Raw genomic sequence first — 86461 nt, forward strand, 5'->3', positions numbered from 1 at the left:
TCCTCGTCCGACTCTGCCGTGGCCAGCCCGTAGGCGGTCGAGCCGACCACCCCCATCAGCAGTGTGTGCATCCCGCCGATCCTCGCTTCCCCGTGGTCCTGGCGCCGAGTCCGCAGTATCCGACATCGCGGGTGCGATGCGAATCCCGTTTTCCCGCCCGGTCGCCGCGTCGGGACCGCCGGGACGGTGCCCGGCCCGGGGCGGCGACCCGGATCGGCGACAGCGGCGGGGAGAGCGGAGCGAACCGCGCGAGTGCGGTGCTCGGGGGCAGCCGGCCGAGGCCGGAGGGGACGCTCGAATGAGGCTGACGGTGCCGCCCGTCACGTGGTTCCGATCACGCTCCCGTCACTTGCGAGATACCCCCTGGGGGTATAGATTTCCGATGTGGCCGCCACCAAGGCCACCGAGCGGCCCGACCCGGGACCCGCTCGGACACACCGCTCGACGCCCGGGAGATCGCCATGACCGTCCACGCCCACCACGCCGCCGCCCCCACTGCCCCCGAGGGCCTCCGGGTCTCCCGTGACGGCTACACGCTGGTCCCGGTCGCTGCCCCCGCCGGCACCTTCGCGTTCCGCATCGACGGTCCCGACGGAGCCCCGGTGCGCGAATACCTACCGCAGCACGACAAGGACCTGCATCTGATCGTGGTCCGCCGCGACCTGAGCGGCTTCCGCCACGTGCATCCGGTACTGGGCGAGGACGGCGTCTGGACGCAGGAGCTGACCCTCGACCGAGCCGGCACGTACCGGGTCTTCACCGACTTCGCCCCGGCCGCGACCGGGACCCCGCTCACCCTCGCTGTGGACGTGCACGTGGCCGGCGACTTCCGGCCGGTGCCGCTGCCCGCGCCCGCTCCGACCGCCGAGGTGGACGGCTACACGGTGACCCTGGCCGGTGAGCCGGCCGCCGGGCAGGGTGCGCACATCACCCTCTCGGTCGCCCGGGACGGCCGGCCCGTCACCGACCTGGAGCCCTACCTCGCCGCGTTCGGCCACCTCGTGGTGCTGCGTGAGGGCGACCTCGCCTACCTGCACGTGCACCCGGGCGGCGCGCCCGGCGACGGGGTTACCCCGGCCGGCCCGGAGATCGCGTTCCACACCGAGCTGCCCAGCGTCGGCACGTACCGGTTCTTCCTCGACTTCAAGCACGGCGGGGTGGTGCGGACCGCCGAGTTCACCGTCGAGGCCGGCAAGCCCGCCGCCACGGCCGGCGAGTCCGGACACGGGCAGCCCGCGGCCGCGGACCCGCACGCGGGCCGGCACGGGCACCACGGCCACCACTACGGGTGATCCGGACCCGACACCGATACCGACCTCCGCCCCGACCTCGACCTCCGCACCGACGCGGCCCGCGGCATTCCCGGGCCGCGTCGGTGTCGTGTTTTTCCGGACAGGGGGTACCGGAGCGATGCCCCACCGCCCGACCCGCCCCGCCCGGAGGACCCACATGGCCGACGACCGGCCGCAACCGGCCCGAGCCGTCACCCGAACGGCCCTTCCGGCTCGTCCGGGCCGCTCGGCCCCTGTGGTTCACCCGGCCCGGCTCGCCCATTCGGCACGCCCCGGGGACGGCGGACGCCCGGCGCGCGGCATATCGCCCGACCCTTCCGTAGCCAAGTGACCGGCCGTTAACATCCGGAAGTTGCCTTGGACACGCGTCGAGACGCGTCGACACGCGTGGAGATGCACGAGTCGCATGAGAACCGTCGCGATCCGTCGCGATCCGTCGACATGCTTCGTCAGGCGAGGAGGCGAGTTCGTGCCCGTTCTTCGTTCCCGGCTCGATCCCCGGTCGGACACCTACCGGGACAACCGCACGGCACAGCTCGCCGCGCTCGCGGCGCTGCACGAACAGCTCGACCTGGCCCGCGCCGGCGGCGGTGAGCGCTACGTCGAACGGCACCTGGCGCGGGGTCGGCTGACCGCGCGTCAGCGGATCGAGCTGCTGCTCGACCAGGACGCGCCCTTCCTCGAACTGTCCTCGCTCGCCGCGTGGGGCACCGAGTTCACCGTCGGCGCGGGCCTGGTCACCGGAATCGGTCCGGTTTCCGGCGTGGAGTGCGTGTTGATCGCCAACGACCCGACGGTGCGCGGCGGTTCGCTCAACCCGTACGCGCTGCGCAAGAACCTGCGCGCGCTGGAGATCGCCCGCCGCAACCGGCTGCCGGTGATCAGCCTGGTCGAGTCCGGCGGGGCCGATCTGCCCACCCAGGCCGAGCTGTTCGTGCCCGGCGGGCGGGTCTTCCACGACCTGACCGAGCTGTCCGCGCTGGGCATCCCCACCATTGCGCTGGTGTTCGGCAACTCGACGGCGGGGGGTGCGTACATCCCGGGCCTGTGCGACCACTCGGTGCTCGTGGCGGGGCAGGCCAAGGTGTTCCTGGGCGGCCCGCCGCTGGTGCGGATGGCCACGGGCGAGGAGGCCGACGACGAGGAACTGGGCGGCGCCGCGATGCACGCGCGGGTGTCCGGTCTGGCCGACCACTACGCCGTGGACGAGTACGACTGCCTGCGGATCGGCAGGCGGATCGTGTCCGAGCTGAACTGGCGCAAGCACGGCCCAGGGCCGAGCCGACCGGCGGACGATCCGCTGTACGACATCGACGAGGTGCTCGGCCTGGTCTCGGCGGACCTGCGCGTCCCGTTCGATCCGCGCGAGGTGTTGGCGCGGGTGGTGGACGGTTCGCGGTTCGGCGAGTACAAGCCCGGCTACGGGACCAGCCTGGTCACCGGGTGGGCGTCGGTGCACGGCTTCCCGGTCGGGGTGTTGGCCAACGCGCGCGGTGTGCTGTTCGGCGAGGAGTCCAGGAAGGCCGCCGAGTTCATCCAGTTGGCCAACCGCTCGGACACCCCGCTGCTGTTCCTGCAGAACACCACCGGATACATGGTGGGCACCGCGTACGAGCAGGGCGGCATCGTCAAGGACGGCGCCAAGATGATCAACGCGGTGACCAACTCGACCGTGCCGCACCTGACCCTGAACATCGGTGCGTCCTTCGGCGCGGGCAACTACGGCATGTCGGGCCGCGCCTTCGACCCGCGGCTGCTGTTCGCCTGGCCGACCGCGAAGCTCGCGGTGATGGGCGCCGCGCAACTGGCCGGCGTGTTGTCCATCGTCGGCCGACAGGCCGCCGCGGCACGCGGGATCGCCTTCGACGAGGAGGTGGACGAACTGCGCCGGAGTGCGATCGAGGCGCAGATCGAGCGCGAGTCGCACGCGTTCTTCGTCACCGCGCGGCTGTACGACGACGGTGTGATCGATCCACGCGACACCCGCACCGTGCTCGGCATCGCACTGTCCGCGGCCCACTCGGCACCGGTCGCGGGCACCACCGGATACGGGGTCTTCCGCATGTGACGCCGCCCGACGTGACGCCGCTGACGCCGCCCGAAGACACCGCACGCAACCCGAGCACCCGGAACCCGGCCGAAGAGCACCGCACGCAACCCGCCGCTCGGGACCCGGCCGAACAGCAGCGCACGCAACCCGCCCACCGAGAAGCCGATTCCGTTCCCGACCCGTCCCGGCGCGCAAGCGCCCCCGCACCGACCCGGAACCCGCACCCCCGAGGGGATCGTATGCCGCTCATCCGCAGGCTGTTGATCGCCAACCGCGGCGAGATCGCGGTCCGGATCGCCCGCACCGCGCACGCCATGGGCATCGACACCGTGGCCGTGTACGCCGATCCGGACACCGACTCGCCACACGTCGGGGTGGCCGATCAGGCGGTCCGGCTGCCCGGCGCCGCCGCCGCGGACACCTACCTGCGCGGCGATCTGCTGATCGAGGCGGCCCGCACGACCGGCGCAGACGCGGTGCACCCCGGCTACGGATTCCTCTCCGAGAACGCCGACTTCGTGCGGCGGGTCGAGGCCGCCGGGCTCGTCTTCGTGGGACCCGCGGCGGAGACCGTCGCCGCGATGGGCGACAAGCTCGCCGCGAAGGAACTGCTCGGCGCGGCCGGCGTGCCGGTGCTGCCCGGCGGGATCGTCCGCGAGGACGGCGACGCACCCGAACTGGCCGCCCGGATAGGCTTTCCGCTCCTGGTCAAGGCCGCCTTCGGCGGTGGAGGCCGAGGCATGCGCGCGGTACACGAACCGGCCGCACTGGTCGAGGCGGTGGCCGCCGCGCGGCGCGAGGCGGGCGCCGCGTTCGGCGACGACACCGTCTTCCTGGAGCGCCTGGTGGAGCGCCCCCGGCACGTCGAGGTGCAGATCTTCGGGGACACCCACGGCAAGGTGCTCGCGCTCTTCGAACGGGACTGCTCGATCCAGCGCCGGCACCAGAAGCTGATCGAGGAGAGCCCGTCGCCGGCCGTCGACCCGGCGCTGCGCGAGCGGTTGTGCGCGGCTGCGGTGGCCGCCGGTCGGGCGATCGGCTATGTCGGGGCAGGCACCGTGGAGTTCGTGCTCGACCCGGCCGGCGCGTTCCACCTCCTGGAGGTCAACACCCGACTCCAGGTCGAGCACCCGGTCACCGAACTGACCACCGGCCTGGACCTGGTGCGGCTGCAACTCCTGGTCGCCCAGGGCCATCCGCTGCCCACCGAACCGGTCGCCACGGGCCACGCGATCGAGGCCCGGCTGTACGCGGAGGACCCGATCCGCGACTACGCGCCCTCGGTCGGCACGCTGCACCGCTTCCACATCGCCGAGCGGGACGGCATCCGGGTGGACGCCGGGGTGGCCGACGGCAGCCGGGTCGGATCGCACTACGACGCACTGCTGGCCAAGGTGATCGCGTACGCGCCGACCCGTGACGAGGCGTGTCGCAGGCTCGCCCACGCGCTCTCCCGGGCCCGGCTGCACGGCGTCCGCACCAACCGCGACCTGCTCGTGGGCATCCTGCGCTCGCCCGAATTCGTCGCCGGCGACGCGGACACCGGCTTCCTGGACCGGCATTCCGCCGCCGAACTGTGCGCTGCGGACCCGGCGGCGCCGGCGATCCACGCCGCTGCCGCGGCGCTCGCGGGGCAGGCCGAACGACGCGCGGCGGCCCCGGTCCTGGGCGGTATCCCGAGCGGCTGGCGCAACGTCCGCAGCGCCGACCAGCAGGTGACCTACGCAGACGCCGGCGGCGGCCGCGCGGTCGTGTGCTACCGCCTCCCCGACCATGTCGCGATCGACGGAAAGCCGTTGCCCGGCCTGGTCGTTCACGCCGCCCACGCGGATCGGGTGGACCTGACGGCGGACGGTGTGCGGCGCACGATCGAGGTACATCGGGTCGGCGACACGATCCACCTGGACAGCCCGCTGGGCGCGAGCGAATTGACCGAGCTGCCACGGCTGCCGGAACCGGCCGAACCCGCCGCCGAACCCGCCGGCTCGCTGTTGGCCGCGATGCCCGGCACGGTGGTCCGGGTGGCGGTGGCCGAGGGCGAACACGTGACGGCCGGACAACTCGTGCTGGCCGTGGAGGCGATGAAGATGGAACACGAGGTGACCGCACCGCACTCGGGCATCGTTCGCCGACTGCCGGTCGGCCCCGGCGAACCGGTGGACGCCGGAGCGGTGTTGGCCGTCGTGACCGCCGACGCGGAGGCGACCGGATGAACGAGAGGACGGCCGAGCCGACGAACGAGCCGACGAACGAGCCCACCGACGGGCCGACGAACATGCCCACGAGCGAGCCGACGAGCGAACCGATGAACGAGCCGACGAACGACACCCCGACCGACGCGCCCGCCTCCCGCCGCCCGGTCCGGATCGCGAACTGCTCGGGCTTCTACGGCGATCGCCGGGCCGCCGCCCGCGAGATGGTCGAGGGCGGCCCGATCGACGTACTCACCGGCGATTACCTGGCCGAACTGACCATGTCCATCCTGTGGAAGGCTCGCGCCAAGGACCCGACCGCCGGCTACGCGCGCACCTTCGTGGCCCAGCTGGAAGAGGTCATGGGCACCTGCCTGGACCGGGGCATCCGGATCGTCTCCAACGCCGGCGGACTCAACCCGGCGGGCCTGGCCGAGCGATTGCGGGCGAGTGCCCAACGCCTGGGCCTGGCCCCGCGGATCGCCCACGTGACCGGCGACGACGTGCTGGACCGGATCGACGCCGGGCCGCGGGCGGTGACCGCCAACGCCTACCTCGGCGGCTGGGGCATCGCCGAGGCGCTCGCCGAGGGCGCCGACATCGTGGTTTGCCCGCGCGTGACCGATGCCTCCCTGGTGGTCGGCCCGGCCGCATGGTGGCACGGCTGGCGGCGCACCGACCACGACCGGCTCGCCGGCGCGATCGTCGCGGGCCACGTGATCGAGTGCGGCCCCCAGGCCACCGGCGGCAACTACCCGTTCGGCGAGCTCCCACAGCGGCAACGCCCCGGCCGCAACACCGACTTCGCGCTGGACACCCGCCGTCCCGGCTTCCCGATCGCGGAGGTGGCCGCCGATGGTTCGTCGGTGATCACCAAGCACCACGGCACCGGCGGCCTGGTGTCGATCGGCACGGTCACCGCGCAACTCCTGTACGAGATCGCCGGACCCGCCTACGCCAACCCCGACGCGGTGGCCCGCTTCGACACCATCACGCTCGACCGGGCCGGCCCCGACCGGGTGCGGATCCGCGGGGTGCGCGGGCTGCCGCCGCCGCCCACGCTCAAGGTCGCCGTCAACGAACTCGGCGGCTACCGCAACACCATGACCATGGTGCTCACCGGCCTGGACATCGAGGCCAAGGCCGCACACGCCGAACGCATGCTCTTCGACACGCTCGGGGGCCGGGACCGGTTCGCCGAGGTCGACGTGCGGCTGCTGCGCTACGACCGACCCGACGCGCCGACCAACGAGCAGGCCACCGCGCATCTGCGGGTCACCGTCAAGGATCCCGATCCCGGCAAGGTCGGCCGGGCCTTCTCCGGCGCGGTGGTCGAACTCGCGCTGGCCGGCTACCCGGGCTTTCACACCACCACCCCGCCCACCGCCGAGACCGCCTACGGCGTCTTTCGCGCCGCGTGGATCCCGGCGACCGAGGTCGAGCACGCCGTGGTGCTGCCCGACGGCACCTCCCGCCCGATCGCGCCGCCCGAGCACACCGCGCCGCTGCCCGATTCGACCCCGCCGCCCGAACCACCCGTGCACACCGTGGAACCGACCCGCCGGGTCCCGCTCGGGCTGGTCTGCGGCGCCCGCTCCGGCGACAAGGGCGGCGACGCCAACCTGGGCCTGTGGGCCCACGACGACGCCGGATTCCGTTGGCTGCGCGGACATCTGACGGTGGATCGGCTGCGCGAGCTGCTCCCGGAGGCGGCCGCTCTGCCGATCGAGCGGCACGTGCTGGCGAACCTGCGCGCGCTCAACTTCGTGATCGTGGGCCTGCTCGGCGAGGGTGTCGCGGCCTCCACGCGCCCGGACCCGCAGGCCAAGGGCCTGGCCGAGTACATCCGGTCCCGGCACACCGACATCCCCACGACGCTGTTGGACGGGTGAGCCATGCACTTCGAGGAGAGCGACGAACACCGGGCCCTGCGCGCGGCGGTGGGCGCGATCACCGACGGATTCGGCCCCGGCTACTTCGCCGAGCACAGCCGCGACCGCACACCCACCACCGAGTTGTGGCAGGCGCTCGGCAGACACGGCTACATCGGCGTCAATCTGCCCGAGGAGTACGGCGGTGGCGGTGGCGGTCTGGTGGAACTGGCGATCGTGTGCGAAGAGGTGGCCGCGCACGGCTGCCCGTTGCTGCTGCTCCTGGTCTCCGGCGCGATCGCCGGCGAGGTGCTCACCCGGTTCGGCACCGCCGAGCAGAAGAGCACCTGGCTGCCGCGCCTGGCGGCGGGCCTGGGCAAGATCGTGTTCGCGATCACCGAACCGGACGCGGGCTCCAATACCCACCGCCTGGCCACCACGGCCACCCGGGACGGCGACCGCTGGTTGTTGCGCGGCACCAAGCAGTTCATCTCCGGAGTCGACGAGGCCGACGCCATCCTGGTGGTCGCCCGCACCGGCACCGACCCCGGCTCCGGTCGCGGCCGGCTCTCGCTGTTCCTGGTCGACGCCGCCGACCCGCGGCTGAGCGCGACCCCGCTGGCGATCGAAGGCTCGGCACCCGAACGGCAGTTCACGCTCTTCTTCGACGACGTACCGGTGCCCGCCGACCGGTTGATCGGCACCGAGGGCGACGGACTGCGCCAGGTCTTCCACGGCCTCAACCCGGAGCGGGTGACCGGCGCGGCACTGGGAGTGGGCATCGCCCGGTACGCGCTCGCCCGTGCCGTCGACTACGCCCGCACTCGCGAGGTGTGGGGCCGCCCGATCGGCACCCACCAGGCGATCGCCCACCCGCTCGCCGAGGCCGCCATCGAGGTCGAACTGGCCGCGTTGATGACGGCCCGGGCCGCCCGGCTGCACGACGCGGGCGCGGCGATGGCCAAGGCCGCCGGGGAGGCCGCCAACATGGCCAAGTACGCCGCCGCCGAGGCCGCCATCCACGCGGTGGACGCCGCCATCCAGACCCACGGCGGCAACGGCATGAGCCGCGACTACGGCCTGGTCCCGCTGTGGGGCATGGCCCGGACGCTGCGGATCGCGCCGGTGAGCCGGGAGATGATCCTCAATCACGTGGCGCAGCACACCCTCGGATTGCCGCGTTCGTACTGATCGCCCCGGATGAGGAGGGTTCGCGGTGGTCACCCCCTACGCGCGTGCCCCTCACCCCTGTGACCACGGAGGACTCGGCCCGCTCGTGTGCGACTTGTGAATGACCCGGTTCGGGACTCGGGATCGACGCGGCAGGATGTGGCCGGGCACAAAATAGACAGGCAGGCTGCTCCGCTCCCGGCGCGACTGTGCGGGTGCTCGCCGGGACCGGCGCCATCGGTCGGCCCGGCGAAGAAGGCAGTGGGAGTGTGGATCAAGTATTGGCGGGGCGCCCCTTCTGGGACGTGGACATCACGAGCGTGTGGTTCGTCATAGGCATGGCGGTGGCCACCGCCGGTACCGCCTTCGCCACCATCTGGTTCTGGAACCGCCCCACGCTCCAACGCACCCGCCGGATCTGCACGCTGCTGTTCACCCAGCTCATGGTCACCTTCACCATCCTGGCCGCGGTCAACGCGCAGATGTACTTCTACTCGACCCTGTCCGACCTGATGCACATCGCGGACGGACCGCCGGTGCCCGACGTGCCGGTGTCCACCGTCAAGGTCAAGCACCTCGATCCCAGGCCGGCCGTCCCGTTCTCCGACGACAACGGCAAGGGCCTGCCGTTCATGGTCACCAAACCCCCGCTGACCGACCAGCCCAGGACCCCGCACCCGCGGCGGCGCGGCGCGGACCCCAAACACGGGGTGCTGGTCAACACCACCATCCAGGGCACCCGCACCGGCTACAAGCTGGACACCTTCGTCTACCTGCCCGCCGCCTACTTCACCCAGGAGAACGCCCGCGCCCGCTTCCCGGTGATCCAGCTCACCTCCGGCTTCCCCGGCACCCCCGACACGTGGCTGCGCCGGATGAAGGTGCACCAGATGCTCTCCGGGCTGATGGAATCGGGCCGGATGCCGCCGACGATCGTGGTGATCGCCGCGCAGAACCCGATCGCGGGCCGGGACAGCGAGTGTGTGGACGCCCCGGGCGGGGCCCGGGCCGACACCTATCTCGGCCAGGACGTGCCGGACGCGATAGCGGCCAACTTCCGCACCGCGCCCGCGCCGGCCGGGTGGGGCCTGATGGGCTACTCCACCGGCGGCTTCTGCTCGGTGAACCTGGCCCTGCGCCACCCCGACCGCTACCTCGCCGCGGCCAGCCTCTCCGGCTACTTCAAGGCGATCACCGACATGACCACCGGCGACCTGTACCGGGGCGACGAGGCGTTGCGCCGGGCCAACAGCCCGCTGCACACCATCGACGACGCGCGCAGGCCGCCGGTACGGATGTACCTGTTCGCGGCCAAGGGCGAGGGCAAGACGGCCCGGGAGGCGCGCGAGTTCGCCCGCAAGATGCGGCCGACGGACACCGTGAAGGTGCGGATAGAGCCGTCCGGCGGGCACAACTTCGGCACCTGGGCCCGGGGCCTGCCGGCCGCGTTCGAGTGGCTGGGGCGCGAGTTGGCCACGGCACCGGGCGGCGAGGTGCGCGGGCCGGCCTTCACGGGCGGCCGACCGCTGCACTGAGGGCGTGCCGTGCCCGGCGCGGCCGGTCCGACACGGTCGATCTCTTCAATACGGGCAGGTACGGTGCGAGACTTCTGCGGCGCCATCCGAACGGAAGCTCAGGAGCCCGCGCCCGGCTCGGGGGGCGGGACACCGTCGCACCGAGACGAGGATCGCCATGCATCCCGGTGTCATCGCCGCCGCGCACCCCCACCGCCCCGCCGTGATCATGGCCGGCACCGGCCGGGTCGTCCGCTATGCCGAACTGGACGCGGAGTCCAACCGCTTCGCCCACCTGCTGTACGACGCCGGGCTGCGCCCGGGGGACCACCTCGCCATCGCACTGGAGAACCATCCGCTCTACCTCGCGCTCACGTGGGCCGCGCAGCGTTCCGGGCTGATCTACACGCCGGTGGGCGTACGGCTGCACCCCGACGAACTGGCCTACGTCGTGGACAACTGCGGAGCCCGCGTGTTCGTCTCCTCGGCCGCCCTGGCCGACCTGGCGAGCGCCATCCGCGACCGGGCACCCCGGGTGGAACGGTGGCTGATGCTGGACGGCGCGGCACCCGGATTCGAACCGTACGAGGTGGCGGTCCGCACCTGTCCGAGCACGCCGATCGCCACCGAGGTCGAGGGCGCGGACATGCTCTACTCCTCCGGCACCACCGGCCGGCCCAAGGGCGTACTGCCCGACCGCGCGCACCACCCGCTGGGCACCGGCCCGGCCCTGACGCTGTATCACCTGATCGGTGCGCTGTACGGGATGAACACCTCGGGCGAGGGCGGCGACGTCTACCTGTGTCCCGCGCCGCTCTACCACGCTGCGCCGCTGCGCTACTGCATGCAGTTCCTGCGCGGCGGGCACACCGTGGTCGTCCTGGACCGCTTCGACCCGGAGGCCGCGCTGGCCGCGATCGAGCGCCATCGGGTGACGCACAGCCAGTGGGTGCCGACGATGTTCGTCCGAATGCTCAAGCTGCCCGCCGAGGTGCGCGAACGCTACGACCTGTCGTCGCTGCGCTACGCGGTGCACGCCGCCGCGCCGTGTCCGCCCGAGGTCAAGGAACGCATGCTGGACTGGTGGGGACCGGTGCTGTACGAGTACTACGCCGGCACCGAGGGCAACGGCTACATCGGCTGCACCCCCGAGGAATGGCTCGCGCACCGGGGCACGGTGGGGCGGCCGATCCTGGGCACGCCGCACATCTGCGACGACGCGGGCCGCGAACTGCCGGTGGGTCGGGACGGCATCGTCTACTTCGCCGACGGGCCGCGGTTCTCGTATCACCGCGACCCGGCCAGGACCGAGGCCGGCCGCGACCCGGCCGGCCGGGGGTGGACCACCCTGGGCGACATCGGCCACCTGGACGCGGACGGCTACCTGTATCTGACGGACCGCCAATCACACACGATCATCAGCGGCGGGGTGAACGTCTATCCGCAGGAGGTGGAGAACCTGCTCGCGCTGCATCCCGCGATCGCCGACGTCGCGGTGTTCGGTGTCCCGGACGCGGAACTGGGCGAACAGGTCAAGGCGGTCGTACAGCCGGCCGAAGGCACCGCGGCGGGGCCGGAGTTGGCACACGAGCTGATCGCCTACTGCCGGGCGCGGATCGCGCACTACAAATGCCCCCGCTCGGTGGACTTCCGCACCGAGTTGCCGCGACACCCGACCGGAAAGCTGTACAAACGCCTCCTCGTCGACGAGTACCGGGCAGCGGCGCGGGGTTCGGCCTGAGCCCCCCGAAACCGCCTTGACGCACGGCGTGATCGCCTTGGTACGGTCCGCGCGTGTTCACCCTCGCCGAACCTCCGGTCTTCGCCCGCCTGCGGGACGCCCGCTCCGTGTTGATCGCGGGGGCGGGTGGCGGATTCGACGTGTTCTCCGGACTGCCGCTGGGCCTCGCACTGGCCGAGCAGGGTAAGCGGGTGCATTACGCGAACCTGTCGTTCGTGACCGTGGACCGGTTGCCGTCGTCGAGTCGGCTGTTGCCCGGACTCGCCGCGGTGCGGCCGGATACGCCCGGCAACGACGACTACTTCCCGGAGCGCACCCTGGCGACCTGGCTCGGCCGCAACGGGTTCGTGGACACCGTGTACGCGTTCGCGAAGACCGGGGTCGTACCGCTGCGGGCCGCGTATCGGCGACTGGTCAAGGACCTGGAACTGGACGCGATCGTGCTCGTGGACGGCGGCACCGACATCCTGATGCGCGGCGACGAGGCGTCGTTGGGCACCCCGGAGGAGGACATGACCAGCCTCGCCGCGGTGGCCGGCGTACGGGTGCCGACCCGACTGGTCGCCTCGCTCGGCTTCGGCATCGACGCCTACCACGGCATCTGCCATGCGCAGGTGCTGGAGAACCTGGCGGCGCTCACCCGGGAGGGGCACTATCTGGGCGCGTTGTCGATCCCGCGCGAATCGCGGGAGGGCGCGCTGTTCCTGGACGCGGTGGCGTATGCGAACCGCATCACCCCGCTGCGCCCGAGCATCGTCCAGGGGTCGGTCGCCTCGGCGTTGCACGGACGGTTCGGCGACGCGCATTTCACCGAACGCACGGACAACAGCGAGCTGTTCATCAACCCGTTGATGAGCATGTACTTCACCGTCGACCTGGCCGGCCTGGCCGAACGCTCGTTGTACCTGTCGCGGCTGGAGGGCAGCGTGAGCATCTGGGACGTCGCGCGCCGGATCGCGGACTTCCGGGACGAGTTGGCGTTCACCCGGCCGCGGCAGGCGATTCCGCACTGAGGGGTGGGCGGGGGCCGCCGCGGGCGCGGGCACGACGGCGGTCCGCGCGGCCGCAATGATCGGGTGTCAGGTCTCGTGCAGTGGGCGGTAGTTCTCCGGGCTCAGGCCGAAGGTCCAGGCGACGCCCTCGCGGGCGGTTCGGGTGTCCGGGGGCACGCGCAGCCAGTACGTGCGGGTGCTGCCGTCGGGTTCGGGGGTGGAGTTGAGTACCTCGACCATCACGATCGGTTCGTCGTCGTCGAGTTCGATCTCCCACAACACGCCGGTCTCGTCCCGGTCCAGCGGCTGGGCGCCGACCTCGCGCAGGTAGCGGTCGTAGCCGTAGATCTCCAGCATCACCCGGCGCAGTTCGGCATTGTCCTCGTTGTGGATCGCGCGCACGGTCAGCCGGCTGCCGCCGGGGCCCAGGCCGCCGACGAAGTCGGCCGGGACGGGCATGCCGCGCCACGCGTGCAACGCGAAGCCGTCGGCGTAGGTCAGTGCCGGGCCGTCGCCGTTGTGCAGCCGCGACTGGTCGTCCCGGTGCATCGTGGTGGGCCGCTCGCTGACCAGCACGACCCGCTCGTACGGCCACCACCAGCCGATGTGCCGGGCCACCTCGCCGAGTTCGGCCAGGACCGGGAAGTCGAACTGCGGGAAGCGCTCCTTGAGCCCGTCGAAGACCGCGAGCCAGGCCGCGTCGTGCTGGCCGCCCAGGGCGCTGTGCGTGGTCGCGCGGACCTTGTCCGCGACGTCCCACCGACCGCGCGAGGCGGGGGTGCGCACGGAGGGATCCCACGCGCCCACACCGGAGTGCACGGCCTCGCGGATCCGCTCGGTCAGCTGCCGGGTGGGCTCCCACAGCCGATCGGCGCCCTCGGCCCAGGCGAGATCCCAGCCGGCCGTGCCCAGCAACGCGGTGGCCTCGGCCTTGGCGGCCGTCCAGGGGCCGCTCCAGAGCCGTTCCTGCACGGGACGGCCCGGGCGGCCGGGCACCTTCACCGACAGCCGGGTGGCGGCCAGATCGGCGGGCTTGCAACTGCCCGCCGCCACGGCCGCGGCCACCGCCGCCGCGAGCGGCGAGTCGTACCAGACCACCCGCTCCGGCTCGGGCAATCCCGCGGCCCGGTACACGGCCCGGATGGCCTCCTCGGCGGCCGGCCGACCGGCGGGGCCGGTGGCGGCGGCGACGTGCGCCCAGTCCGTGGTGGCCTCCGCCAGCGCCAACCGGTCGGCCAGGCCGAGTACGGAAGCGTGCCGCGGAGCCGGGGCGTGATGCGGGGCGGGCCTCCTGCGCTCGCCGGCCGGGGCCGACCGCGCGCTCTCGGAGGCCGTCCGGGCGGGCTCGCCGGTCGCGCGGGCCGGGGCGTGCAGCGGGGTTCGATGCGCCCGGTCGGCGGCCGGTGCCGCTCCTCGGGCAGCCGGCCGCGCCGAGTCGGCGGCCGTCCCGGCGGGAGCGGAGGCCGGTGTCGGGGCGGCGACGCGTGGGCGCGGGCGAGCGGGCGCCGGTGCGGCCGCGCGGGCGGCCTCGGCCTCGCGGGCCCGCAGTGCCGCCCAGGCGGCGGCCGCCGGGTTGGCGGGCGCGGCGGGCGGGGCCGGCGGTCGCGGCGCGGGCGCCTTGCGGGGCAGCGCGATCCCGGGCAACTTGCGGGGCGGCGTGGCCATCGTGTCTCCCATGACTTGCGGTTGCGTCCGGGTCGGGTCGGGATGCGTACGCACGGTGCTCGGGCCGGCGCCGGCCGGGCGGCGCGGTCGCGCCGAATTCCGCCGACAGAGCCTAATCGGCGACCATCCGGACCGCGCCCGGGATGTATTCGCGTTGGCGGACCACGCGGTACCAGCCCTTGGGGAGGTCGATCGTGGCGTGTTCCTCGTGCACGATCCGGGTTGCCTCGTCCAGGTGCAGGTGGCCGATCAGCATCGGTTCCGGGGCCAGGTAGAGGGTGCCCTCGCCGACGACTGCGTGGGCGTGCCCGGTGGCCTCACCGAGCGCCAGCACCAGCCGGCCGCGCGCGTCCCGGGGCTTGGTCGGCAGCGCCTCGACGCCGGTCGGCACGGCCCGCTCGCCGATCGGCTGCAACAGGATGTCGCCTTGACGGAACACGGCGAACCTCCATCGGGATAGTCGAATTGACGGTGGCTCAACTCCACCGCCGCACACGCTAACCACCTCGACCGACAACCCGCGCCCGCCCACGAAGCCCACCACGCGCCCCCGACGTCGGCACCGCAACCCCGAAGGGCCCGAGCACCGCCCCCTCGTCGGGCGCACGCTCAGTAGCCCGCCGGTCGCACCAGGCCGGTTTCGTAGGCGTAGACCGCGGCCTGGGTTCGGTCGCGGAGGCCGAGTTTGACCAGGATGCGGCCGACGTGGGTCTTCACCGTCTGCTCGGCCACCACCAGGCGGGCGGCGATCTCGGCGTTGGACAGGCCCTGGGCGATCAGGGACAGGACCTCGGTCTCGCGTTCGGTGAGGTCGCCGACGCGGTCCTTGAGCGGGGCCCGCGGGGCGCCGGCCAGGCGGGAGAACTCGCCGATCAGCCGCTTGGTCAGGTTCGGCGCGAGCAGCGCGTCGCCGGCCGCCACCACCCGTACCGCGTGGGCGAGTTCCTCGGCAGAGGCGTCCTTGAGCAGGAAGCCGGACGCGCCCGCGCGCAGCGCCTCGTACACGTATTCGTCCAGGTCGAACGTGGTCAGCACGAGCACCTTGGCCACCGCGTCGGCGGAGCCGGTGATCCGCCCGGTGGCCTCGATGCCGCCGAGCCGAGGCATCCGGATGTCCATCAGCACCACGTCGGGCGCCAGTTCGGCCACCTGCTCGACCGCGTCGAGGCCGTCCACGGCCTGACCGACCACCTCGATGTCGGGCTCCGCGTCGAGCAGTACGGTGAAGCCCTGCCGGACCATCACCTGGTCGTCGGCGATCAACACCCGGATGGTCACGAATCGTCCTCCAACGGAAGTCTGGCCACTACCTCGTAACCGCCGCCGGGAATCGGCCCGTCGGCGAACTCGCCGCCCAGCATGGCGACTCGCTCGCGCATCCCGAGCACCCCGTGTCCGCCGCCCGGCGGGGTCGGCCGATCGGGCCGGTCGGCCGGTGCGGTCGCGGTGTTGGCGATCCGGATGGCCAGGCCGGTCGCCTGATATCCCAGCTCCACCCGAGTCGCCGCTCCCGGCGCGTGCCGCAACACGTTGCTGAGCGCCTCCTGCACGATCCGGAACGCGGACAACTCGACCCCGGGCGGCAGTGCCCGTCGCTCGCCGGTGATCCGGGTGTCGACCCGCAGACCCGCGCCGCGCACGTTGTCGACCAACTCGTCCAGCCGGTCCAGGGTGGGCTGCGGCGTGTGTCGCGTGGCATCGGACAGCTCGTCCTCGGAGCGCAGCACGCCCAGCACCCGGCGCAGTTCGACGAGCGCGTCGATCGCGTTCGCCCGGATGCCGGTCAGGTTCTCCTTGAGCGCGTCGGAGGGGTTGTCCACCAGGTGCGGCGCGACCTGGGCCTGGATCGAGATCACCGACATGTGGTGTGCGACCACGTCGTGCAACTCGCGGGCGATCCGGGTGCGTTCCTCCAGCAGTGTGCGGCGGGCCCGTTCCTCGGCGGTGAGTTCGGCCTGGACCACCAACTCGGTCCGGGCCTGCCGCCGCCCGCGCAGCGAGGCGCCGACCACCGCGGCGACGGTCAGGGTCAGCCCGGCCGAATACAGGTCGAGGTTGTGCATGGGGGAGAGGAACGCGACGTGGACCAGCAGCCCGACCAGCACGCTGAGCGCCAGCACCTCGACCGTGACGCGCGGCCGCGCCCGCAGCGCGACCAGGAACACCGCGGCGGCGTGCAGCACGATCCCCGCTCCGGTCCACGGGAACATCTGCGGGCTGTGCGGGTTCGCCACCAACGCGACCACGGCCATCGCCGCGGTCACGGCCCACCAGGCCTGCACCGGCCGGAACATCGCGGCCACGACCGCCACCGGCGCGATCGCACCGAGCAGTACGCCGGCCCAGAGACCCAGGCCGTACTGCCAGATCAACTGGTTGATGTTGATCACCCCGACCGGGACGGCGAGGACGACCAACAACACCGCGGACGCGGGCTGCCAGTCCCGCCAGCCGCGCGGGAGCGGGTCGGGCGTGGCCGTCCACAGGTCCGTACGCAGCGTGCGCGCCACCGCGCCCGCCACGCTCCCGATCCGGCCCCCACCCTCCCCTCGCACAAGATCAACCCTAGGCACGCCGCACCTCCGCCGTCCGGGCGGGCCCCGAGCGCGCCCCCGGCACCGACGCTAGGCGCCGTCCCCACCCGCGGACGTCCCGCCCGGGGGCTCACTCGCCGAGTGGCTCCGAAGTACTACGGGTATCAGGCCGCCGACCCGCGCGCGCCACCCGCACCCGCCCCGTCCGAGCGGCCCGACCGGGCGCACCCCACCCGCGCGGCCCGCCTCGCGCACACCCCGCCGGGGCGGCGGCTCGACCCGCGCGCCCCACCGGAGCGGCCCGACCCGCACCGGTCACCCGGGGCAGCCCGACCCGCGCCGGCAACCGCGCGCCCGCCGGCCCACACCGCCCCGCGGACAGGGGCCGCCGGTCGAGCCGGCCGGCGTGCCCCCACCGTCAACTGCGTTCCTTGACCCCCGCCAACATGCCCTCGATGCGATCCGGCGGCCCGGGCCGGGAGAAGTACCAGCCCTGCCCCGCGTCGCAGCCGATCGCCCGCAGCCGCTCCGCCTGGACCGCCGTCTCGATGCCCTCGGCGGTCACCGTCAGCCCGATCGCGTGCGCCAGTTCGACCAGCGAGGCCACGATCCGGCCGTCCACCGGGTCGGAGTCGCCGGGTTGGCGCAGGCCCTCGACGAAGGAGCCGGCGATCTTCAGCTCGCAGACCGGCAGTCGGCGCAGATAGGCCAGGTTCGAGTAGCCGGTGCCGAAGTCGTCGATCGCGATCCGGATACCCATCGCGGCCAGTTCGCGCAGTCGCTCCAGCGGGCCACCGTCGGTGGACATGATCTGACTCTCGGTCAGCTCGAATTGCAGCCGGCCCGGGTCCAGACCCGTCTCCGCCAGCACCCGCTCCACCTGGCGGACCAGGCCCGGTTCGCGGCACTGGCGTTCGGCCAGGTTGACGCTGATGAACGGGGCGCCGTCCGGCTCCAGGTCCTGCCAACGGCGCGCCTCGCGGCAGGCCTGCTCCAGCACGTGCATGCCCAGCGGCACGATCAGCCCGGTCTCCTCGGCCAGGCCGATGAAGCGGTCCGGGCCGACCAGGCCGTTGCGCGGATGGCGCCAGCGCACCAGCGCCTCGACGCCGAGCACACCGCCGTCGGCGAGCGAGACGAGCGGCTGGTAGTCGACGTAGAACTCGCCGTGGTGCAGTGCGGCGGGCATCTCCGCGGACAGCGTGTAGCGGGCCACCTCGCGGTCGTTGCGGTCGGTGTCGAACACCGTCCAGCGCCCGCGTCCGTCGGACTTGGCCCAGTAGAGCGTTATGTCGGCCGCGCGCAGCGTGTCCGCCGGGCTGGTGCCGGCCACCGGCCGCTCGACGATGCCGATGCTGGCGGTCACCGTCAGGTCGTGGCCGCGGATCCGGAACGGTTCGCGCAGTGCGGCGAACACGCCGTCCGCCAGCGCCACGACCTGCCCGGTGCCGGTGGAGTGCTCGACCAGGATGACGAACTCGTCGCCGCCCATCCGGGCCATCAGGTGCCCGGCCTGGCCCGCGTAGCGGCTCAGCCGTCGGGCGACCGCGACCAGCAACTGGTCGCCCACGTCGTGCCCGAGGCTGTCGTTGACCACCTTGAACCCGTCCAGGTCCAGGTAGCACAGGCCGACCCGGTCACCGGGGCCCGGGTGTTCGAACGCGGCGGTCAGCCGCTCGACGAACAGCGCCCGGTTGGGCAGCCCGGTGAGCTGATCGTGCATCGCCTGATGGCGCAGGCGGGTGTGCAGGCGATGCCGGTCGGTGACGTCCTCCAGCATGCAGACCTGGTACTCGGGGTTGCCCTTGGAGTCGCGGACCAGGGACAACGACAGGTGTGTCCACAGCGTCTCGCCGTCGGCCTTCTCGAACTGCTTCTCCAGGGCGAAGTGGTCGCGTTCGCCGGTGATCAACTCGTCGTAGAGCTTCCACATGTGGTCGGTGTCGCCGTCGTGCATGAAGTCGCGGACCTGCCGCTTGCACATCTCCTCGACGCTGGCCGCGAACATCGTGGTCATCGCCTGGTTGACGTCGATCACGTTGCCGTCGACGTCGCCGATCCCGATGCCGATCGCGGCCTGATCGAAAACCGCCCGAAAGCGCGCTTCACTCGTGTGCAGTGCGTGCTCGGCGCTGTCCCGGGCGACCAGGACTGCGGCGTGGATGGCCTCCTGCTCGTCCAGGGTGCGCCGGCGCAGCGCCTCTGCGTAGCCCGCGGCGAGGGCGCCCATCAGGGCGGCGATCCGCTCCAGGTACGCGTCGGGGTCCTCGCCGCGGCCGACCGCTTCGCGACACAGGATGGGCCACCAGGGGCCGACCAGGCCCAGCGTGCGCTCCAGCGTGCCGCTGCCGGTGAAGTGTTCGCCGACGAGGGACGCGCCGACCTCGCGCGCGATGGCCGGGTCGAACGGCTCGGTGCGCAGCGCCTGCGCCAGGCGCAGGGCCTGCTCGCGCAGGTATTGCTCGATCTCGGCACCACTCAACGGGACGAAACTGGTGCCCTCGATGGTGCGGGCCCAGTCGCGGGCGAATCGGCTCAGCGACGCCCCGGCCCCGTCGGCCCGCGCGTCGTCCGTACCGCCGTTCACCCTGCGCTCCCCACGGTGGTCCGGGCGCACATGCCGTCCCCCCGGCACGCCTGGACCCACGCTGTGCCCGGCGCCCACGATGGTCGATCCACCGCCCCACCTTTCCTCCTCGGGGGCGATCCGCCACCGCGCAATGTCGGTGCGGTCGCCGCTCGGACGAGCCGGCCGCAATCCCCAGCGGCCGTGTGAACGAGCCACATCACCCGTTATCACCCGTTCGGACGAGCCGGTTGGTACCTCCGGTGTGTCCCGACGATCGCGTGATCATCGTTGACGGTATCCGCCGCGGCGCGGAAACGTCTTGTAGTTGGACACGGCGCGAGGAGCATCACTCCGGAGAGGGACAGGTGGTGCGCGCGGGTCCGTACCGAATTGTGGCGTACGCCCTCGCGCTCCGGCGCACGCAGGGCTCCCCATCCGACGGCTGACGGACCATCAGGTTGCCGCCCCCGGGCAACGGTACGCTCTACCGGCTTGAGTCGGCGAGGTGGGGCGCCGTCGCCGCGGGTGAACGGCGGCCCGCCCGAGTGGAGGGTGTGGTCTCGATGTTGGTCGAACTCGCGGTCGCGGATGCGTACGGAGCGGGGTTCGAGTACGCGGATCGAGCGTTCGTCGTGCGAGGCAACACACTCGCCGGTTATGTGCAGCATCCTCGTCATCGTGACGTGCTGCCCGGCCGATACACCGACGACACGCAGATGAGTATCGCGGTCGCCGAATGGTTGCTCGGTGACGATCACGGGATACCGGCGCTCGCGGACCTGTTCGTGCGGGCGTACAAGCGCGACGCGCGCGCCGGATACGCGCGGGGATTTCGGGGCGTATTGGAGGAAGTCGCCGACGGCACGGAACTGCTGGAGGTGTTGCGGCCGGAGAGCGACAAGAGCGGCGCCGCGATGCGTGCGGGTGTGCTGGGCCTGTTGCCGGATCTCGCCGACGTGCGCCGCACGGCCGCGCTCCAGGCCCGGATCACCCACCGCACGCTCGGCGGGATGACCTCGGCGACCGCGGCGGCGCTGGCGGTGCACTACTGCCGGTACGACCTGGGCCCGGTCGCCGAGCTGCCGATGTGGCTGGTGGCGACGCTGCCGGCCTCGACGGGTCCGGCCGTGTGGGCGCAGCCGTGGCGCGGCAAGGTCGGCTCGCCGGGCATGGACAGCACCCGCGCGGCGATCACCGCACTGGCCGCGCACACCGGCACGGCCGCGTTGCTGAAGGCATGCGTGGCGTACACCGGCGACGTGGACACGGTGGCCACCATCGCGCTCGCGGCGGCGAGTTGCTCGGCGCAGTACACCCAGGACCTGCCGCCCGCCCTGCTGGCGGGCCTGGAGAACGGCCCGTACGGGCGGGACCATCTCGCGGGTCTGGACGCGCGATTGACGGCCCGGTTCGGCTGAGCCCGCCGTTCGGCGGCCGCTTCGCGGTCGCGCGCCGGTGAAAGCTCGGCGAAAGATTCGGTCCGGACGCCCCCGAGGGGTGTACCGGCGAAACACGAGAGGCCCCCCGGCGAACCGGGGGGCCTCTCGCTGTGCCTGGAGCCCCAATACGGAATCGAACCGTAGACCTTCTCCTTACCATGGAGACGCTCTACCGACTGAGCTATTGGGGCCTGCGCGGCGAAAACTTACCGGATCCGCGTTCGGTTCGCCAACTTGATCCACGAGCGGCTCCGTGGCGCCCTCACCGGGCGGCGCTCACCACTCGCCGGGGTTCATCGTGAAGTGCGCGTACGGGACGGTCCACTCCACCTCGCGGGCGGCCTGCGCGCGTTCGTCGTAGGCGGTGCCGTGGTCGCCGGTGACGATCGCGAAGCAGGGCCTGCGGCAGCTCATCGCGCGAAACAGCCGGCCGATGTGCCGGTCCACGTACTCCAGTGCGGCGGCGTGGGTGTCGCGGTTGTCGCCGTCGGCGGCGGTGGCGCCCGGGGTGTGGAACCAGTTCGGCCGGCCGATGGCGGCGACGTCGACGAGCAGGAAGAGCCGGCGGTCCGGGTCCAGGCCGCCGACCACCAGTTCGGCGCGGGCGACCTGGGCCTCGAACGAGATCGGTGAGGTGACGCCGAGTTCGGGGTCCCAGTGGCTCTCGGCGAACATCCCCGGCAACACCGAGTCGAGCGCGCCCTGCTTGTCGAAGCAGCCGACCCCGCCGATGCAGGCGGTGTGGTAACCCGCCTTGGTCAGCGCGCTGGGCAGGTCCGGGGTGTCGAACAGCCATGTGTGCGCGTTCGTGGACTCGGTGTCGCCGAGCCGGGCGGCGAACAGGCGCGGGTGCGGGCCGGGGCCCTCCGGGGTGGGCAGGTAGCCCGCCAGGAACGCGGTGTGCGCGGCGAAGGCGAGGTTGGCCGGGGTGTAGCGGCGCTGCCAGCCGCCCTCGGGCAGGACCCGGGAGAGGTTGGGCAGCCGGCCGGCGGCGGCGAGCTCGACGGCCACGTCGTAGCGCAGCGCGTCGAGCGTGACGAGCAGTAGGTCCTGCTCGCCCACGACGGCGTTCATGTCGGGACCGGTCATATCGGACATGCCACCTTCTCCGCATCTGCTCGGGTGTTCGGGGCCGCCGCCGGTGGCCCGCACGCGGGCGGCGAATGGATCGCCCATGCCTACCAGAGGGAGGCGACTCTTCGAGGGATAACCCCCTCGCCGGTGTTCGGGTCGCGGTGTATGTTGTTCTCAACGTAAGAACATCTCAACCGGAGAACAACCGTCGAGTCGGTGTCGGGAACGTGAACCGCCGGGGCTGCGTCGGACCTGCATCGCAGCGGGCACATCGGAGGGAAGTGCGACATGGCCGACACCGCCACCACCGAACGCGACTGGCTCGCGTCCTACGACCCCAGGGCCTGGGATCCGATCGCGGTGACCGTCGACATCGTCGCGCTGACGATCCGCCCGCTCGGCGGCGCCGGTCGGGCGGGCACCGACCCGGACGGTACCGGCGAGGATCCGGCCAAGGCGCTGCACGTGCTGCTCGTGCGGCGCGGCGAGATGCCCTTCGCCGGGCGGCTCGCGCTGCCCGGCGGCTTCGTGCGGCCGGTGGTCGGCGCGGACGGCACCCGCCGGGAGGAGGACCTGGGCGAGGCCGCCGAGCGCGAACTGGCCGAGGAGACCGGGCTCGCCGCCGGCGCCCGGCCGGCCCGGGTCCACCTCGAACAACTGGGCACCTACGGTGCGCCCGGGCGCGACCCGCGGATGCGGATCGTCTCCGTCGCCCACCTGGCCTTCGCGCCGGACCTGCCCGATCCGACCGCCGGCGGTGACGCCGCCCACGCGCTGTGGGTGCCGGTCGCCGAGGTCGATCCGGACACGCTGGCCTTCGACCACGCGCGCATCCTCGCCGACGGCCTGGAGCGCGCCCGCGCCAAACTCGAATACTCGCCACTGGCCACCGCGTTCGCGGGTGAGGAGTTCACCGTCACCGAACTGCGCGAGGTCTACCAGGCGGTGTGGGGACAGCCCATGCACGCCGGCAATTTCCACCGCAAGGTGCTGTCGGTGCCCGGCTTCGTCGAGGACACCGGCGCCACCACCGCGCGCGGCGGGGCTCGCGGCGGTCGCCGCGCCCGGCTGTACCGCGCGGGCCCCGCACGTCTGCTGCACCCGGCGCTGTTGCGCCCGTCCCCGGAGGAGGACTCCCGATGACAAGGACGCCCGGCACCACCTCGACCACCCCCACGACCTTCACGGCCGCGCTCGACCTGCTGAGCGAGGCGCCGGACCCGCAACGCGTCTTCGGGCCCTACGACGGCACCCCGGAGGCCTGTCTGCGAGCCGGCAACCGCACCTACCGACAACTCGCCCGGCTGCTCCACCCGGACACCGCGCCCGCCGACCGACGGGCCGAGGCCGCCCGCGCGTTCACCGACCTGGGCGAGCTGTGGAACCGCTATCAGCAGGACATCACCGGCGTGACCGGCCGTCAGGTGGTGATCACCACCAAGCGCCGGGTCTACTCGGTCGGCGAGGAGCGCGCGCGGGGCGACATAGCCACGCTGTACAAGGTCGGCTACCGGGCCGAGGACGACGGCGAGGCACGGGCGTTGCTCAAGCTGCCGCGGTCGGTGAGCGACAACGACCTGATGGAGCGCGAGGCCACCGCGCTGGAGCGGATCGCCCGCGAGGGCGATCCCGAGTACGCGAACTACGTGCCCCGGCTGATCGAGACGTTTCGGCACCGGGACGCCAAGAGCGGCGTCGAACGGCGTGCCAACGTCATCGAACGGGTGCGCGGTTTCCGCTCGTTGACCGAGGTGCGCGAGGCGTACCCGGACGGCCTGGACGCGCGCGACGTGGCCTGGATGTGGCGTCGCCTGCTGGTCGCGATCGGGTACGCGCACCGGGCCGGCGTCGTGCACGGCGCGATCACCCCCGACCACGTGCTGATCCACCCGCGCGACCACGGCCTGGTCCTGGTCGACTGGTGCTACTCGGTGCTGCTCGACGGCCCGGGCGACGCCGACCGGCCGGAGGCGGTCCTGCGCGCCAAGGCGGTCGAGCACGTGCCGGCGATGATCGACCGGCATGCGGACCTGTATCCGCCGGAGATCCCCGGCAAGCAACCGCCGGAGACCGCCGCCGACGTGTACATGGCGACCCGGTGCATCACCGACCTGCTCGCGGCGGACGCGCCCAAGCCGCTGCTGCGCTTCGCCCGGGGCTGCTCGCTGCCCGCTCCCGCCCGGCGTCCGCACGACGCCTGGAAGCTGCTCGGCGAGCTGGACGAACTGCTCGGCAAGCTCTACGGCCCGCGCCGCTTCCGGCCGTTCGCGATGCCCACGCGCCGCGAGAGCAAGGACCCGGCAGCCGGCACCGGCCCCGTCCGCACCGGCGACCAGCGCCGCGACCGGAACCGGCCGGTCGATTCGGTATGACGCCGACTCGACCCGATGCCGCACCGCGCGGAGTCCGGTCGATTCCGCACGGCGCGAGGCCGGCCCTCCGGCCGACCTCGCGCGCACAGATCCCAACGCCTTGATCGATCGGGGAGTGAGCACCATGGGCAGTGGCAACTGGTCCACCAACGTCTACGACGCGGCACAGAGCTACAACGCGGCCTCGGGCCGCAGCGCGTTCCACTACGACCACGTCACCAAGCGCAGCACGCCGCGCAGCGCCTGGAAGGCGCACGACGACCTGGACCCGCGCCTGGCGGGTGTGCGGGAGAGCCGGGACAGCGACGAGCACCCCACGTCGCTGGCCATCTCGGTGCTGTTCGACGTGACCGGTTCGATGTTGCAGGTCCCGCAGACCCTGCAGACCAAGCTGCCCGAGCTGTTCGGCCTGCTGCTGCGCAAGGGCTACGTGCAGGACCCGCAGATCATGTTCGGCGCGATCGGCGACGCCACCTGCGACCGAGTCCCGTTGCAGATAGGCCAGTTCGAGTCGGACAACCGGATGGACGACCAGCTCGGCAACATCCTCCTGGAGGGTGGCGGCGGCGGACAGAAGCGCGAATCCTACGAACTGGCCCTGTACTTCATGGCCCGGCACACCTCGATCGACTGTCACGAGAAGCGCGGCAAGCGCGGCTACCTGTTCGTGATCGGCGACGAGATGCCCTACCGCAGGGTGCGCCGGGCCGAGGTGAAGGAGTTCATCGGCGACGACCTCGCCGAGGACGTCCCGATCGAGCGGATCCTGGCCGAACTCCAGCGCATGTACGAGGTCTACTACATCCTCCCGGCGGGCTCGTCGTACGTGGGCGACACGGAGGTGCTCGGCGAGTGGAAGGGCCTGCTGCGGCAGAACGTGATCGAACTCGACGACCCGGACGGCGTCTGCGAGACGATCGCGCTGACCATCGGCCTCGCCGAGGACGCGATCGACCTGGACGAGGGCCTGGAGCACCTGCGCGAGGTCGGCGCCACGGCGCAGGTCGCCAACGTGTCCAAGGCGCTCGCCTCCTACGCCCGCACCGGCGGCGCGGTGGCCGTCTCCGGCTCGCTGCCCGGACTGGACGGCGCCGGCGACGCGGGCACCACGCGTCTGTGACGGCACGTCATATCGCGGTCGTCGACCTGGGGTTCGGCGACGCGGGCAAGGGCACCACGGTGGACCGGCTGTGCGCCCGAGCGCGCGAGGAGGGGCGGTCGGTGCACGCCGTGGTGCGCTTCAACGGTGGCGCGCAGGCCGCGCACAACGTGGTCACCGACGACGGGCGGCACCACACGTTCGCCCAGTTCGGCTCGGGCACCTTCACCCCGGGCACCCGCACCCATCTGTCCCGGTTCATGCTGGTGGACCCGCTCGCGCTGGCCGCCGAGGCCGAGCACCTGCGCGCGCTCGGCGTGCCCGAGCCGCTCGCGCTGCTCACCGTGGACCGGGAGGCGCTGTTGACCACGCCGTACCACGCGGCGGCCAACCGGGCCCGGGAGCTGGCGCGCGGCGCGGCGCGGCACGGGTCGTGCGGGATGGGGGTGGGCGAGACGGCGGCGTTCGCGCTGGCCCACCCGCAGGACGCGCCGCGGGTGGGGGACTGCGCCTCGCCGGGGCTGCTGCGCCGCCGGTTGACGGCCGTACGGGACGCGCTGAGCGTCGAATTCGGGACACCCCTGGGTCCGGACGTGTCGGCCTGCGTGGAGGCGTTCCTGGGCTTCGGACGGGCTGTGCGGATGGTGGATCGCGCGTACGCGCGCGAGCTGCTGCGCGGTGGACCGGTGGTCTTCGAGGGTGCGCAGGGCGTGCTGCTGGACGAGTGGCACGGATTCCATCCGTACACGACGTGGTCGACCACGACCTTCGCGAACGCCGAGACGCTGGCCGCCGAGGCGGGCGAGGAGGTGTACCGGCTCGGCGTGCTGCGCACCTACACGACCCGGCACGGTGCCGGTCCGCTGCCCACCGAGGACGCGGCGCTGACCGCCGCGCTGCCGGACCCGCACAACGGGACCGGGCGCTGGCAGGGCGCGTTCCGGGTCGGACACTTCGACGTGCCGGCGCATCGGTACGCGGTCGCGGTGTGCGGGGGAGTGCACGGGCTCGCGCTCACCCACGCGGACGTACTCGGGCGGGCGGGTGCGGCGGTGGCCGGGTCGTACGAGGGCGTCGAGCCCTCGGTGGGCCCGGCGCCCGACCTGGCGCATGCCGAGCGGCTGACCGGGCACATGTTCGCCGCGCGGCCGGTGTTGCGGCCGGCGCCGGAGCCCTCGCGGTGGCCGGAATTCGTCGCCGCCGAGCTGGGCGCCCCGGTGACCTTGCTCTCGTTCGGTCCGCGCACCGGTGACAAGTGCGAGCAGCCCGTACTAGGCTCGTATTACTCTCCGGTAACATAGCGGTCCGAGGGTGACTCGAAGAGCGATTCGAGGAGCGCTCCGAGGGGTGGTTCGCGAGGTGTCGAGGGATCGGGGCCGGGTCGGTGGTCAGCGGCTTTACCAAGACCGCGTACTCTCGAAGCAGAAGTTGACGGACCGTCAGAACTGAATGTGCCCTGTGTCACGCGTGCGCCTTCGCGCGGGCGTGGCATCGTGGCGCGGAGATTGATGGATCTTGGGGCCGGAACCGTGGGCCTGTCGCCGTCCCCGTCGACGGGCATGACACCCTCGGACCGGCACCTGGGTGACCGGACGACCACAGGAGAACTGTTGTGAAAATCGTTGTCTGCGTGAAGTACGTACCCGACGCGACCGGGGACCGGGGCTTCAACGACGATGGCACCACCGATCGCGAGTCGGTCGACTCCCTGCTCTCGGAGCTGGACGAGTACGCGATCGAGCAGGCGCTCAAGATCGTGGAGTCCGGCGTCGAGGCCGAGATCACGTTCCTGACGGTCGGTCCGGACGACGCCAAGGACGCGCTGCGCAAGGCGCTGGCGATGGGCGGCGACAACGCCATCCACGTCAACGACGACGACATCGCGGGCACCGACGCACTGGGCACCTCGCTGATCCTGGCCAAGGCCATCGAGCGGGCCGGCTTCGACCTGGTCGTCTGCGGCATGGCCTCCACCGACGCCTCGATGGGCGTCGTGCCGGCCATGCTGGCCGAGCGCCTGGGTGTCCCGCAGGTCACCTACCTGGACGAGGTCACGGTCGAGAACGGCACCGTCAAGGGTCGTCGCGAGGGCGACGTGGCCACCGAGCGGATCGAGGCCGCGCTGCCCGCCGTCGTGTCGGTCACCGACCGCACCGGCGAAGCCCGCTACCCGTCCTTCAAGGGCATCATGGCGGCCAAGAAGAAGAACGTGGAGTCGCTGGACCTGGACGACCTGGGCATCGAGTCGGACCAGGTCGGCCTGTCCGCAGCGTGGTCGATCGTGGACACCGCGACCAAGCGCCCGCCGCGCGCCAAGGGCGAGGTCGTCGAGGACGAGGGCGAGGGCGGCGTGCAGCTGGCCGGGTTCCTCGCCGCCAAGAAGTTCATCTGAGTCGGTCAGCAGCACCGGACTGTTTCGACACGTTTGTGGAGGTCGCCCCCGGGGCGACCGAGCATCGCAACCCGGCCGGAGAAATCCGGGCTGTACCGGACAAGGAGAGAACCCCACATGGCCGAGATTCTCGTTCTCGTCGACCACGCCGACGGCGCGGTCCGCAAGCCGACCCTGGAGCTGCTGACCCTGGCCCGCCGCCTCGGTGAGCCGTCCGCGGTCTTCCTGGGCAAGGGCGCCGAGGGCGCCACCGAGACGCTGGGCAAGTACGGCGCGCAGAAGGTCTACGTCGTGGACGCCCCCGAGGTGGACGACTTCCTCGTCGCCCCGGCCGTCGACGCGCTGACCCAGATCGCCGGGAACGGCGAGCCGGGCGCGATCCTGGTCGCCTCCTCCGCCGACGGCCGCGAGATCGCGGCGCGCGTCGCGGTGCGCCTGGAGTCGGGCCTGATCACCGACGCGGTGGACATCGAGGCCGGCGCCGACGGCCCGGTCACCGAGCAGTCGGTGTTCGCCGCGACCTACCAGGTCAAGGCGCACGTCACCAAGGGCACCCCGATCATCACGGTCAAGCCCAACGCCGCCACCCCGGAGGAGGCCCCGGCCACCCCCGCCGTGGAGGCCGTGACGGTGGACTTCACCGCCCTCGCCACCGGCACCAGGGTCGTCTCGCGCGCCCCGCGCGAGAAGTCCGACCGCCCCGAGCTGACCGAGGCCGACATCGTCGTCTCGGGTGGCCGCGGCGTCAACGGCGCGGAGAACTTCCACGTGATCGAGTCGGTCGCGGACGCGCTCGGCGCGGCCGTGGGCGCCTCCCGCGCGGCGGTCGACGCCGGTTGGTACCCGCACAGCCACCAGGTCGGCCAGACCGGCACCCAGGTCTCGCCGCAGCTGTACATCGCGGTGGGCATCTCCGGTGCGATCCAGCACCGCGCGGGCATGCAGACCTCGAAGACCATCGTCGCGATCAACAAGGACGAGGACGCGCCGATCTTCGACCTGGTCGACTACGGGGTGGTCGGCGACCTGTTCAAGGTGATGCCGCAACTCGAGGCGGAAATCAACAAGCGCAAGTAGCGGCGGGCGGGCCCACGGCCCTCCCCGCGCACGCGACGACCCCGCACCGGCACGACCGGTCGCGGGGTCGCCGCACATTCCACGACGCCGAGAAGGTACGGGAGGAACCCCCGCCCGGGACTACTTCGCCCGGGACTACCTGCCGAGTGTGGGCCCGTACCACCGGAGGGCCTGCCCGGTGACGGCCGCGATGCCATCGCGCGGACGATCCGGGACGGGCCGACGTTCCGGGGCGTCGTGCTCGAAGCGTTCGGTGCGGCGAGGGCCGCCACCTGACGGGGGTCGGCGGCGGCCGGGGCGAGATCGGGCCGGTGAGGGGCTACTTGCGGGTGCCGCTCATGTCCGCGTTGCCGGCCGCCTTGGCGACCAGGTCGGGGATGACGTCGGTGAGTTCGGCGGGGGACCAGCGGGCGCCCTTGTCGACCGTGGGGCCGTTGGACCAGCCCTCGGCGACGCTGATCGAGCTGCCGGTGACGGAGAAGACCCGGCCGGTGACGCCGGCGGAGGCGGGGCTGCCGAGCCAGACCACGAGCGGCGAGATGTGCTCGGGGGCGAGCTGTTCGGCGAGCTTCGCGGCGGCGGCCTCGTCGGCGAACCCGGCCAGGTCCTCGGTCAGCCGGGTGAGGGCGGTGGGGGCGATCGCGTTGACCGTGACGCCGTAACGGCCCAGTTCCTGCGCCGCGATGATGGTGAAGCCCGCGATGCCGGCCTTGGCCGCGCCGTAGTTGGTCTGGCCGACGTTGCCGAAGATGCCGGACGGCGAACTGGTGTTGATGATCCGGGCGTCGACCTGTTCGCCCGCCTTGGCCAGGCCGCGCCAGTACGCCGCCGCGTGATGCGCGGGCGCGAACGTGCCTTTGAGGTGGACCTTGATCACCGCGTCCCACTCCGCCTCGGACATGTTGGTCAACATCCGGTCGCGCAGGATGCCCGCGTTGTTGACCAGCACGTCGAGCCGGCCGAACGTCTCGATCGCCTGCCCGATCAGCGCCTCCGCGCCGGCGAAGTCGGAGATGTCGGAGGTGTTGGCCACCGCCTCGCCGCCCGCCGCGACGATCTCCGCCACCACGGCCTGCGCCGGACCCGCCGACGCGCCGGTACCGTCGCGCGCACCGCCGAGGTCGTTCACCACGACCTTGGCGCCCTCGGCCGCGAACGCCAGTGCGTGTGCCCGGCCGATGCCGTTGCCCGCACCGGTCACGACGACGACGCGTCCCTCGCAGATCCCGCTCATATGGCCCCTCCGAATGCTTGTCGATCGCTTCCGACGACCGCTACGGGGGCCACAGTATGGCGAGACCGTTGCCGCGTACATCCTTTGTCCGGCCACGCTGCGGGACCCCGCGCGCACGCCGCGCTGGTCGCGAAAGGACCTGCCACACGGGGAACATGGGGAACATGCCGTGCGGACACGACACGCACGTGACGTGCCCGCCGGGTGCGTGCGAGCTGCTCGCGGCCGACTCCCGACGCCTGGCCGACGGGTCCGGCGTGCGCGGGCGAGGACGTGGGAATGGCCCCCGCTCTCCGGGGAGAGCGGGGGCCATTCGGGTCGGATGGGGACTACGCGCGGCTACGGCTGCGCGCGCGGTAGGCGAACATCAGGATCACGCCGAGGACGATGGCGATCGCGCTGCCGGCGATCAACATCGCGGCGTTGCCCGTCATGCCGCTGTGGGCGAGCTGCGATCCGCCGGATCCGCCGATGCCACCACCGTGGCCACCGCCGTTACCGCCGCCCGGGCCGCCACCGTGGCCGCCCGCGCCACCGGCGCCGCCGCCGTGCGGCTTGGTGTGCGCACCGGAGGGCACCGCCGAGTGGCTGGCGGAGGGCGAGGCCGAGGAGGAGCCGGACGGGGATGCCGACGGCGAGGCCGACGGCGACGCGGACGGGCTGACCGACGGGCTGACCGACGGGGAAGCCGACGGGCTGGCCGAAGGACTCGCCGACGGTGAAGCCGAGGGGCTGGTGCTCGGGCTCATCGACGGCGACGCGGACGGACTCGCCGAAGGACTTGCCGACGGACTTGCCGAGGGCGACACCGACGGCGAGGCCGAGGGAGACGCGGACGGGCTGACCGAAGGCGAGGCCGACGGGGAAGCCGACGGCGAAGCGGAAGGCGACGCGGACGGCGAGGCCGACGGTGATGCCGACGTGGACCCGCCGCAGTCCGGCAGGTCGCCGTCGAACGGGTACCGATGGAACTCGGACCCGGACGTCGACTGGTGGACCAGCGAACCGGCCGTGAAGAACCGCCCGTTCATCCCCGGCACGGACACCGTCGTGGTGCTCGCCGGGTTGCCCACCAGCACGCTGCCCTGGAACTGGGCACTGCCCTTGATGGTCATCGAGGTGGCCTCCGGGAAGTTCCACAGCAGGTGCTCACGCAGCCCGGTGGGGATGTCCGCGCTGCCGATGAAGGTGCCGATCACCCGGGTCGGCCCGGTCAGGTTGACCAGGACCGTGGCGCCCGCGGGGATCCCGACGAACGAGATCCCCTGGTCCCCGCCTCCCATGGGATTGACCATGTCGAAGTCGACGTTGAACACCTGGAGCGGGGACGTGCCGTCACCGGTGAACAGCGTCTCGAAGCCCACGTTCGTGGCGGTGCCGGTGGCCGCGCGCGGCCGTCCGTCCGGGAACGCGTAGCAGCTCGACGAGTCGGTCAGCTGGGGACGCAGGCCGGCGTACGGGGCCGCGGCGGACCCGTCCTTGACGGCGGTGGGCGTCACCGTGCCGGTCAGGGTGCCGGCGTAGCGCACCACGCCGCTGACGGTCCCCTCCTCGGCGATCACGCTCTGGCCGCTCGCGACCGTGAGGTTGCCGCCGACGGTGAGGAAGTCGGTGCCGTTGTCGGGGGGCACCCGGGTGCCGACACCCACGATGCCCACGTTGTAGATGCTGGACCCCGAGGTCTTGTTCATGTCGAAGTTGCCGAGGGCGACCAGCTTGCCCTCGGCCTCCGCGGCGGATCCGCTCACGGACCAGTCGCCGCCGACGAACATGTTGATGCCGTTGTCGCGACCCGCGATCGGGCCGTTGTTGGGTTCGGGATTCACGGTCGGGCAACTGCCGGGAATGCAGGGGCCGAGTCCGCCGGGCAGCGGCTTGGCGAAACCCATGACAGCGAACACGCAGACGAGGATCACACCGCCGAGGGTGACGACTCCGGACAGCGCGAGGCCCGTCGCGCGGATCCGGGCGTTCGGTTTCCTGTGCATTCACGAAGAATCAGACATAAGTCTACAAATCGTCATAAGGCGCGCAGGAGATTCCCCCGAATGCCCCTGCCGGCAGGGCGCTTCGCTCGTCGTCAACCGAGATGCGTACGGCCCGAGTACGCCGCAGGTATGGGATGTGATCCACGAGCCGGAATCGGAAACCGGCTGCGGAACACGATCGTTGGCGTGGCGAGACGAGGCGGGGAGGGCTCCGCGGTCGGGCCCGAACCGGTCCGCCGCGGGCCGGTCGGCACGAGGGTCGCGGGTCGGACCCTCGCGAGGCCGGCAGGGTGTCCGTAGCCGCCCTCGCGGCATATCCGAATCCGGGTGAATGGGAGTCTTCTGTGCTCGTCGGTCTGGTCACCGCTGTCGCGGCCTCCGCGTGTTACGGCGTGGGGTCGGTGCTGCAAGCGGTCGGGTCGCGGCGATCCGCGCGCGAGGAGGCGGCCAAACGGGCCGAGCGGGGCGGTGGCAGCGCTCAGGTGACCGGGTACGGCGGCCCGAGCCTGTCCTCCACGGCCAAGGCCGCGGTCACGTGGGAGTTCATCGTCGGGACCGTGCTCGACTTCGTCGGCTTCGCGCTCGGCGCGTTGGCGGCGCGGCTGCTGCCGCTGTTCCTGTCGCAGACCATCATCAGCGCGAACCTGGTGATCACCGCCGTACTCGGCATCAAGCTGCTCGGGATCAAGCTGTATCGGGCCGACTGGACCTCGATCGGCGTGGTCTGCGGAGCACTCGTGCTGCTCGGCATCGCGGCCGGTCCCGAGGGCGACGGGCACAGTTCGCGGGCCACCCACTGGTGGGTGCTGATCATCACGTTCGTGGTGATCGTCGGCGGCACACTGCTGGTCCGCTTCCTGGGCGCCAACGGCGCGATCGTCGCGGGTCTGCTCTCCGGGCTCGGCTTCGGCGGGCTGGGCATCGGCGTGCGGATCCTGGACGGGGTCGACCCGTTCGACCTGGGCAAGCTGGCCGCGGACCCGGCGCTGTACGCGGTGCTGATCGGCGGCATCGGCGGCATGTACCTGCACACCATCGCGCTCCAGATCGGCTCGGTGAACGGCGCGACGGCGGCGCTCGTGGTCGGCGAGACGGTGGTGCCGGGTGCGGTGGGCGTGTTGTGGCTCGGCGACACCTCGCGGGACGGGCTGGCCTGGATGGCGGTCATGGGCTTCGTGCTCGCGGTGTCCGGCGCGGTGGCCGTCGCCTACTTCGGCAAGCACGAACCGGAGGAACCCTCCGCCGGACCGGGCTCGGGACCGGGCGGGGGTACGGAGGCGAACCCGGCGACCGGCACCGGGGCCGCCGCCCGGGGCTGATCCGCCGTACGCCGCGCGCCCGCCCCTCGGCCGCGCGGCATACGGCCGCGGTGCTCCGCAGTTCGCGGCGCCACCCGGTTGCCGCATCGGCGCTGCCGGTTGGCATCGGAAGGTATGGGGCCGCGTTGCTCCCGAATCAACCGGTCGGACCGGCCACCGCACGGCTCGCGCCGGCCTCGCGCGCATCCCGGGCGCGCAATTCCGCACCGACCGCGCGCAGCGTGGTCAGCAGTGGGGACGGCCCGTAGCCTCGGCGGACCGCCGCCATCAGGTGCCGGCGCGGCGCGGGCGCGGCGATCGGGCGCAGCAGCACCCCGGGCGGCAGCGCCGGCTGGGCCAGTCGGGGGATGATCGTCACCCCCAGACCGGCCGCCACCAGGGCCAGTTGCGCGCCGAAGTCGGTCGACGTGTGCACCAGACGCGGCTGGAATCCGGCCTGATGACAGGCCGTCAGAAGCAGTCCGTGGCACGCCGTCCCCGGTGCGGTGATGATCCAGTCGGCGTCGGCGAGGTCGGCGGCCAACGAGACCTCGGCCCGCTCGGCGAGCGGGTGGCCGGTCGGCAGCGCGATCTCGAACGGCTCGTCCAACAGCGGGTGCAACTCGATCCGCGGATGGTCCGGCGCGGGCATGTCGGGGTGCGTCATCACGACCGCCACGTCCAACTCCCGGGCGGGCAACAACGGGAGCGCCTCCTCCGTCTCGTACTGGACCACCTCGAACCGCCACCCCGGGTGGCTCACCTTCAGCCGGGCCAGGGCCGGCCCGACCAGGCCCGAGATGCCGGACGGGAAAGCGGAGATCCGAGCCCTGCCGATCCGCCCGTCCCGCTGCGCGGCGAGGTCGGCGCGCGCCTGCTCCAGGCGGGTCGCGATCGCGTCGGCATGGCCGAGCAGCACGTGCGCCGCGGCGGTCAGCCGCACCCCGCGGCCGTGCTTCTCCAGCAGCGCCGCGTCCGCCTCGCGGGCGAGCACGGCGAGCTGTTGTGACACGGCGGACGGGGTCAGGTGCAGCGACTGCGCGGCGGCGGCGACGGTGCCGTGCTGGTCGAGCGCGCGCAGGATGTTCAGCCGCTTGAGTTCCATGCAGGAAAACTACCGATTGAGGTCCGGAAAATGTAGATGGACCCGATGGATGGTCCAGCCACACACTTTCCCTCATGACCCGTACCGATTCCCTGTGGGCCGCGCTCGTCAGCGTGATCTGGGGTGTGAACTTCGTCGCGATCGACGCGAGCCTCGACGACTTTCCGCCCCTGCTGCTCGCCGCGCTGCGGTTCGCCCTCGTCGCGTTTCCGGCGGTGCTGTTCGTCAAGCGGCCGCGGACGAGTTGGCGGCTGATCATCGGGGTCGGGCTCACGGTGAACGTGGGCCAGTTCGCGTTCCTGTTCAGCGCGATGCACGCCGGGATGCCGGCCGGGCTGTCCTCGGTGGTGATCCAGTGCCAGGCGATGTTCACGGTGCTGTTCGCGGTGCTGATGCTGCGTGAGATCCCGGGCCGCACCCGGCTGATCTCGCTCGCGGTGGCCGCGCTCGGAATGGGCGTGATCGCGTTCGGCCGGGGCCAGAGCGCGTCGCTGTGGCCGTTCGTCCTGATGATCGGCGCGGGCGCGTCGTGGGGCTTCGGCAACATGCTCACCCGGAAGGCGGGCATCCCGGGCGGCACGGGCCTGGTGGTGTGGTCCGCCCTCGTCGCGCCGCTGCCGCTGCTGGCACTGTCGCTGGCCGTCGAGGGGCCGGGGCAGGACCTGGACGCACTCACCTCGGCCTCGTGGAGCGGCGTGGGCGGCCTGGCCTTCACCGTCGTGCTGTCCTCGTGGCTGGGCTACGGCCTGTGGTTCGCCCTGCTCGGGCGCCGCTCGGCCTCCGCGGTCGCCCCGTACGGCCTGCTCGTCCCGATCGTCGGCATCCTCGCCGCCTGGGCCGTGCTCGGCGAACGCCCGAGTCCGATCGAAACGCTCGGCGCCGCCATCGTCCTCACCGGCATCGCCCTGTCCGGCATGCAACGCGGCACACCGCCCACGGCACCCGCACCGCTCACCCGCACCGCCCCGGCCGCGCCCCACCCGATCCCGACGACCGGCCCACGGCCCTGACCGAAGCGCCCGGTACGCCCCCGGCCCCGGCGGTCCGACGTGAGCGTCACCGGAACGGGCACCGCCGGCCGCACCCGGGGGAGGGGGCGGCCGGCGGGGGGTCGGTGAGGGTTACTTCGTGATCCCGAAGCGTTCCAGGCCGAAGGCCTTGATGGCGTTGGTGCGGAACAGCTTGTCGCACTCGGCCTGGGTCAGGCCCGCCTTGGTGGCGATGTCGAGGGCGACCTTGTGGGTGTTCGGGAACGTCGAGTCCGCGTGCGGGTAGTCGACCTCGAAGCAGATCTGGTCGATGCCGATCACGTCGCGGTTCCGCAGGCCGATCTCGTCGTCGAAGATGCAGCCGTAGATCCGGTCCCGGATGTACGAGCTGGGCTTTTGGGTCAGCGACGAGCCGAACGCGTTGTCGTCGCGCTCCTCCCACAGCTTGTCCGCGCGCTCCATCACGTACGGCATCCAGCCGACCTGGCCCTCGGCGTAGGCGATCTTCATCTTCGGGAAGCGGTCGAAGACGCCGGAGAAGATGTAGTCGACCATCGAGCCCATGGCGTTCTGGAAGGTCAGCACCGAGGAGACGATGAACGGCGCGTCCGGCGACGTGGACGGCATCTTCGAGGACGATCCGATGTGCATGCACACGATCGTGTCCGTCTCCTCGCACGCCTGGAAGAACGGGTCCCAGAAGCGGTCCTTGTCGTGCACCGACGGCAGGCCCAGCGGGACCGGGTTCTCCGAGAAGGCGACCGCGAACGAACCCTTCGCCGCGCACCGGCGCACCTCCGCGGCGGCCAGGTTCGCGTCCCACAGCGGGACGATCGTCATCGGCAGCAGGCGGCCCTTGCCGTCGCCCGCGCACCACTCGTCGATCATCCAGTCGTTGTAGGCCCGGACGCACAGCAGCGCGAGTTCCTTGTCCTCACGCTCGTAGAACGCCTGGCCGCAGAATCGCGGCAGGATGTTCGGGAAACACAGCGACGCGTCGACGTGGTTGGTGTCCATGTCCTTGAGCCGCTCGGACTGGATCCACGCACCCGGCCGGATGTCGTCGAAGGTGACCGGCGTCACGTCCAGCGTGTCGAAGCCGACCGCGGCCGAGAGCTTGGGGAACGGGTAGACCAGGTCGTCGTACAGCCACCAGTCGCACCACTCGCCGTCCTCGACGCCGCGCTCGTAGGAGAACACGCCGCCGATGAAGTTGAACTTCGCCTTGTCGCGCACCACGCGCGGGCCGCGGTCCTTGTACTTGGCGGGCAGCCGCGAGGTCCACAGGTCCGGGGGTTCCACCACGTGGTCGTCCACGGAGATGATGCGCGGGATCTCGAGCGTCATGGCCTGCTCCTCATTGCGATCGGGTGGGACTGGCGCGACTGGGCGCGACTGCGTGGGCCTGGTGGCGGTGGCCCCGCTTGCGACGCGTGGACCCTGCGCTACCCAGGAAACCTGCTGACGGGGCGTCAGCCAAGCCCCTGTTGTTGCTAACGTTATGCCGACACGGCATAGGTGGGTTTCCATGGAACTGCGTGACCTGAGATGTTTCCTGGCCGTCGCCGAGGAACGGCACTTCGGCCGCGCCGCGGCACGGCTGTATCTGTCCCAACCGATGGTCAGCAAGGCGGTGCGCCGCCTGGAACAGCAGCTCGGCGCCCGGCTGGTGGACCGATCCTCGCTGCCGGTGGCGCTCACGCCGCTCGGCGAGGTGTTCCGCAGTCGGCTCGACGAGTCGCTGCGGGTGCTCGACGACGCGTGCGCCGAGGTGCGTCGGCGGGCCACCTGGGACGCCGGACAGGTGCGCGTGGGGTATACCTCCGGCCTGGGCCCCTCGCTCGTGTCGGCCGCGATCTCCGCGCTGCACATCCGCCACCCGGCACTGCGCGTGCAGTGGACGAGCGAGCCGACGGCCCGTCAGGTGGCCGATGTGCGCGAGGGCGTCCTGGACGCGGGGCTGGGCTGGCTGCCGGACCTGGGCCCGGGCTTCGAGTCCGCCCGGGTCGGTACGTTCGCCTTCGTCGCGCTGCTTCCGCAGGAACACGCGCTCGCCGGGCGGTTGTCGGTGAACCTGACCGAACTGGTCGGATGCGGTGAACCGATCGTGGTGTGGCCGCGCCAGCCGCACCCCAGGCTGTACACCCGCGTCACCGAGGCGCTGCGGCGCTCGGGCGCGACCGAGATCGTCGAGGCGTACGGCAGCGTGGACGACGTGATCGCGCGCGTGGTGGACCGCCAGGGAGTGGGCCTGTCGCCGCGCGGGTGGGCCCGGCAGCGTCCGGTGCGCGGGGTCGTCCAGGTGCCGCTGACGGGGGCGCCGGACGTCGCCGTCACCGCGTTCTGGCGCGCCGACCAGGAGCACGAGGGGGTCGGCGTGCTGGTCCAGTTGCTGCGCGAGGTGGCGGCGGCCAGCGACCTCGCCGACCAGCTGTGAGCGATCGGGCCACCGAAGCGACCCGCGCGGTCCGGGAGCCGGAAGCGACCCGCGACCCTCACGCCCGAACGGGCCCGAGCGCGCGAAGCCACCCCGGTCGCTCCGCGCCGCCCGCCCGTCCGAAGCATTGGCGAGGCCCCTCACCGTCCCCAGTGAAGGGCCTCCCCAGGTCAACGGCGCGGCCCCGGCGCCGGTTCCCGCCGGGCCGACCTCATTGCAGCAGGCGCCCCAGCCGACCCGGGATGTTCGGCAGCCCGGGAATCCCCGGCACGCCCTGTTGCCCACCGGGCGGCTGATTGCCCGCCGCGGCCTGGGCCGGGATCAGGTTCGGGTCGATCGAGATCTCCGAGGACTGCATCAGCACCGTGCCGGCCCCGACGAAGTCGTACTGGTGCTCCTCGCCGGACGCGCCGCCGAGACCGGTCAGCCGGCGCGCCATGCCCAGCGCGCCGCGCATGTACTTGGTGTCGAAGTGGTGGCACGGCGTCGGGCAGTCCGCCCAGCCGAGCAGCGCCTCGGGGTCCACCCGGATCGGCGGCTCGACGAAGTGCACCGCGCCGTTGGAGGCGGCGACGAACTTGCCGGTGCCGATCAGCGTGACGAACCCGGGCACGATCGACTGCTTCAGGTCCAGGCCGGGCTGGAAGGCGAGCAGGTTGGCGGCCCGGATGGTCAGGTTGCCCTGTTCCAGGTCGAACGAGTTGACGTCGAAGCCGCGGTCGGCGAGCAACAGTTGGCCCTTGCCCTGCGCGACGATCCAGTCCTGGATGTACAGCGGCGAGTTGAAGTTCGCGGTGACCAGCCGGTCGAGTGCGCCCACGCCCAGGGCCTCGAACTTGATCCGCCCGTAGTAGGCGATCATCTTGCCCTTCTGCACGAACCACTCGCCGTCGAGGGCCACACAGAAGGTGTACGGATTGACGTTGTCGTCCTCCGGCAGCGTTCGCGCGTCGAACACCGCGGGGCCGGAACCGGGGGCGGTCACAACTTCTCCTCGCTCGCCTGGACGTAGACGGTTCCGGTGCCGGACAGCTCCAACTGGAACGCCTCGCCGGAACCGCGCCCGATCACGTCGCGCCAACCCACGTTGGCGCCGATCCGGTTGTCGATCTGCCCTCGATGCGCCACGTACGCCTGCGGGTCGACGTGGATCGAGCGACCCGGCTGGACCGGCAGCTCGATCACGCCGCCGTGCGCGAGCACCCCGCACCAGCCGTGGCCGGTCAGCGTCGTGGTGAACAGCCCCTGGCCGGTCACCTGGCCGCGGATCATGCCGCGGACGCCGCCCTGCGAGCCCATGAACATGGTGCCCTGTTGCAGTGAGTCCTCGAAGACGAGCAGCCGGTCCGCCTCGACGTGCAGCGTGTCACCGGTGATCTGGATCAGGTGCACGTGGCGGCCCGCGTGACCGAACATCACCGTGCCGTCGCCCTCGGCCTTCATCAGCGGTACCGACTCGCCCGCCAGCCGCCGGCCGATCATCCCGCCGACACCCTGCGCCCCGGTGGTGGTCGGGGTGAAGGACACCTCGCCCCGGTAGGCCAACATCGCACCGCGCAGGCAGTACAGCGTCTGCCCCGGCCGTACGGTGGCCTCGATCATCTTGGAGTTGATCTGATCGAACGTCACGTCTGGCCCCCGATGGTCTGCCGCTCGGTGGGCTGTACGTAGACCAGCCCGTCGCCCTGGAAGCGCAACTGCACGCTCTCGCCGGATCCCTCGCCGATGAAGGTGCGCCAGTTGACGTCCTTGACGAACTCCTTGCGGAGTTGACCGGTGTGCGCGACATACGCTCCCGGGTCCACCGACAGCGGCTCGTTCTGCGAGACCCGCAGTACGATGGCCGGGCCGTCGGAGGTGACCGCGACCGTGCCCTGGCCCGAGACGGTCGTGGTGAACAGGCCCTGGCCGCTGGTCGCGCCGCTCAGGCCGGTGAACTCGGTGCCGGTGCGCAGACTCTGGTCGACGGCGAGCAGGTTGCTCGACTCGACGTGCAGCGTTTCGCCGGTCAGTTGGACGAGGTTGATCTCGGTGGCCCGGTCGGCGAACCAGCACGTGCCCTCACCGCTCACCTCCATGAGGGTCATGCCCTCACCCGTGAGTCGGCGGGTCACCATTCCGCGCAGCCCCTCACCCCCACCGGACAGTCGTTTGAAGGACATCCGTCCGTCATAGGCGATCATCGTCCCGTTTCGGGCCTTGACCGCCTCTCCGCTCATGCCCACCGCGAGAACTCGCGTGCCATGCATCACAAAGGTCGCCACGATCGGGAAGCTAGCAGCGCCCCACCGCGCGCCGGAGGGTGGAAACCCCTCATCTTGCCGGGCCTTTACCAGCGGCGGGGCAGCCACGCCGTTGCCTTCGCCACACGGGCCTCTTGCTAGCTTGAGTGGCAGCCGGCGGAGCCCGGCGCACCGGCCGGCCGCAGATCGCCCCGCGAGGAGTGCACCACCATGACGATGTTCGCCTCGCCCGAGGACGCCCGTACCCGGCTCGGAGCCGTCGACTACCTGACCGACCCCGGCATCGCCACCGCCGTCTTCCTGGCCGACGCCCTGGGCAAGCCGCTGCTGATCGAGGGCCCGGCGGGGGTCGGCAAGACCGAGTTGGCCAAGGCCGTCGCGGCGGCCGCGTCCGCCGAACTGATCCGGTTGCAGTGCTATGAGGGCCTGGACGAGGCGCGCGCGCTGTACGAGTGGGACTACCGCAAGCAACTGCTGCGCATCCAGGCGGGCGTGGACGGGTGGGACGAGGCGCGGGCCGGGATCTTCGCCGAGGAGTTCCTGTTGGCCCGGCCGCTGCTCACCGCGATCCGCCGGGACGAGCCGACCGTGTTGCTGATCGACGAGACGGACAAGGCGGACGTCGAGGTCGAGGGTCTGCTGCTTGAAGTGCTCTCCGACTTCCAGGTCACCATCCCCGAACTGGGCACGATAACCGCCTCGCGGCGCCCGTTCGTGGTGCTCACCTCGAATGCGACTCGCGAGTTGAGCGAGGCGCTGAAGCGGCGCTGCCTGTACCTGTACATCGACTACCCGACGCCGGAGCGCGAACGGGACATCGTGCTCACCCGGGTGCCCGGGATCCGCGCGCAACTCGCCGAACAGGTGGTGCGTACCGTCGCGTCGCTGCGGGCCCTGGAGCTCAAGAAGGCGCCGTCCATCGCCGAGACGCTGGACTGGGCCCGGACGCTGATCGCGCTGGCGGCCGACGAGTTGGACGAGGAAACCATCGCGAGCACACTCGGCGTCGTGCTCAAGCACGCCTCCGACCACACGCGGGCCACGAAGGAACTCGGCCTGCCCGGCTTCGGCGGCTGACCGCCGATGTCCCTCCTCGACCGACACACCGGCTTCGTCCGGGCACTGCGACACGGCGGATTGCCGGTGTCGCTCGCCGAAGGACTGGACGCCGCCCGGGCGTTGACCGTGCTCGACCTGGCCGACCGAGAGACGCTGCGGGCCGCCTATGCCGCGTCGCTGTGCAAGCGGCACACCCACCGGGCGGTCTTCGACACGCTGTTCGAGCTGTGGTTTCCGGTCGGCACGGCGACGCCGGAGCACGCCGATCAGGCGGACGACACGGCCCGCGAGGAACCGGACGGCGCGGCCGAGGGCGACGCGGACGCCGTCGACGCCGAGGTCTTCCGGGACCGGCTGCGCGAACTCCTGCTCGGCGAGGACGACATCGCGCTGCGCCGGCTGGCGCGTGAGGCGGTCGGGCGATTCGGTGGCTTCGACGGGCCCTCGGGAGCCTCGTGGTCCGCGCACATGGTCGGTCGGGCGCTCGACCCGCGGACGCTGATGGCGGGACTCCTGCGCGCGGTGCTGGGCGGGCGACTCCCGGGCGGGGTGGCCGAACGCAACGCGCGGCGGATGATCCAGGCCCGGGTGGACCGGCTGAACGAGCACATCCTCTCCGACGTGCGCCGCCGGCTCGCCGAGGAGCGCGGCGTCGAGCGGGTCGCCGAGACCGCGGTCAAGCCCGCCGTGGAGAACCTCGACATCCTGCGCGCGAGCCGGACCGACCTGATCGCGCTGCGCCGGGAGATCCAACCGCTCGCCCAGCGGCTGGCCACCCGGTTGACGATCCGGCAACGGGCGGGCCGACACGGCCGCCTGGACTTTCGCCGGACGGTCCGCGCGTCGTTGTCCACGGGTGGCGTACCGCTGACCACGCATCACCGCCCGCGCCGACCGCACAAGCCCGAGCTGGTGGTGTTGTGCGACGCGAGCGAATCGGTCTCCTCGTTCGCCCACTTCACCCTGATGCTCGCCTACGCACTGCGTGAACAGTTCGCCCGGGTAAGGGCGTTCGCGTTCATCGACACGGTGGACGAGGTGACCCGGTTCTTCGAACGGCCGGGCGGCGACGTCACCGAGGCGATGCGCCGGCTGACCGCGGAGGCGAACCTGGTCCGGTTGAGCGGACACAGCGACTACGGACACGCGTTCAAGGTCTTCGTGCAGCGCTACGGCGACGTGATCGGCCCGAAGTCCTCGCTGCTGATCCTGGGTGACGCGCGGAACAACTACCAGGACCCGGCCCTGGCAGCACTCGCGGCGATGGTGGCGCCGGCCCGGCACGCCTGGTGGCTCAACCCCGAGCCGGAACGGGACTGGGACACCGGCGACTCGATCGCCGGCGTATACGGCCGGCGGATCCCGATGATCGAGTGCCGCAACCTGACCCAACTGGGCCGGTTCGTGGGAGAGCTGGCCTGACCGTTCCCGGCAATCCGGCAATCCGACAGCCCCGCCATGCGGGCCGGCGAGCCGCTCCCGTGCCGCTTCGAAGGGCCGGGTCGGATCTGGCAGGCTCGGCCGCATGGACCGGAATCGCCTTGCCGTGGACTATTGGGACAACGCCTATGCGGGCGGGATGTATGCGGACGCCGGGCCCGATCCGTTCGTGGACCGCATCCTGGCGGTTGCTGCGCCGGGCACCTCGGGCGTCGAGATCGGCTGTGGCAACGGCCGCAACCTGATCCCGATGAACCGCGCCGGCCTCGACCTGGTCGGCGTCGACCCCTCCCGTACCGCCCTGGAGCAACTCGCCGACCGGGCGCCGGGGTCGACCCTCGTGCACGGCACCCAGGAGGATCTGCCGCCCGGTCGATGCTACGACCTGGTGATCGGCATCCAGGTGCACCAACACGGGACCCGCGCCGCCGCGCATGCGCTGCTGCGCGGCTCGCTGGCCCGGGTCGCCCCCGGCGGCCTGTTCGCGCTGCGCACCGCCTCCGCCGACACCGAGGCGGTCGAGGCGCACGAGGTTCTGGACGCCGACGAGGACGGCGGTCACACCTTCCGCTACCTGGCGGGCTTCAAGGCCGGCCTCACCGTGCACTACTACGGGCGCCGCGAACTGGAGTCCCTGCTCGCCGACTTCGAGCCGGTGCTGCCGTTGCGCGCGGAGCACACCGAGCGCCGCGAGCCGCCGCCGGGCATCTGGGCGCACTGGGAGACCATCGTGCGCAGGCCGGCGTGATGCCGGCGGCGCCGCGCGACGGGTGGGTGCCGGCTCGGCCGACGGCCGGCCGCGATCAGCGCGTCCGAGGACATGAAGGAGGGCGTCGCCGCGTTCCCGGCCAAGCGGGCGCCGGAGTGGACCGGCCGCTGACGCGCCGACGCGACCGCCCGAACCGCGCCGGGCCCTATGCCTCCACGTCCGCGGCCTGCCCACCCGTCATCCGCAACAGTTCCGCGTACGTGGTCGGGTACATGTGGTTGTGGTCGCCGGCGCCGGCCCAGACCACCTCGTGTTTGGCCAGCCAGGTGTCGACCAGCGTGCGGATCCGGTGCGGGTGGCCGACCGGGGCGACCCCGCCCACCTCCTGACCGGTCGCGGAGAGCACGAAGGCCGGGTCGGCGCGACGCATCTTGCGAATGCCGAGGAGGCGGGAGATCACCCGGGTGTCCACCCGGTGCGCCCCGCTGGTGATCACCAGCAGCGGTTGGCCGTCGGCGGAGAACACCAGGCTGTTGGCGATCGCGCCCACGTCGCAGCCCAGCACCTCGGCGGCTGCCGCCGCGGTCGGCACCGTCTCGGTGAATTCCCGGATCTCTCCCGTGGCTCCGAGCGCCCGCAGCGCCTCGGCGACCTTCTCGACCGGCGTGTTCATGAGGTGAGGGTAGTACTCCCGCGGTGCTACCTTGACCGGCCATGACAGCGAATCGTCGGGTGCTTCTGATCAGTGGATCGCTTCGTGCGGAGTCCACCAACTCCGCGCTGGTCCGGACCGCCCGGGAGGTCGCGCCGCCCGGCGTGCACGCGGTCGTGTTCGAGGGGCTCGGTCGACTGCCGCACTTCAACCCGGACGAGGACCACGAGCCGCTGCCGCCGGCCGTCGTGGAACTGCGGGCCGCGATCGAGGCCGCCGACGCGGTGCTGTTCTCCACCCCCGAATACGCCGGCGCGTTGCCCGGCTCGTTCAAGAACCTGCTCGACTGGACCGTCGGCGGCGTGGAGACCAGCGAGAAGCCGGTCGCCTGGATCAACGCCTCCGCCAACCCGGGCGGCGCGGCCAAGGCGCACGAGTCGCTGCGCATCGTGCTCGGCTACACCGGAGCCGACGTCGTCGACGCGGCCTGCGTACGTGTGGGCGTGGCCCGCGACGCGGTGGGCCCGGACGGCCTGATCGCCGACCCCGACGTGCGCAGGGACATCACCGCCGCCCTGACCGCACTCACCGAAGCGGCCCGCGTCACCCACGGCTGAGCGCGACCGGCAGGCCGCTCCGCCGCCCGGTCGCGCGTGCGCAGCACGGCCGTTCGCCGGTCCCCTCCGTCGGCTCGACCGGGCCGACCGGGGATCGGCTGATCGATCGTCGAGAGTGCCCTCCCGAACGGCGTTTCGCCGCTCTATGCTGACCCCGCCATCGAGACGGGAGTTGCACGTGCCGGTGATCGTGATCGCTCTGGGGATCGTCTTTCTGGTCGACATCCTGCGGGTGTGGTTGCCCTCGCTGATCACCGTGTTCGGGGATGCCGGGGCCACGCCCGCCGCACAGCTGGGCCTGTTCGCGATCGCCTGGTTCGTGGCCGCGTTCGCGGTGGTACCGCTGTGCCGTCGGGTCGGTGGGCGGCCGGTCGCGGTCGTGGCCGGTGTGGCGATGGTGATGGTGCGGTTGTGGTTGCAGTTCACCGACGGTGGTGACGCGCAGCTCTACCTCGCCTGTGCGGCGCTGGTCGCCGCGTTGTGCTGGCTGGTGGCGGTGGCATACACCGGCTGGGACGCGGGTGTCGGGGTCGTGGCCGGCCTGGCGGCGGCGGTGGCGCTGCACGCGGGGCTCGGCACGTTGGACCCGATGTGGCTGGAGGTCTGGCGCGGCTGGGCCGTACTGGGCACGCTCGCCGTGGTGTTCGTGGCCGCGCAGGTGTGGATTTCGGCACCGGCGGTGCCCGCACCGCAGCCGGTCCTGTGGGCCGTGCTCGGGCCGGTGTTGTTCCTCACCGGCGTGTTGTTCGGCAACGTCGGCGTCGCGCACGCCGCGGCCGGCGAACCGCGTTGGGGCGTACCGCTGTTGGTCGGCGCATGGGCGCTCGCGGTGCCGGTGTCGCGGCTGCGCGGCGTGTGGGTGTTGCCGCTCGGCCTGGTGTCGCTGGTGGCCGGTGTGATCGGCGCGGGCTACCTGGAGACGAGCGCACACGAGGGCATCGTCGGCCTGGCGCCGAGCGGCGCGGCCGGCTGGCAGGCGCTCGGCGTGCTCGGGGTGGGCCTGGTCCTGGGCGACGCCGCCGGGCGGGTGCGGCCCGCCGTGCGCCGGGCGCCGGCCTGGAGCATGGTCGGCTTCTTCGCGCTGACCTTCCTGCACTACGCCCGCTACGACATCGGGATCGACGTGTTGGCCCGCGGCCGGGTACTGCTCCTGGGCGTGCTCGCGCTCGCGGTGCCGGCCGGTCTCGCGGCGGTGCGGGATCTGCGCGCGCCCGCTCCGGCCGAAGCCGAGGCCGCGCCGGTACCCGCTCACGCACCCGCGCGGACCCGAGGCCGGACCGTCGCACACAGCGGTGGGCACGGTGGGCTTCGGTCCGACGTCCCGCTCGGCGGCCGTACTCGCGCCGGCCGGGATGCGCACCGACCGGGCCGGCGGGCCGGCACGCGCCCCGGGGCCAAGCCCGCACCCGGTCGCGCGGGCAGCCGGCCCGGTGCGCCCGCCACGCCCACGGCCGGCGGAGCCGGTGCCCGCAAGGCGGATCGGCTCCGGGACGCCCCGCCGCCTCCGTCCCTGGCCGAACGCATCCATGCGCCGCTCGCCCTGGCGACCGTGTTTCCGATACTGCTCGCGCTCGCCGCGTTCGGACTGCGTCCGGCCGCCGGATCGGCGCCGGTGCCGGACGCGGCGGCCGGCACACTGCGAGTGGTCACCTACAACATCCGGATGGGCTTCGGCGTGGACGGTCGGTTCGATCCGGACCGCACGGCGGACACGATCCGGGCGCTGAAGCCGGACGTGCTGCTGCTCAACGAGGTGGACCGGGCCTGGTTCCTCAACGGCGGCCACGATGTGCTGACGCTGCTCGCCCGCCGGCTCGACCTGCCGTACCGGTTCGCACCGGCGGCCGATCCGCAGTGGGGCGACGCGGTGCTCACCCGCAAGCCGATCCGGCACCTGGAGTCGATCAAGCTGCCGGCGGGTGGTGCGCCGACCGGCGCGCAGGCCCTGGGCGTGGTGGTCGAGGCGGCGCCCGGCAAGTCGGTCGCCGTGGTGTCCACCCACCTTCAGGACGCGGACGACGAGGTGCCTCGGGTACAGGCCGAGCGGGCCGCGGAATTCGCCGTGCGGATGGGCACCTCGGCGCCGGTGGTGGTGCTCGGGGACATGAACGCGACGATCGACAGCCCGCAACTGAAGGCGTTCACCGGCCGGGGACTCGTGGACGGCCTGGCCCGGGCCCGACCGGTCCGGACCTACCCCGCGGACAAGCCGAAGAAGGAGATCGACCAGGTCCTGGTGGACTCCAGGTTGCGGGTCGCCGCCGTCGACTCCCCACCGTCGAAGGCATCCGACCACCTCCCCGTCGCCGTGACGCTCGTGTACTGACGAAGCCGCCCGCCCGGCGTCGAGGGCACCGGCCGAAGGCCGCATTCGCCCGCACGGCTGCGAGGTCACCCGCCCGGCGGCCTTGCCGGTCCCGAATGTGGGCACCGTCCTTCGGATGGCCACCACATGGGTGGCTCCGGAGGAGGGGTGCGCGACGGTGACCGAGCGCGACGAGCCCGACCCGCGTCGCTGGAAGGCGCTCGCGGTCTGTCTGATCGCGGGATTCATCACCCTGCTGGACGTGTCGATCGTCAACGTCGCGCTACCGTCCATCCGCGAGGGTCTCGGCGCGAGCGAGAGCGACATCCAGTGGGTGCTGTCCGGCTACGCGCTCACCTTCGGACTCGTCCTGGTACCGGCCGGCCGGATCGGCGACGCGCGCGGTCGCCGGATGATGTTCATGACCGGTCTGGCCCTGTTCACCGGCGCCAGCGCGCTGTGCGGCGCGGCGCAGACGTCCCTGTGGCTGGTGCTGGCCCGATTGCTCCAAGGCATCGCCGGCGGCATCCTCACCCCGCAGGTGTCCGCGCTGATCCAGCAGATGTTCTCCGGCCGCGAACGCGGCCGCGCGTTCGGCATGTTCGGCACGGTGATCGGCATTTCCACGGCCGTCGGCCCATTGCTCGGCGGCCTGATCATCAAGGTGTTCGGCGCCGACGAGGGCTGGCGCTGGGTCTTCTACGTCAACCTCCCGATCGGCATCGTCGCCCTCGTGCTGGCCCGGCGGTTGTTGCCCGGCCCCGACCACGAGAACCGGGCCTGCCTGCGCGATCTGGATCCGATCGGCGTGCTCCTGCTCGGCTCCGGCGTGTTGTTGCTGCTGCTGCCGCTGGTCGAGGCGCGGCAGTGGGAGGGCCCCGCCAAGTGGTTGCTGGTGCCGATCGCGGCGGCGTTCTTCGGCGCCTTCGTGTGGTGGGAGATCCGCCAGGGCCGGCGCGGTCGCATGCCCGTGGTCGACCTGGCGCTGTTCAAGGTCCGCTCGTACACGCTGGGCCTGTTGGTGATGTTGTTCTACTTCGCCGGCTTCACCTCGATCTTCTTCGTCTTCACCCTCTACCTCCAGTCCGGCCTGGGCTACAGCGCGCTGCTCGCGGGCCTGGCCATCACCCCGTTCGCGCTCGGCTCGGCGGTGGGCGCCTCGATCGGCGGGCGCCTGGTGAACCGGTTCGGCCACGCGCTGGTGACCGGCGGGCTGCTGATGGTCGTGGTCGGTCTGGTCGGCGCGATCGTGGCGGTGGACGAGGTGCCCGGGCACCGGGTCGGCTGGGCGATGGTGGCGCCGCTGGTGTGTGCGGGGCTGGGCAGCGGCCTGGTGATCTCGCCGAACCAGACGCTGACCCTGGCCGAGGTGCCGCCCGTGCAGGGCGGCGCCGCGGGCGGGGTGTTGCAGACCGGGCAGCGGATCGGCTCGGCGATGGGGATCGCCGCCGTCGGGTCGGTCTTCTTCTCCCGGCTGGCCGCCGACCAGGGCCGGGACTGGGCCGGGCCGCTGCGCCACGGGTTGATGGTCTCGGTGGGCTTCGTGCTCGCCGCGTTCGTGGTCGCCTTCCTGGACCTGCGCAAGGGGCGCACCTCGATGCCTCCCGGGCACGCCGGCCCGAGGGCGCGCTGACCCCGGGGACGGTCCGCGCGACCCGGTAGCGTCCGGGCATGACTTTCGACATCCACGCGGCACTGCCCGCCGCGCTCGCGGATCGGGCCGGGGCCTGGCAGTTCATCCGCGCCTTCGCCGCCGACCGGACCGAGGCGATCGGTGCCGCGGACGGATACGACCGGGCGGAACTGGACGCGAGCGCCGCACGGCTGGGCGTGGCGGTGCCGACCGCGCTTCGGGAGCTGTACGAACTCCTGGGTCGGCGCCACGACCTGACAAGCAATCACGACGTACTGCTCGCGCCGGACAAGCTCTACGTCGAGGACGGGGTGCTGGTCTTTCGCGAGGAGAACCAGGGCGTCGCCTGGTGGGGGGTGCGGCCGGACGGCGACGATCCTGCGGTGCTGGCGCGCTACAGCCTGGCCGAGCCGGCCGAGGAGACCTGGTCGGCCTGGCTGCCGCGGTTGTCGGTCGCGGCGGTCGAGATCGTGCTGTCCGAGGTCCTGCTGTTCGACGACGAACTCGTCGAGGCGATCGAGCTCGCTCCCGAGGAGATCGAGCGGCTGCCGGAGGAGATGCGCGAACTGCCCTTCCCCGGGTACCCCGAGTGCGAGGAGCCCGGGAACCGGGTGCGCTGGTTCGCGAGCGCCGAGCTGCTGGCCCGCTACGACGGCGGGATGATCGTGTTCCGAGCACGCACGGAAGACGACATGGAGTACTTCTTCGACGTGGTCTGCGGCGAGGACGACGGCGAGGGGGAGCCGGCCGCCTGACCGGGCGTCCCGAAGGCCCCGGACCCCGAAGACTTCAAGGCACCCGGCCCCGACGCTTCGGACGCCTACGACGGACCGAGGCCCGCCGCCCCGCACTGGGGACGCCGGGCCTCGGTCGCGCTGTCCGCTCCGGATCGGGATCCGGATCAGAATTGGCTGTTGCGGAACGGCTCCTTCGGCTTGCCCAGGTTCGGCTTGCCGAGTACGTCCTTGGCCGACAGCGCGTAGATGCCGTGGTTGGTCAGCACCCACACCACGTTGCGGTCCCACTCGACGTAGACGCCGTGCGTCTGGTTGCCCATCGCCCACTCCGGGAAGGTGCCGTCCTCGGTCGGCCAGTCCCTGGTCTTGGTACCGAACGCCTTGGGCACGAAGTACGCCTCGATCTCCGGCCGGGCGGGGTTCTTGACGTCGAAGACCTGGGCGCCGGCGTTGTAGAAGCCGTACACGAGCGTGCCGTCGTCGTGCCGGCCCGGGTTGGTGTAGTAGCCGGTGCGCTTGGGTCCGAAGCTGCCCCGGCGCTGGCAGTAGTCGGTGATCCCGGCCGACCGCGGCGGGGTGGGTCGGGGCAGTTGGCCGACGATCCGGGGGTTGGCCACGTCCCGCGCGTCGATCTGGTAGATCGGCTTGTACGGCTCGTAGCAGTCCTCGGTCAGCGGGTAGCCGGAGAGATAGATCATCCCGGTCTTCTCGTACTGCGACACGTCGATGTTGTCGCCCTCGGTGCCCGCCACCGACGGCGGCAGGTCCACGTGGCCCACCTGGCGCATGTGTGCCGGGTCCGAGATGTCCAGGACGGTCATGCCCAGACCGCCCTGCACCGCGAAGCCGTAACGGCCGCCCTGCTCGACCGGCTTGGGCACGAACAGCGACATCCGCGCGCCCAGCCAGCTGGTCCGGTTGCCGCAGCGCGGGTTCTTCGCGTAGGCGTCCTCCTCGCCGGTGACCTGGCCGGGCAGGTGCCAGGTGTCCAGGAGCTTCGGTGCGGCCGGGTCGGACATGTCGTAGGACTGGTAGCCGGCCGAGTGCAGGTTGGTCGGGTACTCGGTGTTGGCGAAGGTGTCGTTCGGCGCGACGGCGATGAACATGTACTTGCCGCCGTCCCAGTGCGGCACGTCCAGCGAACCGGAGCCCTGCTGGGCCTTGGTCGGGTCGCTGTTCAGCGGGTTCGGCTGGGTGGAGTCGGTGCTGACGGTCGAGATCAGCCGCCAATCGGCCTTCCTGGGCCCGTCCAGGCGATAGACCTTGAAGCCCTTGAGCCCGGGCTTGGTGCGCAGCTTCGCCACGCCCTCCGGGTTGCCGTACTTGTCGTGGCCCGGCTCGTCGGTCAGTTCGCTGATCTGCCGCTTGTCCTCGAAGGACTGCACCATCACGTAGGCGTTCAGCCGCTTGTTCCACTGGATCGTGGACGCGCCCCAGTAATCGCCCGCGGCCCAGGTGCCGTTGGCCTTGAGCTCGTCGCCGCCCACGTCCTCGCGGGACATCCGCTCCACCACCGTGACGTGCTTGACGTCGGTGATGTCGTAGACGCGACCCTCGGAGCGGTCGTACTGGAACATGTACCGGCGTCCGCCGAAGTCGACGATGTTCTGCCACGTGTGGAAGAAGTCCGGGGTGAAGTCGTAGCCCTCGTAGGCGGCTTCGACGTTCATGTTCTTCACGTACTGCCTGCCGTCGTAGTCGGCACGGCGGCCCGCGAAGGGGTGCGGGTTCTCCTCGTCGAGCGGGGTGGACGCGGGAGCCAGGAACGAGCCGTCGAGCTGCATGCCGTAGGCGTTCGGGTCGGCCGGCTGCGGCCGGCGCTCCTGGCAGACGAAGGGGATGTTCGGGTCCGGCGCGGCACCGGCGGCATTCGTGGTGTGCGGCGCGGAGGCGGCGGCGGTGCGGCCGGGGTCGCCCAGGTAGGTGCTGCCGGTGACGGCCACCAGGGCGGCCAGCGCGACCGCGCCCGACCTGCCGTATCTCCGGGATCTGCGGGATCTGCTGCCGAGGGCAGGCGTACGGCGCATCTGACGAACCTTCCGACACGGGACGATGACGGGGGAGTGCGCTTGCGTGGGGCGGTGTCGGGCCGAGGGTGCCGAGGCGGGTTCGGCCCGCCGCCGATCCGGCGGGCTGCGTGGCGAGCGCGCCGTGATGGCCGGCCGAACCGCCCTCGTCACCTCTTCGCAGGCGAAGTGCACCTCCTGCGAAGGAACCCGACCCGGCGACCCCGGATGTTCCGGTGTCGTCGGGCGTTGGTCGAGGACCGCGGTGTCGACGGACCGACCCGCTCCGCCGGGGCGGAACGGGTCGGCGTCGTGGCCGAACAACGACGGCGCGCCGGATTCGATCCGGCCATCCGTACCCGGTGGATGGCTCGTCAAGAAGCTGTCGCCACGTGCATGATGGCTGCGCCGGCGCATGTCCATCCAATGCCGATCCGGCGCCACTGCATCACCAAACAGGTATGCGTGCCCGGGCGGTACGCAGCACCGAACCGGTACGGGAGCCTGCGTGGACCTGCTCGACGGACGCCTGAAGTTCCGGCATCTGACCCTGATCACGGCGATCGCCGAGCACGGGGGAGTCAGCCGCGCGGCCGAGGCCCTGCACCTGACCCAGCCCGCCGCGACCCGCACCCTGCGCGAGTTGGAGACGATGGTCGGCGTCCCGCTGTTCGAGCGGGGTCCGCACGGGATGAGTCCCACGCTCTACGGAGACGCCCTGGTCGCCCACGCGCGGGTGATCCTGGCCGAGGTGCGCCGGGCGGGCGACCACATCGCGAGCCTGCGCGAGGGGCAGACCGGTACGGTCACGGTCGGCACGCTGCTCGCGGGCACCAGCGTGCTGCTGCCGCGCGCGGTGTCCGCGCTCAAGCGGGACCGGCCCGGGATCACCGTGATCGTCCGCGAGGCCACCTACGACGTGCTGTATCCGCAACTGCTCGCCGGCGAGATCGATGTCGTGGTCGGCCGGCTCGGCCGGGCCGAGGACGCCGGGCGGGTACGGCAGACCGCGCTGTATCGCGAGCCGATCCGGCTGGTGGTGCGGCGCGGCCACCCGCTCCTGGAGACCGCGCGCGTGCTCGCCGACACGATCGCCCACCCGTGGATCCTGCCGCTCGAACAGACCGCGCTGCGCAGCGAGTTGGCCCAGTTGTTCACGCGCAGCGGGCTGCCCCTGCCGGCCGACCGGGTCGAGTGCACCTCGATCCTGACCGTGCGAGCGCTGCTGTTGGCCACCGACATGATCGCCGCGCTGCCCGAGCTCGTGGTCACCGGCGACGAGCGGCTCGCGGTGCTGCCGGTGCCGCTGGAGTCGGTGCGCCGCACGGTGGGCACCACGCTGATGGCGGACCGCACGCCGACGCCGGCGGTGAGTGCGTTCCTGGCCTGCATCGGTGATCAGGCGGCGGCGCTGCGGACCGCGCTCGGCGAGGAGGCGGCGCTCGATGCGGACTGAGCGCCGCGGGTGCGCCACCGCATGCCCGGCTCCGGCGGTTCGCCCGGGGGTACCACGCCGGCCCCACGCCGGCCCGCGGCACCGCGCGCACCGCGATGCGTGGGTACGGGTCGGTCGATTCCGGGATATTCACTGGCGGAACGGGTAGCCGGCACCCCGATCAAGATGCGACAGTTCGAATAACGCGGCGACGGTGCCCAGACCCCGTGCCGGCCCTTACCGGATCGCGCCGCGTGTGTCCATGGTGCTCGACCCCCTCGCGGGGGGCGCAGCCTCCCCCCGTAATCGGGGGGCTTGTCGGATCGTCCCTCGGACGGGCGGTCAATAGCGTCGAGATGGCGCCAAGCCACCGCGCTCGAAGACCACCCTTCCCCCAGATACAGGGACGCCCCATGACCTTGACCGCACCCGTGCTGGACAATCCGGAGATATCGCCGCCTCCGCGTCGGGGCAGCGACTTCGCGCCGCTGCTCGCCGACCTCAAGGCGGCCGGACTGCTGGAGCGGCGCACCGCCTGGTACGCCCGGATGATCGGGCTGAACCTGCTCTTCCTGCTCGGTTCCTGGGCCGCGGTCGTGTGGGTGGGCGACTCGTGGTGGCAGCTCGCCATGGCCGTTCCGGTCGCGCTGTTCACCACCCGCGCCTCCTTCGTCGGCCACGACGCCGGCCACCAGCAGATCGGTCGCTCGGCCCGTACCCACCGGGTGCTCGCGCTGCTGCACGGCAACCTGCTGATGGGCATGAGCTGCGGGTGGTGGAACGCCAAGCACAACAAGCACCACGCCAACCCGAACCACCTGGAGAAGGACCCCGACGTCTCGGTCGGCGTGCTGGTCTGGGATGCCGACCAGACCGCCGGGCGAACCGGCCTGATGGGCTGGCTGACCCGGCACCAGGCCCGGCTGTTCTTCCCGCTGCTGCTGCTCGAAGGGCTCAACCTCAAGGTCACCGGCCTGATGGCGCTCAAGGAGCGGACCCCGCGCGAGCGCCTCGTGGAGGGCTCGGTACTGGCCGTGCACTACGCCGTGTACCTCTCGGTGCTGCTGATCGCGATGTCCCCGGTCAAGGCGCTGGTCTTCGTCCTGGTCACGCACGCGCTGCTCGGCCTGCACCTGGGCATGGCGTTCGCGCCCAACCACAAGGGCATGCCCACGCCCGAGCCGGGCGTGAAGTGGGACCACCTGCGGCGTCAGGTGCTGACCTCGCGCAACGTCCAGGGCGGTCCGGTCACCGACTGGATGCTCGGCGGACTGAACTACCAGATCGAACACCACCTGGTGCCGAACATGCCGCGGGTGAACCTGCGGCGGGCGCAGCCGATCGTGCGTGCGCACTGCGACCGGCTCGGCGTGCCCTACCTGGAGACGAGCCTGGTGCAGTCCTACCGGCAGGCACTGGGCCACATGCACGACGTGGGCGCCTCCCTGCGCGCCGAGCGGACCGGACGCGGCGAGCCGACCGGGCAGGCGAGCTGACCACCGCGTCGGCACCGTGGCGGACGGTGGAACGGCGGATGGTGGAGCGGCGGACGGCAGAGCGCGGGCACCCGAGCACGCCCGCCCGAGCACGGACGGCAAAGCGGCGGACAAAGGTGCACGCAAACGATTGATGTGTTCTACATCTATCTCTAGGGTGGGGCCGACCATTTCCGTCCCCACCCAGGAGCGCGTCCCGTGGCCGGCCCCGCCTCAACCCCGCAGGACCCGCGACAACGTTTCCTGGTACCGGTCCTGGGCTCGTGCGGCATCGTCGCCGCGCTCATGCAGACCGTCGTGGTACCGCTGCTCCCGGACCTGCCCGCGCTGACCGGAAGCTCCGCCTCGACGGTGAGTTGGACGGTCACCGCGACCCTGCTCAGCGGCTCGGTGTGCACACCGCTGCTCGGCCGGGCGGGCGACATGTTCGGCAAGAAGCGCATGCTGGTCCTGGCGATGAGCGTGCTCTCGATCGGCTCGGTGATGTGCGCGCTGACCTCGGACATCGGCATCCTGATCGTCGGCCGCGCCCTCCAGGGCACGGCCACCGCCGTGGTCCCGCTGGGGATCAGCATCCTGCGCGACGAATTGCCGCCGGCCAAGGTCGGCGGCGGCGTCGCGATGATGAGTCGACGCTGGGCATCGGCGCGGCCGTCGGACTGCCGTTGGCGGGTCTGGTCGTGGACCACGCCGACTGGCACGCGATGTTCTGGGGAGCCACCGCGCTCGCCCTGCTGGTCCTGGGGCTGGTCCTGCTGGTCGTCCGCGAATCGCCGGTGCGCAGCCCCGGCCGGTTCGACGTGGTCGGCTCGCTCGGCCTCGCCGCGTTTTTGGTCTGCCTGTTGCTCGCGGTGTCCAAGGGCACGGCCTGGGGCTGGACGAGCACCCGGACACTGGGTCTGCTGGGTGCCGCCGCCCTGATCGTGCTCGCGTGGGGGATGCACCAGTGGCGGGTGAGCACCCCGCTGGTGGACCTGCGGGTGACCGCGCGACCGGCGGTGCTGCTGCCCAACATCGCCGCGCTGTTCATCGGCTTCTCGTTCTACGCGAACAGCCTCTCCACCGCTCAATTGGTGCAGACGCCGAAGGAGAGCGGCTACGGACTGGGCGTCTCGGTCGCCATCGGCGGGCTGTGTCTGCTGCCCGGCGGGGTGATGATGGTCGTGCTCTCACCGATCTCCACCCGGCTGACCGCCTCCCGCGGACCCCGGTTCTGCCTCGGCATCGGCGCGATCCTGCTCGGCCTGGGCTACGTGGTGCGGATCTTCACCAGCCACGAGTTGTGGACCATCATCATGGGCGCGACGGTCGTCGCCTCCGGCACCGCGATGTGCTACTCGGCGCTGCCGATGCTGGTCATCCGGGCGATCCCCGCCGCCCAGACCGCCGCCGCCAACGGCATCAACGCGCTGATGCGCACGATCGGCCAGGCCGTGTGCAGCGCGGTGGTGGCGGCGGTGCTCACGTCGTACACGATGTCCGTGGGCGGCCGCGTGCTGCCCACGCTGCACGCCTACATGGTCGTCTTCGTGATCGCCGGCGTCGTGGCCGGCTGCGCACTCGTCGCGTGCCTGTGCATCCCCGAACCCGCCGGCCCGACGGCCGTGGCGGTCCCGCTCGAATCGGCGAGCCCCGCCCGGGCCGTCGAGCCCCGATCCATCGCGGCTACGCCGGACCCAACCGGTCGAACATGATCAGCCCGTCCTCGAACACGGTCAGGTCGGCCACCTTCGCGTCCTTCGCCCGGATCGCCGCGGTGAATGCCTGCTCGTAGGCGAACATCGGGACGTCCTTGGCCAGTTCGCGCTGTACCACGGCGTAGGCGGCCCGCCGGGTCGCGGCGTCGGTGGTGGCCCGGGCCTGGTCCAGCGCCTGGTCCACCGCCGGGTTCTTCCACTGCATGTGGTTGTCCTGGCCCTTGGAGTGCAGGAAGTTGTACAACACCGGCTCCGGGTCGTCGAAGGACAACACGAACTCGCCCGCGTCGAACTGCCGCTGGATCTGCACCTTCTGGAGGTATTGGGTGCCCTCCAGGAACTCGGTCTTCATGGTGATGTTCTTCATGTCGGCCACCTGCGCGAGCCAGTACTCGGCGGTCAGATGCGAGCCCGGGCTGTTGTAGGTGCTGTACGTGAAGGCCAGCGGCTTGCCCTCGGCGGCGAGCGCGTCCAGCAGTTGCTGGGCCTGGACCCGGTTGTTCGACGGCAGCGTCGCCTCCGGCGCGGCGAAGTCCGATCCCGGGCGCAGGAAGGTGCTCAGCGGTTTGCCGGTGCCGTCGGTGACCACCTTCGCGCGCGCCGCCGGATCCATGATCAGCGCGAACGCGCGCCGCGCACGCGGGTCGTCGAACGGCGGCCGGCTGGTGTTGAACAGCGTCATGAACCCGCCGCTCTTGCCCTCGGTGAGCACCGGCAGACCGGCCTTCTGCGCATCGCCGAGCAGCTTGGCCTGGGCCGTGGTCAGCACCTGGGCCTGGTTGGCGGCCAGCATGGTCAGTCGCTGCGACTGGTCGACCACCGGCTTGAGGGTCAACTCCTTCAGCGGCGGCCGCCCGCCCACCTGCCAGTACTTCGGATTGCGCTCCAGAACCATCTGCTGGTCGCGCACCCAGCTCTTGAGCCGGTAGGGCCCGGCGCCCACCGGCTTGGCGCCGAATCCCTTGGGATCGGCCCGAATCGCGGTCGGCGAGCCGATGAACGCGAGGTTGTGCGCGATCACCTTGTCGAAGTGGGCGTTCGGCGCCGGCAGTGTGACCTTGACGGTCCGGCTGTCGGTGACGGATATGCCGAGCCCGGTGACCACGCGGGCCTGCAGCGACTTGTTCGCCGGATCGGCGTGCCGCTCCCAGTTGAACTTGACCGCCTCGGCATCCAGCGCGGTGCCGTCGGAGAACTTCAGGTCGGGCCGCAGCCGCAACGTCCAGACCCGACCGCCCTCCGCCGCGGTCGCGCTCTCGGCGAGTTGGGGTTGCGCGCGACCCGTCTTCGGGTCGATCCACAGCAGTACGTCGAACACGGCCGCGGCCTGGGTGCCGCCGGTGATCTGGGACAGACTCGCCACGATCGGGTCCAGGCTGCGCGCTTCCTGGGTGACCAGGACGGTCATCGCGCCGCGCGCCGAGCCGCCGGCGCCGTCGTCGGAGCCGCACGCGGCGGTGGTCAGGATCAGTCCGGTCAACGCGGCGAACAGGGCCGCCTGCCGGGTGGGCACGGATCGCACGGTGATCTCTCCTCGCACGGGCCCACCGGGTCGGGCAGACCCTGGGTCTTCGTGGATGCTGCGTGTCAAGGATCAGCGAGGATCAACCTAGGTCTCTCCTGACTCACCGTCAACAACTGTTCCATGCAGAGTGATCGGCGTGCGAGGGCGGCCGGGCGCAACCGAGGGCGCGGCGCCGGTTGCGGGCCGGTCGGGTGATTCATGCGATTTCCCTGTCGAATCGGGCATAGGACGCTGTGTTTGTCGATGCCATGAGGCCGGAACGCACGCCAGGAGACCGCATGACGACCGCCGCACTGTCGCCGGAACTGCTCGCCGAGCTGCGCCGCCCGCGCGCGTACCCTGCGGTGTCCCTGACGCTGCCCACGCACCGGCACCGCCCGGAGAACCAGCAGGACCACATCCGACTGCGGAACGTGCTGGCCGAGGCGGAGAAACGGCTCGCGGCGGATCCGGAGGTGGGCCGGGAGGCCCGGATCAAGACCGTCGACCGGCTCAAGGCCGCGGCGGCGGAGCTGGATCCCGAGCACTTCCTGGACGGCCTGGTGCTCTACGCCTCGGCCGACGAACACTACGCGTTCACCGTGCAGGCACCCGTAGGTGAGCGGGTGGTGCTCGCGACCACCTACCTCACCCGCAACCTGGTGGCCGCGGCCGAACGGCTCACCCCCTACTGGGCGCTGGTGCTCAGCGAGCACGAGGTGCACCTGTGGCACGGCCGCGGCGACGAGGTGCACGAGGTCCGCGACGGCGGCTTCCCGATCACCTCGGCCGGTCCGGAGCGGGACGGACCGCCCACGCGCGAGGGCGGCGGCCTGGGCGTGAGCGAGGACTTCCGCCGATTGCTGAACGAGGCCGACGAACAATTGGCGCGCGCGCTCGCCGGACGCGAGGACAAGGTCGTGTTGGTCGGTCTGCGACCGCAGGTCAAGGCGTTCCGGGAGAGCACCCGCAACGGCGCGCACCTGGCCGAGACCGAGTTGGAGGTCGGCGGCGTCAGCGAGGCGACGCCCGGACAGTTCGCCGAGATCCTCGCACCGGCGCGGACCGCGCTGGCCGCGGAGGCGACCGCCGCCGCACTGCGGGCGCTGGACGACGCGCGCAGCGGCAAGCGGTACGCCGAGGGCATCCAGGAGGTGTGGGCGCCCGCCCGGGCCAGCCGCGGCGCGCTGCTCGTGGTCGAGGAGGGACTGCGGGTGACCGGTCGACTGGTGACGGTCGATCGCACCGGGGAGGTCGTGCTCCAGGTGCTCACCGGCCCGCACGCCGAGGACGCGGTACTGGCCGGCCGAGCCGAGGACGACATCGTGGACACCGTGGTCGAGGCGACCCTGGAGGCGGACGGCAAGGTCGTCTTCGTGCCCGACGACACGCTCGCGGACGCCGGCGGCATCGCGCTGGCGCTGCGCTACTAGCCGGCGCTGCGCTACCAGGAGCGTGTCCGGCGGACTGCGGTGGGGGCGTACGGGGCGTACGGGGCGGCCGATCGTGGGTCGTCGCACCCGCCCGGCAAACGACGAGTGCGGCGGTGGCCCTTCGCGGGTCGCCGCCGCACTCGGTCGTCGAGGGATGTGCGGGGAGCGGGTCGACGGCTCGGTCGACCGGTCAGTGCAGGTCGCGCTCCAGCGCCTCGAGGTCGTCCTCGTACGCCGTACTGGTCTCGAACCGGTAGATGATGCTGCGCGGATCCGCGTCGTCGAACGGGGCGTCCAGCCATTCGCCCGGCTCGGTCGGCTCGATCGCCGATACCCACAGGGTGGAATCGCCCGGTTCCAGGCCGAGTTCGTCGGCGCGCTGGGCGATCTCGTCCGGGTCGTACACGTCGAAGAGCACCGCGACCGCGCTCGACGCGCTGTCGGTGCCGGCGTCGCGCGGGGACGGCGACGGTTCCGTGTCGCCCGCCTCCGCGTCGGCCCGGCGGGCGTGGTCGACGAGCGTGATCAGGTCCTTGATCGCGTAGTCCCGGCGGATCAGCACGGTGACCGCCTCCGGGTTGGTGGGGCCCTCGTACTCGGTTTCCTCGCTGCTGCTCGGCACCTCGAAGGGGGTGACCTCGTCGTAGGCGTCGTACAACAACTCGTCGTACGCCTCCGCGGCGGCCGCGAGCGCGTCGTACGCGGCGAACACGGCCGGGTCGCTCTCGCCCTGGCGGGCTTCGACGGCGGCCAAATGGTCGTCGATCGCCGATTTGAGAACGTCCGCGGCGGCACGGACCTGCTCTGGCGTGGGCTGCGCAACACCGGTCATGGGGTGACGTTATCCGCAAGACCCCCACGCGCGCACAATGGTTCACTGATGGCGGAGTCGGAGAGTTACCAAAAGGCCGGTCACCGTGCCTCGGCACGGCTGCCGGGGAACGGAAACATGGCGGAATACGAGTTTCGGCAACTGGACATCCCGCGCGGCACCTCCCGGACCGACGCGTGTCGCATCCTGACCGAGCAGGCCGAGTACGGCTACTGGGAGCTGGACCGATTGCTCCTGCGCGGCGACGGCAGCCGACGAGTGGTGCTGCGGCGCCGGATCATCCGACAGGTGCGGACCATGTGACGGGCCGTCACACCACGAGGACTGCCCGCCCCTGTCCTCCCAGGGGCGAGCAGTCCTCGCGTTCATCCGTCGTACGGGTCGTGCTCAGTCCTGCGCGGGGCGGGAACGGCGGTACAGCACGAAGCCGCCGAGCAGCAGCGCGGCGCCGATCGGGGCCACCGTGAGCGCGTTCGAACCGGTCTCGGCAAGCGAGCCGGCGTGGCTCGTGGACCCACCGGTGTCGCCCCCGGTCGCACCACCCGAGCTGCCACCGGTGCTGCCGCCGGTCGTCCCACCCGTGACGCCGCCCGTCGTGCCACCGTTGCTGCCACCGGTGGTCGGCGGCTTGGTGGTCGGCGGCTTCGTGGTGGGGGGCTTGGTGGTCGGGGGGTGCGTGGTCGGCGGCTTCGTGCACGGCGGGCACGAAGTCGGCGGCTTGGTGTGCGGCGGCTCGGTGTGCGGAGGGCGCGTGGGGTTGGACGCGTTCACGCAGTGGTTGCCGAACGCCGGGTTCAGGGCGCCGATCACGTTCACCGTGTTCCCGCACACGTTCACCGGAACGTGGATCGGGACCTGGATGTTGTTGCCCGAGAGCACACCGGGCGAGCCGACGGCCGCGCCATCGGCCGCACTGCCGGCGTTGGCCACGCCTACCGCCGCGGACGCGAGTGCGCCCGTGGTGGTGATGACGACCAACAGCCCCTTCTTTGCGAACTGATGCATGTAAGTACCCCTGTGTCTCTCTCGCGAGGGGCGGGGGACGATGACCCCGCACGGACGTCAACGAGAGCCGACACAGGAGGTCACCGAAGCGGGGTGGATTCGCTCGTACGGCTGAGTTTCGGGATTCCTTGCAACCAGGATCTGATCGCTTTTGGACGCTTTTCATCCCAGTCGCATGCTTGGCTGACCGATGGCGATCAACGCCCATGCGGGCCGGTCGGGGCGTCGGCGAGCCGGTCCCGCGTGTCCTCGGGGGCCCGGGATCACCGCACAGCGGGACGGCCCCGAGACCGTGTGGGTCTCGGGGCCGTCCGCACACCAACGAGCGTGTGGGCCTGGATCAGGCGTTGATGCAGGTGTTGCCGAACGTGGGGTTCAGCACACCGATGATGTCGATGGTGTTGCCGCACAGGTTGATCGGCACGTGGATCGGGACCTGGATGTTGTTGCCCGAGAGCACACCGGGGGAGCCGACGGCCGCACCCTGCGCCTCGGAGTCGGCCATGGCGCCACTGGCGCCGGCGAGCACAAGACCACCGCCGGCCGCGACGATGAACGCGACCTTGCCCATCTTCTTCATGATTCTTTCGTCCTCCTTGTCGACACCACGACGCGCTTGCGCGCCGCACAAGGGGAAACGACGGGACCGGACGGAGGCTACGCGTCGGCCGAGGTATTCACTCGTTCGGGCCCGGCCCCGGAAACGCCGGGCCACGGGACCGAGCCGGCGCGCGGACGCAGTGCCGGGAGCACTCCCGGCGCCCCGTCCGCACGCCGTGCACTCTCACGCGTTGTCGAGGAAGTGGTCCAGCACCCGCACGCCGAACTTGAGGCCGTCCACCGGGACCCGCTCGTCGACGCCGTGGAACATGCCCGCGAAGTCGAGGTCGGCCGGCAGCTTCAGCGGCGCGAAGCCGAAGCAGCGAATGCCCAGATCGGCGAAGGACTTCGCGTCCGTGCCACCGGACAGGCAGTACGGCACCGCCCGCGCGGCCGGGTCGTGCGCCCGCAGCGCCGCCGACATGGCCTCGACGAGCGCACCGTCGAAGCCGGTCTCCAGGGCCTGGTCGGTGTGCACCGTCTCGCGCCGCACCCGCGGACCCAGGACCGCGTCCAGTTCGGCGTGGAACTCGTCCTCGAAGCCCGGCAGGAACCGGCCGTCCAGGTGCGCGGTGGCCTGGCCGGGGATCACGTTGACCTTGTATCCGGCATTGAGCATGGTCGGCTGCGCGGTGTTGCGGATGGTCGCGCCGATGATGCTCGCGATCGGGCCGAGCCGCTCGATCGTGGACTCGATGTCGTCCGGGTCGAGTTCGATGCCCAGCGCGTCCGAGACCTCGTCCAGGAATGCCCGCACCGTCTTGGTGACCCGGATCGGGAACTTGTGCCGACCCACCCGGGCGACCGCCTCGGCCAGTTCGGTGATCGCGTTGTCCTTGGCGATCATCGACCCGTGGCCGGCGGTGCCGTCCACGATCAGCCGCATCCAGTCCATGCCCTTCTGCGCGGTCTCGACCAGGTACAGCCGCAGATCGTCGTTGACCGTGAAGGAGAAACCGCCGACCTCGCCGATGCCCTCGGTGACCCCTTCGAACAAGTCGGCGTGGTTGTTCACCAGATGCCGTGCCCCGAAGAGGCCGCCGGCCTCCTCGTCGGCCACGAAGGCGAGCACGATGTCCCGCGAGGGCAGTCGGCCGGTGCGCACCCGGTCGCGCAGCACCGCGAGCACCATCGCGTCCATGTCCTTCATGTCGACCGCGCCGCGACCCCACACGCAGTCGTCCGCGACCTCGCCCGCGAACGGGTCGTAGGTCCAGTCCGCGGCGTGGGCGGGCACCACGTCCAGGTGGCCGTGGATCAGCAGCCCCGGCCGGGACCGGTCGGTGCCCTCGATCCGGACCACGGTGCTGGCCCGGCCGCGCTCGGACTCGTAGATCTGCGGTGCGAGCCCGACCTCGGCCAGCTTCTCGGCGACGTACTCCGCGGCGGCGCGTTCTCCCGGACCCGAGCCGTCACCGTAGTTGCTCGTGTCGATCCGAATCAGATCGCGGCACAGGTCGACGACCTCGTCTTCCGCGGTGGTGGTGGGCTGGGGACGGACAGCCTCCGTCATGACGGGCTCCTCGGGAAAGGCGGAACGGCACGTGTGTACGGGTGTACCCCCCATCCTGCACCCGCGGGCGGAGTCGGTATGTCCCGGGCGGTGTTCTGACGTCCAGTCAGTCGAGGCGGGACGGCCACGGGCCGGGGCGGGCAGGCGGCGAGGGCCTCGCCGACGGCTCCGGCGAAGCCTCGGCGGCGGCCTCGGTGAAGGCATCGACGGCTGCCTCGGAGGTTGCGTCGGTGACGCCTCGGCGACGGCGTCGGCGAGGCTTCCGCACGAACGTAGGGAGATGCCTCTGACCGGGTGCGACGGGCCGCTGCTACCTTCCGGATCAGGCGGAACAAGCCGTACACGGAACAAGCCGTACAAGTCGAACAAGACGTGGAAAGCCGCGAGTCGGGCCATCGGGAGGGACGTCGCATGAACGGCACAGCGTGGGGCCTGACCGGTCCCGAATTCCTCAAGCTCTACGGCGGCCTGCTCGCCGGCCTGATCGTCCTGGCGATCGTGTTCCGGATCGTGATGGCCTGGGCGATCCGGGGCCAGGCGAACCGGGCGCCGCTCGGCGCGTACGACGCCGCCTACCTGGCAGGCGGACCCGTCCGGGTCGCCGAGACCGCGGTGGCCTCGCTGATCACCGAGGGATACGTACACGTCCAGCGCGCCGGGCAGGTCACCGCCGCCACCGGGTCACGGCCGACCGAGCCGGTCGCGGCGGCCGTGATGGACTGCGTGCGCACCACCCGGGGCACCCGGCTCGCACTGTTGCGGGCCTGGAGCCGCAGCAGCATGCTCGCCGAGATCGAGGACAGCCTGGTCGAACGCGGCCTCGTGCACTCCCGGTTGGCCCGACGGATCGGCAAGGTGCCACCGCGGCTGATGCTCGTGCTCGGCCTGGTGGGCATCGCCCGTTTCGTCAACGGCCTGGCACACAGCAGGCCGATCGGATTCCTGGTCCCGCTGATCGTGCTCACGTTCGTCATCGCGGGCATCCTCAGCACGCCGTTCCGGGCCACCCGCGCGGGGCGCAGGGCACTGCGCGACCTGACCACGCAGCTGCGTGCGGACCGCCGCTCCGGCGTCCTGGTCGGCGCCGGTGCGCTGGCGGGCCTGTTCACGGTGGCCTGCCTGGGCCTGGCCGCGCACCCCGACCCGGACGCCAGGACGGCACTGGTGGCCTACGGCGGCAGCAGCGGTGGCGGCGGCGGAGACGGCGGCGGCGGAAGCAGCTGTGGCGGGGGAAGCAGCTGCGGTGGCGGCGGCGGTTGTGGCGGTGGTGGCGGCGGCTGCGGCGGCTGAACCGGGGGATCCGTACCCATCCGTGCGCCGTACGGCTCCGAATCCTGTCCATGAGGACGCGGAAGCGGCACGGCGCACGCGATGGGTCGGGCCACGACGAACACGATCGGCCCGGCGGTATCGGGGACGGCGGCGGAGCCGACCCGACCGCCGGGCTCCGTGTGCTCCCGCCCGCGGCGCGCGATGCGCCCGGGCGCTACGCGTTGGTCGGGTCGGGTATCGCCGGCCCGACCGCCGCCTACGTCCTGCGCGGTGTTGCACACCGACGAGCGGGCGTTCCGAACGAGCGCGGGCGTCCCGGAACTGCCGGCTCCCGGCCCCGCGGACCAGCGCGACCGAGGGTCGGGTCGGCTACGACATGAACCGGCTTCAGGGGCCGGCGACGGCGACCCGGTACGTGGTCACGCTCGACGACGCGGCGGCGATCGCAGCGCAGCGGGTGCTTGCGACGATGAATGACGAGCATCCCGTGTTCACCCTAGAAGCCGTTGCCGCGCAGCGCAGGTTGCCCGAACTCGACCGGAACCGGCTTGCGTTCGCGGGGGCCCGCCACGGGTGGGGCTGCCACGAGGACGGTTGCCGCGCAGGTGCCGCCGCGGCGCACGCGCTCGGCGGGCGGTGGTCACCGTGACCGGCGACGCAAATCCCAGGCGCGGATGTTCGGTTACGTGTTCAACCCGCTGTCGCTCCACGGGTGCCGCGACCGCGCCGGCGCACCCGCGTGTGTGGTGGCCGAGGCGCACGACACCCATGGCGGCCGGCACGCGGATGTACCGCGCACCGACGGTCGGGGAAGAGCCACGATCGAAAAGGGGTTCTACGTTTCGCCGTTCCTCCCCGTATCGGGCAGCCGTCGACCGAGTCTGCCCGAGTCGGACGGGGACTCGGCGACGACGGTCACGTTGCACCATCCGGGTGCGCGGCCGTTTGTGGCTCGGGTGCGAGGGGAGCGGGCCCATACGCGGTGCGCTCCCTGGCCGGACCCGACCCTGCGCCACCCGGTGGCGTCGCGTCTCGACATGGCGCGGATCCGCTGGGCGTGGCGTCGGTTCGGGGCTGTGCGGCACCCGTGGAGCGGCACAGGACTGGAGGGAGTCTGCGTTGAGTGTGATCGAGGTTGCCCCGACTCGGATCGACCCGGTGCGCTGGCCGGACGTGGCCGAGGTGCCCAGGCGGCCGGTGCGTGCGGCGGCCGCCCGGTTCCTGTTCGAGCGGGCGGTGGCGCGGTTGCCGCTACGCGTGTGGATCGACGGTGCGGTGTTCGGGAGCGGCGGCGCGGCGGCGCCCCGGATGCGGATCGTCCGGCCGGAGGCGTTCTTCAACCGGGTCGGCGCGGGCGGGCTGATCGGTTTCGGTGAGGCGTATCAGGCGGGCGACTGGGAGGCCGACGACCTGACCGCCGTGCTGACGGTGTTCGCGTCCCGGGTGAGCACGCTGATTCCGCCCGCACTACAGCGACTTCGCCCCGTGGTGGTGCCCCGGATGCCGCGTTCGCAGCGCAATACCGTGGCGGGTGCCAAGCGCAACATCCATCGGCACTACGACCTGTCGAACGAACTGTTCGCGACGTTCCTGGACGAGTCGATGGCCTATTCGTCGGCGGTGTTCGAGCAGGGTGCGGACGGCGGCCCCCGAGCCGTGGAGGACGCGCTGACCGAGGCGCAACACCGCAAGATCGACCGCCTGCTCGACCTCGCGGACGTCGGTCCGGGCACGCGCGTGCTGGAAATCGGCACCGGGTGGGGCGAGTTGGCCCTGCGCGCGGCCGAACGGGGTGCCCACGTGCACACCATCACCATCTCGGCCGAGCAGCGCGACCTGGCCGTCGAGCGGATCGCCAGGGCCGGTCTCGCCGACCGGGTCGAGGTCGAACTGTGCGACTACCGCCGGGTGCGCGGCACCTACGACGCGATCGTCAGCGTGGAGATGATCGAGGCGGTGGGCGAGGAGTACTGGCCGATCTACTTCGGCGTGCTGGACCGACGGCTCGCGCCGGGCGGACGGGTCGCGCTCCAGTCGATCACCATGCCGCACGACCGCATGGTGGCCAGTCGGGCCACGTACACCTGGATCCACAAGTACATCTTCCCGGGCGGCCTGATCCCCTCCGACGACGCGGTGCGCAAGGCGACCGCCGCAACCCGGCTGCGGGTTGCCGACAGCAGGTCGTACGGCCTGCACTATGCCGAGACGCTCCGGTTGTGGCGCGAGCGGTTCAACCGACGCGCGGACGAGGTGGAGGAGTTGGGCTTCGACCACGTGTTCCGGCGCATGTGGAACCTGTATCTGTCCTGGTCCGAGGCGGGTTTCCGGTCCGGCTACCTGGACGTGCGGCAATATCTGCTGATGGAGGCATGACCGGAGGCGGGGGCCGCCCGGCCGCCGGGGCGGCGCGCGGTGCGGGACTCCCTCACCGGCTCCTCGGAAGTTGAGGGCTTCCCCTGAAGTGCCGGGAGTGGCACACGTGATCTGCTGGGGTCGTGGACGAGGAGCCGCTCCGGTCGGCCGTCGCGGGGGTGTGGCCGGGTGGAGCGGTGATTCGACGTCCGCAGTGGCGAAGGAGTCGGTACGAGCGGCTCCTCGCGAAGAAAGGCCCCGACCGGGACATCCCGGTCGGGGCCTTCGTTCGCGACGAGTGGCCACGGCCTTCCAGGGGTCGGCCGCCGGTGTTCGCGCCGCGGGCGCGGCTCCGGAGCACGCTCGTCTCGGTGCATGACGCGGTGCTTGTCTCGACGTTCGTCTCGGCGTTCGTCCCGGCGCTTGTCTCTCGGGTGGTCGGCCCGGTCCTCGGGACTCGCCGCTCGGTCGCGCTGTTCCGCCGCGGGTGGTCGACCCTCGGGTCAGAGGGCCACGCCGAGGATCGCGTCCAGGGCGCGTGAGGCCACGCCCGGGGCGGACATGTCGTCGCCGCCTTCGGCGAGTTGCCGGGCCGCCCACGCGTCCATCGCGGCCAGTGCACCGGGCGCGTCCAGGTCGTCGGACATGCGTTCGCGGATCGTGGCGAGCAGTTCGGTGGTGTCCGGTCCGTCCGGGCGGCCGACCGCCGCGCGCCAGGTCGCGAGCCGGGTCTGGGCGTCCGCGAGGACATCGTCGGTCCATTCCCAGTCGCTGCGGTAGTGGTGGGCCAGCAGCACCAGGCGAATCGCCATCGGGTCCACGCCTTCGCGGCGCAGCTTGGACACGAACACCAGGTTGCCGCGCGACTTGGACATCTTCTCGCCGTCCAGCGCGACCATGCCGGCGTGCACGTAGACCTTCGCGTACGGCACCTCGCCGGTGACCACATGCGCGTGCGACGCACCCATCTCGTGGTGCGGGAAGACCAGGTCGCTGCCGCCGCCCTGCACGTCGAAGCCCATGCCCAGGTACTTGAGCGCGATCGCCACACACTCGATGTGCCAGCCGGGTCGGCCCGCGCCGAAGGACGCGTCCCAGGACGGCTCGCCGGGCCGCGCCGCGCGCCACAGCAGCGGGTCGAGCGGATCCTTCTTGCCCGCCCGCTCCGGGTCGCCGCCGCGCTCGCCGAAGATCTCCAGCATCCGGGCGGCGGTGTAGCCGGACACGCCGCCGAAGCTCTCGTCCGACGCGATCGAGAAGTAGATGTCGCCGTCCACCGAGTAGGCCGCGTCCTTCGCGAGCAGGTCCTCGATCAGCGGCACGATCAGCGGGATCGCCTCGACCACGCCGATGTAGTTCGCCGGCGGGAGCACCCGCAGCGAGGCCATGTCCTCGCGGAACAGCGCGGTCTCGCGCTGCGCCAGCTCGACCCAGTCCACTCCGTCCCGTTCGGCCCGTTCCAGGAGCGGGTCGTCGACGTCGGTGACGTTCTGCACGTAGTCCACGTCGTGACCGGCGTCCCGCCAGACCCGCTGAAGCAGGTCGAACGCGACATAGGTGGCGGCATGCCCCATGTGGGTCGCGTCGTACGGCGTGATGCCGCACACGTACAGCCGCGCGACCGGTCCCGGGGTGATCGTCACGAGATCGCGCACGGAGCTGTCGTGCACGCGCAGGGACGCACCCTGACCAGGGAGAACGGGGAGCTCGGGTGCAGGCCAGGCATACATACGTATGAGACTAACGTCCGCGGGGGCGGAAGATCTTCCAGGGTTGGCGGACTAATTTCCGCGTCTTTGCCGAACGACATACACGGTCTCGGGCGCCGGCGATCGGGTCTCGGCGCCGGAGTGGGGCCGGGACCGGCCCGGGTGGGCCTCGCTCGCACCGTGCCGGAGGCGCTCGCGCCCTTCGGGCAGGACTCGGCCGACCCTGCGTGCGGTCGTGCGTCCGGCCGTGCGTCCGGCCGGGTTCAGATCGGCGGCCAGGGGATCACGTGTCGGCGGCCGTCCGGCTGCGGCAGCCGGTTCTCGGCGAGCAGGACCCGCACCCGTTCGCGGGTCGCGGCCACCTCGTCCGGCGTGATCAGCTCGGCCAGCCGGACGCCGAGCGGTCCCGCCAGGTCGGCCGCCAGCGAGGTCAGCGCCTCCCGCGCGGTGTCCGGCAGCGGCTCGCCGGCCCAGCCCCACAGCAGCGTGCGCAGCTTGTCCTCGACGTGGAAGCAGATGCCGTGGTCGATCCCGTACACGTGGCCGTCGGGACCGGGCAGCAGGTGGCCGCCCTTGCGGTCGGCGTTGTTGATCACCGCGTCGAACACCGCGATCCGGTGCAGCGCGTCGGCGGCGGCGTGCACGAGCAGGGCGGGCTGCTCCTTGCCCTGCTCGTCCGGGACGACCACGCGCGCGATCGGCTTCCAGGCCGGACCCGGGTCCACCGCGGGCAGGATCGCCACCGGCTCCGGTTCGTCGTCGGCCGGCTTGTGGTCGATCCACAGCTGGCACATGCCCGCACCGTACGGCCCTTCGCGGAACACGGTCGTCGGCACGATGTTCCAGCCGAGCGCCTCGGACACCTCGTACGCGGCCACCTCGCGCCCCGCCAGCGTGCCGTCCGGGAAGTCCCACAGCGGCCGCTCGCCCGCCACCGGCTTCCACACGCACGGCAGGGATATCCCGTCCAGTGTCGCCATGCAGTACAGCGTCGCGTTGGAGGCGTCCTCCAGCCGCGCCTGCACCGTCAACGCGCCCCGGCGCAACAGCTTCGGGACGGCCGCGGCGTCGAGAACCGTGTCGGTCAACGCCGGTATCCGTTGGCGCGCGGGCAGATGTGACCCTCGGGGTCCATCGGCAGTCCACAGAACGGGCAGGCGGGCCGGCCCGCCGCGACCACGAGCAGCGCGCGCTTGGCGAACGCCCGGGCCTGGCCGCCGGTGAGCCGGACCCGGAGCAGCGGCGGGCCGTCCTCGTCGTCGTCATCGCCGAGCAGGGTGTCCTCGGGCGAGTCGTCGTCGGGCACCTGGGCCTGCGCCTCGACCACGAGCCGCTCGTCGTCGGCATCCCACGCGAGCGCCATGGTGCCGACCCGGAACTCCTCCAGGATCGGCGGCAACAGCGGGCCGGAGTCCTCCAGTTCGGCCGGCGTCACGGCGGGCACGGCGGTCTCGCCGCCGGTGCGACGAACCAACTCGTCGAGCAATTCGTCGACGCGTTCGGCCAGGACGGACACCTGGGTCTTCTCCAGGGCGACGCTGGTGACGCGGCCGGCGGCGGAGGCCTGGAGGAAGAAGGTTCGCTGGCCGGGCTCACCTACGGTGCCGGCGACGAACCGCTCCGGGGGGTCGTACAGGAAGACCTGGCGGGGCACGAGCTGCTCCGTGTTTCTGTCGAGAGCGGGACGGGGGTGGGTGGCGGTGCCGGTGGCCGGCGGTGATGCTGCCGGCGGTGGCGGTGCAGGCGGTGCTTTGTCGGTGCTTTTCTCGGTGGTCTGTCGGTGGGGCGGGTGGTGCTCGATGGACTCGGGGGTGGTCCGTCGGGCGGTCGGGACGTCGGTCGGGTGGTCGGGTGGGTCGGTCGGGCCGGTGGTGCGGCGGGTGTGGATCGGGCGTGGACCCGAGGTGGGTCCCGCACGGTTGTATCCGCCGGGTCCGGGGCGGTATTCCCGAGTGATCCTGCCCGTTCCTGCCGGGTTCGATCTTGTCCGGGTGTTCCCGCCGGTCGGGGTCGGCGAGGGCGTGCGGGGGGAGTACGCCCTCCCAAGCACCCTACGGCGCGCCGGCTCCACCGCCCACCACCGCGTCACCGGACCCCGACGCGTGGCGCCCGTCGGGCGGCGGCAACAGGCCGGCCACCGATCCGCCCGTGTCGTTGAGCCGGCCGACGCTCGGCCGCTGCTCGCCGTACGTGATCACCGTGAGCGAGCACGGGTCGACCTGGATCCGCTGGAACAGGTCCAGGTGCATTCCGAGCGCGTCCGCGACCAGGGCCTTGATCACGTCGCCGTGCGAGCAGACCAGGTACATCGCGTCCGGCCCGTGCTCGGCGGCGATCCGCTCGTTCCATTCCCGCACCGCGTCCACGGCCCGGGCCTGGGTGGTGCGCAGCGCCTCGCCGCCGGGGCCGGGGAAGGTGACCGCGCTCGGGTGGTTCTGCACGGTCTTCCACAGCGGTTCCGCGGCAAGCTTCTTCAGCTCCTGCCCGGTCCAGTCGCCGTACCGGCACTCGCCGACCCGCTCGTCCACCTGCGCACCGGCGTCCAGCGCGAACTTGGTGCCGAGCCGGGCCGCCAACACCGCCTCCGAGGTCTGCCGACACCGCTCCAGCGGACTGGTCACCACGGCCGCGAGCGGTACCTCGGCAATACGCTTGCCGAGCGCCGAGGCCTGTTCCTCCCCGCGCTCGTCCAGGAACACCCCCGGCGTCCAACCGGCGAGCACTCCGGTGGAGTTGGCCGTGGTCCGCCCGTGCCGAACAAAGAGCACCGTCGTCATGGGTGTAAGCCTATGCGTCGGCCCGGGACGGGCGGCTGCCGGTCGGGGGCGGGTGGCGCGGGGCGGGCGTGCTTCGGCGTGGCGCCGCGGGCGGTGTTCCGGATCGGGTCGGTGCCCGCGGCCCGGGGGCGGCTCGACTCGCCGTGCTCGCGACGGCGGCTTGCTCGTACCGTCGTCCCCGCGCGTGTGCCCGCCGCGGCCGTGCCGGCGTGCCTCGATGTGCGGGCCTTCGAAGGTGCGCCCACGCGGCCGACCCTGCTCGCGGACGCGGTCGGCGGCCCGGACCCCGCCGCCCTGGCCGCGGTGCGCCCCGGCGAGCTCGGCTGTCCTGTCGACGGGCAGCCGGCAAAATGGCCCGGTGATCGTCGACTGCGCCATTTATACCAACGGCCACCGGACCCAGGGTCCCGCCGACTTCTCGGATGCGCTGGACCAGGCCCGGCGGGTCGGCGACTCGTTCCTGTGGATCGGGCTGCACGAGCCGACGCCGAGCGAGTTCGATCTGGTCACCAGCGAGTTCGGGCTGCATCCGCTCGCCGTCGAGGACGCGCTGCACGCGCATCAGCGACCCAAGCTGGAGACGTACGACGACTCCGTCTTTCTCGTCCTCAAGACCCTGCACTACTACGACGAGACCTCCTCGGTGGAGACCGGCGAGCTGATGATGTTCGTCGGCGACTCGTTCGTGGTGACGGTCCGTCATGGGCCGGGCGCGGAGCTGAAATCCGTCCGGCGTCGGGTCGAGAAGCAGCCCGAGCTGCTCAAGCACGGCCCGGGCGCGGTGATGTACGCCGTCGCCGACGCCGTCGTGGACGCCTACCTCGCGATCGCGGGCGAATTGGAGACCGACCTCGAGGAACTGGAGGCACGGGTCTTCTCACCCAGCCGGGAGAACGACGCCGAGCGGATCTACCTGCTCAAGCGCGAGGTCCTGGAGTGCCGCCGTGCCGCGCTGCCGCTGATCGAGCCGATACGCAAGCTGGCCACGGCGGACGTCGCCTTCGTGCCCGCCGAGACCCGGCCCTTCTTCCGCGACGTGGCCGACCATGTGACCAGGGTCACCGAACAGATCGAGTCCTTCGACCGCCTGTTGTCCGACGTGCTCGGCGCGCACCTGGCGCAGGTGGGTGTCCGGCAGAACGAGGACATGCGCAAGATCTCCGCGTGGGCGGCGATCTTCGCGGTGCCGACGATGATCGCCGGGGTTTACGGCATGAACTTCGATCACATGCCCGAACTGCGATCGGTGTGGGGCTATCCGGGGGCGCTCGCCCTGATGGTGTGTTCGTGCGTCGTGCTGCGTCGCATGTTCCGCAGGAGTGGGTGGTTGTAGCGCCGGTCCGCGGGCATCGGACGTGTTCTTCGATGTGGCGTGGCCTGCGGCGTGGTGTGGGGTGTGGCGCGCGGTGTGGCCTGCGGCGTGGCCTTCGTTGTGGGCTTCGGTGAGTTGTTTCGGCCTGTCGTTCGGCGCGCCCCTCGGGGTGCCTTGGCGTGTCCCGCGACGTGCCCTCGGCGTGTCCTTTGGGGGGTGCGGTCGTTGACCCATGTACCGGCCGTGGCGGGGATGCACTGGACTCCCCCGCCGCGGCCTGATTTCGATCCGTGATCGATCAAGCGGTGGACGCCGGCACCGCCCACGCCGGACTCTCGTAGGCTTCTGCTTGTACAGACGCGGCGGAAGCAGGTGGGGATGTTCGGCAAGTCGGGCAGGCAGCGCACATCGGGTACGCGCCCGGCCCAGGTTCCGGGGGCCGGAGCCGCCGGGGCCGACTGGTCCTCGCATACCCAGTTGGAGGACGCGGTCCGGTCCTACCTGCTGCATCCGGACGTCGCCCTGGAGGCGCTGGGCTCGGTGCTCGGCCGGCGACCGGTACGCGGATTCACCCTCGAACGCGTCGTGGACATCAACGCGAACGGCACCTCGGTGTGGCAGGAGGCCGCGGTCTGCGACGACCGACGGCTCGTGTTGTGGCACAGCGAGGACATGACCGACCCGTCCGCGCCCGGCGGCACGGTGTTGGATTCCTCCGTGCAGGTGATTCCGCTGGGTTCGGTGTCGCACGTCGGGATACGGACTCTGGTCGGCACCGACCACGACGGACGACGGCAACTACGCGGCGCGTTCGTGTTCCTGGCCACGCCGACCCTCCAGGAGGTGGCCACCGTGCGCGGCGAGGACGGTGCGTCCACCGGGCGCTTCCGGCAGGAGGCGTACCGGTTCAGCAAGTCCCTGGAGGACGGCGGACCGGGCCAGATCCGCCGCCTCCTCGAATTCGCCGAGGTGATCGCGGCACGGGTGCCGGGGCCGCGCTGACTGGTCGGCCGGTCGGCGGGCTCGGAGCGTGGGTCTGTCGCGGCGGTTGTGGCTGCGGTTGTGGCTGCGGCTGCGGCTGTTGGTGCTGCTGCCACTGTTGCCGTTGTTTTTGGTGGTGCTGTTGAGGTCATTGCCGTCGCCGCCGTCGCCGCCGTCGACGGCTCCGGCCCGGCTGCGATGGTCGAGTCGAGCCGGGCCGGGTGGGTCGGGTCGGGTCGGGTCGGGCCTTGGGCCGGCGGACCTGCTAGGACCCCGTGCCGGACAGGTCCAGGGCCTCGGCGGCGATCCGGAGTGCGGCAACCCGCTCGTCCAGGGTGGTGCCGTTCGGAGCGATCGTCAGCGTCGTCACACCCGTGTCGGCGTACGCCTGCATGCGCTCGGCGATGCGTTCCTTGCCGCCGAGCAGGCTGGTCTTGTCGATGAAGTCGTACGGGACGGCCGCGCCCGCACCCGCGTAGTCCTTGGCCAGGAACTTGTCCTGGATCTCCTTGGCTTCGGCCTCGTAGCCCATCCGGACCGCGAGCCGGTTGTAGAAGTTCTGGTCCCTGCTGCCCATCCCGCCCACGTACAACGCCGCGTAGCCGCGCACCTGGTCGGCCGCCTGCCGCGGGTCGTCGCCGACCACGAGCGGGACGGTGGGGACGACGTCGAAGTCGGCCATCGCCGAACCGGCCTTCTCCCGGCCCGCGCGGATGTGCTTGAGCGATTCCTCGGCGTGCTCCGGGGCGTAGAAGACGCCCAGCCAGCCGTCGGCGATCTCGCCGGTCAGTTCGAGGTTCTTCGGGCCCACCGCCGCGATGTACAGCGGGATGTGCTCACGCACCGGGTGCACGGTGAGCTTGAGCGGCTTGCCCGGACCGCCGGGCAGCGGCAGCGTCCAGTTGGCGCCCTGATGGTCGACCCGCTCACGGCGCATCGCCTTGCGAATCACCTCGACGTACTCGCGGGTGCGCGCGAGCGGCTTGTCGAACTTGACCCCGTACCAGCCCTCGGACACCTGCGGCCCGGACACGCCCAGACCGAGCCGGAACCGGCCGCCGGAGAGCACGTCCAGCGTCGCGGCGGTCATCGCGGTCATCGTGGGCGTCCGGGCCGGGATCTGGAAGATCGCCGAGCCGACGTCGATCCGCGTGGTCTGCGCGGCGACCCAGGACAGCACCGTGGCCGCGTCCGATCCGTAGGCCTCCGCGGCCCAGCAGACGGCGTAGCCGAGACGGTCGGCCTCCTGCGCCACCGCCAGGTTGTCGGCGTCGTTGCCGGCACCGAAGTAACCGAGGTTGATACCGAGTCGCATATTCGCGGACCCCCTGCTTGTTGGACGTGGTTCGAACCGATTCGAGGCGGTTCGACTGGTGGTGGGTGAAGTGGTGCGGTGTTGTGCAGTGTGGTGCGGCGTGGTGCGTGCGTTGCGGGTGTTGCGGTGTGGTGCCGTGGTGTTGCGGTGCCGGGTGCCGGGTGCCGGGTGCCGGGTGCCGGGTTGCCGGGTTGCGGTGCCGCGGAGGTGTCGGCGTACGTAGTGCGATTTCGTGCTTGGCGGGGTTCGTCGGGTGAGCCGGCGTGGTGTCGGCGTGGTGTCCGGGTCCGGAGGCGTTCGTGGTGCCCGGATGGGCGAACGATCCGGGTGGGTCGAGCAGGTTGCCTCGGCCGACCATACCGCGTGTCCTACCCGCCGGTAACCTGCTCGGACGCCATACCGCCGAACGGCCCCGCCACCGCCGGCACGGGGGAGGGAACGGCTAGTCTCCCGTGCCATGGAGCAGCGACATCTCGGCCGCACCGGCCTGCGGGTCTCCCGCATGGGCCTGGGCACCATGACGTGGGGACGAGACACGGACGAGCACGACGCGGCCGACCAGATGAAGGCATATCTGGACGCCGGCGGCAACCTCGTGGACACCGCCGACGTGTATGCGGACGGCGAGGCCGAGTACATGATCGGCCGACTCCTGGACGGGTACATCCCCCGCTCGGAACTGGTCATCGCGACCAAGGCCGCGAGCGTCCCGTACAGCGAACGCCGCTTCGACGGCTCGCGCGGACACCTGCTCCAGGCCCTCGACCACTCGCTGGCCCGCCTCGGCACCGACCACGTCGACCTGTGGCAACTACACGCCTACGACCCGTCGACGCCCCTGGAAGAGACCCTGCACGCGCTCGACCTCGCCGTCACCAGCGGCCGGGCCCGCTACGTCGGCGTCTCCAACTTCTGCGGCTGGCAACTCGCCAAGGCCGCCACGTGGCAATCCGCCGCCCCCGGCCGGGTCGTCGTGGCCAGCACCCAGATGGAGTACTCCCTCCTCCAACGCGGCATCGAACGCGAGGTACTGCCCGCCGCCCTCGACCTGGGCGTCGGCCTGCTCCCGTGGTCTCCACTCGGCCGAGGCGTCCTGACCGGCAAGTACCGTCACGCCATGCCCGCCGACTCCCGAGGCGCCTCCGCCCACATGGGCCCCTTCGTCGCCCCCTACCTGGACGAGCACTCCCGCCGCATCGTCGACGCCCTCGCCACCGCCGCCGACGGCCTCGGCGCCGCCCCCATCGAAGTCGCCCTCGCCTGGGTCCGCGACCGCCCCGGCGTGGTCTCCCCCATCGTGGGCGCCCGCAACGCCACCCAACTCCGCGCCTCCCTCGCCGCCGAAACCGTCGTCCTCCCCACCGAAATCCGCTCCGCCCTCGAAGACGTCTCCCAACCGATGACGGGCTACCCGGACCACACTTGGAGCCAGGCTTAGGGGCGGCGCGTAGGTCGGGGCGAAGCGCCGGGGGCTGGGCGGCGGGGGGTCTGGCGGGTCGGGGGTCTGGCCGGCCGACCGGCCGGGGGCGCCGAGGCCTGGTGGCGGGGGCGGACTGGGCCGGGCCGGTCGGGGCCAGGTGGCGCGAGGGGGGTGGGCCGGGCGGGCCGGCGGGCCGGGGGCCGGGCGGGCCAGCGGGCTTGGTGGGCCGGGCCGAGTCGGGTGGGGCCGAGCTGAGTCGGATGGTCCTTGCGGGGGCTTGGCGGGTCGAACGGGCCGGCGCGTGGGGCCGAGCCGGGCGGAGGCGAGCCGGGTCGGATGGTCCTTGCGGGGCTTGGCGGGTCGAACGGGCGAACGGGCCGGCGGGCGGTACGAGGCGAGCCGGGTGGGCCGAGTCGGGCCGGGGGCGGTCAGGTCGGTGAGTGGGTCGACCCGGGGTGGGGCTGCGGCGGGACGGGCGCGGAGGCCAACTCTGGGCGGACGGCGGGTTCGTGGCGCAGGCGGGGCGAGTGGCCCGGTGTGGGCGTGGCGTGTGGGTGTGGGCCGGCCCCGGTCGGGAGGCAGATTCGTGGAGCCGGGCGCGGCGTCCGAGCGGGCCGGCAGGTCGGAGAGTCGGTCGACCGTGGTGGGCGAGTGAGCCGGCGTGGGCGTGGCGTCGCGGGCGTGGGTCGGGGCTGGTGGGGAGGCGGTTTCGTGGAGCCGGGGGCGGCGCGGTGAGTGGGCCGGCCTGGGCGCGGCGCGGCGTCTGCGGCGGGTCGGCGAGTCGGTCGACCTTGGGTGGGCGGCGAGTTCGCGGCGCAGGCGGGGCGAGAGCCCGTGTGGGCGTGGCGTGGCGTCGCGGGCGTGGGTCGGGGCTGATGCGGCGGCGGTTTCGCGGAGCCGGGGCGGCGCGGTGAGTGGTCCGGCCTGGGCGGGTCGGCGAGTGGGTCGACCGTGGTGGTGCGGCCGGTTCCCGGCTGGCGGGGCGAGTGAGCCAGTGTGGGCGTGGCGTGGCGTGGCGTCGCGGGCGTGGATCGGGGCTGATGGGGAGGCGGTTTCGTGGAGCCGGCGCGGCGCAGTGAGTGGGCCGGCCTGAGCGCGAGGTGGCGTCCCAAGTGGTCGGCGAGTCGGGTGAGGTCCTGGTCGGGAGGCGGATTTGCGGCAGATGATGAGGATCTGCGAAAACGGCCAGGCCTGCTCTTCGTTCCCCACTTGCTTGAACGCTCAGCAAGGTACGGGAGCCGCCCGACGGTTGAGGGTCGGGGCCGTGCCGGCCGGTCAAGGGCGCCTTCGGCTGCCGCTGACGCGATGGCTACGCCACCCTGGACAGTCCGACCCGACTCCTGGAAGCGCGGGTTGTCGGGCGGCTCCCACGGTCCGGCGTCCGATCCCAGGTCAGGGGCCTGCGGGTGGGGAATCGAGGTGGGCAACTCTGTCCCGACCCCCAGTAGGGGGTGGGGAGATTCAACGAGCCTCATCACAGGCGGAGCGACTGTGCCGGCGCGGGCGTGGGTCGGCTCTGGTCGAAAGGCGGTTTCGAGGAGGCGGGCGCGGCGCGGTGAGTGGTCCGCCCTGGGCGCCGCGTCGCGGGGCGGGTCGACGAGTCGGTAGACCTTGGGGGCGGCGGGTTCGCGGCGCAGGTGGGGCGAGTGAGCCGGAGTGAGCACGGCGCGGCGTGGCGTCGCGGCCGCAGGTCGGCGAGTGGGGCGACCCTGGTGGGGCGTGGCGGGCAGGTCGACCCGGCTGAAGTCGCAACGCTGCGGCGCGGATGGAGTACGTGATGCCGGTGGAGCAAGTGGTGGTGTGGCTGAAGCCGGCGGTGCGAGTGGAGTGGACGCAGCGAGCGGTGTGAAGGGTGCAGGCGGGGTGAGCGGGGCGAGAAGTGCGAAGCAGCGCGGGTGATACGAGTAGTACGGGCAGTGTGGGTGGTGCGAACAGTGTGGGTGACGTGAGTGGTGATGGTACGGGAGCGGATGGTACGGGCGGTGCAGGTGGAGCGGATGGTGTGGGCATGAACGGCGACGACTTGGCCGGCGGCGCGGAGGGCGCGGCCCAGGATCCACTCGCGTCCCAGTCCGAGGCCCCTACCGAGGGTCGAGTGGAGCCTGGGCCCGGGGACCGTGAGGGCCAATCCGGTGTGTCAGCCGAGGGTCGAGTCGAGTCTGGGCTCGGGAAACGTGAGGCCCTATCCGGTGTGTCAGCCGAGGGTCGAGTCGAGCCTGGGCTCGGCAAACGTAAGGCCCTATCCGGTGTGTCAGCCGAGGGTCGAGTGGAGCCCGGGCCCGGGGACCGTGAGGGCCAACCCGGTGTGTCAGCCGAGAGTCGAGTCGAGCCCGGACGTGAGGACGGCGAGGGCCGTTTCGGGACGCCGGCCGAGGGCCGCGTCAAGCCCGAGGGCAAGTACGATGCGGACCGTTCCGGAGTGTCAGGCAGGGGGCAAGTCGAGGTCGGTCGCGAGGACGTTGGGGGCCGTTTCGGCGCGCCGGCCGACACCGACGCCGACGCCGACGTCGGGCGCAAGGACCGCAAGGACCGCAAGGACCGCAAGGATCGTTCCGGAGCCGACGCCGGAATGGACGGTGGTCGCGAGGACCACACGGATCGCGTAGGCGGTGCCGGGGCTGCGGCCGAGGCCGGGATGGGCGGCGGTCACGAGGACGGTAAGGGTCATCTCGGGGCGCCGGCCGACGCCGATGTTGGCGTCGGCGTCGGCGTTGCGCACGAGGACCACACGGATCGCGACGGCCGTTCCGGGGCTGCTGCCAAGACCGGGACCGACGCCGGTCGCAACAACCGCGAGAGTCGTCTCGGGGCGCCGGCCGAGGCCCGAGTCGAGGACGGCCCGAAGGATGGCGAGGGCCGGTCCGCGGCCCCGGCGACACCGAAGACCATCGAGCCCGCCTCCCCGATCGCGCAGGCAGGCTCGATCGGTACCTCCGATAGCCGAACGAAGCCCGACCCGGTGGCCCTCCTGCGCGACCAACTCGCAAGATTGGCGCGCGGCGAAGCGCCAACAGTCGTCGGCGGCGTGGCCCATATCGACACCCCTCAGTCGGACGGCGCCGAGCGTGCCCGCCGACGTACCGCACTGGCTGCCGAGGCCGCCGAGGCCGCCGAGGCCGCAAAGGCGGCAGCCCTTGCCGCCGAAGCCGCCACCAGTGCGGAGACCGGCCTGGAGCCAGAGCCCTCGGTCACCAACTCGTCGGAGCCCGACGAGGAGAGCACCGCTCTCGCTCCCCGCTCGGTACGCGACATCGAACTCCCACCCAGCTCGGACAACGAGAGCACCGCTCTCGCCACGTCGGGTGATACCGACCCGACGCCGTCTACGTCTCCGCCCGCCACCAGGTCGTTCGCCGCCCCGACTCCGAGCAACGAGAGCACCGCTCTCGCCGCCCCGGGCGATGCGGGCCCGACGCCGTCCACGTCCGCACCCGCCGAAGCCGCGTCGTTCGCAACCTTGAACCCGAGCGCCGAGAGCACCGCTCTCGCGGGGTCGGGTGATGCGACCCCGCCATCGGGAACGATCGACGAGGCAGATTCGGCGACTGCACCAAATCCGGACCCCGAGAGCAGTGCTCTCGCCGTTTCGAAGCTCGCGAGTCCGATGCCGGTCGCCAGTGCGGATGAGGCATCGGACGCGACGCCGGCCCCGAAAGCCGAGAGCACTGCTCTCCGTAGTCAGGATCCGACGCCCTCAACGTCATCTGCCACTGCCGACGATGGGTCGATCGCGCCGCAGAACCCGGACGCCGAGAGCACTGCTCTCGCCAGGTCGGGCGAAGCAGGCCGGGCGTCGGCTACGGGAGCAGATGATGCGTCGGCGGCGGTGCCAAGCGCGCATGCCGAGAGCACTGCTCTCGCCGCGGACGTCGCCAGCCCAGCCGCGACCTCGGCGGGCGACGCCCAATCGCCCGGAATGCCGAATCCGAACATCGAGAGCACTGCTCTCGATGCTCGGGAGGCCATCAACCCAACGTCGGCCGCGGCCGACGACGCCGAACCCGAGGCGATGCCGAATCAAGGTGCCGAGAGCAGTGCTCTCGCTGGTCCGGTGACTAGCGGCAGCGCGCCGCAACGGGATCGCGAGAGCGCTGCTCTCGCCGACCGGGGTAGCGCGGTTGTGTTGACGGGGTCGAGTGCCGAGAGCAGTGCTCTCGCGGACCGGGGTACCGCGGTTGCGTCAACGGCATCGAGTGCGGAGAGCGGTGCTCTCGGTGTGTCGGCAGGCGGTCGGTCGATGGCGGAAGGTTCGGTAAGCGAGAGCGGTGCTCGCGCCGATTCGATCGACGCGGGTGCGTCCCCGCAGCAGCGGGATGTCGAGAGCAGTGCTCTCGCGGACGGGGGTACCGCGGTTGCGTCAACGGCATCGAGTGCCGAGAGCGGTGCTCTCGGTGTGTCGGCAGGCGGTCGGTCGATGGCGGAAGGTTCGGCAGGCGAGAGCGGTGCTCGCGCCGATTCGATCGACGCGGGTGCCTCCTCGCATCGAGATCGCGAGAGCGGTGCTCTTGTCGGTGGGCGTCATCTCGGTGGTGGGGCCGGCTCGGGTGGGGAGAGCGGTGCTCTCGATGGAGAGCGGTGGCAACCAGCGGGGCGGGCGCAAGCGCATGTCGGCCCGGCCTCGGACGGCGGTGCCGCCCGGCGGAGTTCGCCACGGGGCGACGGTGGGGCTGCCGGCGGCAGTTGGGTGGGCCCCGGTATGGGATCCTCACCGGCCGACGCCACGCCGCCCGCAGCGGCGCCGGCCACCCCGACCGACCAGGCCCGGCGACCCTTCGCCGACGTGGTCGCGGATGTCGCCCGACTCCTGACCGCCGCAGGTGCCCCCGAGCGCATGGCCCCTCAGGTGGCCACCGCCCTGGGCAGTGAGGCCGCAGAACTGTTGGCGGCAGACCCCTGGGCCCTACTCGCAGTACCGGGAATCGCCCCCCAACAGGCCGACCTGCTCGCCCGCGGAGCCCTCGGCGCCCGCTGGGCCGCCGACGACCCCCGTCGTGTGCGCGCCATCGTGTTGTGGTTGCTGCGACGGGCCGCCCGGCAGGGCGATACCGCGATCGAGGCCGACGCCGCGCGTGCCGCGCTCGCGCATTTCGAGGTGAGCGACCCGGACACGGCGCTTCGGGCCATACTCGCCGAGGGCCGCGTGATGGCCTTCGCCGCTGCCCCGTCCGGACCGCGCGAGAGCATCGACGACGTCGACGAACTCGGCCAATCCGACCACGACTTCGAGGCGGATCTCGACGACGACTTCGAGGACGACTTCGAGGAACCCGACGAACTCGCGGCCGTCGGTGGTGTCCTGCTCGCCCTGGACGACTACGCCCTCGCCGAGGAGGCCATCGCCGAAGCGGTCGTCCGGCTGCTGTCGACGGTCGAACCATGGCCGGAGATCGGCGACACCAAGCTCGACCGTGCGCTGGACACGAACGGGGTTCTGCTGTACGCCGCAGGCCCCGGCGAGGAACCCCCGACCGCAGTCCTGAACGTCGCCGCGCACGCTCGGGAGGCCGGCCTGCGGGTGGCCGTCGTCGCACCGACCATCGACGGCCGGGACCGGCTCGGTGCGGGCACGATCGGACTCCGGGAACTCGCCGCGATGGAGCGCGGTCCGGACGGCACCCTCGAACTCGACCTCCTCGTGGTCACCGACGCAACGCTCCTCGACGTCACCGCCGCCGCCGCGATCTTCGAAGCGGTACCGGACGGCGCCAGGCTTCTCCTCGCCGGCGATCCGGCGGGGCTCGAATCGACCGGACCGGGACGGGTGTTCACCGATCTCGCGGCGACCGGTACGATCCGCGCCCTGGTTGCTCCGACCGTCCCCGAAGGTCCGCTGGAGGCACTTGCCGACGGGATTCGCGACGGTCGCCTGCCTCCGATCCAGGACCCGGAGCGCCGCGCGGTACTGATCCCGGTCCGCACCGGAGAGGAGGCCGCCCACCGGTGTGCGCAGTTGGTCTGCGACTCGATTCCGCGTGCGATCGGCATCGCGGCGCGGGACGTACTCGTGGTCGCTCCGCTCGCAACCGGCCCCGCCGGCGCGACCGCGCTGAACGCGGTGCTCAAGGCAAGGCTCAATCCGAGCCCCGAACCAGGTCCCGGGGCCGGGAGTTCGGCTCGTCAGGACCAGGGCGCGGTTGGAGCGATCGACGTCGGCGACTGCGTCATTCGGGCCACGCCCGACCCAAGTAGCGGTGTGGTTCGAGGCGTTGTTCGCGATGTGCTCTCGGATGGCCGAGTTGTGGTGGCGTTCGGCGTCGCTGCTCCCGAAGCGATCCACCGGACCGAGTTGCGCCACGGTTGGGCCTTGACGGCCCGTCAATCGCTGGGCGTCCGCCGCCCGGGAGCGGTGGTCGTACTCCCGTCCGAAGGCGCCGACGCCTACACCCGAGCCCTCGTGTACACGCTGATCACCCGAGGCGCACAGCACGTCTCGATCGTCCACGCGGCCGGCCCGGCCCTTGCCGCTGCGGTGGCCGCCGACCCGACCCGTCGGCGAACCACCCACCTTCAGCAGGCGATGCGGGAGGCGATGAACTGAGCCGGAGCCCTGACGCCGCGTCCGAGACCGCCTGAAGCGACCGCTCGGACGCGGCTTCGGCCAAGGCTTGGAGGGCGGCAGACCCCCCATTCGGTTCGGTACGAGTCCCTGCGGCGGGCTCGGGATGGTGTCGCTCCTTGGCGCGCCGACGCCGCGGCTGGTCGTTGCCCACCGGCGGCTGTTGGGCATGGGTGGGACTCGGCTTGTCGTGCGCCGATGGGGCAGCCGACTGTGCGTTGGGGCGGGGAGAGCCGGCCGGTGCGATTGTCCTGGGCGGTCGGCCCGGGGAGTTGGGCAGGATGCCGAGTTCCGTTTCCCACCCGCCGATTGCGCGATCGCCGACCGGTTGCCGTGGTCGGACGTGGCTGGCCTCGTTGCGGAGCCCCGGCCCCAGGCGCCCTGATCGGGCCGGTTGCGCGGTTGCCCGGCTGCCCGGCTGCCGAGATGGTGCGGGGTTCGGCGTTGTGCAGGTGCGCCGTTCGCCGCGCGATGCTCGAATCCGTGCACTCGGTGAGCAGCCGACTGGTCGAAGGCTCCATTGGGCTTTGGCTATTGGCGATGCGGCGTCCGGACCTTGGCCTCGGGGACGGACGGATGTGTGCCCCGTCAGGGCGTTGTCCCATGTCGCTCGCGGCAAGCCGTTGTCAGCCTTCATCATCACGGCGTGTACACGATCGCGCACGACTCCCTTGACGACGCCGATGCGTTCTTCGGCTGTCCCCGCCGGGCATGACTCGGCGAGTGATTGCCGGGGAGGTCAGGCCGAGAGGTGGTCGAACACGCTTTCCCAGAAGGGGGAGTTTCGCACCTCGGGTTCGATTGCGGCCATGTGGACGCGGAGTTCGGATATTGCCGCGTGGCGGATCTCGTCGTCGTCGGTTTCGAGGGCATCGCGTCGTTCGACGACCAGGCCCAGGAGTACGGCGAGCGTCGGCAGCGAGGAGGTGGCGATGCCTTTGTCGCCGTCGCCGTGGTCCCAGCCGGACGGATCGTAGTGGTTGATCTCACCGAGGTCGGTGTCGAGCATCAATTGTTGGTCGAAGTGGATGCCTATCGTGAAGCAGAAGTTCTCGGGCGGCGAGTCGTCGTCCGGATAGCGGCGACCGTACAGTTCGTCGGCGTCGAACAGGTATGGCTCGTCGGCGTCCCGTAGGTGCGTGGAGTCGAACTCGACGAGGTCGATCGCGACAGCGGGAAAGCCGGTCGTGGTGAGGAAGTTGCGAGTTTCGCGGTCGGTCAGTTCTGCGGGAAGGTCGGCCTCGTGCGGCCGCCAGAGCGAGCCGCTGCCGAATCGGGCTTCCAGCCATGCGGCGTCCGGGACCCGAGGCGTTTCGTTGGCTGCTTTCATCGGTGTCTGAACCCCCTGTGCTCCGTTCTCGCATCCCAGTCAATCGCACGGTTGCGGCGGTGGTTGCAGGTGGGGCAGCGCGGCGCGGGCAGGGCGGGGACGCTTGCCGGGCGAGGCGGGCGCAGCGGGCGTAGATGGTGGGGATGGTGCTCGGGTACGGAGCGGGAGGGCGAGGGGCTCGCGAGTAGTGACGTGTAGGGCCGGGTGTGTGGGCGGTGGTAATTCGCAATGCAGTGGTGACACCGGCCGGCCTCGGTCCGGTGGTGCTTGTTGTGCGTGATGGCTGCGGTGGCGGGAGCTGCGGGTGTGCCGGGTATGGCGAGCATCACGGCGATGTCGGATGCGGAGAGCAGTGCTCTCGCGGGCAGGGACCGCCTTGGGCGCCACTTACGGCCGAAAGCGAGAGCCTGCTCTCGAATCTGGGTCGGATTTTGATAGCTGGGGAGAGACCCGAGAGCAGTGCTCTCGTCGTCTGAGATCGCCGCGGTGGGGCGTTGCCTGGCGGTTGGTTGACTGGTTCGTTGATTGATTGATTGATTGATTGATTGATTGGTTGTGGTGTCGTGAAGTGACGGAGAGCGGTGCTCTCGTTGCGGTGGATCGGCCTGAGGCGGTTTCGGAGCAGGACTGGAAGGCCGGGTGGTCCCGGAGGCCCCGGCGAGTCGGGCCGAGGCAGTCCGTCCGGTTTGAGATTGGTTCGGGTTCGGATTCGGGTTGGGTTGGTACCGCGCCGGGCCAAAGTTTGCGCGAGAGCAGTGCTCTCGGTTTGGCGCGCTTCCCCGGGGCTGCGGTGTGGGCGTCGGCGCTGCGAGGTTGTCTCGGCGGGTGGATGAGGATGTGGGTGCTCGGGCGCTGGGGAGCGCAGGTGCCGTGCCGGGAGCGTGCCGGGTCGTCAGTCGGCCAGGCGTTCGCCGGTGGACGTCGAGAACTTGTGAATCTCGTCGGGGCGTGGGGTGAGGTACAGGGTGTCGCCCTTGCGTGGGACACGGTCGCCGGGGACGCGGACTACCAGGGTGGTGGGGGTATCCCCGACCTGGGTGGCGGTGCCGTATACGTAGGCGTCGGAGCCGAGTTCCTCGACCACGTCCACCGTGATGGCCAGTCCGCGCGCCTCCGTACCGGACGCAACCTCCAGGTGCTCGGGGCGGACGCCCACCGTGATCCGGTCCGCGTTCTCCGCTCGGGCGGTCTCGTGCGCCTCGCGGGTGAGCGGGACCAGGACGTCGCCGAAGCGGATGCCGTCCTCGGTCAGGTCCGTGTCGATCAGGTTCATCGAGGGCGAGCCGATGAAGCCGGCGACGAATACGTTGATCGGGCGCTCGTACATCTGGCGCGGAGTGGCGACCTGCTGGAGGATGCCGTCCTTGAGTACGGCGACGCGATCGCCCATGGTCATCGCCTCGACCTGATCGTGCGTCACGTAGACGGTCGTCGTCCCCAAGCGCCTTTGCAGTCCGGCGATTTGGATGCGGGTCTGAACTCGGAGCTTGGCGTCGAGGTTGGACAGCGGCTCGTCCATCAGGAATACGCGGGGTTCGCGGACGATCGCACGACCCATCGCGACGCGCTGACGCTGGCCGCCGGAGAGGGCCTTCGGTTTGCGGTCGAGATATTCGGTCAGGTCGAGAATCTTCGCTGCCTCGATGACTCGACGGGAGATCTCTTCCTTCGATTGGTGTGCGATCTTGAGCGCGAAGGCCATGTTCTCGGCCACCGTCATGTGCGGATAGAGCGCGTAGTTCTGGAACACCATTGCGATGTCGCGTTCTTTGGGTTCGAGGTTCGTGACGTCGCGGTCACCGATGTGGATCGCGCCGGAATTCACGTCCTCCAGGCCGGCGAGCATGCGCAGAGCGGTGCTCTTGCCGGAGCCGGACGGGCCGACCAGGACGAGGAATTCCCCGTCCCCGATTTCGAGCGAGAGCTCGTTGACGGCGGGCTTGTCGCCCTTGGTGTAGCGGCGGGTGGCCCGGTCGAAGGTGACGGTAGCCATGGTGTCGTTGCCCCTCACCCGGCAGGAACGTGCCGGACGGTCCGAGGTAGTGGGGGCATCAGCGTGCCGGTCGCGGAGCGGTACCGGATCGGGGCGCGCGGGGCGTATCACCCACGTGAGTGACGCCCCCTGCGCCAAGCGGCCCGCGCGGCACGCTCTTGTGGCGTACGGACACGAGATCAATGGGCGACCGTACGCTGACGCTGACGCTGACGCTGACGCTGACGCTGACGCTGACGCTGACGCTGACGCTGACGCTGACGCCGACGCCGACGCCGACGCCGACGCCGACGCCGACGCCGACGCCGACGCCGACGCCGACGCCGACGCCGAACCCGAACCCGAACCCGAACCCGAACCCGAACCCGAACCCGAACCCGAACCCGAACCCGAACCCGAACCCGAACCCGAACCCGAACCCGAACCCGAAC

At 71.7% G+C, this 86461-nt stretch carries 67 protein-coding genes, 1 tRNA gene and 2 pseudogenes (1 of these 70 running past the window's edge); 40 read left to right on the top strand and 30 right to left on the bottom strand.

Features of this window, described 5'->3' with window-relative positions; genetic code table 11:
- Window positions 1–71, bottom strand: partial view of a DNA polymerase beta superfamily protein gene (locus ACIBM5_RS15160; RefSeq protein ID WP_396007263.1) — the 5' end (the start) only. 622 nt of this gene lie to the left of the window's left edge; only the first 71 of its 693 coding nucleotides appear in the window; it begins with the start codon at window positions 69–71; its stop codon lies off the left edge, out of view.
- Between the two features lie 390 nt (window positions 72–461).
- On the opposite strand from ACIBM5_RS15160, the gene ACIBM5_RS15165 reads away from it, so the two are divergent.
- The 8 genes from ACIBM5_RS15165 to ACIBM5_RS15200 all read left to right on the top strand — a co-directional run bounded on the left by ACIBM5_RS15165 (window position 462) and on the right by ACIBM5_RS15200 (window position 12843).
- Window positions 462–1292, top strand: a complete 831-nt coding sequence (locus tag ACIBM5_RS15165; protein ID WP_396007264.1) for a hypothetical protein — start codon at window positions 462–464, stop codon at window positions 1290–1292.
- A gap of 469 nt (window positions 1293–1761) precedes the next feature.
- The gene (locus ACIBM5_RS15170; RefSeq protein WP_396007265.1) at window positions 1762–3360 is read left to right on the top strand and encodes an acyl-CoA carboxylase subunit beta; all 1599 of its coding nucleotides are present in this window, start codon (window positions 1762–1764) and stop codon (window positions 3358–3360) included.
- 221 nt (window positions 3361–3581) lie between these two features.
- Window positions 3582–5555, top strand: a complete 1974-nt coding sequence (locus ACIBM5_RS15175; RefSeq protein WP_396007266.1) for an acetyl/propionyl/methylcrotonyl-CoA carboxylase subunit alpha — start codon at window positions 3582–3584, stop codon at window positions 5553–5555.
- A complete protein-coding gene (locus ACIBM5_RS15180) occupies window positions 5552–7426 on the top strand; it encodes an acyclic terpene utilization AtuA family protein (protein ID WP_396007267.1) in 1875 nt (624 codons plus the stop codon). Before ACIBM5_RS15175 ends, ACIBM5_RS15180 begins: the two co-directional genes overlap by 4 nt.
- 3 nt (window positions 7427–7429) lie before the next feature.
- On the top strand, window positions 7430–8596 hold the full coding sequence (locus ACIBM5_RS15185; RefSeq protein WP_391587106.1) for an acyl-CoA dehydrogenase family protein: 1167 nt from the start codon (window positions 7430–7432) through the stop codon (window positions 8594–8596).
- Between the two features lie 248 nt (window positions 8597–8844).
- A complete protein-coding gene (locus ACIBM5_RS15190; protein WP_396007268.1) occupies window positions 8845–10110 on the top strand; it encodes an alpha/beta hydrolase in 1266 nt (421 codons plus the stop codon).
- Window positions 10111–10267: 157 nt separating this feature from the next.
- A complete protein-coding gene (locus ACIBM5_RS15195; protein WP_396007269.1) occupies window positions 10268–11830 on the top strand; it encodes an AMP-binding protein in 1563 nt (520 codons plus the stop codon).
- 53 nt (window positions 11831–11883) lie between these two features.
- Window positions 11884–12843 (top strand): DUF1152 domain-containing protein, encoded by a 960-nt coding sequence (locus ACIBM5_RS15200; RefSeq protein ID WP_396007270.1) that lies wholly within the window; start codon window positions 11884–11886, stop codon window positions 12841–12843.
- Between the two features lie 66 nt (window positions 12844–12909).
- Here the strand turns inward: ACIBM5_RS15200 and ACIBM5_RS15205 are convergent, their stop codons facing one another.
- From ACIBM5_RS15205 to ACIBM5_RS15225, 5 genes are all read right to left on the bottom strand, one after another.
- On the bottom strand, window positions 12910–14487 hold the full coding sequence (locus ACIBM5_RS15205; RefSeq protein ID WP_396007271.1) for a DUF6745 domain-containing protein: 1578 nt from the start codon (window positions 14485–14487) through the stop codon (window positions 12910–12912).
- Window positions 14488–14599: 112 nt separating this feature from the next.
- Entirely contained in the window at window positions 14600–14926 is a 327-nt protein-coding gene (locus ACIBM5_RS15210; protein ID WP_391587110.1) for a hypothetical protein, read from the bottom strand.
- Window positions 14927–15096: 170 nt separating this feature from the next.
- A complete protein-coding gene (locus tag ACIBM5_RS15215; RefSeq protein WP_396007272.1) occupies window positions 15097–15765 on the bottom strand; it encodes a response regulator in 669 nt (222 codons plus the stop codon).
- Window positions 15762–17009, bottom strand: a complete 1248-nt coding sequence (locus ACIBM5_RS15220; protein WP_396007273.1) for a sensor histidine kinase — start codon at window positions 17007–17009, stop codon at window positions 15762–15764. Before ACIBM5_RS15220 ends, ACIBM5_RS15215 begins: the two co-directional genes overlap by 4 nt.
- 430 nt (window positions 17010–17439) lie before the next feature.
- Entirely contained in the window at window positions 17440–19608 is a 2169-nt protein-coding gene (locus ACIBM5_RS15225; protein WP_391587112.1) for a putative bifunctional diguanylate cyclase/phosphodiesterase, read from the bottom strand.
- Between the two features lie 545 nt (window positions 19609–20153).
- On the opposite strand from ACIBM5_RS15225, the gene ACIBM5_RS15230 reads away from it, so the two are divergent.
- Window positions 20154–21008, top strand: a complete 855-nt coding sequence (locus ACIBM5_RS15230) for an ADP-ribosylglycohydrolase family protein (protein WP_391587113.1) — start codon at window positions 20154–20156, stop codon at window positions 21006–21008.
- A 136-nt stretch (window positions 21009–21144) separates the two neighbouring features.
- On the opposite strand, the gene ACIBM5_RS15235 is transcribed toward ACIBM5_RS15230, so the two are convergent.
- Together ACIBM5_RS15235 and ACIBM5_RS15240 are read right to left on the bottom strand one after the other, a co-directional pair.
- Window positions 21145–21220: transfer RNA gene (locus tag ACIBM5_RS15235), tRNA-Thr, on the bottom strand.
- Between the two features lie 85 nt (window positions 21221–21305).
- A complete protein-coding gene (locus ACIBM5_RS15240; protein WP_391587158.1) occupies window positions 21306–22103 on the bottom strand; it encodes an STM4013/SEN3800 family hydrolase in 798 nt (265 codons plus the stop codon).
- Between the two features lie 288 nt (window positions 22104–22391).
- Here ACIBM5_RS15240 and ACIBM5_RS15245 point away from each other — a divergent pair, with 288 nt between their 5' ends.
- From ACIBM5_RS15245 to ACIBM5_RS15270, 6 genes are all read left to right on the top strand, one after another.
- Complete coding sequence (locus ACIBM5_RS15245) at window positions 22392–23246, top strand: NUDIX domain-containing protein (protein ID WP_396007274.1); 855 nt, start codon at window positions 22392–22394, stop codon at window positions 23244–23246.
- Window positions 23243–24475, top strand: a complete 1233-nt coding sequence (locus ACIBM5_RS15250) for a lipopolysaccharide kinase InaA family protein (RefSeq protein WP_396007275.1) — start codon at window positions 23243–23245, stop codon at window positions 24473–24475. Before ACIBM5_RS15245 ends, ACIBM5_RS15250 begins: the two co-directional genes overlap by 4 nt.
- Before the next feature lie 124 nt (window positions 24476–24599).
- On the top strand, window positions 24600–25595 hold the full coding sequence (locus ACIBM5_RS15255) for a hypothetical protein (protein WP_396007276.1): 996 nt from the start codon (window positions 24600–24602) through the stop codon (window positions 25593–25595).
- Complete coding sequence (locus ACIBM5_RS15260; RefSeq protein ID WP_396007277.1) at window positions 25592–26875, top strand: adenylosuccinate synthetase; 1284 nt, start codon at window positions 25592–25594, stop codon at window positions 26873–26875. The genes ACIBM5_RS15255 and ACIBM5_RS15260 overlap by 4 nt, the downstream gene beginning before the upstream one ends.
- Before the next feature lie 329 nt (window positions 26876–27204).
- Window positions 27205–27966, top strand: coding sequence for an electron transfer flavoprotein subunit beta/FixA family protein (locus ACIBM5_RS15265; protein ID WP_391587118.1), 762 nt, complete (start codon window positions 27205–27207; stop codon window positions 27964–27966).
- 117 nt (window positions 27967–28083) lie between these two features.
- Window positions 28084–29043, top strand: coding sequence for an electron transfer flavoprotein subunit alpha/FixB family protein (locus tag ACIBM5_RS15270; RefSeq protein WP_391587119.1), 960 nt, complete (start codon window positions 28084–28086; stop codon window positions 29041–29043).
- A gap of 319 nt (window positions 29044–29362) precedes the next feature.
- Here ACIBM5_RS15270 and ACIBM5_RS15275 read toward each other — a convergent pair whose 3' ends face one another.
- Both ACIBM5_RS15275 and ACIBM5_RS15280 read right to left on the bottom strand, forming a co-directional pair.
- Window positions 29363–30277, bottom strand: coding sequence for an SDR family oxidoreductase (locus ACIBM5_RS15275; protein ID WP_391587120.1), 915 nt, complete (start codon window positions 30275–30277; stop codon window positions 29363–29365).
- A gap of 329 nt (window positions 30278–30606) precedes the next feature.
- Window positions 30607–32265, bottom strand: a complete 1659-nt coding sequence (locus tag ACIBM5_RS15280) for a choice-of-anchor A family protein (protein WP_396007278.1) — start codon at window positions 32263–32265, stop codon at window positions 30607–30609.
- Window positions 32266–32609: 344 nt separating this feature from the next.
- Here ACIBM5_RS15280 and ACIBM5_RS15285 point away from each other — a divergent pair, with 344 nt between their 5' ends.
- Window positions 32610–33584, top strand: coding sequence for a hypothetical protein (locus tag ACIBM5_RS15285; protein ID WP_396007279.1), 975 nt, complete (start codon window positions 32610–32612; stop codon window positions 33582–33584).
- A gap of 136 nt (window positions 33585–33720) precedes the next feature.
- Here the strand turns inward: ACIBM5_RS15285 and ACIBM5_RS15290 are convergent, their stop codons facing one another.
- A complete protein-coding gene (locus ACIBM5_RS15290) occupies window positions 33721–34668 on the bottom strand; it encodes a LysR family transcriptional regulator (RefSeq protein ID WP_396007280.1) in 948 nt (315 codons plus the stop codon).
- A gap of 74 nt (window positions 34669–34742) precedes the next feature.
- Between ACIBM5_RS15290 and ACIBM5_RS15295 the strand changes: the two genes are divergently transcribed.
- Window positions 34743–35678, top strand: coding sequence for an EamA family transporter (locus ACIBM5_RS15295; RefSeq protein ID WP_396007281.1), 936 nt, complete (start codon window positions 34743–34745; stop codon window positions 35676–35678).
- Between the two features lie 111 nt (window positions 35679–35789).
- On the opposite strand, the gene ACIBM5_RS15300 is transcribed toward ACIBM5_RS15295, so the two are convergent.
- A complete protein-coding gene (locus tag ACIBM5_RS15300) occupies window positions 35790–37004 on the bottom strand; it encodes an amidohydrolase family protein (RefSeq protein ID WP_396007282.1) in 1215 nt (404 codons plus the stop codon).
- A 181-nt stretch (window positions 37005–37185) separates the two neighbouring features.
- Between ACIBM5_RS15300 and ACIBM5_RS15305 the strand changes: the two genes are divergently transcribed.
- On the top strand, window positions 37186–38094 hold the full coding sequence (locus ACIBM5_RS15305; RefSeq protein ID WP_391587126.1) for a LysR family transcriptional regulator: 909 nt from the start codon (window positions 37186–37188) through the stop codon (window positions 38092–38094).
- Between the two features lie 211 nt (window positions 38095–38305).
- Here ACIBM5_RS15305 and ACIBM5_RS15310 read toward each other — a convergent pair whose 3' ends face one another.
- From ACIBM5_RS15310 to ACIBM5_RS15320, 3 genes are read right to left on the bottom strand one after another with little or no spacing between them, the layout of a single operon-like run.
- The gene (locus ACIBM5_RS15310) at window positions 38306–39079 is read right to left on the bottom strand and encodes an AIM24 family protein (protein ID WP_396007283.1); all 774 of its coding nucleotides are present in this window, start codon (window positions 39077–39079) and stop codon (window positions 38306–38308) included.
- Window positions 39076–39723: an AIM24 family protein gene (locus ACIBM5_RS15315; RefSeq protein ID WP_396007284.1), complete on the bottom strand. Its 648-nt coding sequence runs from the start codon at window positions 39721–39723 to the stop codon at window positions 39076–39078. The genes ACIBM5_RS15310 and ACIBM5_RS15315 overlap by 4 nt, the downstream gene beginning before the upstream one ends.
- Window positions 39720–40343 carry an AIM24 family protein gene (locus tag ACIBM5_RS15320; protein ID WP_396007373.1) on the bottom strand — a complete coding sequence of 208 codons (624 nt, stop codon included), beginning with the start codon at window positions 40341–40343 and terminating at the stop codon, window positions 39720–39722. The genes ACIBM5_RS15315 and ACIBM5_RS15320 overlap by 4 nt, the downstream gene beginning before the upstream one ends.
- 210 nt (window positions 40344–40553) lie before the next feature.
- Here ACIBM5_RS15320 and ACIBM5_RS15325 point away from each other — a divergent pair, with 210 nt between their 5' ends.
- The 3 genes from ACIBM5_RS15325 to ACIBM5_RS15335 all read left to right on the top strand — a co-directional run bounded on the left by ACIBM5_RS15325 (window position 40554) and on the right by ACIBM5_RS15335 (window position 43584).
- On the top strand, window positions 40554–41414 hold the full coding sequence (locus ACIBM5_RS15325) for an AAA family ATPase (RefSeq protein WP_396007374.1): 861 nt from the start codon (window positions 40554–40556) through the stop codon (window positions 41412–41414).
- 6 nt (window positions 41415–41420) lie between these two features.
- Entirely contained in the window at window positions 41421–42818 is a 1398-nt protein-coding gene (locus ACIBM5_RS15330) for a VWA domain-containing protein (protein ID WP_396007285.1), read from the top strand.
- A 103-nt stretch (window positions 42819–42921) separates the two neighbouring features.
- Complete coding sequence (locus ACIBM5_RS15335; RefSeq protein ID WP_396007286.1) at window positions 42922–43584, top strand: class I SAM-dependent methyltransferase; 663 nt, start codon at window positions 42922–42924, stop codon at window positions 43582–43584.
- 166 nt (window positions 43585–43750) lie between these two features.
- Here the strand turns inward: ACIBM5_RS15335 and ACIBM5_RS15340 are convergent, their stop codons facing one another.
- Window positions 43751–44218 carry a YbaK/EbsC family protein gene (locus tag ACIBM5_RS15340; RefSeq protein ID WP_396007287.1) on the bottom strand — a complete coding sequence of 156 codons (468 nt, stop codon included), beginning with the start codon at window positions 44216–44218 and terminating at the stop codon, window positions 43751–43753.
- 41 nt (window positions 44219–44259) lie between these two features.
- Between ACIBM5_RS15340 and ACIBM5_RS15345 the strand changes: the two genes are divergently transcribed.
- From ACIBM5_RS15345 to ACIBM5_RS15360, 4 genes are all read left to right on the top strand, one after another.
- A complete protein-coding gene (locus tag ACIBM5_RS15345; RefSeq protein WP_396007288.1) occupies window positions 44260–44814 on the top strand; it encodes an NADPH-dependent FMN reductase in 555 nt (184 codons plus the stop codon).
- Between the two features lie 178 nt (window positions 44815–44992).
- Window positions 44993–47140: an endonuclease/exonuclease/phosphatase family protein gene (locus tag ACIBM5_RS15350; protein ID WP_396007289.1), complete on the top strand. Its 2148-nt coding sequence runs from the start codon at window positions 44993–44995 to the stop codon at window positions 47138–47140.
- 115 nt (window positions 47141–47255) lie between these two features.
- The gene (locus ACIBM5_RS15355; protein ID WP_396007290.1) at window positions 47256–48752 is read left to right on the top strand and encodes an MFS transporter; all 1497 of its coding nucleotides are present in this window, start codon (window positions 47256–47258) and stop codon (window positions 48750–48752) included.
- A 38-nt stretch (window positions 48753–48790) separates the two neighbouring features.
- Window positions 48791–49507 (top strand): SMI1/KNR4 family protein, encoded by a 717-nt coding sequence (locus ACIBM5_RS15360; RefSeq protein WP_396007291.1) that lies wholly within the window; start codon window positions 48791–48793, stop codon window positions 49505–49507.
- A 146-nt stretch (window positions 49508–49653) separates the two neighbouring features.
- On the opposite strand, the gene ACIBM5_RS15365 is transcribed toward ACIBM5_RS15360, so the two are convergent.
- Window positions 49654–51516, bottom strand: a complete 1863-nt coding sequence (locus ACIBM5_RS15365) for a hypothetical protein (protein WP_396007292.1) — start codon at window positions 51514–51516, stop codon at window positions 49654–49656.
- 487 nt (window positions 51517–52003) lie between these two features.
- On the opposite strand from ACIBM5_RS15365, the gene ACIBM5_RS15370 reads away from it, so the two are divergent.
- From ACIBM5_RS15370 to ACIBM5_RS15380, 3 genes and pseudogenes are all read left to right on the top strand, one after another.
- On the top strand, window positions 52004–52951 hold the full coding sequence (locus ACIBM5_RS15370; RefSeq protein ID WP_396007293.1) for a LysR substrate-binding domain-containing protein: 948 nt from the start codon (window positions 52004–52006) through the stop codon (window positions 52949–52951).
- A gap of 392 nt (window positions 52952–53343) precedes the next feature.
- Window positions 53344–54426 carry a fatty acid desaturase family protein gene (locus ACIBM5_RS15375; RefSeq protein ID WP_396007294.1) on the top strand — a complete coding sequence of 361 codons (1083 nt, stop codon included), beginning with the start codon at window positions 53344–53346 and terminating at the stop codon, window positions 54424–54426.
- Between the two features lie 198 nt (window positions 54427–54624).
- A pseudogene (locus ACIBM5_RS15380) lies at window positions 54625–56120 on the top strand (MFS transporter).
- Here ACIBM5_RS15380 and ACIBM5_RS15385 read toward each other — a convergent pair.
- Window positions 56092–57645, bottom strand: coding sequence for an ABC transporter substrate-binding protein (locus ACIBM5_RS15385; RefSeq protein ID WP_396007295.1), 1554 nt, complete (start codon window positions 57643–57645; stop codon window positions 56092–56094). The pseudogene ACIBM5_RS15380 and the gene ACIBM5_RS15385 sit on opposite strands and share 29 nt — an antisense overlap.
- Window positions 57646–57926: 281 nt before the next feature.
- On the opposite strand from ACIBM5_RS15385, the gene ACIBM5_RS15390 reads away from it, so the two are divergent.
- Window positions 57927–59060 carry a chemotaxis protein gene (locus ACIBM5_RS15390; protein ID WP_396007296.1) on the top strand — a complete coding sequence of 378 codons (1134 nt, stop codon included), beginning with the start codon at window positions 57927–57929 and terminating at the stop codon, window positions 59058–59060.
- A 190-nt stretch (window positions 59061–59250) separates the two neighbouring features.
- Here the strand turns inward: ACIBM5_RS15390 and ACIBM5_RS15395 are convergent, their stop codons facing one another.
- Window positions 59251–59892: a hypothetical protein gene (locus tag ACIBM5_RS15395; RefSeq protein WP_396007297.1), complete on the bottom strand. Its 642-nt coding sequence runs from the start codon at window positions 59890–59892 to the stop codon at window positions 59251–59253.
- Window positions 59893–60009: 117 nt separating this feature from the next.
- Between ACIBM5_RS15395 and ACIBM5_RS15400 the strand changes: the two genes are divergently transcribed.
- The gene (locus ACIBM5_RS15400; protein ID WP_020551221.1) at window positions 60010–60195 is read left to right on the top strand and encodes a DUF5703 family protein; all 186 of its coding nucleotides are present in this window, start codon (window positions 60010–60012) and stop codon (window positions 60193–60195) included.
- Window positions 60196–60279: 84 nt separating this feature from the next.
- Here the strand turns inward: ACIBM5_RS15400 and ACIBM5_RS15405 are convergent, their stop codons facing one another.
- The 3 genes from ACIBM5_RS15405 to ACIBM5_RS15415 all read right to left on the bottom strand — a co-directional run bounded on the left by ACIBM5_RS15405 (window position 60280) and on the right by ACIBM5_RS15415 (window position 63010).
- A complete protein-coding gene (locus ACIBM5_RS15405) occupies window positions 60280–60897 on the bottom strand; it encodes a chaplin (protein WP_396007298.1) in 618 nt (205 codons plus the stop codon).
- A gap of 340 nt (window positions 60898–61237) precedes the next feature.
- Window positions 61238–61477 carry a chaplin gene (locus ACIBM5_RS15410; RefSeq protein ID WP_391587144.1) on the bottom strand — a complete coding sequence of 80 codons (240 nt, stop codon included), beginning with the start codon at window positions 61475–61477 and terminating at the stop codon, window positions 61238–61240.
- 204 nt (window positions 61478–61681) lie between these two features.
- Complete coding sequence (locus ACIBM5_RS15415; protein WP_396007299.1) at window positions 61682–63010, bottom strand: M20/M25/M40 family metallo-hydrolase; 1329 nt, start codon at window positions 63008–63010, stop codon at window positions 61682–61684.
- Between the two features lie 411 nt (window positions 63011–63421).
- Between ACIBM5_RS15415 and ACIBM5_RS15420 the strand changes: the two genes are divergently transcribed.
- From ACIBM5_RS15420 to ACIBM5_RS15440, 5 genes and pseudogenes are all read left to right on the top strand, one after another.
- Window positions 63422–64300 carry a TIGR04222 domain-containing membrane protein gene (locus tag ACIBM5_RS15420; RefSeq protein WP_396007300.1) on the top strand — a complete coding sequence of 293 codons (879 nt, stop codon included), beginning with the start codon at window positions 63422–63424 and terminating at the stop codon, window positions 64298–64300.
- A 397-nt stretch (window positions 64301–64697) separates the two neighbouring features.
- Window positions 64698–64931 carry a hypothetical protein gene (locus tag ACIBM5_RS15425; RefSeq protein ID WP_396007301.1) on the top strand — a complete coding sequence of 78 codons (234 nt, stop codon included), beginning with the start codon at window positions 64698–64700 and terminating at the stop codon, window positions 64929–64931.
- Window positions 64932–64956: 25 nt separating this feature from the next.
- A pseudogene (locus ACIBM5_RS15430) lies at window positions 64957–65277 on the top strand (DUF1365 family protein); the annotation flags it as partial.
- 124 nt (window positions 65278–65401) lie between these two features.
- On the top strand, window positions 65402–66658 hold the full coding sequence (locus ACIBM5_RS15435; protein ID WP_396007302.1) for a class I SAM-dependent methyltransferase: 1257 nt from the start codon (window positions 65402–65404) through the stop codon (window positions 66656–66658).
- Window positions 66659–66780: 122 nt separating this feature from the next.
- On the top strand, window positions 66781–67179 hold the full coding sequence (locus tag ACIBM5_RS15440) for a hypothetical protein (protein WP_396007303.1): 399 nt from the start codon (window positions 66781–66783) through the stop codon (window positions 67177–67179).
- On the opposite strand, the gene mshC is transcribed toward ACIBM5_RS15440, so the two are convergent.
- The 4 genes from mshC to ACIBM5_RS15460 form a co-directional block, all read right to left on the bottom strand.
- Window positions 67141–68367 carry a cysteine--1-D-myo-inosityl 2-amino-2-deoxy-alpha-D-glucopyranoside ligase gene (gene mshC, locus ACIBM5_RS15445; protein WP_391587148.1) on the bottom strand — a complete coding sequence of 409 codons (1227 nt, stop codon included), beginning with the start codon at window positions 68365–68367 and terminating at the stop codon, window positions 67141–67143. The two genes, ACIBM5_RS15440 and mshC, sit on opposite strands and share 39 nt — an antisense overlap.
- A 242-nt stretch (window positions 68368–68609) precedes the next feature.
- A complete protein-coding gene (locus tag ACIBM5_RS15450; protein WP_396007304.1) occupies window positions 68610–69434 on the bottom strand; it encodes an SCO1664 family protein in 825 nt (274 codons plus the stop codon).
- Window positions 69431–70000, bottom strand: coding sequence for a DUF3090 domain-containing protein (locus ACIBM5_RS15455; protein WP_020551213.1), 570 nt, complete (start codon window positions 69998–70000; stop codon window positions 69431–69433). The genes ACIBM5_RS15450 and ACIBM5_RS15455 overlap by 4 nt, the downstream gene beginning before the upstream one ends.
- Before the next feature lie 397 nt (window positions 70001–70397).
- Window positions 70398–71123: a histidine phosphatase family protein gene (locus tag ACIBM5_RS15460; RefSeq protein WP_391589385.1), complete on the bottom strand. Its 726-nt coding sequence runs from the start codon at window positions 71121–71123 to the stop codon at window positions 70398–70400.
- Window positions 71124–71481: 358 nt separating this feature from the next.
- On the opposite strand from ACIBM5_RS15460, the gene corA reads away from it, so the two are divergent.
- Together corA and ACIBM5_RS15470 are read left to right on the top strand one after the other, a co-directional pair.
- On the top strand, window positions 71482–72456 hold the full coding sequence (gene corA / locus ACIBM5_RS15465; RefSeq protein ID WP_396007305.1) for a magnesium/cobalt transporter CorA: 975 nt from the start codon (window positions 71482–71484) through the stop codon (window positions 72454–72456).
- Between the two features lie 357 nt (window positions 72457–72813).
- Complete coding sequence (locus ACIBM5_RS15470) at window positions 72814–73437, top strand: hypothetical protein (RefSeq protein WP_391589387.1); 624 nt, start codon at window positions 72814–72816, stop codon at window positions 73435–73437.
- Between the two features lie 244 nt (window positions 73438–73681).
- On the opposite strand, the gene ACIBM5_RS15475 is transcribed toward ACIBM5_RS15470, so the two are convergent.
- Complete coding sequence (locus ACIBM5_RS15475; protein WP_391589388.1) at window positions 73682–74731, bottom strand: LLM class F420-dependent oxidoreductase; 1050 nt, start codon at window positions 74729–74731, stop codon at window positions 73682–73684.
- 457 nt (window positions 74732–75188) lie between these two features.
- Here ACIBM5_RS15475 and ACIBM5_RS15480 point away from each other — a divergent pair, with 457 nt between their 5' ends.
- Entirely contained in the window at window positions 75189–76169 is a 981-nt protein-coding gene (locus ACIBM5_RS15480; RefSeq protein WP_396007306.1) for an aldo/keto reductase, read from the top strand.
- Between the two features lie 2404 nt (window positions 76170–78573).
- Here the strand turns inward: ACIBM5_RS15480 and ACIBM5_RS15485 are convergent.
- Window positions 78574–78870, bottom strand: coding sequence for a hypothetical protein (locus ACIBM5_RS15485; RefSeq protein WP_396007307.1), 297 nt, complete (start codon window positions 78868–78870; stop codon window positions 78574–78576).
- A gap of 1977 nt (window positions 78871–80847) precedes the next feature.
- Here ACIBM5_RS15485 and ACIBM5_RS15490 point away from each other — a divergent pair.
- Window positions 80848–82689: a helix-hairpin-helix domain-containing protein gene (locus ACIBM5_RS15490; RefSeq protein WP_396007308.1), complete on the top strand. Its 1842-nt coding sequence runs from the start codon at window positions 80848–80850 to the stop codon at window positions 82687–82689.
- Window positions 82690–83446: 757 nt separating this feature from the next.
- Here the strand turns inward: ACIBM5_RS15490 and ACIBM5_RS15495 are convergent.
- Window positions 83447–84037 (bottom strand): SUKH-4 family immunity protein, encoded by a 591-nt coding sequence (locus ACIBM5_RS15495; RefSeq protein ID WP_396007309.1) that lies wholly within the window; start codon window positions 84035–84037, stop codon window positions 83447–83449.
- Between the two features lie 892 nt (window positions 84038–84929).
- On the bottom strand, window positions 84930–86030 hold the full coding sequence (locus ACIBM5_RS15500; protein ID WP_396007310.1) for an ABC transporter ATP-binding protein: 1101 nt from the start codon (window positions 86028–86030) through the stop codon (window positions 84930–84932).
- Window positions 86031–86145: 115 nt separating this feature from the next.
- Here ACIBM5_RS15500 and ACIBM5_RS15505 point away from each other — a divergent pair.
- A partial coding sequence (locus ACIBM5_RS15505) for a hypothetical protein (RefSeq protein ID WP_396007311.1) occupies window positions 86146–86461 on the top strand: 316 nt, incomplete at its 3' end.

This window comes from Embleya sp. NPDC050493, from assembly GCF_044458105.1.
GTDB lineage: Bacteria > Actinomycetota > Actinomycetes > Streptomycetales > Streptomycetaceae > Embleya.

Excerpts from the sequence above, each read along its gene's own strand:
- ACIBM5_RS15375 (WP_396007294.1), top strand. The coding sequence starts at position 53,344 with ATGACCTTGACCGCACCCGTGCTGGACAATCCGGAGATATCGCCGCCT.
- ACIBM5_RS15330 (WP_396007285.1), top strand. The coding sequence starts at position 41,421 with ATGTCCCTCCTCGACCGACACACCGGCTTCGTCCGGGCACTGCGACAC.
- ACIBM5_RS15360 (WP_396007291.1), top strand. The coding sequence starts at position 48,791 with ATGACTTTCGACATCCACGCGGCACTGCCCGCCGCGCTCGCGGATCGG.
- ACIBM5_RS15325 (WP_396007374.1), top strand. The coding sequence starts at position 40,554 with ATGTTCGCCTCGCCCGAGGACGCCCGTACCCGGCTCGGAGCCGTCGAC.
- ACIBM5_RS15280 (WP_396007278.1), bottom strand. The coding sequence starts at position 32,265 with ATGCACAGGAAACCGAACGCCCGGATCCGCGCGACGGGCCTCGCGCTG.
- ACIBM5_RS15490 (WP_396007308.1), top strand. The coding sequence starts at position 80,848 with ATGGGATCCTCACCGGCCGACGCCACGCCGCCCGCAGCGGCGCCGGCC.
- ACIBM5_RS15420 (WP_396007300.1), top strand. The coding sequence starts at position 63,422 with ATGAACGGCACAGCGTGGGGCCTGACCGGTCCCGAATTCCTCAAGCTC.
- ACIBM5_RS15345 (WP_396007288.1), top strand. The coding sequence starts at position 44,260 with ATGACAGCGAATCGTCGGGTGCTTCTGATCAGTGGATCGCTTCGTGCG.
- ACIBM5_RS15480 (WP_396007306.1), top strand. The coding sequence starts at position 75,189 with ATGGAGCAGCGACATCTCGGCCGCACCGGCCTGCGGGTCTCCCGCATG.
- ACIBM5_RS15410 (WP_391587144.1), bottom strand. The coding sequence starts at position 61,477 with ATGAAGAAGATGGGCAAGGTCGCGTTCATCGTCGCGGCCGGCGGTGGT.
- ACIBM5_RS15365 (WP_396007292.1), bottom strand. The coding sequence starts at position 51,516 with ATGCGCCGTACGCCTGCCCTCGGCAGCAGATCCCGCAGATCCCGGAGA.
- ACIBM5_RS15355 (WP_396007290.1), top strand. The coding sequence starts at position 47,256 with ATGGCCACCACATGGGTGGCTCCGGAGGAGGGGTGCGCGACGGTGACC.
- ACIBM5_RS15250 (WP_396007275.1), top strand. The coding sequence starts at position 23,243 with ATGACAAGGACGCCCGGCACCACCTCGACCACCCCCACGACCTTCACG.
- ACIBM5_RS15395 (WP_396007297.1), bottom strand. The coding sequence starts at position 59,892 with ATGACCGGTGTTGCGCAGCCCACGCCAGAGCAGGTCCGTGCCGCCGCG.
- ACIBM5_RS15335 (WP_396007286.1), top strand. The coding sequence starts at position 42,922 with ATGGACCGGAATCGCCTTGCCGTGGACTATTGGGACAACGCCTATGCG.
- ACIBM5_RS15275 (WP_391587120.1), bottom strand. The coding sequence starts at position 30,277 with ATGAGCGGGATCTGCGAGGGACGCGTCGTCGTCGTGACCGGTGCGGGC.
- ACIBM5_RS15245 (WP_396007274.1), top strand. The coding sequence starts at position 22,392 with ATGGCCGACACCGCCACCACCGAACGCGACTGGCTCGCGTCCTACGAC.
- ACIBM5_RS15305 (WP_391587126.1), top strand. The coding sequence starts at position 37,186 with ATGGAACTGCGTGACCTGAGATGTTTCCTGGCCGTCGCCGAGGAACGG.
- ACIBM5_RS15165 (WP_396007264.1), top strand. The coding sequence starts at position 462 with ATGACCGTCCACGCCCACCACGCCGCCGCCCCCACTGCCCCCGAGGGC.
- ACIBM5_RS15185 (WP_391587106.1), top strand. The coding sequence starts at position 7,430 with ATGCACTTCGAGGAGAGCGACGAACACCGGGCCCTGCGCGCGGCGGTG.
- ACIBM5_RS15415 (WP_396007299.1), bottom strand. The coding sequence starts at position 63,010 with ATGACGGAGGCTGTCCGTCCCCAGCCCACCACCACCGCGGAAGACGAG.
- ACIBM5_RS15500 (WP_396007310.1), bottom strand. The coding sequence starts at position 86,030 with ATGGCTACCGTCACCTTCGACCGGGCCACCCGCCGCTACACCAAGGGC.
- ACIBM5_RS15195 (WP_396007269.1), top strand. The coding sequence starts at position 10,268 with ATGCATCCCGGTGTCATCGCCGCCGCGCACCCCCACCGCCCCGCCGTG.
- ACIBM5_RS15300 (WP_396007282.1), bottom strand. The coding sequence starts at position 37,004 with ATGACGCTCGAGATCCCGCGCATCATCTCCGTGGACGACCACGTGGTG.
- ACIBM5_RS15400 (WP_020551221.1), top strand. The coding sequence starts at position 60,010 with ATGGCGGAATACGAGTTTCGGCAACTGGACATCCCGCGCGGCACCTCC.
- mshC (WP_391587148.1), bottom strand. The coding sequence starts at position 68,367 with ATGTATGCCTGGCCTGCACCCGAGCTCCCCGTTCTCCCTGGTCAGGGT.
- ACIBM5_RS15475 (WP_391589388.1), bottom strand. The coding sequence starts at position 74,731 with ATGCGACTCGGTATCAACCTCGGTTACTTCGGTGCCGGCAACGACGCC.
- ACIBM5_RS15390 (WP_396007296.1), top strand. The coding sequence starts at position 57,927 with ATGACGACCGCCGCACTGTCGCCGGAACTGCTCGCCGAGCTGCGCCGC.
- ACIBM5_RS15290 (WP_396007280.1), bottom strand. The coding sequence starts at position 34,668 with ATGGAACTCAAGCGGCTGAACATCCTGCGCGCGCTCGACCAGCACGGC.
- ACIBM5_RS15270 (WP_391587119.1), top strand. The coding sequence starts at position 28,084 with ATGGCCGAGATTCTCGTTCTCGTCGACCACGCCGACGGCGCGGTCCGC.
- ACIBM5_RS15340 (WP_396007287.1), bottom strand. The coding sequence starts at position 44,218 with ATGAACACGCCGGTCGAGAAGGTCGCCGAGGCGCTGCGGGCGCTCGGA.
- ACIBM5_RS15405 (WP_396007298.1), bottom strand. The coding sequence starts at position 60,897 with ATGCATCAGTTCGCAAAGAAGGGGCTGTTGGTCGTCATCACCACCACG.
- ACIBM5_RS15460 (WP_391589385.1), bottom strand. The coding sequence starts at position 71,123 with ATGACGACGGTGCTCTTTGTTCGGCACGGGCGGACCACGGCCAACTCC.
- ACIBM5_RS15495 (WP_396007309.1), bottom strand. The coding sequence starts at position 84,037 with ATGAAAGCAGCCAACGAAACGCCTCGGGTCCCGGACGCCGCATGGCTG.
- ACIBM5_RS15470 (WP_391589387.1), top strand. The coding sequence starts at position 72,814 with ATGTTCGGCAAGTCGGGCAGGCAGCGCACATCGGGTACGCGCCCGGCC.
- ACIBM5_RS15320 (WP_396007373.1), bottom strand. The coding sequence starts at position 40,343 with ATGCATGGCACGCGAGTTCTCGCGGTGGGCATGAGCGGAGAGGCGGTC.
- ACIBM5_RS15230 (WP_391587113.1), top strand. The coding sequence starts at position 20,154 with ATGTTGGTCGAACTCGCGGTCGCGGATGCGTACGGAGCGGGGTTCGAG.
- ACIBM5_RS15205 (WP_396007271.1), bottom strand. The coding sequence starts at position 14,487 with ATGGCCACGCCGCCCCGCAAGTTGCCCGGGATCGCGCTGCCCCGCAAG.
- ACIBM5_RS15240 (WP_391587158.1), bottom strand. The coding sequence starts at position 22,103 with ATGAACGCCGTCGTGGGCGAGCAGGACCTACTGCTCGTCACGCTCGAC.
- ACIBM5_RS15255 (WP_396007276.1), top strand. The coding sequence starts at position 24,600 with ATGGGCAGTGGCAACTGGTCCACCAACGTCTACGACGCGGCACAGAGC.
- ACIBM5_RS15295 (WP_396007281.1), top strand. The coding sequence starts at position 34,743 with ATGACCCGTACCGATTCCCTGTGGGCCGCGCTCGTCAGCGTGATCTGG.
- ACIBM5_RS15180 (WP_396007267.1), top strand. The coding sequence starts at position 5,552 with ATGAACGAGAGGACGGCCGAGCCGACGAACGAGCCGACGAACGAGCCC.
- ACIBM5_RS15175 (WP_396007266.1), top strand. The coding sequence starts at position 3,582 with ATGCCGCTCATCCGCAGGCTGTTGATCGCCAACCGCGGCGAGATCGCG.